Origin of the sequence: Cohnella sp. 56 (genome assembly GCF_037963805.1) — a bacterium.
In the GTDB taxonomy this organism is placed as follows: Bacteria; Bacillota; Bacilli; order Paenibacillales; family Paenibacillaceae; genus Cohnella.
Genome location: NZ_JAZDQE010000005.1, coordinates 115,344 through 230,686, shown reverse-complemented (window position 1 = coordinate 230,686; position 115,343 = coordinate 115,344). Strand labels below are relative to the sequence as shown.

105 protein-coding genes, 1 other RNA gene and 1 other annotated feature (1 of these 107 only partly in view) are annotated in these 115,343 nt (G+C 62.3%); of the genes, 22 read left to right on the top strand and 84 right to left on the bottom strand.

What is annotated here, in order from left to right; translation table 11 throughout:
- From VQ071_RS11715 to VQ071_RS11700, 4 genes are all read right to left on the bottom strand, one after another.
- A protein-coding gene (locus VQ071_RS11715) for an AAA family ATPase (protein WP_340514184.1) crosses the window boundary here: on the bottom strand, positions 1 to 2,184 show its 5' portion. It extends 1,224 nt beyond the left edge of the window; only the first 2,184 of its 3,408 coding nucleotides appear in the window; the start codon lies at positions 2,182 to 2,184; its stop codon lies beyond the left edge, outside the window.
- Between the two features lie 279 nt (positions 2,185 to 2,463).
- On the bottom strand, positions 2,464 to 2,616 hold the full coding sequence (locus VQ071_RS11710) for a hypothetical protein (protein ID WP_340514183.1): 153 nt from the start codon (positions 2,614 to 2,616) through the stop codon (positions 2,464 to 2,466).
- Positions 2,617 to 2,773: 157 nt separating this feature from the next.
- Entirely contained in the window at positions 2,774 to 4,051 is a 1,278-nt protein-coding gene (locus VQ071_RS11705) for a metallophosphoesterase family protein (protein WP_340514182.1), read from the bottom strand.
- 42 nt (positions 4,052 to 4,093) lie between these two features.
- On the bottom strand, positions 4,094 to 5,242 hold the full coding sequence (locus VQ071_RS11700) for a glycosyltransferase family 4 protein (RefSeq protein WP_340514181.1): 1,149 nt from the start codon (positions 5,240 to 5,242) through the stop codon (positions 4,094 to 4,096).
- Between the two features lie 177 nt (positions 5,243 to 5,419).
- On the opposite strand from VQ071_RS11700, the gene VQ071_RS11695 reads away from it, so the two are divergent.
- The 3 genes from VQ071_RS11695 (at position 5,420) to VQ071_RS11685 (ending at position 8,258) form a co-directional block, all read left to right on the top strand.
- The gene (locus VQ071_RS11695) at positions 5,420 to 6,586 is read left to right on the top strand and encodes a GGDEF domain-containing protein (RefSeq protein ID WP_340514180.1); all 1,167 of its coding nucleotides are present in this window, start codon (positions 5,420 to 5,422) and stop codon (positions 6,584 to 6,586) included.
- A gap of 11 nt (positions 6,587 to 6,597) precedes the next feature.
- Positions 6,598 to 7,992, top strand: coding sequence for an RsmB/NOP family class I SAM-dependent RNA methyltransferase (locus VQ071_RS11690; protein WP_340514179.1), 1,395 nt, complete (start codon positions 6,598 to 6,600; stop codon positions 7,990 to 7,992).
- Between the two features lie 173 nt (positions 7,993 to 8,165).
- Positions 8,166 to 8,258 carry a YjcZ family sporulation protein gene (locus VQ071_RS11685; protein ID WP_090115666.1) on the top strand — a complete coding sequence of 31 codons (93 nt, stop codon included), beginning with the start codon at positions 8,166 to 8,168 and terminating at the stop codon, positions 8,256 to 8,258.
- Positions 8,259 to 8,327: 69 nt separating this feature from the next.
- Here the strand turns inward: VQ071_RS11685 and VQ071_RS11680 are convergent, their stop codons facing one another.
- The 5 genes from VQ071_RS11680 to VQ071_RS11660 form a co-directional block, all read right to left on the bottom strand.
- On the bottom strand, positions 8,328 to 9,140 hold the full coding sequence (locus VQ071_RS11680; RefSeq protein WP_340514178.1) for a Cof-type HAD-IIB family hydrolase: 813 nt from the start codon (positions 9,138 to 9,140) through the stop codon (positions 8,328 to 8,330).
- A complete protein-coding gene (locus tag VQ071_RS11675) occupies positions 9,137 to 10,099 on the bottom strand; it encodes a pseudouridine synthase (RefSeq protein ID WP_340514177.1) in 963 nt (320 codons plus the stop codon). The genes VQ071_RS11680 and VQ071_RS11675 overlap by 4 nt, the downstream gene beginning before the upstream one ends.
- A 33-nt stretch (positions 10,100 to 10,132) precedes the next feature.
- Positions 10,133 to 11,827: an RsmB/NOP family class I SAM-dependent RNA methyltransferase gene (locus tag VQ071_RS11670; protein ID WP_340514176.1), complete on the bottom strand. Its 1,695-nt coding sequence runs from the start codon at positions 11,825 to 11,827 to the stop codon at positions 10,133 to 10,135.
- A gap of 257 nt (positions 11,828 to 12,084) precedes the next feature.
- Entirely contained in the window at positions 12,085 to 12,888 is an 804-nt protein-coding gene (locus tag VQ071_RS11665) for a GTP pyrophosphokinase (protein ID WP_340514175.1), read from the bottom strand.
- A gap of 78 nt (positions 12,889 to 12,966) precedes the next feature.
- Positions 12,967 to 14,070: a quinone-dependent dihydroorotate dehydrogenase gene (locus VQ071_RS11660; protein WP_340514174.1), complete on the bottom strand. Its 1,104-nt coding sequence runs from the start codon at positions 14,068 to 14,070 to the stop codon at positions 12,967 to 12,969.
- A gap of 186 nt (positions 14,071 to 14,256) precedes the next feature.
- Here VQ071_RS11660 and VQ071_RS11655 point away from each other — a divergent pair, with 186 nt between their 5' ends.
- The gene (locus VQ071_RS11655) at positions 14,257 to 14,400 is read left to right on the top strand and encodes a hypothetical protein (RefSeq protein ID WP_340514173.1); all 144 of its coding nucleotides are present in this window, start codon (positions 14,257 to 14,259) and stop codon (positions 14,398 to 14,400) included.
- A 27-nt stretch (positions 14,401 to 14,427) separates the two neighbouring features.
- On the opposite strand, the gene VQ071_RS11650 is transcribed toward VQ071_RS11655, so the two are convergent.
- The 5 genes from VQ071_RS11650 to VQ071_RS11630 form a co-directional block, all read right to left on the bottom strand.
- Positions 14,428 to 15,966 carry a L,D-transpeptidase gene (locus VQ071_RS11650; RefSeq protein ID WP_340514172.1) on the bottom strand — a complete coding sequence of 513 codons (1,539 nt, stop codon included), beginning with the start codon at positions 15,964 to 15,966 and terminating at the stop codon, positions 14,428 to 14,430.
- A 99-nt stretch (positions 15,967 to 16,065) separates the two neighbouring features.
- The gene (locus tag VQ071_RS11645) at positions 16,066 to 17,643 is read right to left on the bottom strand and encodes a stalk domain-containing protein (RefSeq protein ID WP_340514171.1); all 1,578 of its coding nucleotides are present in this window, start codon (positions 17,641 to 17,643) and stop codon (positions 16,066 to 16,068) included.
- A gap of 116 nt (positions 17,644 to 17,759) precedes the next feature.
- A complete protein-coding gene (locus VQ071_RS11640) occupies positions 17,760 to 19,643 on the bottom strand; it encodes a CHASE2 domain-containing protein (RefSeq protein WP_340514170.1) in 1,884 nt (627 codons plus the stop codon).
- A gap of 146 nt (positions 19,644 to 19,789) precedes the next feature.
- Positions 19,790 to 20,026: a ferredoxin gene (locus VQ071_RS11635; RefSeq protein WP_340514169.1), complete on the bottom strand. Its 237-nt coding sequence runs from the start codon at positions 20,024 to 20,026 to the stop codon at positions 19,790 to 19,792.
- A gap of 140 nt (positions 20,027 to 20,166) precedes the next feature.
- Positions 20,167 to 21,450: a DNA polymerase IV gene (locus VQ071_RS11630; protein ID WP_340514168.1), complete on the bottom strand. Its 1,284-nt coding sequence runs from the start codon at positions 21,448 to 21,450 to the stop codon at positions 20,167 to 20,169.
- Positions 21,451 to 21,625: 175 nt separating this feature from the next.
- Here VQ071_RS11630 and cimA point away from each other — a divergent pair, with 175 nt between their 5' ends.
- A complete protein-coding gene (cimA, locus tag VQ071_RS11625) occupies positions 21,626 to 23,239 on the top strand; it encodes a citramalate synthase (RefSeq protein ID WP_340514167.1) in 1,614 nt (537 codons plus the stop codon).
- A 204-nt stretch (positions 23,240 to 23,443) separates the two neighbouring features.
- On the opposite strand, the gene VQ071_RS11620 is transcribed toward cimA, so the two are convergent.
- Positions 23,444 to 24,034: a TlpA family protein disulfide reductase gene (locus tag VQ071_RS11620; protein WP_340514166.1), complete on the bottom strand. Its 591-nt coding sequence runs from the start codon at positions 24,032 to 24,034 to the stop codon at positions 23,444 to 23,446.
- Positions 24,035 to 24,177: 143 nt separating this feature from the next.
- On the opposite strand from VQ071_RS11620, the gene VQ071_RS11615 reads away from it, so the two are divergent.
- Positions 24,178 to 24,603, top strand: a complete 426-nt coding sequence (locus VQ071_RS11615; RefSeq protein WP_340514165.1) for a M67 family metallopeptidase — start codon at positions 24,178 to 24,180, stop codon at positions 24,601 to 24,603.
- Between the two features lie 2 nt (positions 24,604 to 24,605).
- Here the strand turns inward: VQ071_RS11615 and VQ071_RS11610 are convergent, their stop codons facing one another.
- Genes VQ071_RS11610 through VQ071_RS11600 form a run of 3 tightly spaced genes read right to left on the bottom strand, consistent with a single transcriptional unit; the run spans position 24,606 to position 27,883 of the window.
- The gene (locus VQ071_RS11610; protein ID WP_340514164.1) at positions 24,606 to 25,343 is read right to left on the bottom strand and encodes an exonuclease domain-containing protein; all 738 of its coding nucleotides are present in this window, start codon (positions 25,341 to 25,343) and stop codon (positions 24,606 to 24,608) included.
- 5 nt (positions 25,344 to 25,348) lie between these two features.
- On the bottom strand, positions 25,349 to 26,431 hold the full coding sequence (locus VQ071_RS11605) for a DUF294 nucleotidyltransferase-like domain-containing protein (protein ID WP_340514163.1): 1,083 nt from the start codon (positions 26,429 to 26,431) through the stop codon (positions 25,349 to 25,351).
- Between the two features lie 60 nt (positions 26,432 to 26,491).
- Positions 26,492 to 27,883, bottom strand: a complete 1,392-nt coding sequence (locus VQ071_RS11600) for an ammonium transporter (RefSeq protein WP_340514162.1) — start codon at positions 27,881 to 27,883, stop codon at positions 26,492 to 26,494.
- A gap of 411 nt (positions 27,884 to 28,294) precedes the next feature.
- Between VQ071_RS11600 and VQ071_RS11595 the strand changes: the two genes are divergently transcribed.
- The 6 genes from VQ071_RS11595 to VQ071_RS11570 all read left to right on the top strand — a co-directional run bounded on the left by VQ071_RS11595 (position 28,295) and on the right by VQ071_RS11570 (position 33,938).
- Entirely contained in the window at positions 28,295 to 28,753 is a 459-nt protein-coding gene (locus VQ071_RS11595) for a MerR family transcriptional regulator (RefSeq protein ID WP_340514161.1), read from the top strand.
- 46 nt (positions 28,754 to 28,799) lie between these two features.
- Complete coding sequence (locus VQ071_RS11590) at positions 28,800 to 29,480, top strand: zinc metallopeptidase (RefSeq protein ID WP_340514160.1); 681 nt, start codon at positions 28,800 to 28,802, stop codon at positions 29,478 to 29,480.
- Between the two features lie 142 nt (positions 29,481 to 29,622).
- On the top strand, positions 29,623 to 30,444 hold the full coding sequence (locus VQ071_RS11585; RefSeq protein WP_340514159.1) for a sugar phosphate isomerase/epimerase family protein: 822 nt from the start codon (positions 29,623 to 29,625) through the stop codon (positions 30,442 to 30,444).
- Entirely contained in the window at positions 30,441 to 31,577 is a 1,137-nt protein-coding gene (locus tag VQ071_RS11580) for a Gfo/Idh/MocA family protein (protein ID WP_340514158.1), read from the top strand. The genes VQ071_RS11585 and VQ071_RS11580 overlap by 4 nt, the downstream gene beginning before the upstream one ends.
- A 17-nt stretch (positions 31,578 to 31,594) precedes the next feature.
- On the top strand, positions 31,595 to 32,833 hold the full coding sequence (locus tag VQ071_RS11575; protein ID WP_340514157.1) for an MFS transporter: 1,239 nt from the start codon (positions 31,595 to 31,597) through the stop codon (positions 32,831 to 32,833).
- Positions 32,817 to 33,938: an ROK family protein gene (locus VQ071_RS11570; protein ID WP_340514156.1), complete on the top strand. Its 1,122-nt coding sequence runs from the start codon at positions 32,817 to 32,819 to the stop codon at positions 33,936 to 33,938. Before VQ071_RS11575 ends, VQ071_RS11570 begins: the two co-directional genes overlap by 17 nt.
- 45 nt (positions 33,939 to 33,983) lie before the next feature.
- On the opposite strand, the gene VQ071_RS11565 is transcribed toward VQ071_RS11570, so the two are convergent.
- Complete coding sequence (locus VQ071_RS11565; RefSeq protein WP_340514155.1) at positions 33,984 to 34,886, bottom strand: LysR family transcriptional regulator; 903 nt, start codon at positions 34,884 to 34,886, stop codon at positions 33,984 to 33,986.
- A gap of 22 nt (positions 34,887 to 34,908) precedes the next feature.
- Positions 34,909 to 35,511, bottom strand: coding sequence for a rhomboid family intramembrane serine protease (locus VQ071_RS11560; protein WP_340514154.1), 603 nt, complete (start codon positions 35,509 to 35,511; stop codon positions 34,909 to 34,911).
- Positions 35,512 to 35,619: 108 nt separating this feature from the next.
- Between VQ071_RS11560 and tpx the strand changes: the two genes are divergently transcribed.
- Positions 35,620 to 36,138, top strand: a complete 519-nt coding sequence (tpx, locus tag VQ071_RS11555) for a thiol peroxidase (protein WP_340514153.1) — start codon at positions 35,620 to 35,622, stop codon at positions 36,136 to 36,138.
- 93 nt (positions 36,139 to 36,231) lie between these two features.
- Here tpx and VQ071_RS11550 read toward each other — a convergent pair whose 3' ends face one another.
- The 4 genes from VQ071_RS11550 to VQ071_RS11535 form a co-directional block, all read right to left on the bottom strand.
- Entirely contained in the window at positions 36,232 to 36,615 is a 384-nt protein-coding gene (locus VQ071_RS11550; protein WP_340514152.1) for a DUF1499 domain-containing protein, read from the bottom strand.
- Between the two features lie 77 nt (positions 36,616 to 36,692).
- Positions 36,693 to 36,875: non-coding RNA, 6S RNA (gene ssrS / locus VQ071_RS11545), on the bottom strand.
- Positions 36,876 to 36,964: 89 nt separating this feature from the next.
- Positions 36,965 to 37,723: a YesL family protein gene (locus VQ071_RS11540; protein WP_340514151.1), complete on the bottom strand. Its 759-nt coding sequence runs from the start codon at positions 37,721 to 37,723 to the stop codon at positions 36,965 to 36,967.
- Positions 37,724 to 37,806: 83 nt separating this feature from the next.
- Positions 37,807 to 39,468 carry a DEAD/DEAH box helicase gene (locus tag VQ071_RS11535; protein WP_340514150.1) on the bottom strand — a complete coding sequence of 554 codons (1,662 nt, stop codon included), beginning with the start codon at positions 39,466 to 39,468 and terminating at the stop codon, positions 37,807 to 37,809.
- Positions 39,469 to 40,002: 534 nt separating this feature from the next.
- On the opposite strand from VQ071_RS11535, the gene VQ071_RS11530 reads away from it, so the two are divergent.
- Positions 40,003 to 41,208, top strand: a complete 1,206-nt coding sequence (locus VQ071_RS11530; protein ID WP_340514149.1) for a putative glycoside hydrolase — start codon at positions 40,003 to 40,005, stop codon at positions 41,206 to 41,208.
- Positions 41,209 to 41,306: 98 nt separating this feature from the next.
- On the opposite strand, the gene pfkA is transcribed toward VQ071_RS11530, so the two are convergent.
- The 3 genes from pfkA to VQ071_RS11515 form a co-directional block, all read right to left on the bottom strand.
- Complete coding sequence (gene pfkA, locus VQ071_RS11525) at positions 41,307 to 42,275, bottom strand: 6-phosphofructokinase (protein WP_340514148.1); 969 nt, start codon at positions 42,273 to 42,275, stop codon at positions 41,307 to 41,309.
- Positions 42,276 to 42,295: 20 nt separating this feature from the next.
- Positions 42,296 to 43,321 carry a tetraprenyl-beta-curcumene synthase family protein gene (locus tag VQ071_RS11520; RefSeq protein WP_340514361.1) on the bottom strand — a complete coding sequence of 342 codons (1,026 nt, stop codon included), beginning with the start codon at positions 43,319 to 43,321 and terminating at the stop codon, positions 42,296 to 42,298.
- Between the two features lie 85 nt (positions 43,322 to 43,406).
- A complete protein-coding gene (locus VQ071_RS11515) occupies positions 43,407 to 43,748 on the bottom strand; it encodes a hypothetical protein (protein ID WP_340514147.1) in 342 nt (113 codons plus the stop codon).
- Between the two features lie 151 nt (positions 43,749 to 43,899).
- Between VQ071_RS11515 and VQ071_RS11510 the strand changes: the two genes are divergently transcribed.
- Positions 43,900 to 45,237 carry a multi antimicrobial extrusion protein MatE gene (locus tag VQ071_RS11510; RefSeq protein WP_340514146.1) on the top strand — a complete coding sequence of 446 codons (1,338 nt, stop codon included), beginning with the start codon at positions 43,900 to 43,902 and terminating at the stop codon, positions 45,235 to 45,237.
- A complete protein-coding gene (locus VQ071_RS11505) occupies positions 45,237 to 46,397 on the top strand; it encodes an MFS transporter (protein ID WP_340514145.1) in 1,161 nt (386 codons plus the stop codon). Before VQ071_RS11510 ends, VQ071_RS11505 begins: the two co-directional genes overlap by 1 nt.
- Positions 46,398 to 46,503: 106 nt before the next feature.
- On the opposite strand, the gene VQ071_RS11500 is transcribed toward VQ071_RS11505, so the two are convergent.
- The 8 genes from VQ071_RS11500 to hisS form a co-directional block, all read right to left on the bottom strand.
- Entirely contained in the window at positions 46,504 to 47,448 is a 945-nt protein-coding gene (locus tag VQ071_RS11500) for an Rpn family recombination-promoting nuclease/putative transposase (protein ID WP_340514144.1), read from the bottom strand.
- A 148-nt stretch (positions 47,449 to 47,596) separates the two neighbouring features.
- Positions 47,597 to 48,940, bottom strand: coding sequence for a hemolysin family protein (locus VQ071_RS11495; RefSeq protein ID WP_340514143.1), 1,344 nt, complete (start codon positions 48,938 to 48,940; stop codon positions 47,597 to 47,599).
- Between the two features lie 288 nt (positions 48,941 to 49,228).
- Positions 49,229 to 50,542, bottom strand: a complete 1,314-nt coding sequence (locus VQ071_RS11490; protein WP_340514142.1) for a replication-associated recombination protein A — start codon at positions 50,540 to 50,542, stop codon at positions 49,229 to 49,231.
- 97 nt (positions 50,543 to 50,639) lie between these two features.
- Positions 50,640 to 51,683 carry a CotH kinase family protein gene (locus VQ071_RS11485; protein WP_340514141.1) on the bottom strand — a complete coding sequence of 348 codons (1,044 nt, stop codon included), beginning with the start codon at positions 51,681 to 51,683 and terminating at the stop codon, positions 50,640 to 50,642.
- Positions 51,684 to 51,853: 170 nt separating this feature from the next.
- Entirely contained in the window at positions 51,854 to 52,303 is a 450-nt protein-coding gene (locus tag VQ071_RS11480) for a hypothetical protein (RefSeq protein WP_340514140.1), read from the bottom strand.
- A 178-nt stretch (positions 52,304 to 52,481) separates the two neighbouring features.
- Positions 52,482 to 53,243 (bottom strand): tRNA threonylcarbamoyladenosine dehydratase, encoded by a 762-nt coding sequence (locus VQ071_RS11475; RefSeq protein ID WP_340514139.1) that lies wholly within the window; start codon positions 53,241 to 53,243, stop codon positions 52,482 to 52,484.
- A 33-nt stretch (positions 53,244 to 53,276) separates the two neighbouring features.
- Positions 53,277 to 55,121, bottom strand: coding sequence for an aspartate--tRNA ligase (aspS, locus tag VQ071_RS11470; protein ID WP_340514360.1), 1,845 nt, complete (start codon positions 55,119 to 55,121; stop codon positions 53,277 to 53,279).
- 2 nt (positions 55,122 to 55,123) lie between these two features.
- Complete coding sequence (gene hisS, locus VQ071_RS11465; protein ID WP_340514138.1) at positions 55,124 to 56,404, bottom strand: histidine--tRNA ligase; 1,281 nt, start codon at positions 56,402 to 56,404, stop codon at positions 55,124 to 55,126.
- A 627-nt stretch (positions 56,405 to 57,031) separates the two neighbouring features.
- Here hisS and VQ071_RS11460 point away from each other — a divergent pair.
- Positions 57,032 to 58,081: an NAD(P)/FAD-dependent oxidoreductase gene (locus VQ071_RS11460; protein ID WP_340514137.1), complete on the top strand. Its 1,050-nt coding sequence runs from the start codon at positions 57,032 to 57,034 to the stop codon at positions 58,079 to 58,081.
- A gap of 195 nt (positions 58,082 to 58,276) precedes the next feature.
- Here the strand turns inward: VQ071_RS11460 and VQ071_RS11455 are convergent, their stop codons facing one another.
- The 8 genes from VQ071_RS11455 to VQ071_RS11420 all read right to left on the bottom strand — a co-directional run bounded on the left by VQ071_RS11455 (position 58,277) and on the right by VQ071_RS11420 (position 66,984).
- The gene (locus tag VQ071_RS11455; RefSeq protein ID WP_340514136.1) at positions 58,277 to 58,447 is read right to left on the bottom strand and encodes a hypothetical protein; all 171 of its coding nucleotides are present in this window, start codon (positions 58,445 to 58,447) and stop codon (positions 58,277 to 58,279) included.
- 101 nt (positions 58,448 to 58,548) lie between these two features.
- Positions 58,549 to 58,992, bottom strand: coding sequence for a D-aminoacyl-tRNA deacylase (dtd, locus tag VQ071_RS11450; protein WP_340514135.1), 444 nt, complete (start codon positions 58,990 to 58,992; stop codon positions 58,549 to 58,551).
- Between the two features lie 105 nt (positions 58,993 to 59,097).
- Positions 59,098 to 61,296, bottom strand: a complete 2,199-nt coding sequence (locus tag VQ071_RS11445) for a RelA/SpoT family protein (protein WP_340514134.1) — start codon at positions 61,294 to 61,296, stop codon at positions 59,098 to 59,100.
- Positions 61,297 to 61,414: 118 nt separating this feature from the next.
- Complete coding sequence (locus VQ071_RS11440; RefSeq protein ID WP_340514133.1) at positions 61,415 to 62,854, bottom strand: sensor histidine kinase; 1,440 nt, start codon at positions 62,852 to 62,854, stop codon at positions 61,415 to 61,417.
- A complete protein-coding gene (locus tag VQ071_RS11435) occupies positions 62,851 to 63,531 on the bottom strand; it encodes a response regulator transcription factor (RefSeq protein WP_340514132.1) in 681 nt (226 codons plus the stop codon). The genes VQ071_RS11440 and VQ071_RS11435 overlap by 4 nt, the downstream gene beginning before the upstream one ends.
- A gap of 27 nt (positions 63,532 to 63,558) precedes the next feature.
- Positions 63,559 to 64,725, bottom strand: a complete 1,167-nt coding sequence (locus VQ071_RS11430; RefSeq protein ID WP_340514131.1) for an ABC transporter permease — start codon at positions 64,723 to 64,725, stop codon at positions 63,559 to 63,561.
- Complete coding sequence (locus VQ071_RS11425; protein ID WP_340514130.1) at positions 64,722 to 65,426, bottom strand: ABC transporter ATP-binding protein; 705 nt, start codon at positions 65,424 to 65,426, stop codon at positions 64,722 to 64,724. The genes VQ071_RS11430 and VQ071_RS11425 overlap by 4 nt, the downstream gene beginning before the upstream one ends.
- Position 65,427: 1 nt before the next feature.
- Complete coding sequence (locus tag VQ071_RS11420; protein ID WP_340514129.1) at positions 65,428 to 66,984, bottom strand: efflux RND transporter periplasmic adaptor subunit; 1,557 nt, start codon at positions 66,982 to 66,984, stop codon at positions 65,428 to 65,430.
- An 85-nt stretch (positions 66,985 to 67,069) separates the two neighbouring features.
- Between VQ071_RS11420 and VQ071_RS11415 the strand changes: the two genes are divergently transcribed.
- The gene (locus tag VQ071_RS11415; protein ID WP_340514128.1) at positions 67,070 to 67,225 is read left to right on the top strand and encodes a hypothetical protein; all 156 of its coding nucleotides are present in this window, start codon (positions 67,070 to 67,072) and stop codon (positions 67,223 to 67,225) included.
- Here the strand turns inward: VQ071_RS11415 and VQ071_RS11410 are convergent.
- From VQ071_RS11410 to VQ071_RS11385, 6 genes are all read right to left on the bottom strand, one after another.
- Positions 67,222 to 67,734 carry an adenine phosphoribosyltransferase gene (locus VQ071_RS11410; protein WP_340514127.1) on the bottom strand — a complete coding sequence of 171 codons (513 nt, stop codon included), beginning with the start codon at positions 67,732 to 67,734 and terminating at the stop codon, positions 67,222 to 67,224. The two genes, VQ071_RS11415 and VQ071_RS11410, sit on opposite strands and share 4 nt — an antisense overlap.
- Before the next feature lie 39 nt (positions 67,735 to 67,773).
- On the bottom strand, positions 67,774 to 70,227 hold the full coding sequence (gene recJ, locus VQ071_RS11405; protein ID WP_340514126.1) for a single-stranded-DNA-specific exonuclease RecJ: 2,454 nt from the start codon (positions 70,225 to 70,227) through the stop codon (positions 67,774 to 67,776).
- 68 nt (positions 70,228 to 70,295) lie between these two features.
- A complete protein-coding gene (locus tag VQ071_RS11400) occupies positions 70,296 to 71,225 on the bottom strand; it encodes a cation diffusion facilitator family transporter (protein WP_340514125.1) in 930 nt (309 codons plus the stop codon).
- Positions 71,226 to 71,258: 33 nt separating this feature from the next.
- The gene (gene secF / locus VQ071_RS11395; RefSeq protein ID WP_340514124.1) at positions 71,259 to 72,167 is read right to left on the bottom strand and encodes a protein translocase subunit SecF; all 909 of its coding nucleotides are present in this window, start codon (positions 72,165 to 72,167) and stop codon (positions 71,259 to 71,261) included.
- Entirely contained in the window at positions 72,157 to 73,407 is a 1,251-nt protein-coding gene (secD, locus tag VQ071_RS11390; RefSeq protein ID WP_340514123.1) for a protein translocase subunit SecD, read from the bottom strand. Before secD ends, secF begins: the two co-directional genes overlap by 11 nt.
- A gap of 160 nt (positions 73,408 to 73,567) precedes the next feature.
- Entirely contained in the window at positions 73,568 to 73,837 is a 270-nt protein-coding gene (locus tag VQ071_RS11385; protein ID WP_340514122.1) for a post-transcriptional regulator, read from the bottom strand.
- A 203-nt stretch (positions 73,838 to 74,040) separates the two neighbouring features.
- Here VQ071_RS11385 and spoVB point away from each other — a divergent pair, with 203 nt between their 5' ends.
- Positions 74,041 to 75,642 carry a stage V sporulation protein B gene (gene spoVB / locus VQ071_RS11380; RefSeq protein ID WP_340514121.1) on the top strand — a complete coding sequence of 534 codons (1,602 nt, stop codon included), beginning with the start codon at positions 74,041 to 74,043 and terminating at the stop codon, positions 75,640 to 75,642.
- On the opposite strand, the gene VQ071_RS11375 is transcribed toward spoVB, so the two are convergent.
- Complete coding sequence (locus VQ071_RS11375) at positions 75,639 to 76,334, bottom strand: DUF421 domain-containing protein (RefSeq protein WP_340514120.1); 696 nt, start codon at positions 76,332 to 76,334, stop codon at positions 75,639 to 75,641. The two genes, spoVB and VQ071_RS11375, sit on opposite strands and share 4 nt — an antisense overlap.
- A 161-nt stretch (positions 76,335 to 76,495) precedes the next feature.
- Between VQ071_RS11375 and VQ071_RS11370 the strand changes: the two genes are divergently transcribed.
- The gene (locus tag VQ071_RS11370; RefSeq protein ID WP_340514119.1) at positions 76,496 to 76,897 is read left to right on the top strand and encodes a TIGR04086 family membrane protein; all 402 of its coding nucleotides are present in this window, start codon (positions 76,496 to 76,498) and stop codon (positions 76,895 to 76,897) included.
- A gap of 95 nt (positions 76,898 to 76,992) precedes the next feature.
- Positions 76,993 to 77,865, top strand: coding sequence for a phosphatase PAP2 family protein (locus VQ071_RS11365; protein WP_340514118.1), 873 nt, complete (start codon positions 76,993 to 76,995; stop codon positions 77,863 to 77,865).
- A gap of 91 nt (positions 77,866 to 77,956) precedes the next feature.
- Here the strand turns inward: VQ071_RS11365 and yajC are convergent, their stop codons facing one another.
- From yajC to VQ071_RS11260, 21 genes are all read right to left on the bottom strand, one after another.
- Positions 77,957 to 78,268 carry a preprotein translocase subunit YajC gene (yajC, locus tag VQ071_RS11360; protein ID WP_340514117.1) on the bottom strand — a complete coding sequence of 104 codons (312 nt, stop codon included), beginning with the start codon at positions 78,266 to 78,268 and terminating at the stop codon, positions 77,957 to 77,959.
- A 31-nt stretch (positions 78,269 to 78,299) separates the two neighbouring features.
- Complete coding sequence (gene tgt / locus VQ071_RS11355) at positions 78,300 to 79,439, bottom strand: tRNA guanosine(34) transglycosylase Tgt (protein ID WP_340514359.1); 1,140 nt, start codon at positions 79,437 to 79,439, stop codon at positions 78,300 to 78,302.
- Between the two features lie 18 nt (positions 79,440 to 79,457).
- The gene (queA, locus tag VQ071_RS11350; protein ID WP_340514116.1) at positions 79,458 to 80,507 is read right to left on the bottom strand and encodes a tRNA preQ1(34) S-adenosylmethionine ribosyltransferase-isomerase QueA; all 1,050 of its coding nucleotides are present in this window, start codon (positions 80,505 to 80,507) and stop codon (positions 79,458 to 79,460) included.
- A complete protein-coding gene (locus VQ071_RS11345; protein ID WP_340514115.1) occupies positions 80,504 to 82,612 on the bottom strand; it encodes a SpoIID/LytB domain-containing protein in 2,109 nt (702 codons plus the stop codon). The genes queA and VQ071_RS11345 overlap by 4 nt, the downstream gene beginning before the upstream one ends.
- A gap of 21 nt (positions 82,613 to 82,633) precedes the next feature.
- Positions 82,634 to 83,074, bottom strand: a complete 441-nt coding sequence (locus VQ071_RS11340) for a thiol-disulfide oxidoreductase DCC family protein (protein ID WP_340514114.1) — start codon at positions 83,072 to 83,074, stop codon at positions 82,634 to 82,636.
- A complete protein-coding gene (gene ruvB, locus VQ071_RS11335) occupies positions 83,071 to 84,075 on the bottom strand; it encodes a Holliday junction branch migration DNA helicase RuvB (protein ID WP_340514113.1) in 1,005 nt (334 codons plus the stop codon). Before ruvB ends, VQ071_RS11340 begins: the two co-directional genes overlap by 4 nt.
- Before the next feature lie 24 nt (positions 84,076 to 84,099).
- Positions 84,100 to 84,717 carry a Holliday junction branch migration protein RuvA gene (ruvA, locus tag VQ071_RS11330; protein WP_340514112.1) on the bottom strand — a complete coding sequence of 206 codons (618 nt, stop codon included), beginning with the start codon at positions 84,715 to 84,717 and terminating at the stop codon, positions 84,100 to 84,102.
- Positions 84,714 to 85,217 carry a crossover junction endodeoxyribonuclease RuvC gene (ruvC, locus tag VQ071_RS11325; RefSeq protein ID WP_340514111.1) on the bottom strand — a complete coding sequence of 168 codons (504 nt, stop codon included), beginning with the start codon at positions 85,215 to 85,217 and terminating at the stop codon, positions 84,714 to 84,716. Before ruvC ends, ruvA begins: the two co-directional genes overlap by 4 nt.
- A gap of 774 nt (positions 85,218 to 85,991) precedes the next feature.
- A complete protein-coding gene (locus tag VQ071_RS11320) occupies positions 85,992 to 86,654 on the bottom strand; it encodes a BofC C-terminal domain-containing protein (RefSeq protein WP_340514110.1) in 663 nt (220 codons plus the stop codon).
- A gap of 95 nt (positions 86,655 to 86,749) precedes the next feature.
- On the bottom strand, positions 86,750 to 88,804 hold the full coding sequence (locus VQ071_RS11315) for a LysM peptidoglycan-binding domain-containing protein (RefSeq protein ID WP_340514109.1): 2,055 nt from the start codon (positions 88,802 to 88,804) through the stop codon (positions 86,750 to 86,752).
- 186 nt (positions 88,805 to 88,990) lie between these two features.
- Positions 88,991 to 89,179, bottom strand: a complete 189-nt coding sequence (locus VQ071_RS11310; RefSeq protein ID WP_340514108.1) for an Arc family DNA-binding protein — start codon at positions 89,177 to 89,179, stop codon at positions 88,991 to 88,993.
- A 12-nt stretch (positions 89,180 to 89,191) separates the two neighbouring features.
- Complete coding sequence (locus VQ071_RS11305; protein WP_340514107.1) at positions 89,192 to 90,064, bottom strand: SPFH domain-containing protein; 873 nt, start codon at positions 90,062 to 90,064, stop codon at positions 89,192 to 89,194.
- A 523-nt stretch (positions 90,065 to 90,587) separates the two neighbouring features.
- On the bottom strand, positions 90,588 to 91,649 hold the full coding sequence (locus VQ071_RS11300) for a Gfo/Idh/MocA family protein (protein ID WP_340514106.1): 1,062 nt from the start codon (positions 91,647 to 91,649) through the stop codon (positions 90,588 to 90,590).
- Positions 91,650 to 91,655: 6 nt separating this feature from the next.
- Positions 91,656 to 92,519: a phosphogluconate dehydrogenase C-terminal domain-containing protein gene (locus VQ071_RS11295; protein ID WP_340514105.1), complete on the bottom strand. Its 864-nt coding sequence runs from the start codon at positions 92,517 to 92,519 to the stop codon at positions 91,656 to 91,658.
- 143 nt (positions 92,520 to 92,662) lie between these two features.
- A complete protein-coding gene (locus tag VQ071_RS11290) occupies positions 92,663 to 94,585 on the bottom strand; it encodes a hypothetical protein (RefSeq protein ID WP_340514104.1) in 1,923 nt (640 codons plus the stop codon).
- Positions 94,586 to 94,762: 177 nt separating this feature from the next.
- On the bottom strand, positions 94,763 to 96,142 hold the full coding sequence (locus VQ071_RS11285) for a four-carbon acid sugar kinase family protein (protein ID WP_340514103.1): 1,380 nt from the start codon (positions 96,140 to 96,142) through the stop codon (positions 94,763 to 94,765).
- 10 nt (positions 96,143 to 96,152) lie between these two features.
- A complete protein-coding gene (locus VQ071_RS11280; protein ID WP_340514102.1) occupies positions 96,153 to 97,424 on the bottom strand; it encodes a ribulose-bisphosphate carboxylase large subunit family protein in 1,272 nt (423 codons plus the stop codon).
- Complete coding sequence (locus VQ071_RS11275; protein WP_340514101.1) at positions 97,421 to 98,698, bottom strand: apiosidase-like domain-containing protein; 1,278 nt, start codon at positions 98,696 to 98,698, stop codon at positions 97,421 to 97,423. The genes VQ071_RS11280 and VQ071_RS11275 overlap by 4 nt, the downstream gene beginning before the upstream one ends.
- Before the next feature lie 88 nt (positions 98,699 to 98,786).
- Positions 98,787 to 99,671 (bottom strand): carbohydrate ABC transporter permease, encoded by an 885-nt coding sequence (locus VQ071_RS11270; protein WP_340514100.1) that lies wholly within the window; start codon positions 99,669 to 99,671, stop codon positions 98,787 to 98,789.
- A 12-nt stretch (positions 99,672 to 99,683) separates the two neighbouring features.
- Positions 99,684 to 100,589, bottom strand: coding sequence for an ABC transporter permease (locus tag VQ071_RS11265; RefSeq protein WP_340514099.1), 906 nt, complete (start codon positions 100,587 to 100,589; stop codon positions 99,684 to 99,686).
- Positions 100,590 to 100,729: 140 nt separating this feature from the next.
- Positions 100,730 to 102,367 carry an extracellular solute-binding protein gene (locus tag VQ071_RS11260; RefSeq protein WP_340514098.1) on the bottom strand — a complete coding sequence of 546 codons (1,638 nt, stop codon included), beginning with the start codon at positions 102,365 to 102,367 and terminating at the stop codon, positions 100,730 to 100,732.
- A gap of 290 nt (positions 102,368 to 102,657) precedes the next feature.
- Between VQ071_RS11260 and VQ071_RS11255 the strand changes: the two genes are divergently transcribed.
- Positions 102,658 to 103,497 (top strand): AraC family transcriptional regulator, encoded by an 840-nt coding sequence (locus tag VQ071_RS11255; protein ID WP_340514097.1) that lies wholly within the window; start codon positions 102,658 to 102,660, stop codon positions 103,495 to 103,497.
- A 193-nt stretch (positions 103,498 to 103,690) separates the two neighbouring features.
- Here VQ071_RS11255 and ilvE read toward each other — a convergent pair whose 3' ends face one another.
- The 13 genes from ilvE to VQ071_RS11190 all read right to left on the bottom strand — a co-directional run bounded on the left by ilvE (position 103,691) and on the right by VQ071_RS11190 (position 115,286).
- A complete protein-coding gene (gene ilvE / locus VQ071_RS11250) occupies positions 103,691 to 104,572 on the bottom strand; it encodes a branched-chain-amino-acid transaminase (RefSeq protein WP_340514096.1) in 882 nt (293 codons plus the stop codon).
- 25 nt (positions 104,573 to 104,597) lie between these two features.
- Complete coding sequence (gene pheA / locus VQ071_RS11245) at positions 104,598 to 105,494, bottom strand: prephenate dehydratase (protein ID WP_340514095.1); 897 nt, start codon at positions 105,492 to 105,494, stop codon at positions 104,598 to 104,600.
- Positions 105,491 to 106,498: a homoserine kinase gene (gene thrB, locus VQ071_RS11240; protein WP_340514094.1), complete on the bottom strand. Its 1,008-nt coding sequence runs from the start codon at positions 106,496 to 106,498 to the stop codon at positions 105,491 to 105,493. Before thrB ends, pheA begins: the two co-directional genes overlap by 4 nt.
- A gap of 45 nt (positions 106,499 to 106,543) precedes the next feature.
- Entirely contained in the window at positions 106,544 to 107,830 is a 1,287-nt protein-coding gene (locus VQ071_RS11235) for a homoserine dehydrogenase (RefSeq protein ID WP_340514093.1), read from the bottom strand.
- A 30-nt stretch (positions 107,831 to 107,860) separates the two neighbouring features.
- Entirely contained in the window at positions 107,861 to 108,298 is a 438-nt protein-coding gene (locus tag VQ071_RS11230; RefSeq protein WP_340514092.1) for an ACT domain-containing protein, read from the bottom strand.
- 157 nt (positions 108,299 to 108,455) lie between these two features.
- The gene (gene obgE, locus VQ071_RS11225; protein WP_340514091.1) at positions 108,456 to 109,799 is read right to left on the bottom strand and encodes a GTPase ObgE; all 1,344 of its coding nucleotides are present in this window, start codon (positions 109,797 to 109,799) and stop codon (positions 108,456 to 108,458) included.
- Positions 109,800 to 109,848: 49 nt separating this feature from the next.
- Positions 109,849 to 110,625 (bottom strand): Spo0B domain-containing protein, encoded by a 777-nt coding sequence (locus VQ071_RS11220; RefSeq protein ID WP_340514090.1) that lies wholly within the window; start codon positions 110,623 to 110,625, stop codon positions 109,849 to 109,851.
- A 123-nt stretch (positions 110,626 to 110,748) separates the two neighbouring features.
- Positions 110,749 to 111,057, bottom strand: coding sequence for a 50S ribosomal protein L27 (gene rpmA, locus VQ071_RS11215; protein ID WP_340514089.1), 309 nt, complete (start codon positions 111,055 to 111,057; stop codon positions 110,749 to 110,751).
- Positions 111,058 to 111,072: 15 nt separating this feature from the next.
- Complete coding sequence (locus VQ071_RS11210) at positions 111,073 to 111,399, bottom strand: ribosomal-processing cysteine protease Prp (RefSeq protein ID WP_340514088.1); 327 nt, start codon at positions 111,397 to 111,399, stop codon at positions 111,073 to 111,075.
- 12 nt (positions 111,400 to 111,411) lie between these two features.
- Positions 111,412 to 111,723, bottom strand: a complete 312-nt coding sequence (rplU, locus tag VQ071_RS11205) for a 50S ribosomal protein L21 (protein WP_340514087.1) — start codon at positions 111,721 to 111,723, stop codon at positions 111,412 to 111,414.
- Positions 111,724 to 111,735: 12 nt separating this feature from the next.
- Positions 111,736 to 111,820, bottom strand: a sequence feature (ribosomal protein L21 leader region).
- Positions 111,821 to 111,925: 105 nt separating this feature from the next.
- The gene (locus tag VQ071_RS11200) at positions 111,926 to 113,161 is read right to left on the bottom strand and encodes an Rne/Rng family ribonuclease (protein WP_340514086.1); all 1,236 of its coding nucleotides are present in this window, start codon (positions 113,159 to 113,161) and stop codon (positions 111,926 to 111,928) included.
- A 78-nt stretch (positions 113,162 to 113,239) separates the two neighbouring features.
- Positions 113,240 to 114,115, bottom strand: coding sequence for a M50 family metallopeptidase (locus tag VQ071_RS11195; protein ID WP_340514085.1), 876 nt, complete (start codon positions 114,113 to 114,115; stop codon positions 113,240 to 113,242).
- Positions 114,108 to 115,286: a M23 family metallopeptidase gene (locus VQ071_RS11190; RefSeq protein WP_340514084.1), complete on the bottom strand. Its 1,179-nt coding sequence runs from the start codon at positions 115,284 to 115,286 to the stop codon at positions 114,108 to 114,110. Before VQ071_RS11190 ends, VQ071_RS11195 begins: the two co-directional genes overlap by 8 nt.
- Between the last annotated feature and the right edge of the window lie 57 nt (positions 115,287 to 115,343).

The window sequence follows — 115,343 nt, the reverse complement described above, 5'->3', positions numbered from 1 at the left end:
ACCCGGCAGCCCGCGGGCGGACAGCCATGCGGACCATTCCTCGCGCGTGCGCCGGACGGCGCTCTCCGCATCCGCCAGCTCGGATTCTGCCGACTGCAGCTCCCGTGCGAGTGCGTCTCTGCGCGCTGCCAGGTCGGCCCGCCTGTCCCGCGCGGCTTCTGCCTCGGTCAGCCTGTCCAGCTGTCCGTATACCTCGTCGCGCAGTGCGATCCGCCACTCGCCGAGCGCATCCCAAGGCACGGCGTCCCCTGCGCCGCCGATCCGGCCTTCATGCGGCCGGTCCGCCGGCGCGACAGCGGCCTTGGCATCGGGCTGGCCGATCAGCTCTCGCAGCGCTGTCTCGGCCAGTCTGCGCGCTGCGGCCTCCGCCTGGAGCGCAGCTTGCCACCGCTGGCGGATCGCAGCCGCGCCGGCCGCCGGCACGGCTGTGGGCGCTCTCGCGGCCTGCCTGCGGGCCAGCAGCCAGAGCGCGGCCGCCGCGGCGGCCAGCACGGCAGCCAGCAGGCCGTAGGCCGCGCGTCCCTCGACCGCTGCGGACGACAGCGCGGCCCATAGGCCGGCGGCCGCGCCCAGGACGGCGGCAGGCAGCGAGTACGCGTACAGCCGCCTGCCGGTTGCGGCGCGGTCTAGCGGCTGCGTCCGGCGCGCGCGGGACCGTCCGCCGGCGGCGGACGTGCGGCCCTCGATAGCGCTCGCGCCGGGCTCGCCGACCGGGACGGCGGGCCCCCGCTCCATGTCCGCGGCGCCGTAGGCACTCTCCGCCGCGGACGCGGCCCATGCCGACTCGGCCGCTTGCAGCGCATCGTCGAGCCGATGCCAAGCCCGCATCAGCGCCTCGCGCGTCCGCGGCGCGAATCGGCGGCTGACCGCTGCCGGCGTCTCGTCGGACTCGCTGCGGCGCTCCGCCTCCAGGTCGAAGGCCGCCAATTGGCGGCGCAGGCGCTGCGCCTCGACTGCCAGCAGCTCGCGCTGCCGCTCCGCCTCCGCCAGCCGCTCGCCGATTCTGCGGGCTTCTTCCCGTTCCGACACGGCTGCGACGGCCGCGGTATCTTCCTCGCGCCAGCCCGGCCCGAGCCGCTGCAGCGCCGAGGAGGCCGCTTCCTCGGCCATCCGCATGTCCGCAGCCAGCCCCTCCGCTTCGCCGCGTCGCGCCTGAATCGCATCGCCGCGCAGGTCCAGCGCCTCCAGCCTGCCAAGCATGGCGACCAGCGGAGCGTCCCAGCGCAGCGCCGCACGCTCCGCTTCGAGTGCCGCGCGCTCGGCGGCGGCGCGGCGGGCGGCTGCCCGCGCTTCGTCTCTGCGCGAGCCGAGATTGCGCCACTCCGCCCCGGCTTCGGGCGGGAGCAGCTCCGCCTGCTGGCCCGCGGCGGACAGCTCCGCCTCGATCGCGGTCTCCTCGGCCGCTAGCGCAGTAGCGCGCAGCCACCATTCTCTGCTGTCCAGCGCCCCCTTGGCTTCCGCCGCTCGCACCCTCAGCGCGGGCAGCGCTTGTTCGAGCGCCTCCGCCCGCGCGGAGAGCGCCTCAAGCTGGCCGAGCGCTTCCATATAGGCGCCGAGCTCCTGTCTGCCTTGCCGCAGCCTGCTTTCCAGCTCTCTGATTCGCGCCAGCAGCATGCCGATCTCCTGCACCGTCCCCTTGGGCTTGTACAGCCGATCCATCTCGGTCCGCAGCTGCTTGCCTGCCGAGGACAGCGCCGCACCTCCCGCCATGCCCGCATGGTACAAAAAGTTGCCGATCTCATCTCCCTGCAGCGCTCTCAGCTCGTGAAGCTCGTCCAGGCCGACCGCGTACAGCTGCCGAAAAAGCTGCTCCGATACGCCGCCCAGCAGCAACCGCTCGATGTCGGCTTGCGCCAGCGCCCGCTCGCTGCCGTCCGCTTCCCGCAGCACTGCGACGGGACCGCCCCTGCGCACCGGAATGTCGCCGTACCGCTCCAGCACACGCATCTGCCCGTCTTCGCGCAGAACGAGTCGGCCTCCGTGCCGTCCGCCGCCAACCGGCTCGCCCCGCTCGGGCAGCTGCGCCCGCGTCGCGAAGCCGTACAGCATACTGCGGATAAAACGGAGCAGCGTGCTCTTGCCGGCCTCGTTGGGCCCCCACACGATAGTCACGGGCGCTTCGAAGCCAAGACGCACGCCGGAGAGCGGACCGAAGCCCTCGATATGCAGCTCTTCTATGTACATTCCGTCTACCTCCCAGGCTTTCGCTGCTGTGACAGTGACTTGTTCGCATTTTTCGAGGCCATTCTAATCGAGTCGGTTCCGTTCACTCCCCGGCTTCTCAGCCCGCGGATTTAACTGCCGTCTACCCAGCTGCCCGCGCCCCGATGGACTGTCGATCAGAAGCACCTGGCTCACAAACATTGCCCGCAGCTGAGAGCGGGCAGGTATGTTGTTACCTCGTCCATTCGCAAACTCCGAGCCATCGCCTCGACTACGAGAGGCGATACGCTCTCCACACACCTATTCCGCACCATCGCCTCCACTACAAGAGGCGATGCGCCCTCCATACACCAATTCCGCACCATCGCCTCTACTACGAGAGGCGATACGCTCTCCACACACCCATTCCGAGCCATCGCCTCCACTACAAGAGGCGATGCGCCCTACGCACACCTATTCCGCACCATCGCCTCCACTACGAGAGGCGATACGCCCTACGCACACCTATTCCGCACCATCGCCTCTGCCACAGGACCCGACCGGCCCGCGGCGGCCCCAACTCCAACTCCAACTCCAGCCTCAACCCCAGCGCCGGCTCCCGTCTCGACCCCTACTCCCCGCCCTCGCTCAGCAGCACGGCCGCCAGCTGCCCGGCCCGCGCGACCAGCTCGGCCCGCTGCGCCGCATCTTGCCCGTCCAGCCATTGCCGCAGCCGCGGGTGGCGGCGTAGCGGCTCGGCCGCTTCGTCCAGCAGCTCGCGCGAGGCGGCCGGAGCGGCCGAAGCGGAGGCGGCGAGCTGCAGCAGCTCCCCGAGAAATCCGTCCTCCACCGCCCCTCCCGCAAGCGCGGCGCGCCTCGTCCCGACCACGATGCGCTCCACCCACACCCAGTCGTCCCGCTCGTCCGGCGCGCCGAGCCAATCGCGCAGCTCCGCCGTCCACGCCTCCGCCTCACGGTCCCGCAGCAGCCGCTCCAGCAGCGCACCGCTCCCCGACAAGCGCAGCCGTACGACCGCGGGCCTCCCGTCAGCCTCGCGGCGTGCGCGCTCCGCGGCGTCCAGCAGCTTGTCTTTGAGACGCTGCTCGCCGTCCGACTCCTCCGCGACGACCTCGCAGGACAGCCAGAGCACGTCCGACAGCCCGAAAAAGTCCAGATCGATGCTGCCGCCTTCCGCCACGGATACCCGGTAGGCTCCCTTGAGGCCTGTCTCGCGGATGCTCCGGCCTTGTGTGTTGCCCGGATATACGACATGCGGGTATTCATGAAGCACGCGGCGGTCGTGGATGTGGCCGAGCGCCCAATAATCGAAGCCGGCCCCGGCCAACTCCGCCAGCCGACAGGGCGCATAATCGTCATACCCCTCCTGGCCGTCCACATTGGCATGCAGCAGGGCGATATGAAACGGCGCCCCCGCGCGAAGCGCATATTGCGACGCCAGGTTGTCCCGCACGGACGGCGTCCCGTAGGAGATGCCGTACACATGCGCCGCCAGCTCGCCGCGACGCGTGTAGGCCGGCATGCAGCCGACCTCCTCCGTGCCGAATACGTGCACCGTATCCGGCCAGCGCAGCCGCGCCGAACGCCCGCCCGCCGGGTCGTGATTGCCGTGCACAGCGAACACCTGCTTGCCGGCCGCAGCGAGCCGCTCCATCGCCTTCTGCATGCGAAGCTGCGCGCGCAGGGAACGGTCGGCCGTGTCGTACAGATCGCCGGCGAGGACGACGAAGTCGATGTCGTCCCGGCAGGCTGCGGCGGCAAGCCGCTCCAGCGCGGTCAGCGTCGAGTCCCGCAGCCGCTCGCGGACCGCAGAGGGAACTTTGGACAGCCCGCGGAACGGACTGTCCAAGTGAAGGTCGGCGGCATGGATGAATCGAAAAGGAACGCGCATGCTTATCAGCTCCGAATACGTATAGGCTGCTCCCGGTCCGCGTTACGCCTCCGGCGAAGGTTCTGCAGCCGGACCGAGATCGGTATATATTTTTTTAAGCTCCTGAATGACTCGCGTGAGCGAATATGTCTTCTTCGCCTTGTTCCAGGCCGCCCGCGCCAGCTCATAGCGGTAATGCGGATCGAGGATCAGCTTGTCGATGGCGTCCGCCAGCGCCTCCGGGTTCTCGCAGGGAACGAGCAGACCGCCCACGCCGTCCTCGATCTGCTCGGCGATGCCGCCGACGTCGGTGCCGATCAGGGCGAGCAGACAGAGCGCCGCCTCCGCGAACACGGAGCCGAACGCTTCCGCGCGCGAGGGGAGCGCGAAGATGTCGAAGAAGGGCAGCATCTCCTCGGGATGCAGCATATAGCCGTAAAAAATCGTCTCGTCGTAAATGCCGAGCCGCTGCGCGAGACTCTCCAGCTCGGGGCGGATCGGGCCGTCGCCGATAATATGCAGCACGAATCGGCGGTCCCGCTTGCGCAGCCGGGCGCATGCCTCGAGCAGCACGTCGATGCCCTTGGCGGGCACGAGCCGGCATACCGTGACGATCTGCGTCACCTCGTTGTCGTGGGCGATCGGCTTGAACCGGCGTTCGTCGTAGCCGTTCGGGATGACGCCGACCAGCTCGGGACGCGACATATACGCACCCATGTAGGCGGCGAACGAATGCGATACGGTCAGCATCTTGTCCGTCCGCGCCTCCAGCTCTCCGTACAGCGAGGTCAGAAACCGATGCTCAGGTCCGTCTGCGGGGATGCGCCCGTTCAGGATCAGCTCCCGCTCGAAGCTCGAGTGGACGGTCATGACGATCGGCGTATCCGGATAAATCTGCCTAAGCGCCAGCGCCGCTACGGGATGATGCGCATGAATCAGATCGTAGCTGCCCTTCAGCCTGAGCTTCACCCACCATACGTAGTCTTTGAGCGTTTGCATATATTTGTCCACGACCGGGTTGCCCGCGTATTCGCGCCAGTCGAACGTCTCGAATTCAAAGGGCTCCTGGCCCTTGTTGCGAATCCGCTTCGGAATCGAGAACAGCTCCATGTCCCATCCGATCCTGCGGAACCGCTCTCCGATATAGGGTACCATGGAAGATACGCCGCCCGGCTGCTCCGGGGGAAAAAACAGCGCCTGTAATATATTCATCGGCGATTCCTCCTTCAGCCCCGCTATCTCGTTCTATCTAAAATATGATATAGTGGAACATATGTTTCTGCAAGTGACCGATCTCGCAGCAGCTCGCAGCCACATTCGCGGGATGTCGGCAGATGCCGGTCCTTCTTTAAGCTGCGCTCAATCGGATACTAACGCCAGGTGATGCTCATGGACGTTCAAGACTTCTGGAACAATCGCACACTGCTGAACGCCTCCTCCTCCGCCGCTTCCGCCGTTATCGTCGGCCTGATGATGTTCATGGCGTACAGGCTGATCGCGGGCAACCGCAGCAGCGCTTTTCGCCTGCTTCTGTTGTCGCTGTCGCTGCTCGAGGTGCACCAGGCGGTCGCGTTGGCCTATGAGCTGGGTCTGCTTCAGACGCGGCTGCTGCCCGAGCTGGGCGACGGTCTGTATGTGGTGGCGTTCATTACGCTTAATTTCTCTTTCTTCGAATTATACTACAGGAAACGCGCTCGTACGCGTACCTGGTTCTACGGCCTGCTCGCGGTCGGCGTCACAATCGCGGCATGCGAGGTGCTGGCCGGTGTCGGGCGGTCCTCGGGTGCGGGAGCAGGAGCGCCCGGCGGCGAACAAGCGGACCTGCTGCAAGCGCTCCAGGACGGGTTCATCCTGCTGCTGCCCGCGCTGTTCGGCCTGATGTTCGCTCCGCATGTGCGCCAGCGCGCCCGGTATGCCATCAGCCTGTTTTTTGCTTTTTTCGGACAGATGGCGTCGATTCTCTCGGAAAACTGGGGCGTCGATTCTCCCTACTGCGATGCGCTGGCGGCGGTATTGCCGGTCTTCTATTACATCGTCCTGTTCATGATTTTGTTCGAGCGGGTCGTCGAGCTGCTTCAATCCGCTTATCGCTCGTCGATTACCGACGGGCTGACCGGCCTGTACAATCGCAGGTTTTTCACCGGCAGGCTGGAGAAGACGCTGGAGAGCGCCGGTCCGGGCGGCGTAGGTGCAATCTTCTGCGATATCGACAACTTCAAAAAGCTAAACGACACGCAGGGCCACCAGGCTGCCGACAGCGTACTGAAGCAAGCCGCCGTCATTCTGATGGAGGAGACGGAAGGCATCGGACTTGCCGGCCGCTACGGAGGCGAGGAGCTGGTGGCCTACGTCCATGCGGTTGAAGGCGAGCCCGCCGCCGTGGCCGAGCGCATCCGCGCCAGAATCGCCAAAGAAACGGTCGTCACGGCCAGCATCGGGTATGCGCTGTCCAGGCCGGGTCTGAATGCGGAGCAGCTCATGAAACACGCGGACCAGGCCATGTATCTCTCCAAGCATGCCGGCAAAAACCGCGTGACGTCTTTCGAACAAAAATAAGGAGCAATCGCATGCAAACGCTGCCTCAAATTTACATCGAGCGAATCGCGGACCAGCTGGGCGAGGAGACCGATGCGTTCCTCCGCAGCATGGCGTCGCCCCGTGCGCACGGGCTTCGCATCCATGCCGGGAAGCTGCGTCCCGCCGACAATCCGGACATGATGTCCCGGCTGATAGGCGCGTTCGACCTCAAGCCGGTGCCCTGGTGCGGCACCGGCTACACGTACGATCCCGCCAAGCGTCCCGGCAAGCACCCGTACCATCATGCCGGACTGTATTATATTCAGGAGCCGAGCGCCATGATCGCTGCCGAGCTGCTCGATCCCCGGCCCGGTGAGATCGTGCTCGATCTCGCCGCGGCGCCGGGCGGCAAGACGACGCAGATCGCGGCCAAGATGCAAGGCGGCGGCCTGCTCGTCGCCAACGAGATTCATCCCGGCAGAGCGCGCATCCTGTCGGAGAACGTGGAGCGGCTGGGCATCGGGCGCGCGGTCGTCGTCTCGGCGACACCCGGCCAGCTTGCCGCCAGGCTGCCGCTCGCCTTCGACCGGATCATGCTCGACGCGCCGTGCTCGGGAGAAGGCATGTTCCGCAAGGAACCCGAGGCGGTCGCCGAGTGGTCGCCGGACGCGGTGGCGATGTGCGCGGCCAGGCAGCGGGACATCCTCCCCGACGCGGCCGCCATGCTGAAGCCGGGCGGACGGCTCGTCTACTCGACCTGCACGTTCAACCGCGAGGAGAACGAAGAGACGATCGCGTGGTTCCTCGCGTCCCATCCCGAGTTCAGCCTGCTCGAGCAGCGCAGGATGTGGCCGCATCGCGGCGAGGGCGAAGGACACTTCGCCGCCGTGCTCGTCAAGCGGCCGGCGTCATCCGACGCGGCGTCGCGTCCGCCTGACGGGCGCGATGCCGCGGGGCGCAGGGCCAAGGGCAAGCCGCCGCGCGCGGAGGAAGCTGCCGTGCAGGCTGCGCTGAAGCAGTACCGCGAATTTGCGGCGCAGGCGCTGCCGGGATTCGAGCTGTCCGGGGACGGCGTGCCGCTCTTGTTCGGCGAGTCACTCTATTGGTATCCGCAGCCCGCGGCTTCGCCACTGCCCGCAGAGGCGCTGGGCGGGCTGCGGACGCTCCGTCCCGGCCTGCATCTGGGCGACAGCCGCAAGGGCAGATTCGAGCCCTCCCACGCGCTGGCGCTGGCCGCATCCGCCGGGCAAGCCGCGATCGCGATCGATTATGACGCACACGACGACGCCATAGCCGCCTTCCTGCGGGGAGAGGCGCTGCCGGACCCGGGCAGCGATGCCAGGGGATGGGGTCTTCTGTGCGCGAACGGCTATCCGCTCGGCTGGTTCAAGGCCAGCGACGGCCAGCTCAAGAACCATTATCCCAAGGGACTGCGAACGAACTAGCGCCGGCCCCAGCCGCAGCGATCCGCGCCCAAATGAAGGCGATCCGGGCAACTGTCCAATCCGACCCGGGACTTTGTCATACTATACATTAGTCCGAGCGGCGACGCGGCTGACGGGGCGAAGTTCCCGCCGCTCCCTCGGAGACCCGATTGAATGACAAAGGAGGAATTCGCATGTCCGGTGTTGCAGGTGCATATGGTTCGTCCGCTGCGTTCGTTCTGGTGCTTTTCATACTGCTCGTCATTATCCTTCGTGCAGGATTCTAATTGCAGAACCTTCGGCAACGCCAAAAAGTAGCCGGCCTCGCGGATGCCCCGCAGGCCGGCTTTTCCAATTTAAAGCGATGACGTCGACTCTTCGTTCGCCAGACAAGCCTCAAGCACGAGCGCGACCCCGTCCTCGTTGTTGGACGCCGTGACCGCGTCCGCCACGGCCTTGACCTCGGGTGGGGAATTGTCCATCGCCACGCCGCATCCGGCGTATTGCAGCATGCCGATGTCGTTGAAGTAGTTGCCGATGGCCAGCACCTGCTCGCGCGGGATTCCCCGCTTCTCCGCCCACTGCCTGAGCGCCGTTCCTTTGGACGCCTCCCGGTGCTGGAGATCGATAAAGTAGTCGCCGCTTCGGATCGTCTGCAGCTCGTGCCGCCAATCCCGCCAATGCGCTTCCAGCTCGTCCAGATCGGCCTTGGGAGCGAAGATCGATATTTTGACGGTCCGTCCGGGGAACCGGTCCTCCCGCGATCGCAGGATCGGCTCCGACAGCATGCTCGCATACATGGAAGCGGTCTGGTCGTTCAGATGCTCTACATAAATGTCGAACGCCGTGTTCAGGTCGAAGTGAATGCCGCGCTCCCTGCACAGCGTCAAGTAGCGTTCCACCTCGTCCGGGCCGATCGGCGATTCGCGCAGTATCTCCCGGGTCTCCCCGTCCACAATCGATGCGCCGTTATGGGTGATGACCGTCCCGGACAATCCGAGCTGCGCCAGCACCGACAGCGCGCTTGCCGACCCTCTGCCTGTGCACAGGACGATCTCCGCGCCGGCGGCCGCCGCTCTCGTGACCGACTGCTTCACCCTTGGCGTCAGCTCGTGGTCGTCGTTCAACAGCGTACCGTCGACGTCCAGGGCGATCAGTTTGTATTTCATGACGATTGATCCTCCGTTTTTTTGTAGCTGCGCAAACGATCGAGCTCCTCCTCGGCCAGCTCCCGCCACTGACCCGGCGCCAGCGATCCGTCCAGCGACAGCGGCCCCATCGTCTGGCGATGCAAATACAGCACCTTTTTGCCGACGGCCTCGAACATCCGCTTGACCTGGTGGTACTTCCCTTCGCTGATCGTCAGCTCGATCCAGCTGAGCGGCGATCCCGCCTCCGCAGCCTCCTGCAGACTCGCCTTGTTGGCACGCAGCGCGGGCTCCCGCTCGAGCCGTTCGAAGGCTGCCGCAGGCCCGATCACGCCATCCGCCGTCGCATCTGTCCCCGGCGGATGTCCCGCCTGATCCCCTGCCTGCTCTCCCGCCTGCTCTCCCGCCTGATCCGTCGCGTCCGCCTCCGCCCGCGACATCGGCTGCCGCACGTCTCCTTCAAGCACACGAAGCTCGGACGGCAGCGTCACATATCCGTCGTCGAGCGTCACACCTGTCGCGAACGTCGCGATATCGTCCGATCCGACCCGGCCGGCGACTAGCGCCAGGTAAGTCTTGGGCACATGCTTGCGCGGGGACAGCAGCTCGTGGGACAGCTTGCCGTCGTTGGTCAGCAGCAGGAGCCCCTCCGTATCCTTGTCCAGCCGACCGACAGGGAACGGGGACAATACGGTCAGGTCGTCCGGCAGCAGCGCCAGCACCGTCACGTCCCGGTTGTCCTCCGTCGCGGACACATAACCCGCGGGCTTGTACAGCATGACATAGACCGTGTCGCGGTATGCAATCCGCTCGCCCTCCAGCACGACTTCGTCCGCATGCGGATCGATCTGCATGCCCGGGTCCTTGACGCGGACGCCGTTCACCGTCACCGCTCCCTGCCGGACGAGCGCCTTCAGGCTGCTGCGCGTGCCGTAGCCCAGATTGCCGAGCATTTTATCGAGCCTCATCGTCTTTTTCATGGCATCCTCTTTTCTTCTGCCGCAACGCTCGATTTAGATTCGGCGCCATCCCGGCAGCAGTTCGTTTTTGAGAAGCGATCCGTCCCAGCGTCCCCAGCCCAGCGGGTACCCGTCCAGACAGACGAGCGTCCAGCCGCGTCCGTCGGCGGGCTTGCCGTCCGGTCCGCTGATGCTGCCCGGCTCCGGCTGCAGCGTCTCGCCCTTCAGATATCGCACGGCATCCTCGTCCCCGCCGACCAGCCGCAGGCTGAGCGCGGCCCGGTCCGGCGACAGGCCCATCGCCAGCGCCTGCGAAGGCTCGAAGCGGTGCTTCGTCGCCTTGCCGAGCAGCCATCCCCCGCGTACGAGCCGAAGCCCCTTCAGCGCCCGCCCCGGCTCCGGCGCCGAATAGACATAATCGCCCTGGACGCCGATCTCGCCCGGCGGGGACCAACCCGGCAGGCTCTCGCGGACGAACGCCTCGAAGCGCGAGAGCGCCAGCGCATCCGCCTCCGCAGTCGCATTCGCGGCCCGATCCTGCTGACCGCCGCGCCTGCCCTCCGCGCCGCGCCGGTCGGCTTCCCTGCCGCCGCGGCGATGCCGATCATGCGGCAGAGCGCCGCTTCGCGCGGGCCCGCCGGCCTCGGACGGACGCGGCGATCTGCCGCTCCGCCCCTTCCCGGCCGCCCCGGCTTCGTCCGGCTCGGCCGGGCGAAGCCCGTCGGCAGGCTCTCCGCCGCCTGAGCCGGCGTCGCTATGCCCTGCTGCGGCCGGCTCGTCCCCAACCGCGCCGCCGGTCCGCCGGAGCAGCGCGGCATAGTGCCCTTCGCCGCGCACGCGGTGCGGCCACAGCCGGATCGTGCCGGCGAGCTGCGCCGCGCGCTCAGGTCCCAGCGCGGCCGCCTCCTGCGGCGTCAGCCAGTCCGGCCGGCCCGGCGCGAAGCCCCACTCCCCTGGGAAGTGCGGCGACACGATCTCGAACTGCTCGTGCTCCGCGAGAAATCGCGCGATCGTCCCCTCGTTTTCCACCGGAGAAAAGGTACAGGTGGAATACACGAGCCGGCCGCCCGGCGCGACCAGCCTGGCCGCTTCCCGCATGATCTCGTCCTGCATCGCCGCGTACCTGGCCGGCGCGCCGCCATCCCATTGGCGGATCATCCCCTCATCCTTGCGGAACATGCCTTCTCCCGAGCACGGCGCATCCACCAGCACGCGATCGAACGTCGCACCGAAAAACGCGGCCAGCCGCGCCGGCGTTTCGTTCGTCACGACGGCGCAGGCGATGCCCGCCCGCTCGATGTTTTTGGCCAGCGCCTTCGTCCGGTCGGTCGCCAGATCGTTCGTCACGAGCAAGCCCGTGCCGTCAAGCTTGGCGGCCAGCTGCGTCGACTTGCCGCCGGGCGCCGCGCACAGATCGAGCACCCGATCGCCCGGCACGGGAGCCAGCAGCTCGGCCGGGAGCATCGCGCTCGGCTCCTGAATGTAGTACAGCCCCGCATCATAATATGGATGCTTGCCCGGGCGTTCGGACTCGTCCGTATAATAAGCGCCCTCCGCCCAAGGCACCGCTTCCCGCCCGCGCACGAACGCCTTTGCGCCTTCCGTTTCCGCGCCGCCGCTTCGCGCCTTCAAGCCGTTCAGCCTGATCGCGGTGCGCTTGGGCTCGCCGTAGCTCGCCATGAAGGCCGCGAACTCCTCCTCGCCGAGCAGCTCGCGCATCTGGTTCACATATTCCGCAGGCAGCGCCATCGCCGCCTCCTTCCTTCCGCTTCGCGGAATCCCATTTCATGCTGCCGGGCACTTCTGCCGGACGTTGCCTGCCTCTCGGCTCCAAAAAAAGAGAGCCTTGCCGCATGCGAAGCCGGCCGGACTCCCTATTTCCCGCTATGCCCGCCTTGCGGCCGTTGCCTATGCCCTCGTGACTGACGTCGCCGGCTGCGCCTCATGCCTTCTCGTCTCAAACGTCTCGCCTGACGGCCGCCGTCGCCGTGCCTCGCGCATTCGCTTCAGTGGCCGCTGCCCTTGCCGGCGCGGACGAGCGCCGCCTGGATCTCCTGCGACAGCTCGGCGAGCGCCCACATGTCCTCCTGCTCCCACAGCTCGTTGAACCGCAGCTGGAACTGAGCCGCCTCCCGCACGCGGCGGAAAAAATACAAGCCCTGAATGTCGTTGAGCACTTTGCGCACGATTCCCGACTTCTCCTCGAAGTCCTGCTGGGCGTCCACGATCTCCTGCCGGATGCTCGACATCTCGCGATCGAGCGCGAACGCGGCCTCCGCCGCCTTGCGCAGCCGCTCCCTCACATGTTCCGGCAGCTGCTCGCGATATTTATAGTTCAGCGAATGCTCGATCGTCGCCCAGAAATTCATGGCCAGCGTCCGGATCTGTATCTCGGCCAGCACCGGCATCGATCCGAGCGACGTCTGAACGGGATATTCCACAATTATATGATAGCTGCGGTACCCGCTGTCCTTGTAATTCGTAATGTAGTCCTTTTCGTAGACGAGCTTCATGTCTTGCCGGATGCGGATCATGTCCGCGACCCGGTGGATGTCCTCCACGAACTGGCACATGATGCGGATGCCCGCGATATCTTCGATGCCCGTCGCGATTTTGTCCATCGGGACGGAGAGTCGCTTCGCTTTTTCCAGGATGCTCGATATGCGCTTGACCCTGCCCGTCACGAACTCGATCGGCGCATATTCGTCGCGGGCCTTCAGCTCGGAGCGCAGCGACTTCAGCTTGATCTTCAGCTCTTCGACAGCCTGTTGATAGGGCAAGAGAAACTTGCTCCAGTCTCTTCCGTCCATACGTCTACGCATCCTTTCCTGCCGTGCGTTGCCGCGATACGGCTTGCAGCCGCCCTTAATCTGTGAGCCCGGTTCCCGTCAGCGATGATCGGCCCCGACCGCCTGGGTAATCCGGGTATAGCCGTCTCGTCTGAGACGCTGCTTCAAGCCTTCGGCAATCTCCTTGACGACGCCGGGGCCTTTGTAAATAAGCGCGGTGTATACCTCGACCAGGGACGCCCCGGCCTTGATCTTGTCGTAGGCATCGTCCGCGGTGAAAATGCCGCCGGAGCCGACGATCGGCAGCCGCCCGTCCGTCATCCGGTAGAGCGAGCGGATGACCTCGGTCGAGCGCTGCGTCAGCGGACGGCCGCTAAGCCCGCCCGTCTCCGTCTGATTCGGATGCGTCAGGCCCGGCCTCGCGATCGTCGTATTGGTCGCGATGACGCCGGATATGCCGCTCGCGACGATCGCCTGCGCCATGTAAGAGAGCTGCTCCTCGTCGTTGTCCGGCGCGATCTTGACGAGGATCGGCTTGGGCAGATCGCCGTGCGCTGCGGCCTGCAGCTCCATCTCGGCCTTCACCTCGGCGAGCAGGTCCCTCAGTTCGTCGCCGTGCTGCAGCGCACGCAGGTCAGGCGTATTGGGCGAGCTGATATTGACGACGAACAGATCGCCGTACTTGTACAGCTTGGCCAGGCACGCCCGGTAATCCGCCGCGGCCTGTTCGTTGGGCGTCGTCTTGTTTTTGCCGATGTTGACGGCGAGCGGCACCTTGTGGCTGCCGAGCTTCGCCAGCCGGGCCGCCATCGCGTCGGCGCCTTCGTTGTTGAAGCCCATCCGGTTGATGAGCGCCTCGTCCGGCGGCAGCCGGAACAGCCGGGGCTTGTCGTTGCCCGGCTGGCCCTTCGGAGTCACGGTCCCGACCTCGAGGAACGAGAGGCCGGCGCTGCCGAACCCTCTGACCGCCTTGGCGTTCTTGTCGAGCCCCGCAGCCAGCCCTACCGGATGGCGGAACCGGCAGCCGAACAGATCGACTGCAAGCTCCGGCGACTCGCCGACGCCCCATATCCCGGAGAGCAGCGCGGGCACGCCCGGAACGCGGGAGGCCGCTCCCATGCCGTCCACAACCAGATGGTGGGCGGCTTCCGGATCCATTTTAAAAAACAGCGGTTTAAACCACTTGTACAAACGACTCAGCATCCTTTCGTTTTCGCGCTGCCGCATGGCCTGCCGCGAAAAACCCTCGCGTATCAGTTTAGCCTTTTCCGCGCCAAAAGAAAAGGGAGCATCGCCCGTTCGCGGAGTCCGTTTCATCTGGCGTTTTGACGATCAAGCGTTTACAATAATAGCATATGCCGATTATGCAAAAGTGAAAGGTTGGTTCCTATGAGCGCGCCCAAAAAGAAAGCCCCGATCAGCCGCAAGCCCGAAGCCAAGGAACAAATCAACAAGCGCGGTCTGATCATCGCCGGCACCGTATTCGGCGTCATCGTCATCGCGATGGCCGTGCTGCTGATTACCAATCCTTAAGCGATTATTTTAAGTGGCTTTTGTTCGTCAATTCAGCCACGCGTACTTTTTGCCGGGGTTTGTCTCGTTCTGCGCAGGCGTCAGCCTGAAGCGCTTGTCCGGCGCCCGCAGCTCCAGAGGCAAGCCCCCTTTGCCGATCGTGACCTTCGTCCCGATCGCGACGAGATCGAACAGCTCCTCCACATCCGTCTTGTTCATGCGCACGCAGCCGTGAGACTCGTCCTTGCCGACGCTCGTCGGCTCGTCCGTGCCGTGGATTGCATACAGCGTGTCCGACAGCGCCATGCCCCTGCTGCCGAATGCGCCCTTGCCTCCGTTCGGATCGCGCACCTTCTCCGAGATAACGAAGCTGCCAGGCGGCGTCGGCGTGTTGCTCGCGCCCAGGCCGACCTCATAATTGCGGAGCAGGACATCGCCGCTGACGACGGCGAGCCGGTTCCTCGTCGTATCGATGACGATCTCGATCGGCTGCGTCGTCATCGGCGCCAGCAGCCCCGCCGGCTGCCCGCTCCCTGCCGCCGGCCCTGCCTTATCCGGCCATCCGGGCCAGTCTCCCGCCCGCGCAGGCTTCGTCTTCGCCCCCGCCGCTGCCGTCAATTCGTCGAACCATGCCGTCGATTGCGCGTTCCAGCCCGACATCACATTATGCGGATAAGCCGCCGCCAGCGCCTTGGGCGATGACGGCCATTTGCCGTTGATTCGCCTGTAGGCGGCCAGCGCGGAGCTGACGACGAGCTTGCCCTCCTGCAGCGGCTTCCAGGCGGCGATGCGCGAGGCGGCTTGCTTCGCGTCCTTGGCGGCGCCGCACGGGCACCAGCCGGCATCGTACCAATCGACGCTCGCGGCCGGCTGGCCGCCGGCCGCCGACAGCTGCGCGATCGGCTTGCCCGCCTTCGTCCAGTCGGTCCACTTGCCCAGCCTGGGCGCCGCGAGCAGCATCGACGGCGCCGTCTGTCCCGGAGCCGTGAGCAGCCGGCCCAGCGTCGCCTGTCCGGCAGCATCGTTCGCGGCGACCGCCGCCATCAGTCCCATCGACTTCACGTCGCCGCCGCCCGCCTTTTGCTCCCCGCCGCCGGGCGCCGCGCCTTGACCTTCTTTTTTGCCGTCGTCGGGATCAGGCCGAGATGCCGGCTCTCCCGTCCGGGCCGCAGCGGCGTCTGTGGCATCGGCTGCGGCGGCTGCCTGCTCGTGCGGCGCTGCCGCCCGCTCGCCGTAGGCGAACAAACCAAGCACCAGCACTACGGCCGCGGCGGCGACCGCCGCCAGCCCCATCCGGCGCCCGCGTCTGCCCGCCCTCCCTGCGCTCGCTCCCGGCGCAGCAGCTTCGCTCAGCTGTGGGCTTTTTTTGGATTCGAACGCCTCGTACACCGGTCCCGCCTGCGCGAAGCAATAATTCGCCTTCGCCTCCTGCCCGCGGGCCAGATATTGCTTGCCGAGCAAGTACCAGGCCATCTGGTTGTTCTCGTGCTTCAGCAGGTAATCCTTCATGGGCAGGGCATCCTGCACATCCGGCCCGTTCTCGTAAAACTGGTTGATCTGTTCCTCCAGCCGGTCGTCTGTCGGCATGTCCGTCCCCTCCGTTGTCTCCTGCGTCGTTCGGCGCGAGTGTCAAAAGGGACCGCCGCCAGCGGTCGAGCGCTGGCGGCGGCCCCGGAGGCCGGTCGATCAGAACGTTTTGCTGCGGATGATGACGGTCTGGACCGCGCCATCCCACTGAATGTCGAGATCGCCTTCCGTCGCGAAGAAGCGGACGGGGACGTAGAAGCTGCCGTCCTTGAGTACGGGAGCCGCGTTCAGCAGCAGGTCCGACGTCTGGCCGGCGGCGCGCTTGGCGACGTTTTTCTGTCCGGACTTGACCGTGTATACGGCATCGCCCCTGACCAGCTGGCCCGACTTCGTCTTGGCATCGTAGGTCACCGTGAAGCCGGTCGCCTGCCCGACGGCGCGCAGCGGCAGATAGGTCGCGCCCCCGGAGACGAATGCCGGCTTGTCTGTCTTGAGCAGCGCGCCGTTCAGCAGCGTCTTGATCATGCCGTCCTTGCGGAGTCCGGCAGCGCCGGCATACTTCGCGAGCAGCCGGATCTTGTTGCCCGATTCGTCGGCGATCGCGAGACTGCCGTCAGGCAGGATCGCGACATCGGTCGGGCGGTCGAACTGCGCGGCGTAGGTCACGCCGTCCGCAGCGCCGGGCTCGTCGGCCTCGCCCGCGAGCGTCGTCACCTGTCCGTCCCGCAGGAGCCGGACGACATGGTTGAGGCTGTCCGCGATGACGAGCGTGCCGTCGGCCGCGAGCGCGAGGCCTTCCGGCGCGTTGAAGCGCGCCTGGGCGGCCGCGCCGTCCAGATAGTCGCCCTCGGCATACGGGCTGTCGCCCGGGACGGCTGGCGCCGTGCCTGCAGCCGTGCTCACCGTACCCGCCGCGAAGTCGATATAGCGGATCCGCTGGTTGCCCCGGTCGCTCACGTACAGATTGCCCTTGGCGTCCAGGACGAGCCCGCTCGGCTCGTTGAACTTCGCCGCGGCCAGCGGGCCGTCCGCATAGTCGCCGAAGCTGTCGGCAGCGCCTGGCAGGTACTGGCCGACGCGCGTCGACGGAGCCGTGAGCGTCGAGACCGTGCCGTCGGCGGCGATCTTGCGGATCGTGTGGTTCAGCGTATCGGCTACATAGACGTTGCCCGCCGCGTCGACGGCGACGTCGGACGGCGCGTAGAACGAAGCCGCCGCCCCCTTGCCGTCGGCGCTGCCCGCGAGGCCGCTGCCGGCCAGCGTCGTCACCTTGCCGTCCGCGCCGATCTTGCGGATCGCATTGTTGCCGGCATCGGCGACATAGGCGTTGCCTGCGGCATCATAGGCGATGCCGAGCGGACGGTCGAACAAGGCGCGATCGGCCTGATCGTCATGGTAGGAGCCGGTCGGCAGCCCGCTCTCGTCCGCGCCTGCAAAGTGGCCTGCGGACGTCGTCAGCGTGCCGGCGGACAGCGTGCGGATCAGATGGTTGCCGCTGTCGGAGACGGAGAGGCCGCCGTCCGGACGCACGGCGATCGCATGCGGCTGGAACATCGTCGCGTTTGCCGCCGGACCGTCCTTGCTGCCCCATTCGGCCTGTCCCGCCCATGTCCTTACCTCGTACAGATCGCCCGACCTGAGCCACCCGGCGTCCGCCGCGAACGCGGCGCCCGGCAGACTGACGCCCAGCGTCATCGCCAGTGCCGCGACCGCTTTTTTGCCTGTCCATGCTCTCATATTCATTCTCCTCGGATGCATGATAATAGTTAAAATTATGTATTTGAAACGTTGTGCGCCGATCTGTTAGTTCTATTGTATAGGAGCATGCGAACCAGAAAATCCGACAAAAGTCTCTAAATCGCATTTTGGCCGTCTGGCGCCGCGGGCGTCCGGCCGGAGCCAGCCTCCTCCGCCAAGCCAAGCAGCTCGTACACGCGAATCGGCAGCGATTTGCCCTTGAACATGCGGTCTTCCCCTTCGTCGTACCGGAAAAAAGGCGCCGTCTTCTCGTACACGGCGTCGGATACCATAATCTGCCCCGGCTTCGTCTGGGATTCGATCCGGGCCGCGATGTTCACGTTGTCCCCGATCGCCGTGTAGTCGACGCGCAGGTAGGAGCCGATATTGCCGACGACGACGGTGCCCGTATGGATGCCGATGCCGACGTTGACCTCGCAGCCGTACTTCTCCTTGATCGTGCGCCGGATCGCGGCCATGCCCTGCTGAATCTCGTAGGCGGTCTTCACGGCGAGCCGCTCATGCTCCTCGACGTCGAGCGGGGCGTTGAACAGGATCATCGCCGCGTCGCCGATGAACTTGTCGATCGTGCCGCGATTGGCCAGCGTCGTCTCCGTAATCATATTGAACATCGTGTTGAGCGTGTCGACCAGCTCGGGCGGGGACAGCTTCTCCGACAGCGGCGTGAAGCCCCGGATGTCCAGGAACAGGACGGTGATCGTCTTGGAATCGCCGCCGAGCTTGATGTCGATATCCTGGGAGACGATCTGCTTGACGAGGTCCGGCGATATGTAGCGTCCGAATTGTCTGGTGACGAAGTGCTTCTGCGCGTTCTCGAGGTAGGATTTGAGCGATACATTGGTCAGATAGGCGAGCGTGACCGCCAGCATCGCGTCCGCTACGCCGATCTGGATCTTGTAGGCGCCGTAGACGAGCATCTGACCGTATACGAGGCCTGCGCCTGCAGCCAGGAACAACAGAATCGTATAAATGTTCTTGAGACGCCACGGCAGCACGATGAACAGCAAAAACAGCAGCAGTCCGCCTATCCATATCGTCCAGGCGGGCGCATAGCCGACCGAGGTGCCGCCGAGCAGCTGATTGACGATGTTCGCATGGACGTACACGAGCTGGGTTTTCTTTTCGATCGGCGTCGTGCCGCTGTCCTGCGCGGAGTCGTCGGACAATCCGACCGCCGTGAAGCCGATCAGGACGACCGCGTCCTTGAACACGGTAGGATCGATCTCCCCGTTCAGCACCCGGCTGAACGACACGGTCGTCACATCCTCCGTCCGCAGCTGGTAATCGATCGTGATCGTATTTTTGGCGACAGCGTTGTTGTTCTCGAAAATCTTGCCCGGATCCGTCATCCGGTCGTACCCGGACAGGTCGGCGCCCGCCATCGCCGCAGCCTGGTAAGCCAGCGAGGGATAGACCGTCCCTTGGTCGTCCCGGATCTTCAGCCAGGTCTGGCGGATGACGCCGTCCGGACTCGCCACCCGGTTGATGTTGGCCAGCTTGGCGTGCTCGGCGAACATGGGCAGCGGGCCGTCGATGCGGTAGGCCGTGAGCAGCTCGTCGGGCTTCGCGACCGTATCGCCGAACACATCCCCCTCCGTCACGCCGATGACCGGCAAAATGACATTATCGTACGAGGCCAGCGCGTCCGCGAACGCCTGGTCGCTGTCAGAGTCGGTCTCCTCGTTGAACGTGACGTCGAAGCCGATCGCCTTCGGCTCGTTGCCCGGCTGGTTGAGCATATCGAGAAACGGCACGTAGACGGCGCGGTCCCATGGGAATCTCCCCAGCTCCGCAAGCGAGTCGTTGTCGATCGCGACGACGACGATATCCTTGGGCGGAGACCCCGCCGCCTGCTTCATGTTGTAATCGTACAGCATGTTGTCCAGTCTGCTGAGCCATCGCTCGTTGTGCGCAAAGTACAATGCGACAAGCAGCAAAGCGTTCATGACGATCGCCAGTCTCTTGATTTTCTCTCTCACCGGATGAGCCCCTACCTTTTCTCTGCATGGCAACTATAGCTAGTATACTTGAATCCGGCGCCCGAATGTTCAAAATTTGTCAAAAAAACGCGCAAAAAAACCTTCCTGGGCGGTTGTCCCGGGAAGGCTGCAAACACGAGCATGGCTTACATATTGAAAGGTTCGTCTGCGATCTGAATCGAATCGGTCGGGCAGCCGTCCGAGGCGTCCTGGAGGTCGTCGTACAGAGACTCGGGAATCTCGGTATTGCCATGGTTGCCGTCGCCCTTGTAGATGACCTCGGCCAGACCTTCGTCGTCGTAATCGTAAATATCGGGAGCCGTCGCGCCGCAAGCGCCGCAGGCGATGCAAGTGTCTTTATCTACATAGGTGTATTTAGCCATCGAATGAAAACCCTCCTAAAAGTCAATCCCGTCCGCTCTGGGCGGAAATCCAGCATGGTTACAACCAAATATAATACAAAAGTACGCGGTTTTCAAATAAAATAAGGCGCGCCGGCTTATAACTTCCTCTTATAAGCGGGTTATCGGCCGGTATCTTCTTCCCGCAAAAAATCAGTCTGGAGCGACGTTCCGCGAATTTTTTTGTTGCGGATCAGGGACGAAGGATCGTCCGTCAGCATCCCGGCCGTGAGCACCGCGCTCTCTCCGAATTTGTCCCGGAGCTTGTCGAGAACGGTCGTGAGCTGCTCCTTGCGCGGCGCCTCCTCATAGGCGAACAGATCGAGCTGGACGGGTGTCTCCGTCTTGGGAGACAGGCTCTGGAGCGTCACGCCGAGCAGGCGGACGGGCTGCCCTTCGCGCCAATGCGCGTCCATCAGCTTGCAGGCGGTCTTATACACTTCGTCCGCGTTGTCCGTCGGCACCTCGAGCGTATGCGAGCGGGTGATGGTCTTCATATCCGGATCGCGGATTGTGATCTGCACCGCGCGGCACAGCATGCCCTCGCGCCTCAGCCTTCGCGCCGTCTGATCGGCCAGATTGAGCAGCACCCGCCGGTACTCCTCGCGCTTCGTCAGATCGGCTGGCAGCGTCGTCGTATGGCCGACCGACTTGGCCGCTTCGCGCACGGGCTCGACGGGAGCGTCATCGAGCCCGTGCGCGGCCCGCTTCATCCACGCGCCGTACACGCCGAACTTATCCGTCAGCAGCTTCTCGTCCGCAGCCGCCAGCTCGCCGATCGTCCGGATGTTCATCCTTAATAGCTTATCCGCCGTTTTCCCGCCGATTCCATACAACGTTTGGCAGGGCTTATCCCACAGCAGCTTCGGCACGTCCCGGCGGCGGACGACGGTGACCGCATCCGGCTTGCGCATGTCGGAGCCCATCTTGGCGAGCAGCTTGTTCGGACCGATGCCGATCGAACAGGGCAAGCCCAGCTCCGCCTTGACGCGGCGGCGGATGCTCTCCGCGATCTCGATCGCCGTGCCGAACTGGGAGCTGCCCGTAATATCCAGGTAGCACTCGTCGATCGATACGGACTCGATCATCGGGGTATAGGAGCTGGCGATGCGCCTGAAGCCGCGCGAGTAATGCCGGTACAGGTCGAAGTCCGGCGAGATCAGGATCAGCTCGGGGCATACCCGCTCGGCCTGACGGACGGTCATGCCCGTCTTCACGCCGCGCGCCCTTGCCTCGTAGGAGCTGGTGACGACGATGCCTTTGCGCAGCTCCACGCTGCCGGCCACGGCCGTCGGCTTGCCCTTGTACAGGTCCGGCCGTTCTGCCGCATGCACGGAGCAGTAGAAGGCGTTCATATCCATATGCAGGATGATTCTGCCGCGCTTGCCCGCACGTTCGCCTTCCATTACGCTCTCACCTCGCACCGTTCGTCTGCTTCTTCCATTATAGTCATGTTTGCCGAATCGGTCATCCGCGGCGCGCCGCAGGTATTCCTCCCTCTACAAATTACGTCGCCGCATGCTATAATGGTTAGAAAATTCGGCGTTCGTCTTTACGTCTTTTGGGAGGTACCCGTCATCCATGACCCAGACCATCAGCATCTTCGACACTACGCTACGCGACGGCACGCAGGGCGAAGGCATCAGCCTGACGGCCGAGGACAAGCTCAAGATCGCGCTCAAGCTGGACGCGCTGGGCGTTCATTATATTGAAGGCGGCAATCCGGGCAGCAACAGCAAGGATATCGAGTTTTTCAAACGCGCGCGCGATCTCAAGCTTCAATCCAAGCTGACGGCGTTCGGCAGCACGCGGCGCAAGAACAGCAGCTGCGAGCAGGACGTCAACCTGCGCAACCTGATCGAGTCCGGCGCGAAGGCCGCCACGCTCGTCGGCAAGACTTGGGACTTTCATGTGCATACGGCGCTGCAGACGACGCTCGACGAGAACCTCGCGATGATCGGCGAGTCGATCGCCTTTCTGAAGCGCCACGGGCTGGAGGCGATCTTCGACTCCGAGCACTTCTTCGACGGCTACAAGGCCAATCCGGACTATGCGCTCGCAGCGCTCGCCCGCGCGCGCGAAGCCGGCGCGGACTGGATCGTGCTGTGCGACACGAATGGCGGCACGCTGCCCAATGAGGTTGCGGATATCGTGAAGCGCGTCACGGCGGAGATTCAGGCGCCGATCGGCATCCATACGCACAACGACTGCGAGCTCGCCGTCGCCAATACGCTGGCCGCCGTCTCCGCCGGAGCCCGCCAGATTCAGGGCACGATCAACGGCTACGGCGAGCGGTGCGGCAATGCCAACCTGTGCTCGATCCTGCCGACGCTTCAGCTCAAGCTCGGCTATCAAGCCGTATCCGACGAGCAGCTTCGCTCGCTGACGAGCGTCGCCCGCTATGTGAGCGAGATCGCCAACGTCGTGCTGCCGTTCGGCCAGCCGTATGTCGGCACGGCCGCCTTCGCCCACAAGGGCGGCATTCACGTCTCCGCCATCATGAAGGACTCCAAGACGTACGAGCATATCTCTCCCGAGCTCGTCGGCAACAAGCAGCGCGTGCTCGTCTCCGAGCTGGCGGGCCAGAGCAACATCCTGTCCAAGGCCCAGGAGATGGGACTCGACGTCACCGCGGACAGCGCGAAGGCAAGAGGCGTGATCGACCGCATCAAGCAGCTTGAGCACGAGGGCTATCAGTTCGAAGGCGCGGACGCCTCGCTGGAGCTGCTGCTGCGCGAAGCGTACAGCGATATCGTCGAGGTATTCTCGGTAGAGTCGTTCAAGATTCTCGTCGAGAAGTCCAGGAACGGCACGCAAACCGAGGCCATCGTCAAGCTGAACGTAAACGGCCAGCAGGTGTTTACGGCAGCCGAGGGCAACGGTCCGGTCAATGCCTTGGACAACGCGCTGCGCAAGGCGCTGGCGCAATATTATCCGGGCATCGAGGATATCCATCTGTCGGATTATAAGGTACGGGTGCTAGACGAAAAGGAGACGACGGCGGCCAAGGTGCGGGTGCTCATCGAGTCGACGAACTTCAAGGACAGCTGGAGCACGGTCGGCGTCTCCTCCAATGTCATCGAGGCGAGCTGGGAAGCGCTCATCGACAGCATCCGCTACGCGCTGCTCGGCATGTCGCAGAGCGACTTCGCGCCGTCTGCGCCGCGCGAGGCACTCGGGCTCATTAATCACTGATTGGGCGATGCTATAATTAACGCCCTGCACGGCCAGCGGCCGTCAGGGCGTTTTTGCGCGCCATCGTATCGATAAACAAATGAACTGTTATAATTGCAGCTATTTCCGCGCGGATTGTGCGCGCGGTTTGTCGGCAATCAGCCAGACAGCGAGCGCTTGACCAACGGAAGTCGATCCGAAGCAGGCGGAGCGGCCGAAGTGGGATTAGGCTCCGCCCGATTCGTCCTGGAGCGCCCGATCGAGCATGCGCCTCCACTCCTTGAGGCTTTTGCCGCCTTCGATTCGTTCGCGGACGATGCCTTGGCGGTCGACGATGAAGCTGATCGGGTAGGAAAATACTTTGTAATCGTCGCCGGTCTTGCCGTCCTTGTCCATCAGGATCGGGAACGGAAGCCCCTTCTCCTTCACAAAGTCCTTGGCGCCCCTCACCGTGTCGTACTTGGTGACGTTGACCCCGTAAAGCTCGACCTTGCCTTTATATTCCTCATACAAGCGGACGAGATCCGGCGCCTCGATATCGCAGGGTCCGCACCACGACGCCCAGAAATTAACGATCAGCACCTGGCCTTTGGGCGTCTTCGGGTCCAGCGAATACGATGTCGCTCCGTCCAGCGAAGCGAGCTCGAAGCCCGGCGCGTACGATCCTACGACAGGCGCGACTGCGGCCGCCACGGCCCCCGAGCTGGGCAGCGCCTCGTTTTTCCCGGCTCCCTTGTCTCCGCCGGACAAATTCCGGACGAGTACGACGGCAAGCACGGCTGCGAACAGGATGACAATAATGACGTTTCGTTTCATGCTTTCTCCTCGCTTTGGCTTGATCGCTCCCTCCATCTTACCGGATTCGCTGGCATCTTGCCATCCCGCCCGGGATCGGACATACTGATCCATAACCGATCCGTATCGCCACGATACTCATCTCTATAGAAAGGCTGATTCCCATGCTCGTCCCCCGCGAAGCCCGCATCTCCGCCGCGCTGCTGCGACAGCTGATCGACAGCTGCCAATCCGCGCTTCCCGAGGAAGCCTGCGGCGTGTTGATCGGCGAGCGCCATACGGATTATATCGAGGTCCGCGAGCTGGCAATCGTCCCTAACGCAGCGGCGGAGCCCGACCGCACATTCGCATTCGAGCCCGGCGCATGGATCGCCGCCGCTTATGCAGCGCGAACAAGCCGACGCTGCATCGTCGGCTTGTTCCACTCGCATCCCGCGCATCCGCCCATCCCCAGCCGGTCGGACCTGCAGGGCTGGGACGGCTGCGGCTCGTATTGGATCGTCGGTCTTGCAGCTTCGCCCGCGGACATTCGCGCCTATCGGCTGGATGCGGACGGCGAACTGATGGACATGCGCATAGCCGTACGCTAGCATCAATGTCTGCTGAGATAGGCGTACAGATCGCCGAGCGTATTCACCTGCCGGGCCTGGATCTGCTCCAGAAAAGCGAACCACAGCTTGGCTGTCATGACTGAATCGTGCAGCGCGTGATGGCGGTACGTCACCTCGATGCCGTACGATTCCAGCAGCTCGTCGAGGCCGTAGCCTTTGCGCTTCGGCTCCAGCCACTTGGCGACCATCATCGTATCCAGCACGCGATGGGACAGGTTGACCTTGGACGTCTTCCAGAGCGCGGCGTTCAGGAATTGCTTGTCATGACCGCTCCCATGCGCGATCAGTACCCGCTTGCCGATAAAATCCAAAAAGTCGTGAAGCCCTTGTATAATATCGGGAGCGTTCTGCACCATGACATCGGTAATGCCTGTCAGCTCCGCGATATGCGGCGGGATTTTCCTGCGCGGGTTGATCAGGCGATAGAAGGGCTCGGCCGATTCCAGCTCTCCCCCCTTGATCAATACGCCTCCGATCGAGACGATCTCATCGCCGCCGTAGGGATTGAAGCCCGTCGTCTCGAGGTCGAATACGACGGCTTCCATCTCCGCCAGCGGCGTATCGAGCGGCGACTCCTTCCGCTGATCGCGCGACACTTGGCGGATGAACGCCATCTGCTGCGCATTGGTCGAGCCGAGCATCGATGCGATCGCCGGCGTGATGCCTCCTGTCTTGTACAAATGCCACATCCGCCCCATCGGACTCTTGGGCTCCTTCATGCCGTTCACCTCCCGCCGAAGCGCCGCTGCATCTCTTTCTCCAGTTGACGCTGAAGCCGTCTGCCGATCCGCAGCGCCTTCTTGAGCGGAGCCTTGTCTTCCTTGGCCAATACCGATGCTTCAAGCTTGCCGGACTCGGACCATCGCCCGCTGTCGTCGCGGTCGGAAGCCAGCAATCGGAGCCGCAAAAAAAGCTCGAACGCCCACACCGCCTCCGCGGCGATCTCCTCGCTGACGGCGCCGATCTCGCGCAGTGCGCGAATGCGGTCCAGCGTGCTCGTCTCCGACCGGTCGGCGCGTACGGCGAGCAGGCGGAAAATGTTGACCATCGGAATGTACGCGCCGTACTTGATGTCCAAGCTGCCCGCGTTCTCTCCGTATGATTCGACGAACAGCTGGCCGAATACGCCGATCAGCACCTTGTGCCGAAGCGTATTTTCGAGCATGCGCTTTGCTATATCGGTGTGCGACAGCATGTCGCCGATATATCGGCCCTTCCATCTGCGCGCCAAGCCGGGGTCGCCTGCGAGCAATCTGGCATCCGCCAGAATGAGCAGATACCGGACATGCTCCCAGCTCGGATCGGCGAACCAGCGGTCGACCTTGTCCTCCCAGGCGGAGATCGGCATGCGCCATTCCGGGTTGGATACGATAACGTCGCCTTCGCAGGGCGGATAGCCGATCTCGGAGAGAGCGGCGACGATCCGTTTGCCGAATGCCTCGAAATACTGGGCGGCGCGGTCCGCATCCGCCGGGTCCGCGCAATCGCCGTATACGAGCCCGCTGTCCTGGTCGCTCGCCAGCGTCTGCTCGCCGCGCCCGCCGCTGCCGAACACAAAATAGGCATACGGCACGGGCGGGGCTCCAAGCCCCGTCCGTGCCGTATCCTGCTCCGCAAGCGCCACTGTCCGCCGGATCAATGCATCGTGCATCTCGTTCAGCGCATCGGCAACCTGTACCGTCCAGGATCCGTCCTGCAGGAACGCGCGGAGGCGCTCCTGCTCGTGCTCCCGGATGCTGCGCAGCTGTTCCAGACTGCCGGCGCCACCAATCTCAAGCAACCGCCGTGCCATATCGATCTGCGACAATGCGGTTCTACCTCCTGTCGGGACGCCGTTATTTCACCATTTCCGAATGCTTCCTGCGCGTTATACCGAAGTCGAAGACGACGTCGTCGTTGCACCGGCGCGCTTGAGCGCTTCGGGATAACCGTACGAGCCGTGTTCGCTCAGATCGAGACCGATAATCTCTTGCTCCTCGGTGACGCGCAGGCCGCTTACTTGCTTGATGATCCACAGTACGACGAACGATGCCGCGAATGCGAAGGCGCCGCATACGACGACGGACAGGAATTGCACCCACAGCTGCTCTCCCCCGCCGCCGTAGAACAGACCGGCCTTGCCGACGCCTACTTGGTCGACGAGCTTTTGCGTTGCGAACAGGCCGTTGGCCAGCGTGCCCCAGACGCCGGCGGCGCCGTGTACGGACATCGCGGAGATCGGATCGTCTACGCGGATTTTCTCGAAAAATTGTGCGCTCAGGAACACGAGTACGCCTGCGACCAAACCGATGACGACAGCCGCCCAAGGATCGACGAATGCGCAGGATGCGGTGATGGCGACCAGACCTGCAAGCGCACCGTTCAGCATCGTCGGAATGTCGGCTTTGCCTTTGACCAGCCAGGAGATGAGCAGTGCCGATACTGCGCCGCCTGCCGCGCCAAGCTGCGTCGTGAAGGCGACATAACCGAAGAATCCCTCGCCGACAGATACCGCGCTGCCCGCGTTAAAGCCGAACCAGCCTACCCACAGCAGCAATACGGACAACGAAGTGAACACTTGGTTGTGGCCGAGAATCTCGTTGGCCGTGCCGTCCTTGTTGAACTTGCCGATCCGCGGCTTGAGCAGGATCGTCGCCGCCAGCGCAGCCATCGCGCCGGTCAGATGCACGACCGTGGAGCCGGCATAGTCCTGGGCGCCGTCCGCCGCCAGCCAGCCGCCGCCCCAGATCCAGTGGGCGATGATCGGGTAGATGACTGCGGTGAATACAACCGTGAAGACCAGATAGACGGACAGCTTGGCGCGCTCCGCGAAGCCGCCCCATGCGATCGACAGCGATACAGCGGCGAACGCCAGCTGGAATACGAAGAAGATCGTGGAAGGATAAGAGTCGCCTTCACCCGCAAGAATCGACGGATCGAAGAAAAAGTTGCCGATGCCCATAAATTTGTTCAGGCTCTCTCCCGCGTCGGCGCCGAATGCGATGCCGTAACCTATCGCCCAGTATATCAGAGACGCAAGTCCTACGGTGAAGATCGTTTTGCCAGCGACATGTCCGGCATTTTTCATGCGGGTCGAGCCCGTCTCGAGGAGAATGAATCCGCCTTGCATGAGCAACACCAGAATAGCCGCCACCATAATCCAGAGTGCGTTGAGGCCCATATCCAGCGTCGAAGCCGACGGCCCCTCCTCAGCTGCGAATGCCATCGTTGGGAACAAGAGCAGAAGTGCGCCAAGCCCGATCAAACTTTTCTTTACCACAAAGACCACTCCCGACATGTAATATTTCATAACATTTTAAGAAAGACTTAATGTCATTATAGTGAGCATTTTCCGATTTGACAATCATATTTTTAAATAAAAGTTCGGAATTTCATCAAAATACCTTACATATAAATCTATTTTACCGTTCAATATTCAGAAATAGGTCTGTATTCGCACAAAAAACTCGCAGCCACACCTTTGTAAGCTTACACAACTTCATTTGTCAGGCCTTCATAAAAAATGGATCAGTCCGTTCGATGTCAGCATTTCTACTTAACAATTCAGTCGGGAAGTTGCTCTCCACAAAATCGTCACAGGCTCGCCAATCTGACACAAGCATAACGTTTGACTGTACGGTTTGAGATTGGTTATGATAAGGACATCATATATAAGAAGGGGGATACGCCCATGAGACACGGGGCCGCTGAACCGCCTCGCAATCTGTACCGGATCGGTGAACTGTCCCGCCTGTCCGGCGTCAGCCCGCGCACGATCGACTATTATACAGGTCTTGGCCTGCTCTCGGCTGCCAAGCGTTCCGACGGCAATTATCGTCTATATAATGATGAAACGCTTGAGCGAATAAAACGTATTGAACAATTGAAGGCTCAGAAGTATTCCCTCGAAGAGATCAAGGAAACGTTCGCGGCGCTGAGCCGCGTATCGCCCAGCGAGCAGGTCAACCGCAAAATCGCCGACCTGTCCACCCACCTCTCTCAGCTGGAGCGGGAGGTCAAGGAGCTCGAGCCGGTGCTCGAACAGCTCAAGCCGGGCCAAGCCAAACGTCTCTTCAAGACGATCACGCCGCAGACCGCCGCTGTCATCGAGGCGCTGCTGCTGCTGCTGAACAAGGGGAACTTTATGTAGCCTGCATGATTATTCATGACGAATAACTTATGGAGGTAGAACGCATATGAATGCCAACTGGATGTACGTCTTGATCATTCCTGCCTTCATCTTATCTCTGTGGGCGCAATTCAGAGTCAAAGGAACGTTCAATAAATGGTCGCAGGTTCGCGCATCGACAGGGCTGACGGGTTACGACGCGGCACGGGCTATGCTTGACCGCAACGGCTTGCACGATGTGCCGATCGAGCCGATCAAGGGCGCGCTTACCGACCACTACGATCCCGTTCAGCGAGTCGTACGTCTTTCAGAGCCCGTATATTACGAGAGCTCCATCGCCGCCATTTCTGTTGCCTGCCACGAGGTCGGCCATGCAATCCAGCATCAACAGCACTACCCGGCACTCGTCCTTCGCCACCGGATGCTCCCGGTCGTGCGTTTTGCTTCGGGCCTTGCGCCTTTTCTGTTCATCGCGGGCATCATCTTCGCCGCCACGAACCTGATCGGGCTCGGCGTCATCTTTTTCTCCGCGGCCGTCGCCTTCCAATTGGTGACGCTGCCGGTCGAGTTCAACGCCAGCAACAGAGCGCGCGAGGTTATGGTCGCCGAAGGGTTCATCGGACGCGACGAAGAACGCGGGGTCGCCAAGGTGCTGAACGCAGCCGCACTCACCTATGTCGCTGCCGCGCTCATGTCGCTCCTCGAGCTGATTCGTTTCGTGCTCATCTTTACGAACAGCCGCGATTGATTTTCATGCGCATAACTTGAGCCGCCTCCAAGGACCGGAATTTTCCGGTCCTTTTTGTTTGCGCATTGACGGTTTCTGCCATTTCTTTTATAGTCGAATTGCAATTATTTTTTTCATCGAAATAATTAATGCGAGGTGCGTCATGAGCATATCGATCGGCGGGTACTCGTTCAACAATTTGTTCCTGGAAGGCAAAATGGATGTGTTCGGTTATTTGGAGACGGTCCGGTACAGATACCATCTGAATGCGGTCGATCTGTGGAATGCGCAAATCGCGGAGCGCACGCTGCCCTTCCTCCAGCTGTACGGCGAATCTGCGCTGCGCAAGGTCAAGGAGGCGCTCGACGAGCGCGAGCTGCACCTGGTCAACATCGCGGTCGATACGGCGCATGTGTGGGATCCCGATCCGGAGGTCCGGGGACGGCTGCATGAAAATGCGCTGGCGCATCTGAAGGCTGCCGTTCTGCTTGGCGCCTCTACCGTGCGGATCGACACGGGCTGCCAAGGCGAGTCCGCCTTTTCCGACGAGGCGTTCGACTTCATCGTCGGCACATACCGCGAATACTGCCGCTTCGCGGAAGCGCACGGTATGCGCGTCGGGCCCGAGAATCATATGGGACCTTCGCTGGTGCCTGCCGAGATGGTCCGACTCGCGCAGGCGGTGGACGATCCGGCCTTCGGCGTGCTGCTTCACCTCGGTCGATGGAACGAGCAGGCCGAGCAGGGCGACGCCCTGGTGGCGCCCTGGGCATTCCACACACACTTCGACCGCAAGACGGTCGGAACGAGCGATGCGCCTGCGCGCATCCGCATGCTGCGCGAGGCGGGCTATGAAGGCTATTGGGCCATCGAGCACAATGCACCGGCCGAGAGCGCCTATACGGAGATCGAGCTGCTGTTGGCCGGCGTCAAGCAGCATTTGCACGAAGCGCAGCCGACGGACGAGGAGCGTGCAGACGCATGAGCGATCAACGCGAGATCAAGATCGGACTGATCGGCGCCGGGCAGATCGGCATGCAGCATCTCGAGCGCTATGCGACGATAGCCGGCGTACGGATCGAGGCAGTGTGCGACATTAGCCCGGAAGCCGCCGACAGCGCTGCGAAGCAATATGCCATCCCTCGGGTGTGCACGGATTACCGCGACCTGCTCGCCGATTCGGACATCGAAGCGGTAGACGTATGTCTGCACAACAATTACCATGAGCCGGTTACCGTGGCGGCGCTCCAGGCGGGCAAGCATGTATACTGCGAAAAGCCGATCGCGGGGAGCTACACCGACGGTGCCAAGATGACGCATGCGGCCGAGGCCAGCGGGCGCATGCTGCATATTCAGCTTGCGCAGCTGTACAGCAAGGAGACCAAGGCCGCCAAGCAGCTCATCGAAGGCGGCAAGCTCGGCAAGCTGTACCATGCGCGCTCCACCGGGTTCCGCAGGCGCAACCGTCCGTTCGTCGACGGATACGGCACACCGGCATTCACCCGCAAAGAGATCGCCGGGGGCGGCGCGCTGCTCGACATGGGCGTCTATCATATCTCGCGCATGCTATATTTGATGGGCAATCCGCAGCCGCTGCGAATCTCGGGACAGCTCTACCAGGAGATGGCGATGGACGAAGCCAGACGCGCGGCCAGCGGATTCGACGTGGAGGAATTCGCCGCCGGCTTCGTCAAGTTCGAGGGCGGCATGACACTCGATATCGCCGAATCGTGGTCGATTCATCTCGGCGGCTTCGAAGGCAGCTCGATCGTCGGCAACGAAGGCGGCATCCGTTTTCCGGGCTCTACAGGTGCGGGAGAAGCCAGCCCTTTCACTTATCATTCGACGATCGCCGATCTCGACTTCGACGGACGCGTAGACCTGGACCTGGCAGAGCTGCGGCGCAAGCGGCTCAGCCCCTGCCCGGACGCGTACGACTCGTCTCAGCACCATTGGATCGCCGCGCTGCGGGGCGAGGTCCCGCTCCTCCCGACCGCAGCGCTCGCATTGAATACGATGCTGATCAGCGAAGGCCTGTATCTGTCACACGCATTGGGCCGGGAAGTAACGGCGGACGAGGTACGGGCGTTGTCCCCTTCCCGTTCTCTGCCGATCTAAGAGGAGCGGGCAACGATATGAACGCTGGCGTATTAACATCATCCTGGATCAGACTGATCAAAGCTTTTAACTTTACGCTGTACGGATCGATCGCAGTGTACAGCACCTACTTCGCTCTCTATCTGAAGGATCTCGGCTGGTCGACGGCCTCGATCGGCACGCTGCTTGCAGGCGGGCCGGTCGTCGCCATATTCGCCAATCCATTCTGGGGCTATTGGGCGGATCGCAAATACGGCAACCGGCGCATTTTGATTTTGGCGCTCACAAGCGCGTTTCTGATCATGCAGGCGGTATTCCTGTCGCGGCAAGAGACTGTTATTTATGCGGCCATGCTGCTGTTTTTTCTGTTCCAGAGCCCATTGTTCACGCAGAGCAACAGCCTTGTGCTGAGCTTCATCGAAGGAACCGGCCGCAAGTTCGGCGCCTTTCGCTTGTGGGGGTCGCTAGGCTGGGCGATCATCGCCGCCGCCTCCGGCCCCGTCATCGGCCGCATCGGCATCGCAAACTTATGGATCGTATTCGATGTGATGATGGCCGTCGCCCTTGCGTTCGCCTTTTTGCTCCCGAGAGAGGAAGCGCGCATCGAGCGGCCGGAAGGTCCGGATGCGACACGCCGTGGATCATTGCCCGCCGGAGCAAACGCGGTGCCGGGAAGCAGCGCGTGGCTCGGCCGCCACTTCATCTGCCTGCTCGCGCTCGGCGTGCTGGTCTCGGTACCGAATTCCTTCAATACCACCTTCAGCGGATTGTATATTCAGGCGCTCGGAGGATCGCCCCAGATCGTCGGCTGGTCGATCTTCGCTACAGCGATCCTCGAAGCGCCGGTCTATATGCTGCTTGACCGATATTTAAGCGGCAGCACGCGCACGATGACTGGGTTGCTCGCGGGCATCTGCCTGCTGTACGCCGCCCGCTGGCTGCTCATGGGATCGGTCGATGACGCGATGGCCATCGTATGGATACAGCTGATGCACTGCATCACATTCGGAGCGTATTACTATATCGGCACGCAGCTGACGAACCGGCTGACGCCTCCCGAACGGCGCTCTACCGGCCAAGCCTTGTACGGCCTAAGCTGGGGCGGCATATCCGGCTTTATCGCCGGCATAGCGGGCGGCTGGCTGTTCGGCCAGTACGGCGCGCCAATGGTGTATCGGGCCGGCGCCCTGCTGACACTGGCCGGAGCGGCTGGCTTCCTGCTGCTGCTGCGCGTCACACCCGAAGTTAAGGAGAGTCGGCATGGCCTCGACAGGTAATCAACAAACGATCAAAAAGGTAAACAAATCGTTGCTCCTCAGCTTGATCGCTAGCCGCGGCCCGCTCTCGCGCGTCGAGCTATCCCGGTTGACCCGACTCAGTCCGTCCACGGTCTCGATCCTGGTCGACGAGCTCCGCGCGGAACGATTCGTATACGAGACGGGCACGGTCTCCGGTTCGGGAGCGGGTCGGCGCATGACGATGCTGAACGTCAAGCCTGACGGCGGCTACGTGCTCGGCCTCGATCTGGCCAAGTCGTACGCCGTATTGCTCGATCAGAGCGGCGAGACTGCGCACGCGCGCGACATCCCGCCGCTGCTCGGCAAGCAGGCCATTGCGGATCGGCTGCCCCCTATCATCAACAGCATCCTGTCGGACACGGCGATTACGGCGGACCGCGTCCGCCGGATCGGCATATCCGTGCCGGGGAGAATCGACGAGAACGGCACACATATCGTGAGCGCAATGCCGCTTCAGATAGACAATTGGGCGCTGGCCGAATGGCTGGAGCCGATGGTCGGAGCCCCCGTCCGTCTCATCAACGATCTCGACGCCGCCGGCTTCGCCGAGCGGAGCAGCGGCGCCGCACAAGGCTGCCGAACGATCGTCTACCTGCTCATCGGCAGTACCGTCGGCGCCGGACTTGTGATCGACGGCCGTATTTATCGCGGCAGTACGGGAAGGGCGGGCAGAGTCGGCGATTTTGCGCGCTTCAGCACGCTGCAGCTGTCCGCGCGTCTGCAGCGCGAGTACCCGCATTATTTCCCCGGCAATCTGACGCCTCGGGACACGCTGCGCCGCTTCGCGGCGATCGCGCCGGACGCCGACGTGCGCCTCCGCGACGAGATGGAGGATATAATCGGGAGCATCTCAGCCTACTGTGGCAGCCTGCTGCAGCTGCTCGACCCGGAAAGACTCATTATCGGCGGCTGGCTCACGGAGGATAAAGCTTTGTTCGACAGGCTCATCGCACGCATCGGCCAAGCCGAAAAAGCCCTTGCGAAGCCTTGCCCGGTGTCGGCCGCCTCCTGGGGAGACCGCGGCTCGGCATTCGGGGCGGCGACGATGGGCTTGCACGATGTATTTAAACCGGTCGAGCTATGAGCATGAAGCATCGCGCCACGCCCTGTTCAAGCGAACCGCTCGCATTTAGATCGGCTTGTAGCGATCCTGGAAATAGTCGACGAGAAACGTATGGAACAGCTTCACGACCGCCTGCGGCTTCTCGCCGGCCCGTCTGATCAGACCGATCGTTCGCGTCACATGGGGCTCTCTGATCTTCACGACGGCGGGCATCATCGTGCCTGTCTGGTACAGCGCCATCTCGGGCAGCAGGCTGACGCCCATCCCCGCCGCTACGAGGCCGCGGATGGTGTCGGTCTCCTCGCCTTCGAATCCGATCGCCGGCACGAAGCCGGCAAGCCGGCAGGCGTCCCAGACGAGCGGCCGAAGCGAATAGCCGTTGCTGAACAGAACAAACGTATCGTCCCGCAGCTCGGCCAGGTGAATCGACTCCGCCGAAGCGAGCGGATGGCTCGGCGGCAGTATCGCATACAGCTCCTCCGTCAGCACGACCTCACCCGTTACCTGCTCGTGCCGCTCAGGGAACGGCGATATAAATGCGAGATCGATCTCGCCTTCCACAATATCGCGTATAAGAGACGGGTACATCCCCTGCTTGAACCGGAATTTGACACCGGGGTGCAGCTTGCGGAAGCAGGCAATCACTTGCGGAATCAGCTGCGTGCCCAGACTGTGCGGGAAGCCCAACCGAATCTCTCCAAGCTCCGGGTCCATAAACTCGTGGACTTCGTTCACCGCACGGTCCAGGTCCTTCAGGATCGACTCCGCGCGCTTCAAGAACAGCTGTCCGACCGGCGTCAGCTGCACGTTGCGCCCCCGCTGCATGAACAGGCGGACGCCCAGCTCTTCCTCCAGCCTGTGAATCTGCCGGCTCACAGCCGACTGCGCGACATGCAGCTCCTCGGAAGCCTTCGTCACATGCTGCAGGCGAGCCACCTGAATAAAGTATTGCAATTGCCTAAGCTCCACGACAAGAGCCCCTTCCTCTGCCTTAGGTGCGCAAAAAGCGGCTGCCCATCAATCCGTACAGCACAAAACCCGCCAGCAGCCCGCCGACATGCGCCCAATATCCTATGCCCGGGACAATAAACGACATGACCAGACCGATCGCGAGTATGCTCAGTATGGTTGTCCTGGAGCCCTGATCGAGCGCATGTCGCCGAAAGATCGCGATAAACAAGTAAGCGCCGTATATGGCGTATATGGATGTGGAAGCGCCCACCGCATACCACAGTCCCTGGGCGAACGCTACGGCGAACGCATTGCCGAGCATGCCCGCAATCAAATAAAAAAACGCATAGCGAACATGCCCGAACAACCGCTCCAACGGCGCCGCGAACACGAATATGGCGAACATGTTCATCGCCAGATGCGCAAGCCCCGCATGCAAAAACAGCGCAGCCGCAAAGCGCCACAGCTCGTCATGCGCGGGATCGTTCGTCACCATCCCGTACTTGAGCAGCGCGTCGGTGTTCGACGGGCCGCCGGCGATTGCCACCAGCACGAACATGACCAAATTCGCCGCGATAATCGCCGAATTGACGGGATATAGCCGCAAATACTGCTTCAGACTCTCGTAACGTACAAAGATCATCGGCCTTATCTCCTCTCCACACGGCATGACTCGTCATTGGACAATGGCAAATCCGACCTTTATAATGGGTTACGTCATCACCAATCGTTGAAGGAGGCCTTCCATTCCATGAGCCAAGAACGGAATCAAGCGGCAACATTCAAAGGCAATCCCATTACGCTGATCGGGCCGGAGCTTCAAGTCGGCGACCAGGCGCCGGATTTTCAATTGAGCAAAAGTCTCGTCGAGACGGTATCGCTTAAAGATTATGCCGGCAAGATCAAGCTGATCAGCGTCGTGCCTTCGATCGATACCGGCGTGTGCGACGCCCAGACGAGAAGGTTCAACGAGGAAGCGGCCAAGCTCGGCGAGCAAGTACAGGTGCTGACGGTCAGCGCAGACCTGCCCTTCGCCCAAGCCCGCTGGTGCGGTGCGGCCGGCATCGACAACGTCGTGCTGCTGTCCGACTACAAGGACAACGGCTTCGGCAAAGCCTATGGCGTGCTCATCAAGGAATTCGCGCTCGATATGCGCTCCATCTTCGTGCTGGACGCCAGCGACAAGATCGTTTATATCGAAGTGCTCAAGGAAATGACCGAACACCCGGACTACGATGCGGCCGTCGCCGCGGTTCGCGCGCTGCTCTAACCCGCAGACCGCGCCCTGTACGGGACACAGCAGAAGCGAGGCAAGGCTAGCGCCTGTACCTCGCTTCTGTCATGTCAAGCGATCTATAGTCAATCAACTTTTATAGTTGGACAGCTTCTTGTCGAGTACGCCGTAGATCTCTTGGATGACGCGGTAGTTGGCGCCGAGATCGCCGAGCGAGCCTCTGGAGGCTGAATAAATATCGACTGCGGAATTGCCTGGGCCCGTCCCTACGATCTGGATGGTGATATCCATCGTACGGCCGGCCATCGTTTTTTTCTCGAGCACAAGCTCCCCGATATTCGGAACCTCATGCAGCACTTTATAGCCCTGCATTTTTTTTAGGACCGAGGCGACTTCTTCGAACGCCCTGTCCTTCGACAATCGGTAGTAATGGGATTTCAGCTTCGGATCCTTCGCCCTGTCGCCAGTGTGTTCCTGGCTGCGTATTAATCCGACGAGAACTCTCTTCAGCAAATTCCACTCTCTCCCTCCGGGTGACCTGCGCTACGCTAATCATACCATGCCCGTCCCGGGGATTAAAGCCAAATAACGGAAAACCCGCCTTTGCCGTCCGACGCGCTTGTTTCTGAACCCGCTCTCGCAGGTGGGTGCCCGCAGCGCTGCGTTCAGACTACCCTTTTCGGGGGCATGTCATCCGCAGGGCGATATAGAGCTCCCTAGGAAACAGCATTGGTTCAAAACATGTGTCGCCGTAACGTGCAAGGCAGGATTGATACCCATTATAAACAGCCGGAAGCCAAAAGTAAACGCCAAGGAACCTGTTGGGGCCATTATCCAGAAGCGGACCTTGCGGCGTCTTGCGTTATACCTTGGGCTTGTCCTCGTCCCGGGTAGGCGATTCCTCGATCGGCAGCGGATCTTCTTCCTTGTTCGCGGCCGCCTGCATCTTCTGAATGGTCAGGTAAAAGTTGTAGAAGGCGAACACGGCGATCAGGGCCCCCATGAAGAAGGGAATCAGAAATGTCCAGCGGAAGCTGATAAACACGATTACGCCGCTGCCGATAGCTGTGGACAGCGAGCGCAGCGGCTTGCCGATCGTCAGGACAACCGCGTTTTTGAGCAGTTGAAACGTCTTCATGTGAAAATGGGACAGCAGCGAGAAAAACTGGAACAGCGAAATAAACAAAAGTACCATCAGCGCGAGAAACAAAATGGAAAGCACGCCGAGGTTTTCGAACTTTTTCAAATACACCTGGTAATCGACGATCAGAATGGCGAACAGCGCAGAGTACAGCAAGCCCCCGAGCATCGCCTGCACGTAGTTCTGCTTGTAGCTGCGGAAAAACGTCTTCAGCAGCGGCACATCCGTATCTCCCATCACCCATTTGCGGGCGACGGAAAACATCGCCGACGTCGAAGGGAACCAGGTGAAGGGCATCAAAACGGCCATCGGAATCAGCATGGCGACCAGCTCGTCCGTTGTAGACGCTCTCAAAACGCCGAAAACGAGGAAAAACCAAACGGGCAGCGATGTGAGCACCCACAGCACATTCGTTACGGACAGACGCATGATCCATTCGGAAATTTTATAAAATCCGCCCATCATGCCGCGCATTTCCATGTGGTACGCCTCCTGAATATGCGGCAAAGTGCGCGTCAGCGGCTCTCACCGCCCGCGCACTTGCCGTCAAATAAATCTGGCCGTTAGATGTTGACGAAGTCCTCGCTGCGGCTGCCGCGCGAATCTTCGCGGCGTCCGCCGCCCTGGCGCCCGCCGTCGCGGTAGCTGTCGTCGCGCCGCGAGTCGCCGCTGTAAGGCTTGCGGCTGCCATAGCCGCTGCGGGAACCGCCGCTGCTGCTGCTGCTGCCGCCGCCTTGATAGCCGCTGCGGTTGCCTTGATAGCCGCCGCTACCGCCGCTGTATCCGCCCGTACGGCCGCCTTGACCGCCGCCTTGATAGCCGCCGCTGCGGCGCTGGCCTTGATAGCCGCCGCTGCCGCTACTGCCGCCGCGGTTGCCGAAGCTGCGCTTCTTGGAGCGGATCGGATCTTCCGGCGTCAGTTCGACGGCTACGTCGTTCTTGTCGCCGGCGAGCAGCTTGATCGCCGCGGACAGCAGCTCGACGGAGTCGTGACGCTCGAGCAGCTCGGTCGCGATGCCCTTGAAGCCGGCAAAGTCCGCGTCCTCTGCGCTTACGGCTTCAAGCAGCCTGTCGGCGATGACGCGCTGCTTGCCTTCGATCGCCTCGGCGACGGTCGGCAGCGCCTTCTTCGCGATGCGGAAGCGCGTCACGCGCTCGATGAAGTGCAGGTGATCCATCTCGCGGTACGTGACGAACGACCAGGACGTGCCTTCCTTGCCGGCGCGGCCGGTACGGCCGATACGGTGCGTGTAGCTCTCCGGATCCTGCGGCAGGTCGAAGTTGATAACATGCGTCACACCGGATACGTCGAGGCCGCGGGCGGCGACGTCTGTCGCGACGAGGACGGCGATGCTGCCGTCGCGGAACTTGCGCATGACGGCGTCGCGCTGGTTCTGCGACAGATCGCCGTGCAGGCCGTCAGCGGCGTAACCGCGCTTCATCAGCGCTTCGGACAGCTCTGCTACGCGGCGCTTGGTGCGGCCGAATACGATCGCGAGCTCCGGCGGCTCCATGTCGAGCAGACGGCACAGCGCGTCGAACTTCATGCGCTCCTGCACTTCAACGTAAAACTGCTGGATCGTGCTCGCTGTCGTAGAGGTCTTCGGAATGACCGAGATATGCTCGGGCGTGCGAAGAAACTGCTGAGCCAGCCTCTGAATGTTGGCAGGCATCGTAGCGGAGAAGAGCAGCGTCTGGCGTTCGGCAGGTACCAGGCTCAAAATCGACTGGATGTCTTCCATGAAGCCCATGTCGAGCATCTCGTCGGCTTCGTCAAGAACGACTGTCTGAACGTCCTCAAGCTTGATCGTCTTGCGGTTGATATGGTCAAGCAAACGGCCCGGCGTGCCGATAATAATCTGTGGTTTGCGTCGCAGTCCGCGAATCTGGCGTCCGATATCCTGGCCGCCGTAGATCGCGAGCGAACGAAGGCCCTTGAATCGGCCCAGCTTCTCGATCTCTTCGGCCACTTGAATGGCGAGCTCGCGGGTAGGCGTCATGACCAGTGTCACGATGCGGTCTTCGGAAGCTTGAATCTTGCTGACCAGCGGAATGCCGAAGGCGGCCGTCTTGCCCGTGCCCGTCTGCGCCTGGCCGATCATGTCGCGGCCGCTGAGCGCCACGGGGATCGCTTGGCTTTGAATAGGCGTCGCGTCTTCGTATCCGAGCTGGGAAATGGCTTGCAGAACATCACTTTCTAAACCGAAATCTGTAAATTTACTCAAATTATTTTCATACTCCTTCTGTTATGGGGCCATCAACTAACGGTGCCGGTCCATCAACTAACGGCTCTGCCAAAAAAATATACAGATCATTATAACACAAAACGACCGTTAAACTCCAGCTATCGACCATACAGCCAAGCAATCCGGCAGGCCGTTCATTTTCGGGCTCAGCGGCTGACCCATCTCAAGCGGGCGGTTTGCGCGCCACGACGCGCAATTGTCGGGACGCCCGATGTTTATTGTGTCGCTCGCATCCGCGAATCAAGCGGGCGAAGTGGCTGCCAATAATAGCCGCGCGTTATCTGTACTACATCTCGTTGCCGCGAGGCATACCATTAGATCATAACACTATATGCAACTGAGTGCGAACGGTTGACAGCACGATCCGGACCGTCCCGGCAGCAGCCGAGCGCCTGCATCGCGCCAATAAACTTCGGTCATTTCCGAAAATTCTACATAATACCTCTGTATCCACTGTTTGAACTCGTTTATAATCGGGTTACAGTTTGGAAGAGTAAGCGGGGAGAGGGAAAAATGAACGTATTGTTGACGCTTCTGCTGCTCCTTCAATCGGCATGGGGGCAGCCGCAGGAAAAACCGGCTAACGGCAACGCGTTGGCCAAAGTAATGAACCTGAGTTGGCACAATCTGGTGTCGGCCAGGGCCGGAGAGACGGGCGGCGGCTCTAAAGCGCCGAACGGGAACGGCGCCAGCGAAGGCGGCGGACCGGGAGGCGCGGATCCGCAGCCAAAGGCGCCGAAAGTAAAGGGAATCTACGTCACCGCCTATAGCGCGGGCGGAGAGCGGCTCAGCACGCTGCTCGATCTGGTCGACAAAACCGCGCTGAATGCGATGGTCATCGACATCAAGGACGATGTCGGCTACATCACGTACAAGACCGACAATCCGGAGCTTCAGAAGCTGGGTTCTCCGATGCGCTTCATCAAGGATATCGGCGGATTGATGGAGACGCTCAAAAAGCACGACGTCTACCCGATCGCCCGGATCGTCGTGTTCAAAGATTCGATCCTGGCGAAGAAGCACCCCGAGCTCTCCTTCGTCACTGCGAACGGCACCGTCTGGCAAAACGGCAAGAAGGACAGCTTCGTCAATCCGTATCGCAAAGAAGTATGGGACTACAACATTGCGGTTGCGAAGGAAGCCGCCAAGCTGGGCTTCAAGGAAATTCAGTTCGACTACGTCCGGTTCCCGGAAGGCTTCGAGAAAAAGGCCGACGGACTCAAGTTCACGAAGTCGGACGAGTCCCGCACCGATGTCGTGTCGGGCTTCGTCAAATATGCCAAGGAACAGCTCGAGCCGCTGGGCGTCAGGGTGTCCGTCGATATTTTCGGATACGCGGCATCCGTACCTGCAGCCGAAGGCATCGGACAGGACTTCGCCAAGATCTCCGCGAACGTCGACGTCATCAGCCCGATGATCTATCCGAGCCATTACAGTACGGGCTGGTTCAAGCAAAAGGACCCGGACAAGGCGCCGTACGCCACTATCAAGGGCGCGATGGTTGATACGCACAAAAAGCTGGAGCCGCTGGCGGATGCCACCCCGATCATTCGACCCTGGATCCAGGACTTCACCGCCAGCTGGCTGGGCAGCGGCCACTATATCAAGTATGGCGCGGGCGAAGTGCAGGCGCAGATCAAGGCGCTCCATGAGAGCGGCGTCGACGAATACCTGCTCTGGAACGCGACCAATCGCTATACGTCAGGCGTCGACTATTAATATCGGCGGGCTATCGGTTCACCGCTTAATGCCATCTTCCATCTACGAGCAGACCCTCCGGCCGATACGGCCGGAGGGTCTTTTTGTTCGCTTGCGGGTTATTGCGCGAGACGAATCGCGAGGTTGTACAGATCCATATTAAACGTCTTCTTGGTCGAGACGACGGTATCGATGTCGGTCGTGACGAGCTCGCCCTTGACGATGCCGCAGCCCTTGGCAGAATCTCCCGCTTCGAGGCGCTCGACGGCGAAGTCTCCCAGCCGGCTCGCCAGAATCCGGTCGTTGTGCGTCGGAGATCCGCCGCGCTGGATGTGACCAAGCACCGTCACGCGAGGCTCGATGCCGCTATGCTCGGTAATCTGACGCGCGATCTCGTCGCCGCCGCATACGCCTTCGGCAACGATGACAATACTGTGACGCTTGCCGTTCTGGAAGTTCTCCCGCATACGCTGCGAGATCTCGCGGATGTCGAACGGAACCTCCGGCACGAGAATCGACTCCGCTCCGCTGGCAAGGCCCGCATAGAGGGCGATATCGCCGCAGTGGCGCCCCATGACCTCCACGACGGAGGAGCGCTCGTGCGACGTCATCGTGTCGCGCAGCTTGTTGATCGCGTCCACGACGATGCTCGTCGCCGTATCGAAGCCGATCGTGAAGTCGGTGAACGGAATATCGTTGTCGATCGTGCCGGGCAGGCCCATCGTCTTGATCCCGAGCTTGCTCAGCTTGTTGGCGCCCTGGTAGGAGCCGTCTCCGCCGATGACAACCAGACCGTCGATGCCGTGCTTGCGGAGCACCTCTGCGCCGCGCTGCTGGCCTTCCGGCGTCACGAATTCCTTGCATCTGGCCGTCTGCAGTATCGTGCCGCCGCGCTGGATGATGTCGCCTACGCTGCGCAGGTCCATCGGCCTCAGATCTTCGTTCAGGAGCCCCTGGTAACCGCGCTGCACGCCGTATACTTCAAGTCCCCGGAACAGCCCGCTGCGGACGACGGCCCGCACGGCCGCATTCATCCCTTGTGAATCTCCACCGCTCGTTAGTACTGCGATCTTTTGAACTGCTCCCATCGTTTTCTACCCCTTTGCTGTTACATCGCTTTGCGTATGAGATGGCTGTTGAGCCAGAAAAACAAACGCGCCCACGGACTTCCCTTCATGAGCTGCTTGGCCGTCTGCCGCACCCGCCGCTGTCCCTTGACCTTCGGATCGGACAAGTACAGCGCGACGAGCCCTTCGACGATCATCCTGTGAAACCCGGAGGCGGGCAGCCGGTCCGCGGACGCCCGCGCACTGCGGACCATGCGCAGCAGCCGTTCGTTCATCTGTGCCTGGTCGGCGTAGTAGCTGCAAAAATTAAGATCGCCGCCCTGCTCGTCCTCGGCCTGGTCGATCAAATAATCGAGCAGAATGTGAAGGCCGTTGATGGACGGAAAATAGCATTCGGCCACCTGGCGGCCGAACCCCGGCTCGAGCTCCGGCTCGCTGGCGGCAAGGAACAGCATGAACATCCCCAGCGTAGAGCCGGTCGCAGCTGCGAACTCGTTCCAGAGAAGGCCCGGGTAGCGCGGCGCGTGCGACGCCCACCACGACAGCAGCGCCTCCTCTCTCTGGTCATGCGCGATATGCTTGTACACCTGCAAATCGCCGTACAGGGATACAAGCTCTCTGACATGCGCTTGCACGGCGCCGTATGCAGGCAATGCCGCCGCGCACCGCTGGCATTGCTCGACGAGCGCCGCCAGATACCCTCCGTCGTCCTGCTCCTGCCGCAGCGCATAGTAGTTGCGGACCGGCGCGCCCGGCGTTACGGCATCCAGCATGCTCTCGTGCAGGAGCCTGAAGTCCGCCGGATCGAGCGAGGTGCTCCTGTCGCACAGATTGTCCAAATAATCGCTGATGGTCTGCAGCGCCACGATGAGCGGGATGAGCACGTCCCGCTTGCCCAGATTGGCCGCCGCGTAGACGGCGCCGCCCTGACAGTGAAACTTCTTGGACGCAATACTGGCCAAAGCTTGCCTGCGCAGCTCGGGGTCGGGAATACCGCTCGCCCGCTCCCTCCATCCGTCCAGCGCCGTCTTGACCTCGGGCAAGATATACTTATATACGCGGACCATCAGCGAGATCGGACCGCGAGGCGACGTTCTGGCCAGCCATCGTTCGTCACTCACATGGTACCTCCATGCACCCTTGCGGTCTCCATTAACCGTGCCGCTTGATGTCTTCTTCTTCAAGATCCTGCTGCGTTCGATACCAGATCTGCAGGTCGTGGATGACGCTCGCGGCTTCGGCGATCTCTCGATTCAACGAACAGCATCGGCCGAAGTCCTCTTCCTCGAACAACTCGTCCAGCATCCTGCGGATCTGCGCCTCGCGAGCGAGAATCGCATCCGGTATGCGTCCCCGGACGAACTCCCACCGGGCCACGACGGAAGCCCGCTCCTCCGCGGTCATCCCGTACCATGGCTTGTCGAAGCTCGGCACTTCAATGCCGAGGCGTTCGTTCCACACGAACTGACAATCCAGCCACACTGCCTCCGTCATCGCTCGAATCACCACATCCAGCCTGCTTTGCGTCTTATATAATTTATCATTTCACAAAGCCTAAATCCAGTGAAAAAGTATTGAAAACGCCCCCGCTTCGGCTGCAACACTGCTATAATAACCGAGTACCTTAAACGGGAGATGAATGTCGTTGTCAGAACATCAAGAGCGCGTATCGCTTCGGACACTTTTTTTATTTTTCATACCTCTGGGCATCTCCGCCGTGTTGATCAATCTCTCGCATGTCATCATCAACGGCACGCTCGCCCGCGCGGACGAGCCCGAGCTTGTCATCGCCGGTTACGCGACGGCCATGAGTCTGCTTACGGTCAGCGAGCGTCCCGCCGTTTTGTTCAGAGAGACCTGCTCCGCGCTTGTGCGCGACCGCATCTCGTACCGGGCCATCCTCCGTGTCGCATTTATCGTATTCGGCGCCTCCCTCGTCTTCGGCGCGATGATCGGCTACACGCCGGTCGGCACGCTCGTGTTCGCGGGCGCGTACGGCGCGGAGCCAGAGGTCGCCGAGGCCGCCGTGAACGTCTACCACGTACTGATGTTCCTCAGCATCTTCTCCGGCATCCGCTGTCTGTATCAGGGCATCATCATCTATAAAATGAAAACGCGCTGGCTGACGATCGGCATGGTATTTCGTCTCGGCGGCATGTTTCTGCTGGCGCAATATATTCAGCATATCGGCGTCACGAGTTCCGCGCAGGGCGCCGTTATTTTCGTATTCGGCATGATGATCGAGGCTTTTGTCAGCTGGCTGGAGGGCCGCCGGCTCGCCCGCAAGCTGCCGGTCGAGTCGCCCGAATGCGAGGTGAAGCAGCCCAGGCAGATTTTGCAGTTTTACAATCCGCTCCTGTTTTCTTCGTTTATTGTCGTATGGGTCCCGCCAATTCTCAATGCGCTCCTTGGACATACGGACCGGGGCACCTTATCCATCTCCTCGTTCGCCGTAGCGGGCAGCTTGATGAATTTATGCCTCGGCTTCTTCACCTACTTTCACCAGATCGCGCTTCAGTTCTACAAGACCGACCCCGGACAAGTCAGACGGTTCGTGCTGCTCATGGGTTTTACGCCCGCAGCTCTGCTGTCTTTGTTCGCATTTACGCCGGCGGGCGACTGGATGCTCGCACACCTGCTCGGAGTCGAGGGAAGACTGCTCGCCGAGAGTCTGACAGCGCTGCGTGGCTTTATTCCTTTCGTGCTGATCTTCCCCTGGCTCGATACGCTCAACGGCGTTATTTTGTCCAAGGGTCAGACGAAGCTGATGTTCGGCTCCCAGACGGCCAATGCGATCGTCACAACCGTACTCATCGTATTGTTGACGCTGTCTTTGCCCGGTTGGACGGGCATTCTCGGTGCCCTGGCGCAGTCGGGCGGCTTGCTGGCCGAGCTTGGGCTGCTCTACTGGCTGTTCAGACGCATCGTCAAGACTGAAGCTTTAACGAATATCGCAACATTGTCCGGAAAGGAAGCGCCCTGATGAATAGACCGAACTTTTTCAAGTCTCAGCTTACCGTTCTGCGCAGCCTTCACTTCTTCAACTATGCCACGCAGACGTTGATCGCTACGTTTTTCCCGCTTTATTTTTACGATCTGGGCTTCACCAAGCTGCAGATCGGCGCCGTCTATTCGGTCGGTCCGATGATGTCGATCTTCGCCAACCTGCTGGCCGGCATCGTGAGCGACAAAACCCAAGGCCTGCGTCGCGTGCTCAATCTGATCTTCCTCGGACAGATCGTCGCGCTCGCCCTGCTGCTGCCGCAGAAGGAATTCGTACATATCTCGCTCGTGATGGCGCTCCTGTACTTGTTCCAGACGCCGGTCAACGCAATGATGGACAGCATGACCCTGCTCGCCGCGAGCACGATGCGCCGCAGCTTCGCCTCGATCCGCATGTTCGGCTCGCTCGGCTTCGCGTTATGCTCGCTCGTCTTCGGCTACGTGCTGAAGCTGACCAGCTCCGACTGGACCCTCTGGCTCGCGCTCGCCACGGTATGCGGGTCTCTGCTGATCTCACTTGGACTGGCAGACTTCCAGTCCAAGGTAGGCAAGTTCCGCTTCGGCGGCCTGCTCGATATTTTGAAGCGCGGGGACACGCTCGTCTTCTTCCTGCTCGTCGCCTTCGTATCGATCGCACACCGGATGAACGAAGGCTTCCTCGGCGTGGCCATGCGCGAGCTGGGCGCAAGCGACGACCTGATCGGGTATGCCTGGCTCGCCTCCGCGGCCAGCGAGATTCCCGTGTTTTTCCTGCTGGCGCGCTACGGCAACCGCTTCAAGGAGATCCCGCTGCTGGCGATCGCAAGCCTCCTGTACGCGGTCCGGCTCAGCCTCATCAGCGTCATCCACGAGCCCGCCGGCTTCATCGCCGTCCAGGCGATGCACAGCGTGACGTTCGGCATCTATTACATTACCGCACTCCGCTACCTCCAATCGATCGTGAGCGACGAATACCGCTCCTCCGGACAGGCGGTATTCAGCGTCGTCTGGACCGGGATCGCCGGCCTCATCGCCGGTACGGTCGGCGGCGCCCTGTTCGACGCCTACGGCTTGTCCACCGTCTTCCGTACGGGCGCCGTCTCGGCTCTGATCGCAGCCGCAGGGTTTATGCTCGTCCATCTGCGCAGGCCCGGGAGCTGAACGACAACAAGCCGTTTCCTGCGCGTAGGAAACGGCTTTTCATTTTAATGCTGGCTGCCGGCCCATCTATTAGCCGCGGCCGCATTCGATTACCGTCTTGCAGCGCTCAATCCGCCGTCCCGAGACGTGCGACCTCCTCCGGCGTCAGCTCGAGCATATCCGCGACTTTGTCCGGCGTCATTCCTTTACCGAGCAGCTTGCGCACGACATCCTTGCGTTCCTCCAGCATCCCCCGGTCTTTTCCTTGTTCAATTCCTTGTTCAATTCCTTGTTCGACACCCTCTTCGAATCCCCATCGCTTCCACGCCGGCATCAAATCCATAATAAAAGCCTCCTCTTCGGGGACCATCTCCCGCAGCTCATTTAAAATCTGTTCGTCCTCTTCCGGCTTCGGTTCGTAGTATAAATCCGCTACCGACATGACGAGCGCCATTCGGGCGGGATCCAATCGGTCTTTGAGCCGAAGCAGCATCCGCAAATATGCAAACCGAAGCTCCCGCCTTTCCCTTCGATTATATCCCATTTTGCCGAGCAGCGCAGCGGCGACAGGGTTGTCCGAATCCGCAAAATCTCTCCAGTTCTGCTTTTTCAATTCGACCTTTAAAAAATTGAACCGAACGATCTCTTCAGATGAACCTGGCAATGTCATCACAAGCGAATTCGGCTCTTCGCCGGCGGAATCCGAAGTAAAAACGGCGACCGGGACGATCAGCTTGTGCGTGTGACGATATTTCTCGAACAGTCTGCCAAAGTAAATAAACATGCGCTCCACGAACCGTACGTCCCGATACGACTGAGGCTCAAAATGCAGCAGCACGAAAATCTCGGCCGCCGCCAGCTGCACTTCGAGGAGCAGATCAAGCGTACGGGCATCCTGGCCCACAATATCCACGAGCTGCTCCTGCATGAGCAGCTTCGCCTTCGAATAATCGAGCGTCTGATGAACTTCAGGAAAAAATAGTGCCATAAATTCTTCGAAAAACGTTTGCAGCAGCTTCTTGAAAGCTTCATCATGCGGTGTCGTTGGTGCCGTGCGCCGATCGTTCGCCATCCTGTTCCCCCTAAGTCCCACCGAACGCAAAAAGCCGCCCGCTCCCGCTAAGGAAGCGAACGGCGCATGCTTTGCGTCCGATATCGTTCTAATATCGATACCTTATCAACAATCGCGGCGATATGCAAGCCTGAAAATGAGCCGGTGACTAACCCGATGCCGCCTGAAGCGGCGCATTGCCTTCATAGGCTTCGGGCCGAATGATCGAGATGCGGGATACGCGCAGATTGTCGATCTCCGTCACGACGAAGCGGTGGCCCGATTCAAGCTCGATCGTCTGGTATTTGCGAGGCGGAATCTCGATCTGCGAATACATCCAGCCGCCGATCGTGTCGTAGTCGTCCGACGGAATGTCCAGTCCGAACTCCGAATTGATCTCTTCGATCAGCACCAGGCCGGATACGGATAACGTATATTCGTCGACGCGTTCCATATCCGGACGCTCCTCGTCGAATTCGTCCTGGATCTCCCCGACCAGCTCCTCCATGATATCCTCCAGCGTGACGAGGCCGGATGTGCCGCCGTATTCGTCGATGAGGATGGCGATCTGGGTCTTGCGCTTCTGCATCAGCTTGAGCAGCGTGCTGATCGGCATGCTCTCCGGCACCGTCGTCATCGGACGCGCCAGCTCGCGGATGTCGTGCACCGCATCGTCGGGCAGCTTCAGCAGGTCTTTGATATGGATAAAGCCGATAATATCGTCCTTGTCGTCGTCGCACAGCGGGTAACGCGTATGCATCTCCTTGAGCGCGACGGACTTGTTGGCCTCGAACGAATGTGCCGCGTACAGACAGACCATCTCGGTACGGGGAATCATAATCTCGCGGGCGGTCGTATCGGCAAAATCGAAAATGTTGTCCATGAGCGCAAGCTCGGTGTTGTCGATCAATCCGCTCTCATGGCTCTCCTTCATGAGGATGCGGATCTCTTCTTCGGTATGGGCGGACGACGACTCGGACGCCGGGGCGATGCCGAACAGGCGCAGCAGCCCGTTGGCCATGCCGTTAAGCAGCCAAATGAACGGATTCATGATGCGGGCGAACAGAATGAGCGGACCCGCGGCCCAGAGCGTGATCTTCTCCGCCTGGCGAATCGCCAGCGTCTTGGGCGCAAGCTCGCCGAGCACGATATGCAGCACGGTAATCAGCGTGAACGCAATCACGAAGGATAGAGGATGAACCCAGGACTCAGGCAGTCCCAGCACTCCGAAGAGCGGCTCGATCGCATCCGCAATCGCCGGTTCGCCGATCCAACCGAGGCCCAGGGAGGCCAAGGTGATGCCGAGCTGACAAGCGGACAGATAAGCGTCCAGATGTGAGGTTAAATGCAAAGCGAAGCGTGCGCGTGCATTGCCCTCCTGCACCAGCGTATCGATGCGGGAGCCGCGCACCTTGACCATCGCGAACTCGGCCGCGACGAAAAAGCCGTTCAAAAAAACCAAAATAAAAATAAAAATCAGGTTAACCGCGACCGGAAAGGGGTCATCGCCCAAATCGTCCCTGCTCCCCGTGACGGAGAACAGGTGCACCTCCTTTGAATTCAAGAAACAAATGATAAGATGGAACCGATACTTTATATCCTAAGCTTAGTCGATCTCCCGTCGCCCCGTCAAACGCAGCATCGGGCCGAAAACGGGAGAAGAAGCGATCCTGCCGGGCATGAATCCGCCGCTGAGCGGCGGAAATGCCCTTCAAACGCCTCATATCCCGAATCTCGCCCGGATCGGAGCGATCGGAGCCTGTCAGCTTGTCCGAATGGGTCCGCGCAGCCGTCGGATTCGCTAGCCGTCGGTCTTCCGTCTGCGACGTTGGTTCGTACGGATTCTCTCTTCCATTCCCTGTTCCGTCGCCTCGTAGAACACGCGGCTTTTCAGCTTTTCGGGCAAATACTGCTGCTCCACGTAGTGACCGGGAAAATCGTGCGGGTACTTGTAGCCGACATGCCCGAGCTTCTTGGCCCCGCCGTAATGACCGTCGCGCAAATGCATCGGCACCTCGGCCGATTTGGTCTGCTCGAACGACGATTCGATCTTGCCGATCGTCACCGCGATTGCGTTGGACTTCGGGCTCTCGACCGCGAACAGGATCGCCTGGGCGACGATGTACTTGGCCTCCGGCCAGCCGATCCTGTGATATGCCTCCATCGCGCTCACCGCCTGCACCATCGCCTGCGGATTGGCGAGTCCGATGTCCTCGCTGCAGGCGACCGTCAGCCGGCGCAGGAATGTCATCGGGTCCATGCCGAGCCGCTCGACCGCGTACAGGAACCAGTACAGCGCCGCGTCGCTCGAGCCGCGTATGCTCTTGTGGAACGCCGACAGCACGTCGTACTGCGTCGACTCGTCCGCCTGAATCGTCGGCTGGCGGATCGATTCCTCCGCGACCTCGAGCGTCAGGCGCACGGAGCCGTCCGGCTCGGAGGGCGTCGTGACGGCGGCCAGCTCCAGCGCCGTCAGCGCACGGCGGATATCGCCGTTCGCCATCGACGCGATATGGTCGAGCGCCTCCTCCTCGACCTGAAGCTTCATGAATCCGAGTCCCTTGGCCGGATCCGCGATCGCCCGCCGCATCGCCTCGAGCGAATGCGCCTTCGTCAGCGCCTCCAGACGGAACAGCGTCGAGCGGGAGAGCAAGGCGCCGTTGACCGAATGATAAGGATTCTCCGTCGTCGCCCCGATGAAGACGATAATTCCCTTCTCGACGGCAGGCAGCAGCGCGTCCTGACGGGCGCTGTTGAAGCGGTGCACCTCGTCGAGGAACAGAATCGTCTTGCGTCCGTACATGCTCTTGTTGCGCTCCGCCTGCTCGATGACCTCGCGCACGTCCTTGACGGACGCGTCCACCGCATTGAGGCGGACGAAGTCGCCTTCGGTCCGCTTGGATATAATGTGGGCGAGCGTCGTCTTGCCCGAGCCCGGAGGCCCGAACAGAAGGATCGAGGTGACGGCATCCCCTTCGATCGCCCGCCGCAGCAGCTTGCCCGGTCCAACGATATGTTCCTGTCCAATATATTCGTCCAGCGACTCGGGGCGCATCCGGTCGGCCAGCAGCCTTGCGGTCGGTCGCTTCTCCTCGCCGTAGCTGAATAAATCCATCCCTGTTCCCCGCCTTTCTCCATCCCTCTATTTTACCAGATGAGATGTGCCTCCGAAAGGCTCAAGGGAACTTACGTTCGCTAAAATAACGCCATGTTTACATCCGCTTCATATCTCGGAGCAAAATCACGCGGCGATCCCTGATATATTGGCGAATGGTGTTCAGCTCGCCGGAAAAATCGGCATAGCCGCCGCGCTTGAGGCGTTCCTCCCGCATATACGGTGCGATTCGGCGAAACAGCTTTTCGGCATGCGGCATAATCGCGCGCTCCGTAAAAACGGTTCGCAGCAGTCTCGACAACAGACGCTTATACCGCTTTTTGTACGCAGGGACGGACAGCAGCTTGCGCGTCAGCGCGTTGTAGCCGCCGATCTCCACCAGATCGGCGCGTACGGACTTTCCGAAGCAATTGCGTCCCCAGGTACCCTCGTAATCCCAGGGAATCATGCGCCATCGGCCTCCGTCCCGCTCCCGGTACATCGCGTAGTTCTGGTCGAAGCCATCGTAGTTGCCGGTCAAGACCGCTCCGGCCAGCCATTTCAAATAATTGTCGATATCCAGGTGCTGCGCCAGAAATGCGGCGAACTGCGACGTCGTGCGCCGGCGGTGCAGGCCCGCGATAAAACCGCTCAGCCGCTCCCGCTCCCGCTGTCCCCCGTAACGGTACTCATAGCCGGCCAGCAGCGACACGCGCGGAGCGTTCCGGAAGTCCGCGCGGTCGTTGACCGCGTAGAACAAGCTGGACGCCCGCAAGCCCCTTTTCTGAAAAAAATCGGCGTCAACCGCCTCGATCTCCAAATAAACGCCTAACGGAATGCCGTTGCAGACGAGCAGGACGTGGCGTGTGGAGGGGCTCGGCAGACCGATCCGGTCCAGAAGCCAGAACGACAGAGCGTTGCGAATCAGCGAAGGATCGTCGAATTCGGCGTTGTAATGGCGCGTTCCCTCAGCCGATGCGAACTCGAACGAGCGCTTCGGATAGGCTCGCGTATGCCCGCCGCGGTATCGCACTCCGATGCGCGTCGTACGCTTCCCCCACTCCCGCGTCTGTGCGGGGACGAAGCGTCCGTTCCACAGATTGTTCTCCAGCTCCGCTGCATGGCGCTCCGTAATGTGCAATTGGACGACGGGTAACGGCAAATGCTTCGCCTCCGTCCGGGCCGCTCGCCCCGAATTATTCATGAAATAGCCTATTCCGGGAAGCGGCGGACGTGACGGCTGTCTCTCGCCATTCCTCGGCGCTAGGAAAAACCGCCATCGGACGATGGCGGTTTCGGCGGAACGCCGCAGGGCGCTTTATTCACAGCATGCTAACGCTTCTTGCGGCTGTAGGTCGTAGCCGTACCGCCCGACGTTCTCCGGGAACGATGCGGTTCGTGCGAATGATGCCCGCCGCCCGGACCCGGGTCGATGCCGCCGGGTCCGCCCAGAACGCCGAGGCCGTCCAGCCCGGGACCGGGTCCCCAGCCCAGGCCGCCCTCCAGGCCGCCGAGCGTGCCGATGCCGCCCAAGCCCCCCAGCCCGCCCAGTTCTTCCGCTCCCGGAACGATCTGTTCGGGGACGGCAGGCGCGATGCCGCCGGAATAATGATGACTCCGGTGATGGCTGAGATGATGGCTCCGGTGGCCGCCGTCCGGCTTTTTATGCTTGCGGTGCGGCTTGCAGCGGCATGGCTTCGGATGATGCTTTTTGCGCCGCGGCGTGCGGCAGCTTGAAGTCAGAAGAACGCCGCTCTCGTTCGCGGATGCCCGCTTGCTCATGACTCTACACCTCCATACGAACAAGGATGCTCCAGTGTATGTAGGACATCAGCGGAGCGACAGGGACATTCGCACAAATTGGGCGCCTTGGCGCATAATTATCTATCCATACCCAAGCCTAAAAGAAAAGCCTCTTCCCGCGCGCATACCATTCGCTCGGGAAAAGGCCTCTATAACGTCAGCTCTGCTTCTTTTTGCCCGCTTCCACCAGCTCGCGGAACACGACGCTCACCATGATGAGCCCCGCGACCGGCGGCACGAAGGCATTGCTCGAAGGCGGCTGCTGCGCCTTGCGGATGTCCTTGGGCGCCGTATCCGGCACGATGCGCTGGGTGACGTCCTCAAGCGGCTTGATCGGCTCCTCCGTGGAGAAGACGACCTTGACGCCCTTTTTGATGCCCTCCTTGCGCAGCTTCGTGCGGATGACGCGCGCGATCGGGTCGACCGTCGTCTTGGAGATGTCGGCCACCTGGAACCGGCTCGGGTCCATCTTGTTCGCGGCGCCCATGCTCGAGATGATCGGGATGCGGCGCTCGAGGCACTGCTTGATCAGATGAATCTTGTAGGAGATCGTGTCGGACGCGTCGACGACGTAGTCGAGCGGGTACTTGAACAGCTCCTCGTACGTCTCCTCCGTGTAAAACATCTTCAGCGCGATCGCGTCGCAATCCGGGTTGATCAGCTTGATGCGGTCGCGCATCAGCTCGGCCTTCGGCTGGCCGACGGTCGTCGTCAGCGCGTGGATCTGCCGGTTGACGTTCGTGATGTCGACGACATCCTTGTCGATCAGGATGATCCGTCCGACGCCCGAACGGGCGAGCGCCTCGGCGGCGATGCCGCCGACGCCCCCGATACCGAGCACGGCGACCGTGCTACCCTTCAGCGTCTCGAGCCCTTCGGGACCGATGGCAAGCTCCGTACGCGAGAACTGATGCAGCATCGAATCGCTCCTCTCTTGGCTATAATCCCGTTTTTATTCCTCGACAGCCGCAGGCTCGGCACCGGCTTCGCCCTCGGGCTGTTCGGCCGGCGCGGCGGCTTTGGCCTGCGCCGCGAGCGCCTTGGCCGACAAGCGGATGTGCAGGTCTTCGAGCTGCTTGAACTCGACGCCGGACGGCGCATGCGACATCAGGTCGGTCGCGCTCGCCGTCTTCGGGAAGGCGATCGTCTCGCGCAGGTTCGTGCGGCCCGTCAGCAGCATGATGAGACGGTCGAGCCCGAAGGCGATGCCGCCGTGCGGCGGCGTGCCGTAGTCGAACGCGTCGAGGAAGAAGCCGAAGCGCTCCTTCGCCTCTTCAAGCGTGAAGCCGAGCGCGGAGAACATCTTCTCCTGCACCTCGCGGCGGTAGATCCGCATCGAGCCGCCGCCGACTTCGTAGCCGTTCAGGACGATATCGTACGCCTGCGCGCGGATCGCGCCGGGGTCGGTGTCGAACAGCGGCAGGTCCTCGTCGCGCGGACGGGTGAACGGGTGATGCTCGGCGACCCAGCGCTTGCCTTCTTCGTCCCAGCCGAGCAGCGGGAAGTCGACGACCCACAGGAACTTGAACTTCGTGTTGTCGATGAGGCCGAGGTCGCGGCCGACCTTCAGGCGCAGGTTGCCCATGACGTCGGCGGCGGTCTTCAGCTTGTCCGCGGAGAAGCAGAGCAGGTCGCCGTCTTCGACGCCGAGGCGCTCGGTCAGCGCGGCGATCTCCTCGGGCTTGAAGAACTTGACGATCGGCCCCTTCCACTCTCCGTCCTTGACGGTGATCCAGGCGATGCCCTTGCCGCCGTAGCGCGCGGCGAACGGCTGCAGGTCGTCGAGCTCCTTGCGGCTCCAGCTCGCGCAGCCCTTGGCGTTGAGCGCCTTGACGACGCCGCCGCCCGCTGCGACTGAAGCGAACACCTTGACATCGCTCGTCTTGACGATGTCGGTGACGTCTTCGATCTCAAGGCCGAAGCGCAGGTCCGGCTTGTCCGAGCCGTACTTGTGGATCGCGTCCGAATACGTCAGACGCTGGAACGGCGTCTCGATCTCGGCGCCGATCGTCTCGCGGAACAAGCGCGCCATCAGCTCCTCCATCATGCCGAGCAGTTGGTCCTGCGACAGGAACGACGTCTCGATGTCGACCTGGGTGAACTCGGGCTGCCGGTCGGCGCGCAGGTCCTCGTCGCGGAAGCAGCGGGCGACCTGGTAGTAGCGCTCGATGCCGCCGATCATGAGCAGCTGCTTGAACAGCTGCGGCGACTGCGGCAGGGCGAAGAACTCGCCCGGGTGAACGCGGCTCGGCACGAGATAGTCGCGCGCGCCTTCGGGCGTGCTCAGCGTCAGAATCGGCGTCTCGACGTCGAGGAAGCCGTTGTCGTCGAGGAAGTCGCGGAACACCTTGGTCGCCTTGGAGCGCAGGTACAGCGTGCGCTGCATCTCCGGACGGCGCAGGTCGAGATAGCGGTACTTCAGGCGCAGCGATTCGTCCACCTCGACGCCGTCCTCGATCGGGAACGGCGGGGTCTTGGCGCTGTTCATAATCTCGACCTCGGTCACCTGCACTTCGATCTCGCCGGTCGCCAGGTTCGCGTTGACCGTCTCCGGATCGCGCTCGACGACTGTGCCCTTCACGGCCAGCACGTATTCGTTGCGGGCGCGTCCGCCGAGCTCCAGCGCATCGCCGGAGAACTCGGGGTTGAATACGATCTGCACGATCCCGCTGCGGTCGCGGAGGTCGATGAACAGAATGCCGCCGAAGTCGCGCCATCCTTGCACCCAGCCGTTCAGGACGACCGATTGTCCTACATGTTCCTTCGTCAGCTTGCCTGCGTCAAATGTCTTCAGCATCGTCATTGCGCTAACCCCTCTTCGTCTTGTTGGTTCCATTCGCGTACGGCCTGTGCCAATCCGTTAATCGGCACCTGCCGCTGCTCCTGCGTCTTCAGGTTCTTGAGTCCGACCTCGCCGCGCTCCAGCTCGTCGTCGCCGATGACGGCCGCGAAGCGGGCGCCGATCCGGTCGGCCGCCTTGAACAGCGTCTTCGTCTTGCGGCCCTGGTAGTCCTTGTCGGCCGACAGTCCCGCCTCGCGCAGCCGGTAGAGCAGGCCGGGCGTCTCGCGCTCCGCCCGCTCGCCGAGCGCGATCACGAACACGTCGACGGCCGGACCGAAGTCCGGCTTCGCCTGCTGGCTCTCCAGCAGCATGACCGTGCGCTCCAGTCCGAGGCCGAGGCCGACGCCGGGCCGGTCCTCGCCGCCGATCTCGGAGACGAGGCCGTTGTAGCGCCCGCCGCCGCCGATCGTGTCGATCGCGCCGATGCCCTGCGCCTTGTACTCGAACGCCGTGTGCGTGTAGTAGTCCAATCCCCGCACGAGCCGCGGATTGACGCGGTACGGCACGCCCATGTCGTCCAGGTACCGGCGCACGAGCGCGAAGTGCGTGCTGCAAGCCTCGTCCAGGCTGTCGAGAATCGAGGGCGCGCCCTCGAACTTGTCCTGGTCGACCTTGCAGTCGAGCACGCGCAGCGGATTGCGCTCCATGCGCGCCTGGCAGTCCTTGCACAGCGTGTCCTTGATCGGACGCAGGAAGCCGAGCAGCGCATCCCGATAGGCTGCGCGCACCTCGGGCGTGCCGACCGAGTTGATGTCGACGGTCACGCCGGTCAATCCCACTTCCTTGTAAAAGGCATAGCCCAGCGCGACGACCTCGGCATCCAGCGCGGGGTCCTCCGAGCCGATCGCCTCCACCCCGAATTGGTGGAACTGCCGGTAGCGTCCGGCCTGCGCGCGCTCATAGCGGAACATCGGCCCGATATAATACAGCTTGGACAGCTCGGGCTCTCCGTACAGCTTGTTCTCGACGTAGGCGCGCACGACGCCCGCCGTGCCCTCCGGCCGCAGCGTCATGCTCCGCTCGCCCTTGTCGACGAACGTATACATTTCCTTTTCGACGATGTCCGTCGTCTCGCCTACGCCGCGCCGGAACAGCTCGGTCGACTCGAACACCGGCGTGCGGATCTCTCTGAACCGGTAGCGTCTGCCGACTTCGCGCGCGGTCTGCTCGACGTATTGCCACAGCTCGGACGTACCCGGCAGGAAATCCTGCGTGCCCGGCGGCTTCTGGAATGCCATCATCATCATCCTCCCGAATTCATCAAAAAAAGCCCTCGCCCGGATGCGCATGCGTCGCGTATCCGGGACGAGAGCCTGATCTATGCCCCCGCGGTGCCACCCGTCGTTCGAACGCCTCGTCCCGCGGAAGCCGCAGAAAGCGAAAGCGATCGCTCTTAAGCCGGTTAACGCCCGGCGGACGCCTGCAAGCTACTGGAAGGGGCCTTCGTCATCGGCTCCGGAGAGCGCGGCGCTGAAGCATTTCCATTCGTTCGCGAGCGGTTCTCGGGGAGGTCGTTCGTCCGGTCATCGGCGGATCGCTCGCAGCCTGAAGGCGATCCTCTCTGAAGACGTGGGTCCGGAGTACTTTTTCCCGTCATGGAATCCATGGCTTGTTACAATTGAATTATATTCTACCCTTGCGGGAGGCTGTGTGTCAAGAATATGCGGCAGGCAGACAGCGGGCAGAGCAGCAGGCAGAGCAGCGGGCAGCAACGGGCCGACTTCGCCTCTATCGCACCCCGTTCAATCAATAACGATTCTCATTCTCATGAAATTGTGATACGATAGCTGGAAAGAGCCTGCAGCCGATGGAAAGTCGTCCGCCCGGCTCCACCAAGAGAATGTTAAAGGAGCGATACAACGCTTATGTTACCGAACGTATTCGACGTCACGATCATCGGCGGAGGTCCGGCCGGACTGTATTCCGCATTTTATAGCGGCTTGAGGGAAATGAAAACGAAGCTGATCGAATATCAGCCCGTGCTCGGCGGCAAGGTCAATGTATACCCCGAGAAAATGATCTGGGACGTCGGCGGACTCACGCCGGTAACGGGAGAGCAGTTGATCCAGCAGCTGATCCAGCAAGGACTCACCTTCAATCCCGAGGTGGTGCTGGGCGAGAAGATCACCTCCATCACCAGACAAGGGGACGATATCTTCGTGCTCCAAGCCGCAAGCGGCAGCCTCCATTATTCGAAAACGGTCATTCTGGCCGTCGGCGGCGGCATTCTCAAGCCGACCAAGCTGGATATCGAAGGCGCGGACCGCTTCGAGGTGTCCAACCTTCACTACACGGTCAAGTCGCTCTCCCGCTTCAAGGGCAAGACCGTCCTCATCTCGGGCGGCGGCAACACGGCCATCGATTGGGCCAACGAGCTCGAACCGATCGCCGAAAAGGTGTATCTGACCTACCGCAAGGAGACGCTGAAAGGCCACGAGGCCGAGGTGACGAAGCTGAACAGCGGGTCGGTCGTCTGTCTGCTTAACACCGCCATCGACAAGCTCGTCGCCGCGCCGGATCATGAATCGATCCGCAGCGTCATGCTGCGCAGCATAGAGGACGGCTCGACGGTCGAGCTGCCGGTAGATGAAGTGATTATCAATCACGGCTACGAGCGGGACAGCGATCTGCTCGACAAGAGCGACATCGCCGTCCGCATGAGACCGGACTGGGGCATCGACGGCACGCCGATGAGCGAGACGTCCGTGCCGGGCCTCTATGCAGCCGGAGACATATTGGCGCACGACGGCAAGCTGCATCTGATCGCCGGCGCCTTCCAGGATGCCGCGAATGCCGTCAACAAAGCCAAGCAATTCATCGCTCCGGAAGCAAACGCCTATGGCATGGTGTCGTCGCACAACGACGTGTTCGCGCAGCGCAATGCGGAGCTCAAAAAGCAAATGTTCGCGAAGTAGCGCAAAAAAAAGAGCTCGCACGGTATCCGGCGGGCCCAAGGTTGGTGCTTTATAGAAAAAGGGGGTCACCAACTATATTAGTCGGAATTCATTAAGGACGGATGAAAGCTTTATTACGTGTTTGTTACAAATGGTGGAAAGGGCTGTCACAAGCGGATTCGTTCAGAATCTGCCGTGACAGCCCTTTTTGGCAAGTCAGCCGCGTTTCGATCGATTCGGACGTCTGCCGCCTGCCGTCAGCCGGGAATCCGGCGCGAGCTCGGAGGCGAATTCCTCGCGGATCAGCGCCTGCGCTTCGCGCCGTTCCGCACCCGGAAGCATGCGGCCCGCCTGCTCCACGGCGGCTTGCTTTGGTGATCGGCGCATGCGATCGGCTCCTTTTCGCAAACGATATGAACACACATCGCTTCGTAGTGTTGCCGCGCCTGTCCGTTTTCATTCCGCAAATGCCGCTTCTTGAACGGCAATTATTCCTTGGTGTCCAAAATCAGTGTCACCGGACCGTCGTTCGTGAGCGACACATCCATCATCGCGCCGAACACCCCGGTCTCGACGGCAAGGCCCGCTTCGCGAAGCAGGCCGTTGAAGCGGTCGTAGAGCGCCGCAGCCGCCTCCGGCCTGGCCGCGCCCATGAAGTTCGGGCGCCTGCCCTTGCGGCAGTCTCCAAACAGCGTAAACTGCGAGACCGACAGAATCGCGCCGCCGATCTCCTTGATCGACAGGTTCATCTTGCCGTTCTCGTCTTCGAAGATGCGCAGCCCGGCGATCTTGTCCGCCATCCATACGGCGTCGCGCTCGTCGTCCTCATGGCCGACGCCGACGAGCAGCAGCAGCCCTTGCCCGATCTTACCGACCGTGTTGCCCTCGACAGCGACGCGCGCGTCCGATACCCGTTGCAATACGACTTTCACTTCAGCAGCACTCCTCACACACGAACGGCGACCGGGTCGGCCGCCGTCGCTCTTCATATTCATCCGCATGATTCAGCCGGCAGCCGCCGGCTGCGCGCTCTCCCGTTATTGCATTAATCGCTGGACCGAGAAAATGTCCTTGATCCGCTTGATCTTGTCGACGACGTTCTGCAGATGCTCCTTGTTGCGGATCAATATCGTCAGATGCATGATCGCAACCTTGTTGCGGTCCGAGCGGCCCGACACGGCCGCAATATTCGTCTTGCTCTCGGACACCGTCTGGAGCACCTCGTTGAGCAGCCCGCGGCGGTCGTGGCCGAGAATCTCGATCTCGACGCTGTAGCTCGCCTCGACCTCGTCCGCCCATTCGACCTCGATGACGCGCTCCGCCTCTTCACCGTCGGTGGCCGTCGGCAGGTTCTGGCAGTCCGACCGGTGCACGGACACGCCGCGGCCGCGCGTAATATAGCCGATGATCGGGTCCCCCGGCACCGGGTTGCAGCAGCGCGCGAAGCGGACGAGCAGATTGTCGACGCCCTTGACCCGCACTCCGCTCGTCGACCGCGAGCGGTTCGACGCAGCGCTATGCGAAGGCGCGCGCATCTCCTTGACTTCGCTCGTCAGCTGAATCTGCTGGGCTTCCTCGGCCTCCCTGCGCAGCTTCTCCGTCAGCCGGGTGATGACCTGCGCCGCCGTAATGCCGCTGAAGCCGATCGCGGACATCATATCTTCGATATCGTTAAACGTGAACTTGCGCGCGACCTCCAGCAGTTTGTCATCGGTCATCCACTCGGACGGCTCGAGTCCCAGCCGCTTCAGCTCGCGCTCGATCGCATCCCGGCCCTTCGCGACGTTTTCCTCGCGCTTTTCCTTCTTGAACCAGGCGCGGATCTTGGCGCGCGCGTGGGACGATTGGGCGATCTTGAGCCAGTCCTGGCTCGGCCCGTACGAATGCTTGGAGGTGAGAATCTCGACGATATCTCCGGTCTTGAGCTTGTGATCGAGCGGCACGATCCGGCCGTTGACCTTGGCTCCGATCGTCCGATTGCCGACCTCGGTGTGAATGCGGTAAGCGAAGTCGAGCGGCACGGCGCCCGCGGGCAGCTCGAACACCTCGCCCTTCGGCGTGAATACGAACACGAGGTCGGTGAAGAAGTCCATCTTGAGCGATTCCATGAACTCGGCCGCATCGCGCGTCTCCTGCTGGAGCTCGATGATCTCGCGGAACCAGTTCATCTTGTCGCCGAAGCTGCCTGCGACGTTGCCCGATTCCTTGCCTTCCTTGTATGCCCAATGGGCCGCGATCCCGTACTCGCTCGTCCGGTGCATGTCCCATGTGCGGATCTGCACCTCGGTCGGCTCGCCCGTCGGGCCGACGACAGTCGTGTGCAGCGACTGGTACATGTTCGCCTTGGGCATCGCAATATAGTCCTTGAAGCGGCCCGGCATCGGCTTCCACAGCGTGTGGATGATGCCGAGCGTCGCATAGCAGTCCTTGACGTTGTCCACAAGGATGCGGATTGCCAGCAGGTCGTAAATCTCGTTGAACTGCTTGCCGCGCTCGGTCATTTTTTTGTAGATGCTGTAAATATGCTTCGGACGGCCGGAGATATCGCCCTGGATGCCCATCTCCTCAAGCTTTTCCCGAATCCGGTCGACGAGCTCGGAGATGTACTGCTCCCGCTCCGTGCGCTTCTTCTTCATCAGATTGGCAATCCGGTAGTATTGCTGGGGATTCAGATAGCGCAGCGCGATATCCTCCATCTCCCACTTGATGGCGCTCATGCCGAGCCTGTGCGCGATCGGACAATAGATCTCCATCGTCTCGTGGGCGATGCGCCGCTGGCTCTCCTCGGACTGGAACTTGAGCGTGCGCATATTGTGCAGACGGTCCGCCAGCTTGATCAGGATGACGCGGATATCGTTGGCCATCGCGACGAACATCTTGCGATAATTCTCGTTCTGCTGCTCTTCCTTGGACCGGAACTGAATCTTCTCCAGCTTCGTGAGGCCGTCCACGAGACCTGCGATCGTCTCCCCGAACCGGTCGCGCACGTCTTCGACCGTAACCGTCGTGTCCTCGACCACGTCGTGCAGCAGCGCCGCTTCGACGGTGACGACGTCCATCTGCATCTGAACCATAATCTCCGCTACCGCTACAGGGTGGAGAATATAAGGCTCGCCAGATTTGCGCAGCTGCCCCCGGTGCGCCTCATCGGCGTACGCGTAGGCCTCCCGGATGCGCTCTAGGTCCTGTTCCTTCATGTATGTCGACGCTTTTTCAAGCAGCTGCTCCATGCCCATGCCATGTTCCTTTCCGCTCCCGACCGTCGAAAAATCCCGCAGGCCGCCGCGAATCGCGAAGTATTCCTTCCATTATGCCTCTTGGCGGAGGGAACCGTCAACAGCCGACAATGCCGCTTCAGCGGCGTTCGCGGTTGTCATGGGCGGGATGGGACGGCTCGGACGAGGGCAAAGCAAACGTAAAAACCGTGCCTTTTCCTTCAATACTGCGCACGGATGCCGCTGTGCCGTGCTTCTCAAGCACGAACTGCACGATGGCCAGACCCAGGCCGCTGCCCGTACGCGCCGAGCGCGCCTTGTCGGATTTGTAAAATCGCTGCCAAATCTTGTCGAGTTCGCTCTCGGGAATGCCGACGCCGTAATCCCTGACGCTGACATGCGCCCGGTCTCCGTCGCGCGTGACCTCGATCTCGACGCTGCGGTCGTTCGGAGAGAACTGGATTGCATTGAGCACGAGATTCGCCAGCACCTGGTCGATGCGGTCGGGGTCCGCGTACGCCCATACGTCCTCGCTGTCTCCGACAAGCGCCAGGCGGATGTCCCTGCGTCCCGCATCGGGCGTCATGCGGGCGAGCAAGCCCCGGATCCAGCTGCTGAGATTGTAGGAGACCGGTGATATCTCAAGCTGTCCCCCTTCCATGCGCGCGACGTCCAGCAGGTCGTTCACGAGCCGGTTCATGCGCTGCGTCTGCTCGCGCACGAGACCGAGATAATGCCGTTCCCGGTCCGGCGGCACGGCGCCGTCCAGCATCGCCTCGACGAAGCCGCCGATCGAGGTGAGCGGGGAACGCAGGTCGTGCGATACGTTCGCCAGAAACTCCCGGCGCATCCGGTCCAGACTGCCCAGCTCCTCGGACATATGGTTGAGCGAGGTCGCGAGTTCTCCGATCTCGTCGCGGTGCCGGTCCTGCAGCCTCACGTCGAAGCGCCCCTTGGCCAGATCTCTGGCCGCCTGCGTCATCCGCCGCAGCCTGGCCGTCATGCTGCGCGATACGAGCAGCACGATGACGGTCGATACGCAGAGCATCGTGATCATGATGTTGCGGAACAAGCCGCTGAATAAGCCCAGATCCTGCTGGAAAGCCTGCGATACGACAAGAATCGTCTGCGCGCTCCAGGACCGGTCGCCGCCGACCGGCCCGGCGGCGATCCGGATGCTGCCTTTGCCCTCGCGATCGGCAGGCCGCCAGACTTGGTCCCGCGCGGCGAGCGTCTCTCTGAGCGCCTCCGGATCGATCTCCGGTCTCGCGCCTTCGCCCGGGCCTCCCGTCTGCAGCACGACCTCCCCTGCTGCGTTCAGGAGGACGATCTGGCGGTTAGGCCCGCCGCTCATCTGCAGCGCCGACAGCAGCTGCCCCCTGCTCCAATGCTCGCGATAGGCGCTGCGCACGAGCGCCGCCGTCACGTCGAGCTGACGCATCTCCATCCGGTCGCTGCGGCTGCGCAGTTCCGAGCGGACGAAGCGGTCGGAGATGAACATCGTGATCGCAAAGGAAATGAGCAGGACGGCAAAAAAGGCGAGCAGCAGCTTGACGGTAATGCCGCTGTACCGCCTCATGTCCCGCTCGCCTCGAACTTGTAGCCGACGCCGCGGATCGTCTCGATCCGGTACGTCTCCGTCGTGCCGATTTTTTCCCGGATGCGCTTGATGTGCACGTCCACGGTGCGGGGATCTCCGTCGAACTCGTAGCCCCATATCCGGTCGATCAGCTGGTCCCGCGTGAATACTCGGCCCGGGATCGACGCGAGCAGATGCAGCAGCTCCATCTCCTTCGGCGGCAGCGTGAGCTCGCAGCCGCAGCACTCGACGATGTACCGGTCCAGATCGATGACCAGTCCCGGCACCCGGATCGGCTCTCTTGCGAAGCCGGGTAGCGTCCGTCTGAGCACGGCGCGGATACGCGCCATCAGCTCCTTGGGATCGAACGGCTTCACCAGATAATCGTCCGCGCCCAGCTCGAAGCCCTTGAGCTTGTCGTAGCTCTCTCCTTTGCCCGTGAGGATGATGATCGGCACCTGCCGCTCTGCGCGGATGCGCCTGCAGACGGCCCATCCGTCCAGGCCGGGCAGCATCAGGTCCAGCACGACGAGATCGGGCGGGCTGGACGTGAACAGGTCGAGCCCGTCCTCGCCGTCCCCCGCGATCTCGAAGGCGAATCCTTCGCGCTTCAGATACAGGCCGATCAGCTCGCTGATATATGGGTCGTCTTCGATGACAAGTATGTGCGCGGACAATCTGCCGCCTCCTTGCTGCCTATTGCGTTATTGACGAAGCGCCTCGACGGGATTAAGACGCGAAGCTCTCCTGGCCGGCAGATAGCCGAAAAGCACGCCGACGCCGATCGAAAAGACGACTGCGATCACCATAATGTCGACGGAGGGCGAAGCGGGCGAATCCATCATTTTGCCGACGAACTTGGACCCGCTCGCCCCGACCGCCACGCCCGCGATGCCGCCGAGCAGGCCGATCACCGAGGCCTCCACGAGAAATTGGAACAGAATGTCGCGCTGCTTGGCCCCGAGCGACTTGCGGATGCCGATCTCGCGCGTCCGCTCCGTCACGGACACGAGCATCATGTTCATGACGCCGATGCCGCCGACGAGCAGCGAGATGGCCGCCACGTACGTGAGCAGCGTGGACACCGACGTCGACACGGATGTAATCGTCTCGAGCAAATCCTGCTGATTGAATACATTATAGCTGTCTTCGTCGTTGCGGAAAAAGGACCTCAGATTGCTCTCCAGCTTGGCCTGCACCTTGTCTACGTTTTTCTCGCTGTCCACCTGGGCGTAAATCGTGCGGATCGCATCGGTCTTCAGGACGACGCGCGCCGTCGACAGCGGCACGATGATGACGTTGTCGCTCGACCCGTTTGTCGTGCTGCCCTTCGAAGCGAGGACGCCGACGATTTTGTACGGCGTTCCGTTCAACGAGATTTTGCTGCCGACCGGATTGCTCATCTTCAGCTCGGTCACGACCTCCGAGCCGATGACTGCGACCTTCTGCTTGAACGAGTCGTCGATGTCCATGATGAAGCGGCCCTGCGCCACCTCATAGTCGCGGATGTCCGCGAACGCCGGCGTCGTAGCGTTCACCTGCGCCGAATAGGTCAGCGTGCCCGACTTGGCCGTCACGTTGCCGCTGATGTTCGGGGCATAGCTCTCCACGTTGTCCACGTCCACCAGGTCCTTGACGTCGGTCTGCTTGATGCTCGTGACCGCGCCGCGGCCTACGACGTTAACCGTCAGCATATTCGTGCCCAGCCCCTGCAGCTGGCTTTTCACCTGCTCGGACGTGCCGTTGCCGATCGCGACCATGATCGTCACGGATGCGACCCCGATCAGAATGCCCAGCACGGTGAGCAACGTACGAAGGGGCTGGGCCCGCACGCTCCCCCATGCCATGCGGATGCCTTGGCTCAGCTTCATGAGGCCGCGCTCCTCTCCTCGGTCAGCTGTCCGTCCTGAATACGCACGACGCGACGCGCCTGCTCGGCAACTTTCGGATCGTGGGTGATGAGCACGATCGTGTTGCCTTCGGCGTTCAGCTCCTGGAGCAGCCCGATGACGTCGCGGCTCGTCTTGCTGTCGAGCGCGCCTGTCGGTTCGTCCGCGAGCAATAGCGGCGGCCGGCCCGCCAGCGCCCTGGCGATGGCGACGCGCTGCTGCTGGCCGCCGGAGAGCTGGTTCGGCATATGATACATCCGATCCCCGAGGCCGACCTTCTCCAGCGCTTCCTTCGCGAGCGCCCTGCGCTCGCGGCCGGACAGGCCGCGATAGACGAGCGGCAGCTCGACGTTGTCGATCGCCCTAAGGCGCGGGAGCAGGTGGAAGCTCTGGAATATGAAGCCGATCTTGTTGTTGCGGATATTCGCCAGCTTGTTGTCGCTGAGCTTGCCGACTTCGGCGCCGTCCAGCAGGTACTGGCCGCTGGTCGGCGTATCGAGGCAGCCGAGCACGTTCATGAGCGTCGACTTCCCGGAGCCGGACGGACCGATGATCGCCATGAAATCGCCTTTGTCGACCGTCAGCGAGATGCCGTCGAGCGCGTTCAGCGTCTCTCCCGCCAGCGTATACTTCTTGTAGACATCCTCCATCGTGATGAGCGGAGCTGGCGCTGACTTGCTCATGTCATCGACCTCCCGCCGCGCCCGTGCGGGCGCTCGTACCGCCGTTGCCGCCGGTGCGGGTGCCGCCGCCAAAGCTGCCGCCTCCCATGCCGCCTGCCGGGAACGAGCCGCCTCCCATCTGGAAGCCGCCTCCCATGCCGCCGATGCCGAAGCCCATCTGCTGCTGGTTGCCGGAGCCGCTCGACACGGTCACGGGAATCAGGACGGTCTGGCCCTCGGTCAGGCCAGTCAGCACCTCGACCTGGGAATCGGTCGTAATGCCGACGGTAATCTCCTTGAGCGTAAATTCGGTGCTCGCAGCTGCCGCGGCGGCTTGACCTTGACCCTGACCGCCCCTCGTGAAGCCGCCCTGTCTCGCCTGGCCGCCGGTGCCCGTGCCCTGGCGATAGCCGCCAAAGCCGCCCTGCCCCGCTCCTGCCTGGCCGCCTTCGGGCACGCTTCCCGACCGCACGCCCTCAGGCATCTCCCCCGGCTGGGCGCCTTCAGGCACGCTCCCCCGCGCTGCTCCGTCGCCCGATGGAGCGCTGTTGCCGGCCGCCGAACCGGCGCCGGCCGTTGCCCCGCTGCCGCTCTGAGCTCCCGCCGCCGGCTGCCGGCTGCCGGATTGGTCGCCCGACGTGCCGGTCGCCGGCACGCGCACGAAATACTTCGTCCCCATCTGCGTGACCGCCTCGACCGGCACGAGGAGCGCATCCTGCTTCGACTCGATGACGACGTCTACGCTGCCGTTCATGCCAGGCAGCACGCCGTCCGTCTTGTCGAGCCGCACCGTGACCGGGAACGTCGCGACGCCGTTCGAAGAACTGCCTTCCTTGGCAATCTTCGTGACCTTGCCCGTGAACGCCTGGCCGCTCAGCGCGTCCATCGTAATATTCGCCGTCTGCCCGACCTTCAGCTGCGAGATGTCGAGCTCGTCGGCCGAGATTTGAATATCGAGCTTGTCGTAGTTGACGATCGTGAACGCCTCGATCTGCCCCGTCACCGAATCGCCGTCCTTGACGTTAACCGCCGTCACCGTGCCGTCGATCGAGGCGACGAGCGGATCCGGCGCCTTCGCCTTGTCCCGCGTATCCTGCATATCGAGCTGGGTCTGCTTGACGTTAAGCTGGATCGACTTGATGCTCATCGCCGCCGAATCGATATCGGACTGATCCGCACCCGACACCTGCAGCGATTTCCACTTGTCCTGCGCCTGCTCCAGCTGCATCTGCAACTGCTCCAGGCTCAGCTCGGATTTGCTCAGCGCCAGGCTCACATCCTCGCCTTCGAAGGTCGCGAGCACGGTCCCTTTTTTCACTTCGTCGCCTTCGGCCACCTTGACCTTGTCCACCGTCGCGTTGCCTGACGGCTTGATCGTCTCCGATTCGCTTACTTCGACGGCGCCGCTGCCTGCGACGCTCTTGGTGATCGTGCCCTTGGTCACGCGGGACTGCGAGAACGACGGCCCGCTCGTCGCCGCCTTCGTATCCTTGGACGTGTACCACCAATAGCCCCCGCCGCCGGCCGCAATCAGGCAGACGATCACGATCCAGGCGATCCACCTTGTACGCTTCCTCATTCAATACGACCTCCTATGTACGATAAGAGGAGACTAGCAGACTTGCGTGAATAAAAGATGAACAGCGGATTAACGCAACCTGAAAATGCTTAACTATGCCGTCGCGAACGGACTTGGACGGACGCTGGCGGGCCTCTGCCGGATCGGGGCGACCGGGCAAATAAAAAAGCCGGACGCTCCTGCAATCGGAACGCCCGGCCTCGCCGGCCGCAGCCGCGAATCGTCGCTGCTGCTCGATTAATACTGTACGAGCGACTCGATGCGCGAGCCGCCCAGCTTTTCCCTGCCGTCGAGATAACTCAGCTCGATCAGGAAGGCCGCGCCCGCGATCTCGCCGCCGAGCTGCTCGATCAGCCTGACCGTCGTTGCAATCGTGCCGCCCGTCGCGAGCAGATCGTCCGCGATCAGCACCTTTTGACCCGGCTTGATCGCATCCTTGTGCACGGCCAGGGTGTCCTTGCCGTACTCGAGATCATAGCCGGCCTCCACCGTCTCGCCGGGCAGCTTGCCCGACTTGCGGATCGGCACGAAGCCTACGCCGAGCGCCAGCGCCAGCGGCGCACCGATGACGAAGCCGCGCGCTTCGGGACCGGCTACGACGTCGATCTCCCAATCCTGCACGCGCGCCTTGAGCTCATCGATCGCCGCGCGGTACACTTCGCCGTTGTTCAACAGTGTCGTAATATCCTTGAAACGGATCCCGGGCATCGGAAAATCGGGGATCACGCGGATATATGGTTTAAAGTCCATCTTATATTCGCTCCTTTAAAACGAGTTCGCCAGCTTGCATTATACACTTGATCGGAGCAGCTTGCCATCGGTACCTTGAACGAGGCCGCGCAGCCAGTCGCGCAGCTCGGAAGGGGACATCGCGGCCAGCGCCTCGGCTTCGGCGCGCAGCAGCGCCTTGCGGTAACGGGGCGACTCCTCGAGCTGGCGCTTGGGCGGCTTGGATACGATCTCGACCGCCGCGCGGCTTCGCCGGACGAAGCCAAGCTCCTCGAACACGTCCAGCATCATGACGACGTCCGCAAGCGTCCGACCCGCCCGCTCCGCCACTTGGCGGAGGAAGCCGTCCGGCGCCTCGATCCAGCTTCCCTGGCGGCGCAGCAGGCCGTACACCTCGGCGAACTGCTCCCTCGTCGGCATGCGCGCGGCAGCGCCGCGGCTCCCGGCTTGCGGCGCGCGGCCGCCGGGACCGGCGGTTCTGGGCTGGGCGGCCGACAGGAGGTGGATCTCCTCGACGGCATATCCCGCCGACAGCAGCCCGCGCAAGCCTGCCAGCGCATCTCCCGCCTCCGGCAGATCGATCAGGGCGATGCGGAGCGCAGCCGCGCCGGCTGCGGCAGCGATGCCTGCGGCATCCGCGTACGATGCCGTGCGCAGCCGCACATCGTCGCCGCAGGCATCCCGCAACGCGGCCAGCGCCGACTCGCCGGCGGCGATCGCCAGCAGCGGCGCGTCCTGCTCGTCCGCGGCCAGCGTGCGCAGCGCGCGCTGCCAGTCGCGCTCATGGCGCAGATCGTGTACGGGCAGGGCAGCCGCCTGCCAGTCCTGCATCATGAGCTGCACGCGCTTGCTGCCGTTCCATTCGTTCACGGACAGCTCGCCGAGCGCGTGGACGGTACCGCAGCCCTGGATGGCCGCGCAGTCCCCGCCTTTGCCGAAGCATACCGCCTCGAGCTTGCGGCCGCCCTGGCCCAGCACCGTGCGCAGATGGCGGCTCTCCTTGCCCATTGCCTTCGCGTCCAGCACCTCCGCATCCCGCAGGACGAAGCGCGGCGCCGGATTGCCGCTGCCGCACGGCTCGAGCGCCCTCAGCTGCTCGGCCGCCTCGAGCGTCAGCTCGGACACCCGGCAGACGAGATCCGCCTTCTTGCGCGGGACCCAGTCGTCCGGCGACAGCCACGCCTCGGCGAGCGCGGACAGCCTTGTGCGAAGCGAGGCGACCCGCTCCGTGCGCATCGTCATGCCGGCCGCCGCCTTGTGGCCGCCGTAGTGCTCCAGCTCGTCCGCGCATTCCGTCAGCGCGGCGTGCAGGTCGAAGCCGTCGATCGAGCGCGCCGACCCTTTGCACAAGCCGGTCGCGGCATCCGCCGCCAACACGACGGTCGGCTTGTAGTAGCGCTCGACCAGCTTCGAGGCGACGAGCCCCGCGATGCCGGCGTTCCAGCCTTCGCCCGCAATGACGATGACGGCCGGCCCACGGCCCCCGTGCTCGGCCACGACGGCCTGCCACGCTGCTTCGGCCTCCACAAGCGTGTCCTCCACCAGCTGCTGCCGCTCCTGGTTCAGCATATCGAGCTCGGCGGCGAGCATCTCCGCCTCGTCCGAGCTGTCCGCGATCAGCAGGCGAAGCGCGATGTCCGCCTCGGCGAGCCGGCCTCCCGCGTTGAGCCGCGGCGCGAGCCCGAAGGCGATCCGTCCGCTCGTGAGGCGCCCGGGCTCCGCGCCGCTGACGGCGGCGAGCGCCTTGACGCCATGACACGGACGGGCGTTCATCTCCGCGAGCCCGAGCTTCACGATCGCGCGGTTCTCGCCGGTCAGCGGCATCAGATCCGCGACGACGCCGATCGCGGCTACGTCCGCCAGCGACAGGTCGGGCTCGCCGAGCAGCGCGTGCGCGAGCTTGAACGCGACAGCGGAGCCGGTCAGCTCCTTGAAGGGATAAGGACAGCCCGGCTGCTTCGGATTGACGATGGCGACCGCCTGGTCCGGCAGGACCGCGGGCGGCTCGTGGTGATCCGTCACGACGACGTCGATGCCGAGCGTCGACGCATATGCGATCTGCTCGACGGCGCTGATGCCGTTGTCCACCGTGACGATCAGCCTGATGCCTGCGGCGGCCGCGGCGTCGATGGCAGGCAGATTGAGCCCGTATCCTTCCCGGCTCCGGTGCGGGATGTATGTATCGAAGCTCGCGCCGAGCCGCGTGAACAGCCGATGGAGCAGCGCCGTCGATGTGACGCCGTCCGCATCGTAATCCCCGTATACGCGGATGCGCTCGCCCGCCCCGATCGCCTGCCGGATGCGGGCGACCGCCGCCTCCATGCCGAGCAGCAGATACGGATCGTGCAGCGCCTGAACACCGGGCTCGAGGAAGCCCTTCGCCTCCTCGGCGGTCCGATATCCGCGCGACACAAGCAGCCTGCTTACGAGCGGCGTCAGGCCGAGCTCCCCGGCCAGGGACGCGGCCGCCGTCTCGTCGGCTTCCGCCATGATCCAGCGATACTTAGATTTCAATTGCGAACGGCTCCTTTCTGCCTTACAGCACTGTGGACCCCGCCTTGGGCGGCGGAGTCCACAGCGTCTTATTGGATTAAAGTAGGCATTTCCTCTTCTTGATGATTCGATTTGTAAGGATAGCCCGGATCGTAGGGTTCAACCTGTACGCTCGCATCCGACACATGCAAAAAACGCTTGGTCAACTGTCTGCGGACACGCTGCGCGATGTCGTGGCCCTCGAGCACCGAGATGCGCGGATTGACACGAATAAGGACGTTGACGATCACATAGTGGCCGTGCTCCTTGGCTCTCAGCTCGTCGACGGCGACGACGCCGTCGACCCGTTGCACGACCTCGAGCAGCGTCTGGGCGTCCACCTCGTCCATCGGACGGCGCTCGACAGCGCCGATAGCGGAAGCCGCCTGCCGGTAGCCCATACGGAGCACGAATACCCCAATGACAAGACCCGCTGCCGGGTCGAGCACGTACAGGACGGGCAGATCGAGCAGCTGTCCGGCCATCGCGCCGGTTGTGCCGACCAATGCCGTCAGCGAAGCGAAGACGTCTGAGCGATCGCTTCTGGCCGCATCCGGCCGCAGCCCCATACGCACCTCGTAGCTGCGGCGGTACAGGATCAGCGCTTCGCGCGCGACCATGCCGGCCGCAATGACGATCACGGCGCTCCAGCCCGGCGCACGGTCCGCGCCCCAGGCGATCGCGCGGAGCGAGGAGATCGCCATCTCGAGCCCGGCCAGCAGCAGCAATGCCGCGAAGACGACGGCGGCGATCGCCTCCCGCTGCCGCTCGGCCGCTCCCAGGGGCTTGATCGCCCTGCGATGCCGCTGATAGGCGCCTACGGCGGCGGCGAAGTCGGCGGCCGAATGGCAAGCGTCCGCCATCAGCGCCTTGCTGCCTGTGAACCAACCCGCGAGACCCTTGCAGACCGACAGTACGAGCAACCCGAGCAGGGAGACCTTGATGCCATGCAGCGTTTTGCCGGTCCTTTTATGAGTCATCTTATCGTTACACCTCTAATCCCTTGACTGTCGTCAAGGCGCCGGCTGCGCCTTGACGGGCTTGGCTGGCTTGGCCCTGCGCTTCATCCAGAACCACAGCGGGCTGGCGATGAAGATGGAAGAATAGGCGCCGCTGATCAGACCGAAGATCATGGCCAGCGAGAACATCCGGATCGATTCGCTGCCGAAGATGAACAGGCAGACGGCTGCGAAAGCGACGGTGAGTACTGTGTTGATCGACCTTGTCAGCGTCTGCGAAATGCTGTCATTGACGACCTTGGCGAGGTCCTCTTCGGTCTTCACCTTGGCGAAGCGCATGTTCTCCCGGATCCGGTCGAAGATGACGACGGTGTCGTTGATCGAATAGCCGATGATGGTGAGCACGGCCACGATAAACGGCAGGTTGACCTCCAGATGGAAAATCGAGAACAGCGTGATGACGATGAAGGCATCGTACAGCAGCGCGATGACCGACGAGATCGCATACCGCCATTCGAAGCGGATGGCGATATAGATGATGATGCCGAGCGAGGCGATCAGAATGCCGCGCAGCGCGTTCGTCTCCTGCTCCTTGGCGATCTCTACGTCGACGATGTTTTTCTCGAAGGAAGCCTTGTCGTCGAACTGCGCTTTAAATTCGGACTCGAGTTTGTTTTGCTGCGTCTCGTCCAGCGCGGCCTTGAAGCGGATCGAGAGCCGCTCCGCCGCCGTTGTCAGATGGTACTCGCCCATCTCTTCCTTTTCGAGAAACGCCTTGACTTCGTCGCCGTTAACCGGCTTGGTGATGGCAATATCCACCGATGTCCCGGACTGGAAATCGATGCCGTAGTTAAGCCCCCGAATGGAGAGCGACAGGATGCCGATCAGCACGATCACGAGCGAAGCGATAAAGAAAGGCTTGCTCCATTTGATCCAATCGATGTCGTGGAACTTATAGCGCACGGATTTCACTCTCCTTTACGCCATAGTAGCCGACCTTGTTGAATTTGCCGCTCTTCACGAGCAGATGCATGAGATAGCGCGGCAGGAAGATGTTGGTTGCGATGTTGCAGATGATCGACGCGAGCAGCACGACCGCGAAGCCCTTGACGGAGCCCTGGCCGATGAAGTACAGCACGGCGCCGGCGATGATGTTGGTGATGTGCGCGTCGATGATCGTGCGGAAGCTGTTCTTGTTGCCGGAGCGCAGCGAAGACGCGATGCTCTTGCCTGTGCGGATCTCGTCCTTGATCCGCTCGGCGGTGATAATATTCGAGTCGACCGCGATGCCGATCCCGAGCACGAACGCCGCGATGCCTGGCAGGGTCAGCGTCGCGCCCATCAGCCAGAAGACGGCGAGGAGCAGCCAGATGAATACGAGCAGGCAGAAGCCTGCGATAACGCCGGGCAGGCGGTAGAATACGACCATGAAAATAAAGATGACGACCGATGCGATGATGCCGGCCAGCAGCGTCTCGTCCAGCGACTTCTGGCCGAGCGTCGCGCCCACGCTCTGGGTGTACTTCTCCGTCAGCTTCAGCGGCAGCGCGCCGAGGTTGATCGTGTCGGCCAGCGCCTTGGCGTCTGCAGGCGTAGGCTGGCCCGATATCGTGGCCGAGCCGTCCGTGAATACGCCTTGGACTTCGGGATCCGACAGCAGATCGTCGTCAAGGTAGATTGCCAGGTTTTTGTGCAGCAAGCGTGTCGAGATGTCCTCGAACTTCTTTTTGTCCTTGACCTCGATCGCGACCAGCGGCCGTCTCAGCTGGTCGTATACGACCTTGGCCGCGCCTTCCTTGAACTCGTTGCCTTGCAGCTCGACCTTGCAATAGTCGGTCGTCGAAGCGCAGCCTTCCGAGCTGCGGAACGTCAGCACAGCCGGCTTTTGCAGCATTTTGCGGACCTCGGTCTCGTCGGCGACGCCGGCGATTTTGACGCGAATGCGGTTTTTGCCTTCCGGCGTAACCTCGGATTCGCCGACGCCGCGCGAGTCGATACGCTTCTTAATGCTCTCTGCTGTCTTGTTCAGCGAGTCCTTCGTTACCGTGCCGACCCCGTCCAGCGGTGATGCTTCGTACAAAATCTCAAAGCCGCCTTGCAAATCGAGCCCAAGCTTCGTCTTGTCCAGCAAATACGGGCTGGTAGCCCCGATCACGCCGAACGAGACGAGAACCACGAGCACGAAAGCGAGCATCCGGTTCATATGGTGTTGCCGACCCCTTTCAATTCTCAATGTTCCTATTATACCTACGCGCTCAAAGTGAAGTCAATTTGTCGAAACGCCCAACGGCATGCAAAAAAAGGCTCCTCGACAGGAGCCGAACGCGTGCGGATGCCCGGCGGAAACGTCCGCCCTTCCAAAACTAGCGGCGCTTCTCGCCGCGATAGATGCTAAGCGTTATATAATTCATAAAATTCGTCACCTTCAGCGACAGAATATCATTGACGATCGCATGCAGCGCAGGCGTTCCCGACTTGTGATACTTGTCGCTGACGCACTCCCAGATCTCGGGTCCCGTCGCCTGATCGTACCCGATCATCCGGAATTCCGCGGCCTTGCTCTCGCATAGCTCCCTGATCGTACGGTTCAGCTCTTCGTCGTCGCCTGCAGGCATCGTTTCAGAATCGGCCAACTGCAGTCCCCCTCTCGTCATTTGCCCAAGCTGTGCTTCCGGCGCCATTCGTCAGCCTTTCCGTCATGCATACCATAACACAATTCGTCGCCGCGCCGCGAATTCCTGCCTCGCTCCCCGCGCCGCGCGCTTGCCTGGCATGTTTGCGGACAGCCCCCGCATATGCTGGATAGATAGGACGAACCGATATAGCAAAGGACGGGATGAGCTTGTCGCCGCGCAAACAAACCTTTATTCAAGGAGCTATGATCCTGCTAGCAGCAGGGCTCGTCAATCGTCTGCTCGGCTTCGTGCCCCGCATCGCGCTGCCGCGGCTGATCGGCGCCGAGGGCGTAGGGCTCGTACAGCTCGTATTCCCGTTCTTTATCGTCGTCTTGACGATTATTACCGGCGGGCTGCCGCTGGCCGTCGCCAAGCTGGTCGCCGCCGCCGATTCGCGCGGCGCGGCCGACGAGGCGGTGCGAATCCGGCGGACCGCGATGGCGATCGCGCTGACGGCCAGCCTGACGGTCGGCGGGCTGTGCCTCGTTTTGTCCGATTGGATCTCCTCGACGCTGATGACCGATCCCCGCGTTCACACCGCATTCCTTGCCATCATTCCCGTCATCCCGCTCGTGGCCGTCTCCGCCGTATGGCGCGGCTACTTCCAGGGCAAGCAGGACATGCTGCCGACCGCCGTGTCCCAGACGGTCGAGACGGTCGTCCGCATCGCGCTGTCCCTGACGCTTGCTTACCTGCTGCTGCCCTGGGGGCTCGAGGCGGCCGCAGCCGGCGCCATGATCGGCACGGGCGCAGGCGAACTGGCGGGCCTCGTCGCCCTCTGGCTGCATCTGCGGGGCGAGGGCAAGCCGGACGGGCATACGAATCCGGCGGAACGAACGACCAACAGAACGAATGCGGAGCGCTCACCCTCGTTCGTTCAGCGGCAGCCGGGACACGGCAGAGCGCTGCTCAAGATCGCGCTTCCCGTCACGGGCAGCCGCATGATCGGCTCGCTGTCGTATCTGTTCGAGTCGATACTGACGACGCGCGCGCTGATCGCCGCAGGCCTCGCCGCTGCGGCGGCTACCGCCCAGTACGGCATCCTGCAAGGCATGGTCATCCCTTTATTGCTGCTGCCGGGGACGCTGACCTTCTCGCTCGCCACATCGCTCGTGCCGTCGCTCTCCGAAGCGGCGGCCAGAGGCGACCGGGCCGCCATCCAGAAGCGGCTGCATCAATCGATGCGGCTCGCGCTCGTTACCGGCGCGCCGTTTATTATACTGATGGCACTGTTCGCACAGCCGATCTGCGAGCTCATCTATGACGATCCCGATGCGGGCGCCATGCTCGGCCTGCTGGCGCCGGCCGCCGTGTTCCTGTATATGCAAGCGCCGCTTCAGGCCGCCCTTCAGGCGCTGGACCGGCCGGGCACGGCGCTGTTCAATACGTTCGTGGGGGCGCTCGTCAAGCTGATCCTCATCCTGCAGCTCGCTTCGAAGCCGGAGCTCGGCATTCGCGGCGCAGTGATCGCGATCGGCGCCAACATGGCGCTCGTCACGCTGCTTCACTGGATCAGCGTCGTCCGCTTGACCGGGTTCCGCGTGCTGCCGTCCGACTTTATCAAGATCGGCGCCGCGATGACCGTCATGGGCGCCGTCGCGCTGTGGATCTGGAATGCCGGCCGCCTGCCGGGAGCGGCGCTCGATCTGATTGCCGCGGGAACCGCATCCATCGTCGTTTATTTGCTGCTGCTCGTCGCCATGCGGCTCGTCGATCGCGACGATGCGGCCAGAATTCCGATAATCGGCCGGTTGTTCCGCTAAGTCTGGGGATGTCTTCGGTTGATATAGAGCCGGCCCTTGTGATCCAGGCTGCAGAACGCGACATGCTTGAAGTCCTTGACGCCCTCACGCCGCAGCTCCTGGCGCAGCCAGAATCGGTTCTTCCCGAGCTTGTCCAGGTTGTCGTCCTGGACGTGTCCGTCCATGATGAGCGGCAGGGGAAGCAGGCCGTAGCGGATGCGCGGCGGCGGCGGCGGGGACGGCTGTTCAGGTTCAGTTGTTTTTTTGTTGGCGAGGATGACCGATAACTTGCCGGACGATTCGAGCACCGCGAGCTCGACGTCGCCGACATGGTCGATTCTGTTCTCGCGCAGCTGCATCATCAGATCGTCCAGGCTGTAGCGCTGCTTTTTCATTTCCTTCCAATTCAAGTTGCCCTGGCTGATGATGACGCTGGGCTTCCCTTCGAACCACAGCCGCAGCTTGCGGTTTTTAAGCGTAATATTGGACACGGCGAGCTGCATCGCGACCAGCACGGCCATCGGCGCCACCGCATGCAGGATCGGGCGGTTCGGCGCTTCAATTGCGATGACGGCGATCTCCGCGATCATAATGGAGATGACAAGGTCGAAGACAGACAGCTTGCCGATCTCGCGCTTGCCCATCATCCGCAGGATGAGGAATACGAATAAATACATGAGCAGCGTTCTCAGCGTGACCGCCGTCAGTTCCATGCGCTCGTCCTCCCTTGCCTTTACCCGGCGTCCTGTAGTGTCACCGCGGGCCGGGCGGGGGATACGGATTCGGCGTTCGGAAATTAACGGTATTCGGTACTAGCGGGATGTACGAGCCCATAGAATAAACTAAATAGGATGAATAGAAGGAGTGCATCGATATGAATCCCGTTCGCGTATCCGGCATCCGCATCGCATCCCCGCTCGTCGCGGGCCTGGTATGGTCGTTTATCTGGCTGGGAATCGGCACGCTCGTACTGTCGGTCTTGCTCTACAGCTCCTCCATGCCCGAGTCGAAGCTGCTCTCCTGGGTGTTCGGCGTCCATGGCGCCGCCAGTCTGGCCGGCGGATTCACGTCCGCCAAGCGCTCCGGCAAGCGCGGCTGGTACATCGGCGCATTTACCGGTCTGCTCTATGCCGCTGCCGTCGCGTTGATCGGCTTCCTGTCGCAAGATATCGGCTTCGATGCCCGGCTTGGCCTGCTCGGACTGGTTGCGGCGCTGGCCGGCGCGTTCGGCGGCATGTTCGGCGTGAACGCCGGCGGCGGGTCTGTGCGCCGATGATTCTAAAATAAAACCGCCGCGCTCCGTTGAAAAGCGGCCGATCGTGATATACTGATATTCTGTTACAATGATTCTCGATTGGGAGCGGAGCGTCAGTGATTGTATTCAACAGTATGAAAACGATATCCGTGCTTACGGCCGTGACGGTCGCGCTGCTCATATGGTACGGGACGGGACGCCAGCCCTTTTCCGCTGCCGCCGCCTTCGTGCGCAAGCTCGCGGTGTCGCCGTTGCACCTGGTTACTTTAGCCGCTCTGCTGCTCATATTGGCGTTCAACAAGCTCGAGCTGAGTCTCGAAGCCGCGCTGCCGGTCACACACGACCTGACCCATGCGCTGACCGGGTGGGAGGGCAGCTGGCAGAGCCAGCTTCAGCACCTTCTCGAATCCCCTTGGCTCACGCTGGTATGCGCGTTTTTCTATCTTGTCGTTTTTCAAGCTTTCGTAGTCGCGTCTTTGTTCGTGTACGTCTCCTCGGGCAACTACAGACTTTATTTTGCGCTGTGCGTCGCCATGCTGCTGAATTACCTGGTCGCTTTGCCGTTTTATGTTTTCGTACCCGTGCATGAAGCATGGTCGGTCTCCTCACAGATCCGCTTCCTCATGCTCGACGTTTATCCGAACTTCGAGACGCAGTACCGGCAGCTGTCAGGCCTCGACAATTGCTTTCCGAGCTTGCACACGTCCATCTCTGCGACGATGGCGCTGCTCGCGATCCACTCGGGCAATCGGCGCTGGGCCATATTCGGGACAGCTAACGCTGTGATTATTTTTTTCTCGATCTTCTATCTCGGCATTCACTGGGCCACAGATATGTTCGCGGGACTGGCGCTGGCATGCTTCGCGGTTGCCGTCGGCCTGGGCTTCGGAACCTGGGCTTCGGAACGCTCCGACAAGCGGCTCGACAGGCAGCGCAGTCTGTCAGCCAAGATCAAGAAGCTGGGGCCGTCGAGTACGACGGAGTCGTGATTCAGGCTTTTCTATCCGCAGCGTACAAAAAAGACAAGCCCCCTCAGCCGTTCGGCTTTGGCGGGCTTGTCTTTATTAATAAACGGAAATGCTATTCGCTCTTCGCCTCGCTGGTGCGGGCAGTGACGTTGTTGACCGCAGAACGGTCGAACGTGAGCTTCGTCACGTCGTTGACACGGAGCACGATCGTATCGTCCGTGATCTCGGCGACCGTACCGTGCAGTCCGCCGATCGTCGTGACCTTGTCGCCCTTGGAGAGCGCGCGCAGCATCGCGTTGCGGTTCTTCGATTTTTTCTGCTGCGGACGGATCAGCAGGAAGTAAAAGACGACGAACATAAGCAGAAACGGTACAAGCGTCATGAACAGATTGCCTCCGCCGGTGCTATTGCCAGCTAACCACATGGAATATACCTCCCTTCGTTGCGTTTATCGTCTAGAAACCGCTCTCGTTGGTCGCCATGCCGTACGATTCGAAAAATGCGTCGCGGAAGTCCCCGAGACGGTCGTCGCGAATCGCTTGTCTGACTTGGCTCATGAGATTAACCAGGAAATGCAGATTGTGGATCGTCGTCAGCCGCAGTCCGAACATCTCGTCCGCGCGGATCAGGTGCCTGACGTACGCCCGGGAATAATTCTTGCAGGCATAGCAATCGCATGCCGGATCGAGCGGACCGAAGTCCTCCGCGTACTTGGCGTTCTTGACGACGACGCGGCCTTCGCTCGTCATCAGTGTGCCGTTGCGGGCGATCCGGGTCGGCAGCACGCAGTCGAACATGTCCACGCCGCGGATGCTGCCCTCGACGAGCGCGTCGGGCGAGCCGACGCCCATCAGATAGCGGGGCTTGCCCGCAGGCAGCAGCGGTACGGTGTGATCCAGCACCTCGTACATAATCTCCTTGGATTCGCCTACGCTGAGACCTCCAATAGCATAGCCCGGAAAATCCAGGGAAGTCAAATCCGCCGCGCTCTGGGCCCGCAGATCCTTGTGCATGCCGCCCTGCACGATGGCGAACAGCCCCTGGTCATGCGGCCTTGCATGCGCCTTGAGGCAGCGCTCGGCCCACCGGCTCGTACGCTCCGTCGATTGCTTGACGTATGCGTACTCGGCGGGATACGGCGGACACTCGTCGAACGCCATCATAATATCCGGCCCGAGCGCGTTCTGGACGGCCGTCGCGACCTCGGGAGAGAGGAACAGCTTGTCCCCGTTCAGATGCGAGCGGAAGGTGACGCCCTCCTCGGTGATCTTGCGCATCTGCGCGAGCGAGAACACCTGGAAGCCGCCGCTGTCCGTCAAGATCGGGCGGTCCCAGTTCATCATCTTGTGCAGACCGCCCGCAGCGCGGACCAGCTCGTGGCCCGGCCTGACGAACAGGTGATACGTATTGCTCAGGATGATCTGGGCGCCCAGCGACTTGAGCTCCTCGGGGCTGATGCCCTTGACGGTCGCCTGCGTCCCGACCGGCATGAAGGTCGGCGTATCGATGACGCCGTGCGGCGTGTGGACGCGTCCGAGCCTGGCGCCCGTCTGGGCGCAGGTCTTGATCAGTTCATAGGTAATGGCGGGCATAATATCTCGATCGGTCCCTTCTTAGGTGATGAACATGGCGTCTCCGAAGCTGAAAAAACGGTATTCGGCCGAGACGGCTTCGCGGTAGGCGGACAGTACGGCCTCCCGGCCGGCCAACGCGCTGACGAGCATGACGAGCGTCGACTTCGGCAGATGGAAGTTCGTCAGCAGCGCCGATACGAGCCTGAATGCATAGCCGGGGTAGATGAAGATGCCCGTCCATCCGCTGCACGGTTCGATCGAAGCGTCGCCGAAGCGTTGGCCAAGCGTCTCAAGCGTCCGCGCGGACGTCGTGCCGACCGCAACAATCCGCGTCCCTTCCCGTCTGGCTCTGTTGAGCAGCTCTGCATTTTCCGCATCGACGGCGTACCATTCCTCATGCATCTTGTGCTCAAGCACATCGTCGACGGCTACCGGCCGGAACGTGCCGAGACCGACATGCAGCGTCACACGGCATATGCGGATGCCGCGCGCCTCAAGCTTTTCGAGAAAATCGCCGGTAAAATGAAGACCCGCCGTCGGAGCCGCCGCAGAACCCTCGTTGCGTGCGTACACCGTCTGATAGCGATCCCGGTCTTCCAATCTCTCCTTGATGTACGGGGGCAGGGGCATCTCCCCGAGCCGATCGAGAATTTCGTTAAATATGCCGTCATACCGAAAACGAATCGTACGCGCACCCATTTCGCCTTCTTCTTCTACGACGGCGGCGAGCAACGGTTTCAAACCTTCTCCGGATTCGCCAAAGTGGATCTCCGCGCCTTTGTGCAGTTTTTTGCCGGGACGCACCAGCGCCTCCCACCGGTCATCGCCAAGCGGCTTGAGCAGCAGTACCTCCGCCTTGGCGCCCGTGTCCGCCTTGCGCCCGAACAATCTGGCCGGGATCACCTTTGTATCGTTGAGGACAAGCGTATCCCCCGGCACCAGATATTCCGCCAGATCCTTGAAGGAACGATGCTCGACGCGGCCGTCGTCCCTGTGCAGCACGAGCAGCCGCGAAGCCGTCCTGTCGGTCAGCGGCGTCTGCGCGATCAGCGCCTCGGGCAGTTCAAAATCGTAATCGCCGACATTCATGAAGCGCCATCCTTCTCGAACTTAATATCCTTGTAATAGTATTGCAGGATGCTCTTGTAGTCATACCCTTGCTCGGCCAGGCCTCTGGCTCCCCACTGGGACATGCCGAGGCCGTGACCGAATCCGGTTCCTTGAATGATGAACTGCGGGGATGCAGTCATCGCGCGGACCTGGCCCGCGCCGTTCATGACGATCATCGCGCCCCCGGCCGAGTCGGCCGAACGCACCGCGCCGTCACCCCCGAGCACCTGGAGCGCACCCGTGCCGTCCGGCACTTCGCGGCTCGCTCCGTCCGCCCCGACAATCGTCGCGCGCGCCGTCTCTTCGATCGTGAACAGGGTGCTCTTGACGCCGCCGAGCGCGCTGCGCCAGCTGTCGCCGTAGAGCTGGACGGTCGTGCCGTTCGCCTTGAGCCGGATCACTCTCCCCGATGCTCCCGTCTCCGACACCTCCAGCGTGCGGAGCGGGCCCTGGATCTTGTTCTTGTCGGACAGCTTCGCATTGATCGTCGCGAGCAGCTTGTCCGGAGCGAACGGTCCCTCGACCCAGCTGTTGTTCGTATACTCCGGCGTCTTGCCGAGCGACAGCACGAGCGTGCCGGAGTTGACGGACGCGACCGGCTGGACGTCGGTCTGCACCCGCGGGCTCGGACGAACCTGGACATTGTCCCCGGTCACCGTCAGCATGGCGAGCCCGGCTTCGTTTTTCTGCCCGCGGTCAGCCAGCAGATCGCTGCGGATATAGCCGACCGTTCCGGAGTCCAGCGCGACCCTGTACCAATCGAGCTTGCCCGCCTGAATGCCGTCGTCCGGGCTTTTCACTGCCGATGCATAGTAGGGAATGATATTCCCCGCATATTCGAGCGGATCGGCCGTGACGCCTCCGGCGCTCGCGCCGAACATGGCGGTGATGATCTTGCCGCCGTAGGTCATGACTTCGCCTGCGGTCGCCTGCACGCCGGCCGTGGAATTCGCATTCTCCGAGGAGAGCCCGTTGTAGGCCTGGCTGTATGTATTGTCGACGACGTCGGCGATCTGATAGGCCACCCCGCCCGCCAGCGCATAGGAACGGGCCGCTACGGCCTGCGCCTTCTGCGCTTCGAGCGGCCAGCTCGCGCCGACTTCCGCGCCGACGACGGAGTAGAGATACGGCTCGAGCCCGACCACGTTTACGAGCGCCAGATTGTTGTTCAGCACGCTGATCTGCATGCTGCCGCGATATTTGTTTTTGCTGCGCTCGACGACCTGAATGCCGCTCTCGCCCTGCAAATCCGCCTGCAGGGTAACGTTGCCCGAGGCGGACAGCGCATAGAGCGGCGCGGAGGATGCGGCGGACAACGTATAGGTCACATCGTCCCGGACGACGACGTACGGCGTATCTGCTGCCGGTACTTGTACGCTGAAGCCTGCAGCGGCGGCGGCCGCCTGGAGCTTGGCCTGCTCCGCCGCGCTGGCGGCCTGACCGACGCGCACCGCGTACGCGGTGCCGCCCGGCGAAGGCTTCGCGGCGACGAAGGCGTCGAAGCCCGCGTTGCCGAACTGGACCGCCGCGGCAGCAGCCTCGGCGAGGCTGGCATAGGGTCCCGCCTCGACAGCGAGCGGACCGGCGACGAAGGGCTGGGTCAGGGTAATCTGACCTCCCGCCGCGCCAGCAAATTTGGACAAGGCCGCCTGCGCCGCAGCCGCCGTGTTGTATACGCCCTCGGACACTTGATACACGATTTTTCCCTTTTTGCTCAGCTTGGTGACGAAGCCGGCCTTGGAGGAGGCCTGGACCTTCTTGAGCGTCGTCAGCGCCGCCTGATAATCCTCCGTCTCAAACAGCATGGCTCTGTAGCTGTCTACCGCAAAGCGGACCACGCCTCCCGGCGCCGGATAGTCGATGCCGCCCTGGCCGCCGGTCCACGCCACGCCGAGCCTGCCGGCGGCTACGAGCGTCACGACAGGTGTCGTGGATTGATACTTGGACCCGAGATCCAGAAACAAGGCGACGCGTATCGTATCGGGCACCTGAGCGGCATTCGTCGTCGATCCGCCCGCCCCCGCCCATCCGAGCAGGACGACGGCGGCCGCAGCAAGCGCGGTCCGTCGATTCATAAAAGTCATGGAGTTCCTCCGTATGTGAGATTAGGAATGCGGTCCGATCCTGCACGTTCCGTCCTTGCATCCGTCGGTTTTTCCGAACAGCCGATAGCGGTACTTGGCGATCAGCCTGTATCCGGTCCGGCTGACTCCCCGCAAGCCCGGCAGGCTGCCGAGCCGTCCGAGCCAAGCGAGACGCGGCATATCCATGAGCAGCAGCAGCACCGCCTCTGAGCCGCCCGCTACCGTGCCCGAGGATTCGTCCTTCACCAGCATCTGCGACAGGTGATCGTCGGCGCCCGCTTGCGGCGAACGTGAGCCCACGCTTCCGACGCTGCCCGGTGGCACGGATTGAAGCGTCACGAACCGCAGCTCCGAGCGCGTATGCAGCCGCTTCAAACGATCCACGGCCGCCAGGCACAGGTTGCACTCGCCGTCGTAGTAGACCGTCAGGACGCGCCTGCCGCCGGCAGATCCGGCGCTCACGGCTGCTCCGGCATGGGCAGCCCCAGATGACTGTACGCGGCCGACGTCGCGACGCGGCCGCGCGGCGTGCGCTGCAGGAAGCCGATCTGCAGCAGGTACGGCTCGTACACGTCCTCGATCGTCTGGCTCTCCTCGCCGATCGACGCCGCGATCGTGTCCACGCCGACGGGACCGCCGCGATAGCGGGAGATCATCGCCTGAAGCAGCTTGTGGTCGATGGCGTCCAGGCCCATCGGATCGACCTGCAGGCGCTCGAGCGACTCGTGCGCCAGCTGCTCGGTGATGATGCCGTCGCCGCGCACCTGCGCGTAGTCGCGCACCCGCTTGAGCAGCCGGTTCGCGATACGCGGCGTTCCCCGCGCCCTGCGCGCGATCTCCCGGGACGCCTCGCCGATAATATCGACGCCGAGCAGATCGCTCGTGCGCGATACGATGAAGGCGAGTTCGTCCTCGGTGTAGAACTCAAGGCGGCTGACGACCCCGAAGCGGTCGCGCAGCGGCGCCGACAGGAGGCCCGCGCGCGTCGTCGCCCCGATCAGCGTGAACTTCGGCAGGTCCAGCCGCACCGACCTGGCGCTCGGCCCCTTGCCGATGACGAAGTCCAGCGCGAAGTCCTCCATCGCCGGGTACAGCACCTCTTCGACGGTCCGGTGCAGCCGGTGGATCTCATCGATGAACAGCACGTCGTTTTCCTGAAGATTCGTCAAAATGGCGGCCAGGTCGCCCGGGCGCTCGATCGCGGGCCCGCTGGTCGTACGGATGCTGACGCCGAGCTCGTTGGCGATAATGTTCGAGAGCGTCGTCTTGCCCAGACCCGGCGGGCCGTACAGCAGCACGTGGTCCAGCGCCTCCTGCCTGAGCTTGGCGGCCTCGATGTAGATCTTCAAGTTGTCCTTCACTTGCGACTGACCGATATATTCGTTCAAATAACGCGGACGCAGGCTCAGCTCCGCCTGCCGGTCCTCCATCATCAAATGAGCGGTCACGATGCGGTCCTCCACCTGTGCGTCCCCCTCTCCCGCTCTTTATCCCGCGAACAGCTGCTGCAGCGCCAGCTTCATCAGCACATCCGGCGAATCGTCCGGCTTGATCTTGTCCCGCAGCGCCGTCCAGGCCTTGTCCAGCTCGGCGTCCCGATAGCCGAGTCCGGCCAGCGCTTCGCGCGCGGCCGCCCACGAGGCATGGCCGTCGTCGGGCAGCGAGAGCCGCTCGGCAACCGTCAGGCCGAGTCCCCCCGCCTCGAAAGTCGCTCCCAGCTTGTCCTTCAAGTCGAGCACCATGCGCTGGGCTGTCTTCTTCCCGATGCCGGGCAGCTTGGTGAGGAACGTCAGATTTTCCTGCTGGATGGCCGCGACGACCGACTCTGGCCGTCCCCCTGCCAGCACACCCAGCGCTACGCGCGGACCGATGCCGGACACCTCCAGCAGCTTGCGGAAAAGACTCTGCTCCTCGCGCGTCGTGAAGCCGAACAGCTGGATCGCGTCCTCGCGGACATGGTGATGGATGAACAGCTGCACCTGTTCTTCGCTCCTCGCCAGGCCGTACGGATTCGGCGTAAACACCCGATAGCCAACGTCGCGCACGTCGAGCACGACATATTCCAATTCGATATGGGCTACATAGCCCTTCAGATAATCGATCACCTGCGCGTCGCTCCGTTCATCAGTTGACTCATGCCGCTCGCATGCGCGTGACAGATCGCCACCGCCAGCGCATCCGCCACGTCGTCCGGCTTGGGGACGCTGGCAAGCCCGAGCAGACGCTTCACCATCTCCTGCACCTGCTTCTTCTCCGCGCCGCCGTAGCCGACGACCGCCTGCTTGACCTGCATCGGCGTGTATTCGCCGATCGGGATGCCGCGCTGCGCCGCAGCGAGCATGAGGACGCCGCGAGCCTGCCCGACGCTGAAGGCGTTCGTTACGTTTTTGTTGAAAAAAAGCTTCTCCACGGCGACCGTCTCCGGTCGATACTCGTCCAGCAGCTTGCACGACGATTCGTAAATCTGTTGGAGTCGGACCTCCTGGGCCGTCTCCGGCGTCGTCTGGATGCTCCCGTACTGCACCGGCACAAGCCGGTGGCCGATCTTGTCTATAAATCCGAATCCCATGATGGCGATGCCGGGGTCGATTCCCAGAACCCGCATGTGGGCTCCCCCGCTTCCTGTGTCCTTCTGACAGATGACTTGATTATACCAAATGAAGAAGGAGATGAGAACAGAAAGCCGAACAGGAAACAGCGCATTTGCCGAAACGTCGGCGGGGCGGCGCAGACCCGGGCGTCGAAGCGCGATCCGCGCCGAGTGAGAGGGAAAGATTGTGAGAGTGAAGTTGAGGGACGCGCGGGGTGTACCGATGGCGTGCTTGCCGGTTGAAAATCGGAGTGTGAGGAGGGGTGAACGCAATGTTGTCAGGTTAGCTGCAAATATACAGTTAATCTCCGTGGTGGCGGCATTTATCGGAGCGATAGCTGCGAATATACAGTTAATCTCGCGAAAATCGACCGTCATCCGGCTCAGACTCGAAAATAACTGTATAAATGCAGTTATCGCCGCCAGATGTCCTGGCGCAGGAGAAAATAACTGCGGTTTGGCAGTTATCTCCCCTTTTAAGGATGTGTTGCATGAATGGTTTGGGGAAGAACTTCAACGTAGCCGCATCCCTGTCGTCCAGGATCGCTCGTTCATACTCAACAAACAGACCAAGCACAATACATTCATGAAGACCACGCGCCGGGGAGCGACAGGATCCTTAACCTGACAGCATTGGGGGTGAACGGGCTGAAGCCCGATGTGCACAACGGTGCTCGTATCGGGGAGGTCTGGCAGGCCGGGACGATGGTGCACCGCTTTGGTGCACCATTGCGGCAGCGGGCGGGGCTGGTGCGCGCACGGCGGCGATGGCGCATCGTTTTGGTGCAATCAGGGTTGTTGGATGTCTCCGTCCAACTTGCTCGCATATGCGCTGAGTCGACTGACGACCTGGTGATAGTCGTTATCGTCGCCGAGCGGCAGACCCTCGTACAGCTGTTGGAGTTCTTGAGGAGACACACCGCTCTCCAACGCCTTGATGTCCATATGGAAAAAGGTCCGAATGACCTTGTCCTTGCGGACCGGTCCGTCGAACAAGGACAGATAGCCGAGCTTGTCCACTCCGATTCGGGCGGATGCTCTGCAGGCGGCGGACAGCTCGTCCACAGACTCGAACATGACGAGCCTGCCCGCATCTTTGAGCGTCGCACTCCAGTCCCGGTGCGCCTTCAGCAGCGCCATCGCTTCTTCCGAAGACAAGGTGCCGAGCTTGCGCGTCTCTTCGCCGCATACGTATGTTCGCTGCAGCACGACCTCGATCTCGCCGTCATAGGCCGCGAGCGCCGCAATCGCTCTCCCCCGCTGCGAATGCGGGTCTTCGAACGAGACGAGCGTAGTCCGCTCGTCCGCCCAAGCCGCCGCCGCATCAGCCGGGACGTCCGCTTGCTCGAGGTACGGCTTCGACACGGCCAGCGCGACTGCCGCCGTGAGCACGGCGGCAGTCCATACCCCCAAGGACAATACATGGCGCTTCTGGCGCTTTAATCGCTTCATCCATTGACGCATTCGATTCCCGAGCACCGAGATCCCTTCTTTTCGGCTTTTTAAGCCTAGTGTGATCCGGCACTCTCGGGCTTATGCATCAGCTTCTACCATTTCATCCAGGGCAGGCTTTTCCTGTGCTTGGGAGCCGAGATCGAGGCTACGCGTACCTGGCGTCCCGTTCCCGATGAAGCGCGCTTGGCAGCAGATGCACCGCCTTTGGAGCCGCTGTGGGACTTGGATGCTTGAGCGACACCGACGCGAGGCTTGGAACGACCGACGACCGCATTCTCGGACTCGGACTCTGCTTCAGCCTCATCGTCCGCGAACTGCGCTTCATCTGCGGCGCCCGCTCCCGCATAGATCAGATCGCGGTTGTAGATGTCCGGGCCTGCGCCGTTCGACAGCGGATACTGGACGTAGCCGAAGCCGTCGCGGTAAGGCTGCGAATAGGCGCCCTCATAGGGCTGCGCGCTGGTGCCCATCACAACCGGCGCGGCATATCCGTAATTGTAGCCGCCGGCAGTCGCAGGCGCGACGGACGCAGGGGAAACGGGTCCCGCCGCATAGGAGGATGCCGGCGATTCGGCCGCTGCTTGAACCGGCATGACCATGTTCGGATAACCGTATGCGGCCGCCTGCGCGGGCGATACAGGGGTACCTGCGCACGGGTGACAGTTCGAGGGCGCCCAACCGAGCGGCGCTGCGGGCAGGCCGCCGATCCCGCCGAGATTGCCGGGGATGCCGCCTTCGAGTCCTCCGAGATTACCCGGAATACCGCCTTGCAAGCCGCCAAGCTGACCTGCGTAGCCCGGAATGCCTCCCTGCAAACCGCCGAGGTTGCCGGGAATGCCGCCCTCAAGCCCTCCAAGGTTGCCCGGAATACCGCCTTGAAGACCGCCTAGCTGCCCCGTATAGCCCGGAATGCCTCCCTGCAAACCGCCGAGGTTGCCGGGAATGCCGCCTTGCAGGCCGCCCAGGTTGCCGGGAAGTCCGCCCTCGAGTCCTCCGAGGTGACCCGGAATACCGCCCTCAAGTCCGCCGAGCTGACCGGGGTAGGCAGGTATTCCGCCTACGAGCGGGCCGATGCCGTCAACGCACGGACCGCCTGCATAGGGCTGGATGTTCGCAGGCGACACCGCCGGATGATAGCCGTAACCGGTGCTTGCGGCATTGACCATACCGTAGCCTTGGGGACCGACTGCGGCCGGGCCAAGCGCTGGTGCAGAGTATCCGCTGCCTTGCGGGTTCAAGGATGCCGGGCTGAGCGCTGCTCCGGCATACCCGCTGCCTTGCGGACTCATGGACGCCGGACTGACAGACGAGCCCGCGTATCCATAGCCGTGAGAGACAGGTCCTGCGCTTGCACCCTGTACTTCACCATATCCGTATCCGTGACCGCCATCGTGAGCCGAGGCAGGCGATACCGCTTGTTGCCCATAGCCGTATGCCGGCTGCGCCGTCGCCTCTATGGCTGGCTGAGGAATTTGCAGGAACAGATCCGAGGTTTTCTCGTAGGTCGTCATGTACATCGGATACGCTTGGGACTCTTGTACCGGCTGTACGGACGGCGCATAGGATACGGGTGCCGGTGCCGGTGCCGGTGCAGGTGCAGGCGCTTCGATCAGCACGATCTCTGGCGGCGCTTCGACGACCGGAGCGACCGGCGCCGTGTTCGGCTTGGCCTCGGCAGCCGGCAGGACAGCCGTACTCGGCTTCTCTTCCGCGGCCGGCATGACGGCCGTGTTCGGCTTCCCGCCAGCTGCCGGCATCGCGGCAGTATCCGGCTTGCCTCCGTGATGATGGTGCATGCCGGACCCGGCCTCTGCGCCTTCGGCCGGCAGCTTCGGAATGTGAATGACTTGGCCCGTCAGCAGCGCGCTCGGATTGACGATCTGCGGATTGGCCGCGATCAAGTCGGCGAGTGGCACTTGATAGGCTTTGGACAGCTTCCACATCGTATCGCCCTGCTGCACCGTGTGCTCCTGGGCGATCTCGTACGTCTTCTGACCCGGCTTCGGAATGCGGATCTTGGCGCCCACCGCGATCTCGTCCGGGTTCGCAATGTCGGTGTTGGCGGCGATCAACTCATCAAGCGACACGCCGTATTTCTTGGCCAAGTTGTACAGCGTATCTCCACTCTTGGCAATATGGATCTTCACTCGGTTCCCTCCCGATGGCTGGACTCTCGCGTGCAGGCTGCCGCCCCGCGCAATCCTTACATCCTATGCAGGAGCTGGGCGTTTGACATCCCTTCGGCAAAAAAACATAGGCGAACCGGAATCGCCCTTCTCCGGTTCGCCTATGTCTCTATGTGCCTTGCGGACGCTCCGTGCGGCGCGCCCGCTTTATCCGTCCTCGGACTCGGGCGCCGCCGGTCCCTTCTTGAGTCTGCCCGCCTTGCGCAGCGCTTCCCGCAGCAAATATTCCATATGCGCATTGACGCTGCGGAACTCGTCCGCCGCCCACTTCTCGATCGCCTCGTACAGCTCTGAATCGAGGCGCAGCGGATACGCCTTCTTCGGTTTGGATGACATCCCGGGCCATCCTCAGCCGTACAGCGTGCCCGTGTTGATGACGGGCGTCGCCGCCCGGTCGGACACGACCGCTACCATCAGATTGTTGATCATCGCCGCGCGCCGCTCGGCATCGAGCTCTATGCCGTTCTCCACGAGCTGCCGCAGCGCGGCGTCCACCATGAAGACGGCGCCTTCGACGATCTTGGCTCTGGCTGCGATGATCGCGATCGCCTGCTGCCGCTGCAGCATGGCGCTGGCGATCTCCGGCGCATAAGCCAGATGGGTCAGCCGCGTCTCGAGCACCTCGATGCCGGCGACATGCAGCCTGTTCTGCAGCTCTGCCGACAGTTCCGAGGCGACCTCGTCCGAGTTGCCCCGCAGCGATTGGCTGGGCTCGTCGGTAAACGTGTCATAAGCGTACTTGGCCGCCGTATGCCGAATCGACGTCTCGCTCGTCAGCTCCACGAACCGCTCGTAATCGTCCACGTCGAACACCGCCTTCGCCGTATCCGACACGCGGAATACGACGACAGCCCCGATCTCGATCGGATTGCCCTCCGCGTCGTTTACTTTCAGCGTGTTGCTCGTGAAGTTGCGGACTTTGAGCGATACCCGTCTCTTGACGGTAAAAGGCAGCACCATCCACAGACCGCTGCGCGAAACCGTGCCGATGTAGCTTCCGAAAAAGGTGATTACCTTCGCCTGGTTCGGTTGAACAATCGTCAGAGAGCTCAAGATCACCATCGCCAGCAGCAGCAGCGCCACGCCGAGTCCGATCATGCCGCCGTCCGGGTCCGGACGGTCGCCTCCGTTAATCATGAGGGCGATTCCCCCGGCCGCCGAGGCCAGGCAGATCAAGAGCGCCAAAAATCCGTTCATATGCCAGGCTCTTTTTTCAGTCACAGGGAATACCCCTCTCGCAATATTATTTATATATTATTATGATATCACATTTGTAATCATCTGTAAATCCAGGCACATGCAGTCCTATCCCGTGTATGCCGGCCGTCCCTTTCCACTTGTCGACATGCTCCCATCGTCCAGCCGCCCCCATCGCACTCCCACCCATGTCATTAGACGAAACCATGGCGCGAAGAGCAACGGGTCTTCCCGCTTCTCCGCCGACTTCGCTGCTGCGTACGCCTGTCCGTCTCCCTCTTCACGGCATGCCAAGCGGCCGGCCGCGTTCGCCCGCGGCCGGCCGGTCATGCGCAGGCGGTTCGAACGCTCAGCGCTTGTTATTTGTGTCGGCGTTGTTGTGGTCGGCTACGCGTACGGATGATTCGCCAGGTGTTGATGCCTGCCACCGTATTCGACCGTATTCGACGTATCGTTATCGTGCTCCTTCCTGCGCCATCCCGGATCCCTGTCAAGGTCGAACAAACTCGCAGGGGCTGGCCGGTGCAGGAAGAACAAATGATACCGTTTATTTCCTATGAAAAGTTTTAATGGCGACCGGCATCCGGCTTGCCGCGCTCTCATAGACGCCGAAAGCCATCCGCAGCGTGATCAGATTGTCCGCCCCGCTCGTCTGGAACTGTTCACCGGTGTTCAGACAATCAATGAAATGCGATTGCAGGCGGAAATGGCTCTCCTCGTGATCGAGCTCCGACGTCTCCAAAATCGTTTCCTCCCCGGATCCGTCGGCGGAGACGACCGCGATACGGCCGGATGTGTCGTACTTCAGCGTGCCACGTTCGCCGTCGATCACAAGCTGCTCGAGGTGAACGGGACCTACCGCTTCGCCGAGCGGCCGATCGAGCTTCTGCCGGGTTGCCCAGCTGGCGTCGAGCAAGCCGAAGAAGCCTTTCGCCCCCAGCACGACGATCCCGCTGTCCTCGCCTTCAATGAACGGACTGATGCGCTGCACTTCCGCGTACAGCCGGTCGGGCGTACCGAACAGAAACCGCCATGTATCAAACCAATGTACGCCCATCTCATAAAAGAGCAGCTTTGGCATCTCCCGGAAAAAAGGCTGCGGAATCGCAACCCCCGGCGCCATGCGCGGCGTGTAATAGTCGGTGTGCACGTAGCGCGCCATGCGGACCGTCCCGATCCGCCCCTCGTCCAGCACGCGCTTGATCGTCCGGAACGGCTGCAGCCACCGCCAGTTCTCCGTCACCATCAGCCGAACGCCCGCTTCCTCCGCAGCGACCACGATCGCTTCCGCCTCCTCAAGCGACGGCGCGAACGGCTTCTGGCACATGATATGCTTGCCCGCGGCGGCGGCTTTGGACGCGTACGCCAGATGGGTTTCCGGCCCGGTCACGATGTCGACGATATCAATGTCGGCCGACGCCAGCATCTCGTCGAACGACGTGTACAACGCATCCGCCGGCACACCGAATTCGGCGGCGCGCCGTTCCATTTTCTCCCGGCTCCGGTTGCACAACGCGGTCACTTCGACGCCGGGAATCCGGCTCCACGCTCTCAGATGCTTCTCCGACCAGTAGCCGGTGCCGACCAGTCCGACCTTCCAAGCTTTCATCCGTCCTTATCCCTCCGTCTTCAACGCTTGCAGCTTTTCGGGATGCAGCATGATATCGATCTGCTCGCGAATGCTCTCCGGCTGGAACAACTCCCGCCAGCCTTCCTTGATCATCGCCTTGCGTCCGTATTCGATCGCCACGAGGCAGGCGTCCGAGAACGGGTTGACCTTCTCGAACACGATGGCGAGCTCGATGTTGATGTGCCCCAGCATAAAATCCTTCGCCGCCTCGTACGGCACGCCGCGCCGGACAGCCTCCTCCATCGCTTCGCCGAGCACGGTCGCCATCATCGCGCCGACCGTCTCCGCCATAGCAGGTTCCAGCACCGCCATCTGCTCCACCGTAATCCGGTGGGTACGCATGACCGGCGCGTACATCTCCCTCGCAATTCGCTCGCCTGCTTCATAATCCGCTTCCGGCCCCTGTATCAGCGCGCAGACGATCGCCTGCTTGGCCGCTACGCCGCCGAACAGATCGCGCTTGGCCTCGCTCGTCGTCTCGTTGTTGAAGACAGGCGGGTGGCAGGGGTGTGTCACGAAATAGGTGACGTCGTTCCGCATGGGCAGCTGGTCCAGATAGGCGGCTGCCGGATCGAGTACGATCAGCATTGCGCCGCTTCGCATCTGCGGCACGACGCCCGCGGATATCCGTCCGATCGCCACGTCCGGCACGGCGAGAATGACGATATCGGCGCTCGCCACCGCTTCATTCTGCGCCGTCGTGGCGAGTCCGCGCTCCGCGAGACGCGCGACGCCCCGCTCGCCGATCTCCACATAACGAGTCCGATGGCTTCCTTTATTTAAGTTGTCCGCGATGCGGCAGCCCATCTTGCCCCCCGCGCCGATCAGCGCTATCGTCCGACTTTCCATCTCGCATCCCCCTCGTATAGTATCGTTTGAAGTCATACAATAGCTTACTTCCCTGGCCCCGAGCGCGTCGCACGCTGCATCCAGGATACCGCTGTCGGTGCCCGGCATCGGCAAGGACTGCAAGGCCGCTGTACCGCAATCATTCACACGCGGCCGGTCCGGGTCCCGCCGTCAACGCTGTCCAGACAGGCGAAGCCGTACGGCGCCAATGTCAGCTTCCGGATCGGCGCATCTGCTTCCCCGCCCGCTACATGGACCCTCAGCTCCGCGTCGGTATAATTGGCCGCGATCAACCTGCGGCGGCCGTTCAGCCGCAACGCCAGCGCGCCGGCGGCGAGCGGACGGTTGACGCGCACGTCGAGCAGCTCGGCCCCCGCCCACTCGCCCACGAGTTTCAGCAGCTCGTAGACGGGATACACCGACGCGCCCCCTTCCGGCATGAGGCCGAGGGTGCCGCCATCCTCGTGGAGCGTGATCCGGTCCGCGCCTGCCTGACCGAGCTGCGCGATGCAGCCGAGCGTCCAGACCGCGCCGAACGGCGTCCGCAGCCGGGCGTCCTCCATGCTCTCGCGCCGCTCCGTTTTGGCCGCTTCGACTTCATTCGCCGCGTACGGATTCACCCGCGGCTTGAACGTGACCGGCCCGACATGCAGCGAATGCGAACCCGCCCTCGCCTTGGCTGTCCGCACGGTCGCCGACTGCGCCTCCAGCGTCTCGATGATCGACGCATCGTCGAACGCGTGAATCTGCGGATTGATCGGGTAGACGGCGTAATCCATGTCTTCGAGCGGCAGCTCCGCCCGGTTGAATTCGGCGAAGTTGCCGCGCGTACCACCGCCGATCGGCAGCCGCACGCCTGCCGCTGCCAGAGCGGACGCCAGCTGCCGGTTCAGCGCGAGGGTCGTGTCGAATCCGCCCTCGGGATATACGGTGACACCGCACACAGTGTCGGCGTATGGCTGCAGCGCTTCGGCAAGCGCCTCCAGCTGCCCGGTCCGATCGCTGCCCTCGCGGGCAGCCGCGATCGCCTCGATGAGCAGCTCGGCGCCACAGAAGTTCGCACTCTCCGCGGCGCCGGTCAGCAGCTCCAGCCAGCCGGGCTCCCCGAGCCTTAACGGAACATGAAGATGCGCCGGACGAAGCGCCGCCAGCAGGTCCAGCTCCCGGTCCGTCCGGTCTTGCCGTACCGGCGCATAGCCTACGCCCGACTTCGGCAGTCTGCCGACTCCATCGGGGCCGACGGTGACGACCGTCGCCTGCGCACTGCCGTTCGTCGCGTCGGAGCCGGCAGCCGCGGCAACCCCGGCCTGCGCACTGCCGCTTTTCCTTGACTGCGCGGCCGTATCTGCCAACCGCAGCGTTACCCGCTGCCGCACGATCTCGCCATTCTCCACCAGAACGGGATACGGGATGGCGAGCGGGGTGGAGAATGTTTTGAACGACGCGTCCGTCCAATTGCGCTGATCCTCGGTCTCGAACCGGTCTCCTTCGAACCGCAGCTCCAGCTCGCCGCCGGCCGTTCCGTGCCGCATGCCCGTGAAGCCGATGAACGGACTGTCCGGTGAGATCAGCTCCGGGAATCGGCTTGTCCAAATGCCCTCCGGCGATTCGAGCGTAACGGGCTCGCCCGCCAGCGTCACCGGATGCAGTACGCAAAAGCCGATCCGGTTGCGCAGGAAAGCGCGACGCGCGCGTCCGTCCATGGCAAACGTCACCGTTCCGCCCGGCGTGCCTTCAATCCGGCCGTCCCAGACAAAATCGATTTCGTCGTTGACATGTTCCGCCGTAAAGCGGACGCAAAACGAGGCGCCGTAGCGCTCCACCTGCAGGTCAGTAAACGCGGGCGGCACCGTGCCCCAGTTTTTGTCCCGGACGGCCGCGTAAACGCCTCTTACAATCTCGTTCCCGTCCAGCTTGATATACCGCAGGCCTCCGTCGGCGAACAAAGCCTCAACCGGCCCCGCCTGCAGCAAGGTTGCGGCCAGTTGCTGCGGCCTCAGCGTTCCAACGCATTGTTGCGCGTCCTCCCGTCCCATCGTATCGCTTCGTGTATCCGGCTCCTTCATTCCGGCCACCTGCCTCCCGTCGTCATTCGCCCGCCGTTTTGACTGTCCATATCAACAAAGGCTTTTGCGCCTTTCACGACTAGTTGTCGCTGTTGCACCTGCACTGCAGCTATTCGCACGCCATGCCCACGATTCGCCGCTCACCATTCACCGTGCGCCTTCCAGCGGCACCCGCTTTTACCTTCCGTCCCGCACGCGCACGAAATAATCTTCTGTGCCCACCTGGCCGCCCTTCAGTGCCAGCTCCTTGCCGTCGAACGCCGGGTTCTCCGCGTGGCTCAGACAGAGCGGTCCGCCCGGGGCGACCGGCATCAGGCATTCCAGCCCGTAGATACCGAGCTCCCGTGTCACATAGCCCGACGTGTCCCCGCCCGCGATCAGAAATCGCTGCAGACCAGCCGTGCCGACGACTTCCCGGGTCAGCTTGCCGAGTTGCTCGCCGAGCAGGCGGCCGGTGTCGAGCGACGCGTGGCCTGCGTTCGCCATGCGGCTTCTCAGCCGCTCCGTCTGAAGGTTCTCGGGCCCCAGCGCGGTGTAAAGCAGCGGACTGCTGCCGTCTCCGAGCACAGCCAGCGCCTCCTCCCGCAGCTTGCTGCGGTACGCCTCCGCCTCGTCCGGCACAACCAGCCGCTCCACGTCGACCGGGATGCCCCGGAACCCGTTCGCGAGCGCATAACCGATCTGTGCCTCCGTCACGGGCGAGCAGCTGCCCGACACGGCAAACAGCTGCTTCACGGGTCCCCGTGCCTCGAACAGAGTGACGTCCGGCTCCGTTAGACCCGTCCGCCTCCAATGGGCGCAGAGCGCGTATTCGACGCCGGACGAACCGATGACAAACCGACTGTCCCGCTCCACCGCCTCCTGCCAGAGCAGCGCTCCTGCGCGCTCCAGCCGCTCATCGTCCAGCACGTCGAACAGCACCAGCTCCGGTCCCTCCGCCAGCAGCCGCTTCAGCCGCTCCGCCGCCGACGCTTCGTCGCCTTCCATGGCCAGAATATCCATCAACCCGACGGACAGCTTCGTCTGCTTCGCCAGATGCATCCGCAGGTCCGCTTCGTCCATCGGCGTCACCGGGTGGCGAGACATCGTCGGATGCCGGTCGAGCCGGTGCACCGTCTCTCCTCCCTTGGCAAAATGATTGCCGAACACCGTGTAACGGCCAAGCGCGGGCGCGCCCACGAGCAGCGGAATCGGATGCGCGCCGCCGAACGCGGCGCGTCCCAGCTCGGCCGCCTTGCCGATGCTGCCGATATCGGGCGACGAATCGAACGTGGAGCACATTTTGTAATGAACGACAGGCGTGCCGGAGGCATGCAAACAGGCAAACACCGGCCCCAGCTCTGCCTCCATCTCCGCCGGGCTCAGCGAGCGGCTGACACCCGCGATGCCGAACGCGCGAATGCCGCGGAACCGGGCTTCAAGCAGCTCGGCGGACGGCGGAGCGAGGAACAGCACAGTTCGCACGCCCCCCAGCGCCAGCGCCTCCATCACATCCGTCGAGCCGGTGAAATCGTCCGCATAATAGCTGAGCAGCAGTTCACTTGTCATCTTCGCCATCGTTCCTTCCTTACCCTCTGCGGGTAAAAGTCTCCAGCGCCCGCCTCAGCTCGGCATGGCGTTCCGCATACGTCTCGCGCGGAATGCCGGCGATCGCCGCTTTCCATGCCTGCTGCATGCTGCGCACGCCGCCGGCCGGGCCGTCCGGATGTGCCATGATGCCGCCGCCCGCGATATTCATGAGGTCGTACGTGCCGAGCTGCCGGTACGTATCTTCCGCCGTCGCCGCCGACTGGCCGGACGACAGGACGGGCATGCAGGCATGCGCGCCGCCCGCAAAAGGTTCTCGGAGCGCGCGGACCGAGCGGATTACGGATTCGTTGCTTTCGTAGAACTTGCTGTCCAGCGCGTTCACATGCAGATGATCCGCGCCCGCCAGCCGGCACAGCTTCTGATAAGCCGCGAATTCCATGCCGAGCATCGGGCTGCGCGTCATCATGCCCCACTGGTTGCGATGGCCGTGGATCGGCAGCTCGCTGTAGCCATTCAGATGCGCAAGCCCGGCCAGACCGATGCTCTGGATGCTGACCATAATGCACGTGCCGCCGTGCGCGTGCACCAGGTCATGACGGCGTTTCAGCTCGTCGATGTCGCCCGTGATGTTGAAGGCATACATGACCTTCTTGCCCTTCCGGTCCGCCGCCCGTTCGATCTCCTCCATGACGGCCTCTACCTTGTCCTCGATCGGAGCGAACGTCGGGCTCGCATTGAGCTCGTCGTCCTTGATGAAGTCGAGGCCGGCGTCCGCCAGCTCCCGAACCAGCAGCCGCAGCTCGTCGACCGTAAGGCCGATGCTGGGCTTCACGATCGTGCCGATGATGGGACGGCCATGTACGCCGGCCAGCCGGCGCGTGCCTTCGACGCCGAACTTCGGGCCGCGATACCGGCTGCAGAACGCTTCAGGCAGCTCCAGATCGAGCAGCCGCAAGCCCGAGAATTCCTGCAGCTCGTACAGATTCCCGGCCACCGTCGCCATCAGGTTCGGAATGGACGGACCGAAGTTGTGCAACGGGAATTCAAGCGTCACCCTGCCGCGCCGGTACAAGCCGTCCCACGCCGTGGGCAGCTTCGCCCCCGGCAGCGACGGCTCGCGGACCGGCTCCAGTTCCTCGATGCCGACAATACGGGCCGCGCTTCGCGTCTTCACCTCGTCGGTCTCGCCGGGCACGGCCACGAACGTACCGGTCGATTGCTCGCCTGCCATCACCTCCACCGCACGCCCCAGCGCATGCGGCGTCTCGATGAGATACGTCGACCGGACGACGTCACGTCCGCCGCTCACCGGTTCCGCCTCCTCGCAAGCAGCAGCGCATCGGCGTTGCGTCCGTGCATGGCGATCTCGGTGACGCCTCCTTCAATGTGCAAGCACGGCTTCAGCACGCTTCGCGTCCCCAGCTCCAGAAGGTCGACGTCATAGCCGCCCAGGTCCGCCTCAATCCTTGTCCCCATATCGTAAGGCATGTACACCGCGATCACGCCGTCGTCCGGCGAAGCCGCCATCGTGACATGCTCCGCGTATTTCAGCACCCGATGCTGCGCCGGCTCCAGCTCGAACAGGCCGAACGATTCGAGCAGCCATTTGCCGTAGGCGACGTCTCCCGCTCCCGGCAGCAGCAGCGCTGTCCGCCAGTCCGCCGACATTCCCCAGGCTTTCTCGCTGGTGAACGTCTGACCCGCCTTATGCCACGACCAGACGCCATGCGCGCCGTATGTGAAGCCCGCCTTGGCGCCCGACAGCACGCTCTCCCAGAACGAGCGGCGAATGTCCGGCGCGTTAAACCGCCCATAGCGGTTGAAATATCCGATCGCCTCGTAATACGGCTCCCCGTTCACGATCGGTCGCTTCACCGGCAGTCCGTAATGATACGAGGCGCCCGTCACGGCCCGCGCCTCCGGCGAATGGCCTTGCTGGTACATATAGAAGTCGTAGTCCGGATGCCCGATCAACCGACTGTCCAGCTCCAGGCCCGGCTTCGGATGGTACGAGATCAGCGCTTCCGGCTGCCGCTTCTTCAACAGCTCCATCGCCGTCCGGTACATGCCGAACGCCGCTTCGGTCGGCAGGTCCGTGTCGCCGCTGATCAGATAAACCGGCTCGCTCGGTCCGAGTGTCCGCACCACCGTGTCGATATAGCCGGGAAGCGCCTCATCCGGCATGACGAACTCCGGATGAATGCCGGCAGCCCATGTATCCCGCACATAATTGACCCACAGCACGATGAGCGCCGGCACGAAGCCGTGCGCCCGAGCCATCTCCAGCATCCGGCCGGCCTTCTTGAAGTAAGCGGGATCGGGGCTGTGGAAGTCCCAGCCGGCGCCTTCTGCCTTTGCCTCGAACGGCGGCAGCTCGTCCGTGCCGCCCGACATGTCGTGAATGATCGGCAGGATGCTGATCTGTACGGCATTGAACCCCTGCGCCGCACGGAAGCGGAGATAGTCCTCCCACTCCTCCAGCGTCGCGTTCGTGAATGCGTTCCACACGGTATCGGCCAGATAGAAGAAGGGCCTGCCCTCTGCCAGGAAGTGATCTTTCGTTTCGGCTATGCTTAGTTTCATGTCTACACCTCGCGTTTAAGTTCGTCATCTGCCATCCTACAACATGGAAAGCCTCTCGTATTTAGCGAAAATCACAGAATCCGCCGACTTATCCTTTCACACTGCCGAGCCTGATGCCGCTGACGAAATATCGCTGCAGGAACGGATACACCAGCAGGATGGGGATGGCGGCCACCAGCATCTGAGCGCTTTTGACCGACCGATCGTTCAGCTTGGCCAGCCGTTCCGCTTCTGTCGCCGACATCGTCTGGAAGTTGAACTCCACCACAATGGTCTGCAGGTAGCTCTGCAGCGGGTACTTGTCGGCGTTGCGCATGAAAATCAAGCCGTCGAACCACGAGTTCCAGTGCCCGACCAGACAGAACAGCGTAATTGTGGCGATGGCCGGCATGGACACCGGAACATAGATTTGCCACAGCGTGCGCCAGTGGCTCGCGCCGTCGATGTTCGCGGCGTCCTCCATCTCCTCCGGCACCTGACGGAAGAAATTCAGCATCAGGATTACGTTGAACACGGTCACCGCTCCCGGCAGCACGAGCGCCCACAGCGTATTCATGATGCCGAGCTCCTTGATGAGGATATAGGACGGAATCAGGCCGCCGTTGAACAGCATCGTGAAAAAGAACACCCATACGTACAGCGACCGCGTCCGCAGCTTCTCCTTCGTCTTCGAGAGCGGGTAGGCCAGCAGAATGACGAGCATCACGTTGATGGCCGTGCCAAGCAGCGCCCGCTGCAATGTAATGCCGAATGCCCGCCAGAAAGCGTCGCGATCCAGCACGTACCGGTACGGCTCCAGCGTAAAGCGGACCGGCCACAGCTTCACGAGCCCGCCCGAGACGGCTGCGTTGTCGCTGAGCGACAGGGCCAGAATGTGAATGAACGGAACGAGACACAGCAGGCAGACGACGATAAGGAAAGTATAATTGAACGCGTTAAATACCTTCTGCGCCCGGGTTTGTTTTGTCAGCATGTCGCTTCCTCCCTAGAAGAGCCGGTATTTGAACAGCCGGTACGCGATCCAATACGAGACCGTAATCAGAATGAACGAAACGAGGGACTTCAGCAGGCCGACCGCCGTCGACGGTCCGTACTGCGCCTGCAGCAGGCCCATCCGGTACACCATCGTGTCGATAATGTCTCCCGACTGGAGCACCTGCGGGCTGTACATGTTGAAGATCTGGTCGAAGCCGGCGTCGAGTACGGTGCCCAGGCTGAGCACCATCAGCAGCACGATGATCATGTGCATGCCCGGCAGCGTGACGTGCCAGGTCTGCCGGATCCGGCCCGCTCCGTCCGACGCGGCGGATTCATAGAGCGATGGATCGATGCTCGTGATGGCCGCCAGATAGACGATCGTGTTGAAGCCGAACGTTTTCCACACGTCCGACGCCACCATCACATAGGGGAACCAACTGTTCTCCCCGAGGAAATAGATCGGCTTGATGCCGAACACGCCGAGGAATTGGTTGGCGATCCCGGACGACGGAGACAGAATATCGATCAGAATGCCGCTCAGAATGACCCACGACAAAAAATAGGGAAAATAGATGATCGTCTGCGTCATCCGTTTGAAAAGCAGCAGGCGAATCTCGTTCAAGAGCAGCGCAAAGGTTATGGGAACAATAATGCCCATGACGATCTTCAGGACGGCAATCCGCAGCGTATTCCATACGACCTGCCAGATGTTCGGAATGGAGAATACATAATCGAAATTGTCGAAGCCCACCCATTCCTGATTTCCGAGCAGCCCCCTTAGCGGGAGAAAATGCTGGAAGGCAATCGTGACGCCGACCATCGGCACATATGCGAAAATCAGAATCAGGATCAGTCCCGGAAGCAGCATGAAATGAAGCGGAAGCTCCCGTTTCGTCTTGTAGCCTACTCTCATGGCACCGATTCCCTCCTTTGTCACGGATGTCGTTTCCGCTTTCATGAATCCGCCTCCCTTCGGTTGCGAACGGCTTGATGGCGTGCAAAGCGCCGCCAGAGCTGGCGGCGCTTGCGAGCGTCATATGCGGCCTGGTTGCCTTATTTGCCCAGCGCCGCGTTGACTTCCTCGGTTACCTTCGTGCCGCCGAGCTTATTCCACTCGTCGACCATCTTATCAAAGCCCGCACCGACCTCCGTCTTGCCTTGGATGATGCCGGTGAGCGTAGTGACGATCAGCTCATCCATCGAGCTGCCGCGCGTCACTTCCGTGGACGTCGGCGCGCCCATATAGGCGTTCCACATAATTTGATCCGGGTAAGACGCGGCGACAAATTCGAACGGCGTATTCGTCGGCCCGAACATCATATCCATCGTCCACATGCCGTCCTGAATGTTTTTGTAGATGCTCTTCGCCGTACCCGTCAGTTGGTCCGTCGTGCCGTCGGCAATCGCTTTTTTCATCTGCTTATGCACCTCGAGATCCATCATCGGATCAAGCGTGTAGACCGGCGCCATCTGCCAGATGTTGTCCACGCCTTCGCCGAAGCCGTATTTCTCGAACTCGGCATTCTCGCCGTACAGAGCATCCACGTAGACGTTAAACATCTTCACCAGGTTCTCCGGATGCTTCGTCCCTTTCTTCACGACCATGTAGCCGTCCGTGCTGATCGTCAGCGGAATCTTCGCCGGTCCGCCGTCCTTCGTCGGCAGCGGAACGACGATCCACTTCGCGTTCGGATCGTTCTGCCGCAGCTTGTCGAGCGTAAACGCCATCCAGTGGGGACCGTAGAACATCCCCGTCTTGCCCGCGACGACCGATTCCATCGCCTTGTTGTTGTTCTTGGTGCCGAACTCCTTATCGAGCAGCCCTTCTTTGAACATCGTCTGCAGCAGCTGCAACGGTTCTTTCATTTCCGGCTGCACTGCGCCGCGGACGACCTTGCCGTCCTTCTCGATCCAGTTGCTCGGGTTTGGATAAGCGCCGTAGCCCCAGAACAGCCCCTGCAGGTTATACCGGAAGTCGCTGTCTATTTCGAGGCCCAGCGTATCCGCTTTGCCGTTTCCGTCCGGGTCCTGCGCCGCAAATGCTTTGGCAATCGCATGCACATCGTCCATCGTCTTCGGTCGCTCCAGCCCTAGCTTCGTCAGCCAATCCTCGCGGATCCACAAGTGGTTGTATCCGTTGGTCGAAGGCATTTTCATCGGAATGGCGTAGATCTTGCCGTCCTGTGTCGCCGGCTCGAAGACGCGCTTCGTCTCCTTCTCAATAATGCTCTTCAGCAGGTCGGAGCCGTACTGATCGTACAGCGGACCCATTTCCTCCAGCGCGCCCGCTTCCATCAACTGCTTGAGGTCGGATGTCGAGGCCACCTGGAGCATGTCGGGCAGGTCGTCGGACGCCATGGCCAGCTTCAGCTTCTGGTCATACGAGGTGCTGTCGGACAGCATCTTGTACTTCACGTCGATGTTAAGCTTTTCCTTAAACAGCTGAATCCAGCGGTTGTTCGCCAGCGTCTCGCCGGTAATCTTCTCCAGCTTCGCGACGTTGTCGTTATTCGGGTCCATATTACGGCCGAAGTTGTACGTGACCGCCTCGTTCGCAGTCGTCCCCGCATCGCCCGAGCCTGCGTTTTGGCTCCCGGTATTCGCTGCCGGCTTTTCTTTTGATCCATTGTTGGAGCAAGCTGTAACCACCAGCATCGCGGCAAACAGCAGACCCATCGTTTTTCTTCCCATTCTTCATGCCTCCCTTTGTCTGATCCGCACCTTTTGAGCATTTATACGATGCCATGTTGAGCAAGCCCTTCTGCAGAGACCGGCGAAACCGCTTCCGGATAGCGTTTTCATATCGTTCTGTCGTCTGCCACTGGCTTACTCACATCCTAAGGGATTAAAAGCGGAACGTATTTAGGGGAAAGTGACGACTATTCGTTCTTGTCCGTTCGGGAAGACCTTGCTAGAATGGGGGGGAAGATTCCGCAGGGTTGCACAAAATTGTATTCGGCTTCGGCCAGGGAGGTCATCGCATGCGGATCCGGGAATTCGGCACGCTTAAGCTGCAGCCTTCCGGTGCGGGAGGCATTCACCCTTTTCACGAGATCCTGTATCTGCACACGGGGCCCTCCGAGCTGCAATGGATGGGCCGGACGTATCCGATGACGTCGCCCGTGCTGATCCTGATTCCGGCGAATACGCCGCATTGGCTCGTGCCCGGCCCGCAAGGCGTACAGGGCTGGTATATGGAGGCCGACATGCAGCAAGAAACGTTCCTCGACTTCGAAACGGTGGGCCATTGGAACGTGAATCAATCGCGCCGTGCGGACGCGGATTGGCCGGTTCCCCTCGGTCCCGAGCTTGTCGTCATCGGCTCGACGATCGCCGCTTATGAAGCAGCGGCACTGGATCATACGACCACGCACCGGCTTCTGCAGCTCGATATCCGGAAGCTGCTCTTGCTGGTCGGCCATGCCGTCGCCAGCGATTCTCTCCCCGCGACATTCACGCAGGTCGACAGCTTTCAGACGGTCGACCGCCATATTTATACGATCATGCGGCATATGGAGCGCTCTTATGTGGAACCGATCACACTGGAAGAGCTCTCTCGAATCTGCAACTTCACGCCGTCCTACATTATCCGGCTCTTCAAGGAAGCATTCGGCTCGACGCCGATCCATTACCTGCAGGAGCTCCGGCTTAACGCTGCAATCTGCTATCTCGAGACGACCAATCTGCCAATTCAGGAAATCGCGGAGATGACCGGCTTCTCGAACTTGCATTATTTCAGCCGCGTCTTTAAAGCCAAGTTAGGCGACAACCCGTCCGCATGGCGGAAGAAGCGGCTTGTGCGCATGCCTGGCTCCGGCTAGCTTAAATAGCTTGAATATTTAAGAAGGACCGTCAGGAGAAATCACCTGACGGTCCTTTTAGGTTTGGAGAATATCCGATGCTTACATGCTGTTTGATTCAACGAAAAACACTTTGATTTGCCGGCGAGCTTTAAAAACGAGGGATTTGCTCCGCGGTAACGCTCAACTCCCGGGTGTACCGTCCATGTTGACGTTATTCAAACACCTTGACGCCTTCGGCCGTGACGATCTTGCGGAATTCGGCCAGCAGCTCGGTCGTCACCGGTCCTGCACGGCCTTCGCCGATGACGCGGCCGTCCACCTCGCGCACCGCGATGACTTCGGCAGCCGTCCCGGTGAAGAACACTTCGTCCGCCGTATACACATCATGCAGCGTGAACGGCTCCTCGCGCAGCGGCAGCCCCAGCTTGCCGCACAGCTCGATGATCGCGCCCCGCGTGATGCCTTCCAGCGCGCCGATATAACACGGCGGCGTGAAGACGACGCCTTTTTTGACGATAAAGATATTGTCGCTCGATCCCTCTGCCACATAGCCCTGCGAATTGAGCATGATCGCCTCGCCGACGCCGGCCAGATTGGCCTGGATCTTCACCAGGATGTTGTTCAGGTAGTTCAGCGACTTGATCTTCGGATTGAGCGCATCCGGCAGGTTGCGGCGCTGGCTGACCGACACGGAGCGCAGGCCGTCGCGGTACGCTTCCTCCGGGTAGATGGCGAGCTGCTCGACGATGATGACGACATACGCCTCCGGACAACGCAGCGGATCGAGACCCAGATTGCCGGGTCCGCGCGATACGACGAGCCGGATGTAACCGTCGCGCAGCCCGTTGCGGCGGATCGTCTCGCAGAGCGCGTCCTCCATCTGCGTAGGGCTCAGCGGGATGTTCAGCATGATCGACTTGGCCGAATCGTAGAGGCGGTCGAGATGCTCCTTGCACCGGAACACATTGCCGTCGTAGATGCGGATCCCCTCGAATATGCCGTCGCCGTACAAAAATCCGTGATCGTAGACCGAAATTTTCGCATCTTCTTTTTTAACATATTGCCCGTTCAAGTAAATCCATTGCTCAGACATGCCTGCGGACACCTCCGAAAATGATTTAGCCTTCGAATGGGAAGCTGGGATAAGAGCCGAGAATGCGCACCTGACAGCCGATCGCTTCGATCTCCGCGATCGCGGCAGGCAGCAGCACCGTATCGAGCGACATCTCGATATCGATCCAGAAGTAGTAGCTGCCGAGCTTCTTCTTCGTTGGGCGCGACTCGATGCGCGACAGGTTGATCCGGCGCCAGGAGAAGGCCGCGAGCACTTGATGCAGCGCGCCGGGATAATCCTCGGGCAGCGTGATCAGGATGCTCGTCTTGTGCTTGGGAGCCGTCTCGCATTCGTAGACGCGGTGTCCGACAAGCAGAAAACGGGTGTAGTTGTTGTCGTGATCGGTCACGCCCTCCTGCAGCAGGTCGAGGCCATAGTCCGCCGCCGCCGTGCGCGTGCCGATCGCGGCCCAGCCGCGGCCCGGATTGTCGTGCACGGTGCGGATCGCCTCCGCCGTGCTGGACAGCGTCTCCAGCTCCGCATGCGGGATATGCGCGCGGATGAACTCGTAGCATTGGGCCATCGCTACGGGATGGCTGAATATCTTGACGATCTTGGCGGGATCCCACGCGCGGCCTTCGTCCGCCGCTCCTCCCGCCTCGGCTCCCAGCTCCGCGCCGCGTCCGACCAGGTTCTGCACGGCGGGGAATACCCACTCCGCGCGGATCGGCAGCTCCACCTCGTGTACGAGCCAATCCGAGTGGAGGCTGACGGAGCCGTCGATCGTATTCTCGATCGGGATGACGCTCCAGTCGGTCAAGCCTTCGGCGGTCGACTTGAATACGTCCGCGATCATCCTGCGATAGTGCAGATCGACTTCGCGACCGCGGAAAAAGTAGCGCGCAGCCTCGTCCGAGAACGTCCCCTTGGAGAGCACTGCGACGCTCGGAAGCTGCCTCATACGCGTACCTCCGCGCCTGGTGCGCCGAGAATGAGATGCGGCGCAGCGCCGAAGTCGCTGTCGCCCGCCCGGAGCAGCCTGACGGCAGGTCCCGCCAAATCCGGCTCCAGCCAGCGCAGCTCGGCCTGGACGCCCGCCTCCTCCAGCGTCGCTCGCGCGAACGCCTCGATTGCTCGCGCGTCGCTCCCCTCCTCCGAGAGCAGGAGCAGCGTCGGCCCTGCACCGGACAGCACGGCGCCGAGCGCGCCATGCTCCGGCGCCTCGCGCAGCAGGCGCTCCATGCCGGGGATGAGCGGCGCCCGATAAGGCTGGTGCAGCTTGTCCCTGAGCGCGAAGCGCAGCGCGTCGAGCCGGCCCGTCGCGAGCGCGGCCGTCAGCAGCGAGCTGTGCGCCACGTTGAAGACGGCGTCGGCCCGCTCCACCTGCTGCGGGAGCACGGCGCGCGCGGACTTGGTCGCCAGCTCGAACGCCGGGATCGCCGCCAGTACGCGCAGCGCCTGCGGCGGCTCGAAGCGGACGAGCTCCGCCCGCTCGCCGTCCCACGCCGCGGCGACGATGCCGCCGTACAGCGATGCGCCGACGTTGTCGGGATGCCGCTCCAGCGCGGTCGCCATCTGCAGCAGCGCGTGCCTGTCGAGCGGACTGCCGATCAGCGCGTTGGCTGCGACGAGCGCGCCGACGATGGCGGAGGCGCTGCTCCCGAGTCCCCGCGCCAGCGGATTGTCGCTGCGAATGCCGATCGCAAGCTCGGGCAAGTCCACGCCGAACCTCGCGAACACCGACTGCGCGACCTCGTAGATCAGATTGCTCTTGTCCCGCGCGACGCCCTCGAGATGATCGCCGTACAGCGTCACGGTCGTCCGCTCGGCAGGCGCCAGATCGACCCAGGCATAGAGCGACAGCGCCATGCCGAGGCTGTCGAAGCCAGGCCCTAAGTTGGCCGTACTCGCCGGCACCCGGACGACGACGCGATCCGCCGTGGGACGTATTGCTTTATCTGTCATTTTACTTTCTACCCCTCTCGCGAATGCGCTGCATCTGCAGGCCGGTCAGCCCTCGACGCGGTAGACGCTCTTGATGGTCCGAACTGTCGGCAGCGCCTCGAACGCCTGCTGCACGGCCTTCATCGAAGCCTTGTCGGCCGCATGCGTGGAGATGATCAGCTGCGCACCCTCCGAGTCCGGAGCGGCAGGCTGCATCACCGACTCGATGCTGACGTCGTACTGCGAGAACACCTGGGCGATCTGCATCAGCACACCCGCCCGGTCTTCGACATGCAGCAGCATGAAGTACTTCGAAGCGATCTGCTCGTCGGTTTTGAGCTTCTTTTCCTTGTAAGACAGCGAGGCCTGACGGCCGTTGACGCCGAGCTTCATGTTCTTGACGACGGACACGAGATCGGCCACGATCGACGTCGCCGTCGGCATCTCGCCGGCTCCGGGGCCGTAGAACATCGTCTCGCCCACCGCTTCGCCGTGGACGTAGACGGCGTTGAATACGCCGTTCACCGAGGCGATCGGATGACTGCGGCGCACGAGCGTCGGCTGTACGCTGACGCTGATGAAGTCGTCCTGGCGCTCCGCGATGCCGAGCAGCTTGATCTCGCAGCCGAGCTGATGCGCATACCGGATGTCCTCCTGCGTGACGGCGCTGATGCCCCGCACGTCCACATCCTCGAGCGCGACGTTCGCGCGGAAGCCGAGCGTGGACAGAATCGTCATCTTGCGCGCGGCATCCAGGCCTTCGACGTCGGATGTGGGGTCGGCCTCGGCGTAGCCGAGCGCCTGCGCTTCCTTGAGCACGTCCTGATAGTCCGCGCCCTCCTGGCTCATCTTGGTCAGAATGTAGTTCGTCGTGCCGTTGACGATGCCCATGATCTTCGTGATCCGGTCGGAGGAGAAGCCCTCGATCAGCGTACGGATGATCGGGATGCCGCCGGCCACGCTCGCTTCATAGAAGACGTCGCAGCCCTTCTCCTTGGCTTTGGCCAGAATCTCCTGTCCGTGCAGCGCCATCAGGTCCTTGTTCGCGGTGACGATATGCTTGCCCCGCTCGAGCGCCTCGAGCAGCAGCTCCTTGGTCGTCCCGACGCCGCCCATCACCTCGACGATGATGTCGATCTCCTCGTCGCGCACGAGCTCCCACGGGTCCTCCGTCAGCTTCGCGGCATCGATGGCCACGCTTCTGGACTTCGAGGCGTCCTTGACCAGTATCTTCGCGATCTCGATCGGGGAGGCGACCTGGCTCTGCAGATCCTCCTGATGCCCCTCCACGATCCGGACGACCCCCGTGCCGACCGTGCCCAATCCCATTAATCCTACCTTAACCGGCTTCATATCAATTTCCTCCGCTTCATAGCTTCATATCTAGCTGCGGCCTACGACGGCCGCGCGACGCACGCCCGCCAGTCCCCTGAGACGATCGGTCAGCTCCCCGATCCCGCCGGTCATCTGCGCCGCGTCGAGCGTGACGACGACGTTGGCCAGTCCCTGCAGCGGGATCGACTGCGTAATCGTGAGCACGTTGCCCCCATCCTCGGCGAGCAGCCCGAGCATCTTCGAGAGTATGCCCGAACGGTGCTCGAGATCGATGGACAGCGTCGCGATCGATGCGCGTGCCGCCTGATCGAGCGGGTACACGCCGTCCTTGTACTTGTAAAAAGCGCTTCGGCTCAGACCCACGCGCTCCGCCGCCTCGCCGATCGTGGCTGCCTCGCCCCGGCGCAGCAGCGCCTTCGCCTGCTCGGCCTTGCGCATGCCCTCGGGCAGCAGATCCTCGCGGACCGCGTAAAATTGCTCCGCCATCCCCCGTCCTCCTAGGAAAGACGCATGTTTGTGTATAGTGGACATTATAGCCGATCCCTTCCCGCACAGCAATAGACGAATGAAAGATAAAAAGCCTTATCCTGCCGCCGGCTGGACGCCGACAGGCGATAAGGCTGTTGAATGCGCCGCAAAGCGCTTATTCGTCTTCGTACAAGTATTCCTGCTCGCCGCCCTCGAAAAACTCGAACTCGAAGTCGCCGATGCGAATGATGCTGCCGTTCTTCGCGCCGCGCTTGCGCAGGTCCGCATCGAGCCCGATCTTGCGCAGGATGCGGGCGAAGCGCATGACCGCCTCGTAGGAGCCGAACTGCGTCCGTCTGAGCAGGCGCTCGATCGACTCGCCCTCGACGACAAACGTCTCGTTGTCCCGCGAGATCGTATAATCATGCACTTCCTCGCGATGGTCGAGCTTGTAGACGACGCCTTCGGCCGCTTCGGCTTCGCGCGCTTCCTGCGCGGCCAGTTCGGCCGGATCCGGCGCCGCTTCGAGCACCTCGGCCGTCTTGTACAGCAGCTCGGGCACGCCCGCGCGTGTCAGCGACGAGATCGGATAGACGTCGATATCGGGCCGAACCTCGGCGAGCTTGGTCTTGAACGCCGCCAGATTGTCTTCGGACTCCGGCATGTCCATCTTGTTCGCCGCGACGATCTGCGGACGCTCGGTCAGTTTCAGGTTGTACAGCTTGAGCTCGTCGTTGATCTTGACCCAGTCCTCGTACGGATCGCGTCCCTCCATGCCGGACATGTCCACGACGTGCAAGATGACGCGCGTCCGCTCCACGTGGCGGAGGAACTCGTGGCCGAGGCCGACGCCGGCGTGCGCGCCTTCGATCAGGCCGGGCAGATCCGCCATGACGAAGCTGCGGTCGTCCCCGAGCTCGACGACGCCGAGGTTCGGCGTCAACGTCGTGAAGTGGTACGCGCCGATCTTCGGCCGCGCGCCCGATACGACCGACAGCAGCGTCGACTTGCCGACGCTCGGGAAGCCGACGAGGCCGACGTCGGCCATCACCTTCAGCTCCAGCGTCACCCAGCGCTCCTGGCCTTCCTCGCCGTTCTCGGCGATCGCCGGCGCGGTATTGACGGAGCTCTTGAAGCGCATATTGCCGCGCCCGCCGCGTCCGCCCTTCGCGATGACGACGGCCTGGCCGTGCTGCGTCAGGTCGGCGACCATCTCGCCGGTATCGTCATCAAAGACGACCGTGCCGGGCGGCACACGCACGATCATATCGTCCGCATTGGCGCCGTGCTGGGACTTGTTGCGCCCCTTTTCACCCCGCGTCGCCTTGAAGTGCTTCTGGTACCGGAAGTCCATCAGCGTCCGGAGTCCTTCGTCGACCTGGAAGATGACGTCGCCGCCGTCGCCGCCGTCGCCGCCGGCCGGTCCGCCCTCGGGCACATACAGCTCCCGCCGGAACGCGACGAGACCGTCGCCGCCGTCGCCGCCTTTGACATATATTTTGGCCTTGTCTACGAACATTGTTGTGATCACTCTCGTTTCCGCTTCGTTAAGCAGGCAATCTGTCAGTTCATGATTGGGAAGCAATGATGACCGTCAGCCGGCGTGCGCCGGCTTCGGGATCATCGGCTGCCGGCGCCTCTAGCTGCGCAGCTTCGTCCAGCGTACGGGACACATCCTCGCGCAGGCTGCTCCAGGCCGACCAGTCGCCGACGAACGCCGCGTCGATGCGGAGCCCATCCTCCGCATCTCCGAAGGTCACGCTCAGCTTGTTCTCCTCCGCCGTCGCGGCCGCAGCGCGCAGCCGGTAGGCGTTGACGATCCCGATGGCGATCCGCGCCACGCGCTCCGCTCCGACATCCGCGACGCAGGCGCCATGCAGGCCTTCGCTCACGCGCGCGTCAAGCCTCATCGTATCGCAGAACGTTCTGAACGACAGCAGATACGCCGACAGCTCAGGGCTGCCGAGACGGGATATTCGGCTGTCCCGTTCCATCTCTTCCTTTATTCTGTCCACGACGGCGATCGCTTTATCGATTTTTTGCATGCGCAGATAGCCATACAAAATCTGCAGCTCGTTCATCCAATCGTGACGGTGATGGCTCAGCGTGTCAACGAGATCCTGCCGGGACTTGACGGCATCCCGCCATGCCCGCTCTCTTGCCCGGTCCGTATCGCGCTTGCAGGCGCGGCGCTCCAGCATGCCGGCAATCAGCGCAGCGGCGACCGCCCATATGAGAAACAGGACGAGCGGCCACAGCGCATGCCGCCATACGAACACCGCGGCTCCGGGCACGAGCAGAGAGGCCGCCGCAGCTACATAGCCGTAGGTCTTTTGATTGAGCATGATTACTTTTCCCCGCTTTGAATACAGCCGACGCAGGCTGTCTTGTGGGTGAAGGAAACCATATACGGGTCCGCCTACACAAAAACCCCGGCCACTACGCGCGGCCGGGGTTCTGGATGTCGATTATTCAAGAGCAGCGGCGACGGGCGCCACCGGAACCGGATAGACGCTTACTTTCTTGCGATCGCGTCCCCAGCGCTCGAACTTCACGACGCCTTCGACAAGAGCGAACAGCGTGTCGTCCTTGCCGATGCCGACGTTGTTGCCCGGGTGAATCTTCGTGCCGCGTTGGCGAACGAGAATCGTGCCGCCCGTAACGGCTTGGCCGTCAGCGCGCTTCGCGCCCAGACGCTTCGATTGGCTGTCGCGTCCGTTCTTCGTGGAGCCTACGCCCTTCTTGGATGCGAAGAGCTGAAGATTGAGCTTCAACATGGTGTCAACCTCCTTTTATACCGATTTGTCCTTGATCTTGACATGCTTGGGGTATTCCTGCACGATCGTATCCAGCGCCACGATCATGCCCTCCAAAAGAAGCTGGGCCCGGTCGGACTCGACACCCTCCTGCGGCAGCGCCGCAGAGAGGAAGCCGGACTTCATGTCGGACACAGGCTCGATGCCGGTCATATGCTCGACCGCATTCACCGCGCCGACCGTGACGGCGGACACGCCGGCGCATATGATATCCTTACCCGGATCGTCATAGCGCGCATGCCCAGTCACCCGGAACGATACAATCCGCTGCCGCTCGTCGCGGCGGATGCTGATCGTAATCATCTGGCCGCCCTCTTAAGCCTGGATGCTCTCGATCGTCACCTTGGTGTAAGGTTGGCGATGGCCTTGCTTCTTGCGCTCGTTCTTCTTCGGTTTATAGTGGAAGACGATGATCTTCTCGCCCTTGACGTGCTTCTCTACCTTGCCCGTCACGGTAGCGCCGGACAGAAGCGGAGCTCCGGTAACGAAGCCCTTGTCGCTGGATACGGCCAGAACCTTGTCAAACGTCACGCTGTCGCCTTCGCCTGCGGAGAGCTTCTCCACGAAGATGACGTCGCCAGCTTGAACCTTGTATTGCTTGCCGCCAGTCTCGATAATCGCGTACATGTTGTGCACCTCCCTCAGTCTAAGACTCGCCTCATGGGGTGCCGGCCGCTCGCGCGTCCGGTCTTCGCAACCCTGTGGAGTGCGGTTGTAGCTTGCAATTGACAGGAGCCCATTGCACGCACTTGAACATTCTAACACAATGGCACGCCCGTGACAACCGCGGATTACAAGCTTGTCCGCCGCCCACCGGGACCGGAGAGCTTCAGCGAACGAAAATTTTGCCGGTCCCCTTGCAGGACGCGCAAGTCTCGTAAAAATAGCCCATCAAGTCCGCACGCGTTTTTTTCCGCGTTATCTCCAGCAGGCCGAGCCTTGTCCAGCCTACGACCTGGATCTTGGTGCGATCGTGCCGGATCGTCTCTTCGAGCCGCTCGACCACCCGCCTGCGATGGTCCTCGTCGGCCATATCGATAAAGTCGACGATGACGATGCCGCCGATATCCCGCAGACGCAGCAGCCTCGCGATCTCAGAGGCGGCCTCGAGGTTGGTCTGGAACACCGTCTCTTCGAGGTCGACCGCGCCGGTGTACTTGCCGGTATTGACGTCGATGACGGTCAGCGCCTCGGTCTGGTCGATGACGAGATAGCCGCCGCTCCTGAGCGTATAGCGAGGCTGGAACGCCCGGTCGATCTGGGCCGCGATGCCATAATGCTCGTACAAGGGCGCGGCATGCTCGTGCAGCCTGACGCGCTGCTCGAGCGCGGGCGCCGCCTGACGCAAATAGGCGCGCGCCTCGCGGCAGGCGCGCTCGTCATCCACCACCAGCGCCTCCAAATCGGGCCGGAATACGTCGCGCACCGTGCGCTGCACCAGCCCGAAGTCGCGGTGCAGCTCCGAAGGCGCCTCCGCAGTCGTACCGCGCTCCGATATATGGCGCCAGACGTTGCGCAGACCCTCGAGGTCGCGCGCGAGCGATTCGACCGACTCGCCCTCGGCGTTGGTCCGCAGGATCAGCCCTTCTCCCGGCTCCCGCAGCGACTCGGCCAGCCCTCTCAGCCTCGACCGCTCGCCTTCCTGCTCGATCTTCTTGGAGATGCCGACATAGTCCGCATGCGGCATGTAGACGAGACAGCGGCCGGGCAGCGAATAATGCGTCGTGATGCGCGCGCCCTTGCCGCCGAGCGGCTCCTTCATGACTTGTACGATACGTCTGTCTCCGGGCTTCAGCAGATCGGATATGGAAGGCTTGATCTTCGGCTGCCGGTCGAGATGAGGATGGAGCACGTCGTCCACATAAAGGAAGGCGTTTTTGGCGAGGCCGACGTCGACGAAGGCGGCTTGCATGCCGGGCAGCACATTGACGACTCGGCCCAGGTAGATGTTCCCGACCAGGGAGGTTCCTTCCGAGCGCTCGACGCTGAATTCGGTCAGCACGCCGTCTTCGAGGAGAGCGGACTGAGTCACGTTGCGCGTACAGTGGACGAAGAGCTGCTTCATTCCAACCTCCTGGGCGAACAGCAAGATCGTCGCTTGGCGCATTTCCGCAGGTTCGGACGATAGCCGTTTTCACCCATTCTACATGAAAAACCGAAAATCCGCATGTCCTTCCGTCAGGCTCCCCAAAAAGCCGTCGATAATCTGCCCCTCCGGTACGACGCGGGAGATCTTGCCTTGATCCATCATATAGATCAGATGATAGCGTTCCTTCATCAGCAGCCGCACGACATGGGACAGCTGGCGCTGTCTGGCGACGACGATCGGCTGGGCGAGCGCGCCCTCGTCGATCCGGATGCCGGAGCGTTCGGAACGGCGCACGAGAAAGCGGAGGAAGACGAACGGAAGGTTGCGCATATAGGTCCAGTTGGAGGCGACGAGAAAAAGGCCGATCGCCAGCAAATTCAGATGGATGAGCCCGCCGAAGAACAGCGGGCCGATCGCGCCAAGCGAGACGAGCACGCTGAAAACGAGGCTGATGCGCACGCTCCACAGCAAGGCTCTGTGGTAGGGGACTCGCATGCTGAGCCAGCATTGCAGCAGGCGCCCGCCGTCGAGCGGCAGCACCGGCAGCATGTTGAACAGGGCGATGAGGGCGCTCGCCCGAGCGAAGTCGTCGGCCCACAGCCGGTCGATCAGGGCGGTCTGACCGAGTCCCCAGGCGGCCAGCGACAGCAGCAGATTGTATGCGGGGCCGGCCAGCGCGACGAGCGCCTCTTCGCGGACCGGGACGGAGCCCGCTTCCTCCGTCTCGACGACGCCGCCGAACGGCAGCAGCTTCACCTCGCGAATCTTCCAGCCGAAGCGCAGCGCCGTCCGCAGATGCGCAAGCTCATGGAGCAGGACGATAAAAAACAGGGCGGTCATCTCCGCGAGACGGCCCGTCATGACGGAGAGCAGCATCAGCAGGACGAAAAGCGGATGGAACCGGAAGCCGATCCCCCCGATTTTAATCAAATGGAATCACTTCCTGCGGGTCCAGCGTCTGGCCTCCCAGACGAACCGCAAAGTAAAGCGTGCGGTCGCCCTCGCCGGGATCGGTCGCCTTGCCCAGCACACCCAGCCTGTCTCCCGCCTCTACCCAATCGTCCACCCGCACGGCTGCGGCGCTCACGCCGCCGTATACGGTCACGATACGCCCGGCATGCTGAACCAGAATCGTCGCGTCCCCGCGCGACGAGCTTGTGACCTGCATGATTTTGCCGCTGTGGACGGCGGTTACGGGGCTGCCGGCGGCGGCCCGGATCTTCACGCCGCTGCCGTTCTGCTTGAACGTCTCGACAACTTCGCCCTGGATGGGCGCGATCGTCTCCTGCCCGTCCCACTCCGCGGTAACCTCCTCCGCTGCGGTCTCCCCATGGCGGAACACGGGCAAAAACGAGGGCGAATCGTCAAAAATGCGCCCGTACCAAGCTTCAGCGGCCGAAAAGTCCATATCCTGCGTCACGGCCAGCGTCATCCAGCCCCGCGCCTCGTCGCTGCCGGGCAGATCGGCCCTCAGCCAGCCCCAGGCGAGCCCGTACAGCAGCAGCGCGACGGCCGCGCGCGCCAGCAGCCCGGCGCGCAGCCGCGCGAACATCCCGCGCTCACCGTACTCGGGCGGACGGCGCCCGGCACCCGGACCTGGACCCGGACCTACCGGGTCGCTGTACCAGGGCGCTGTCGGCGCGCTCCCGCCTCCCGCTGCGAAGCCGCCTCCGGCATCGGCCCCCCGCCGCGAGACGGAGAAGGCATCCTCGCCGGGCGCGTAGGCTGTGCCGAACTGTCGGGCCGGCTCCGCTCCGGGCGCGCCTGGACGATTCGGTCGGCCGGCTCCGCCGTGCGCAGGCAGCTCTGCCAGCGTGATCCCGCCGGCTCCCGGCATGCCGGACATGCCCTGCGAACCTTTGACGTACGGAGATGAGCTGTCTTCGGCCCGCTTCTTCGTCTTGACGATCGGGCTCCAGCTCGCGCTCGCGCGCAGCTGGCGCTGCCGCTCCTTCCACCACAGCTCGGGGTCGGCCGCCAGCTCCTCCGGCGAATACGGCCTGTACGCATACGGCGCGGCCGGCGCAGGACCGCCTTCGAAGCCTGCGCCCCTCGTCCCGCCGGCCCCCTCCGCCTTCGTCTTCACCGGTCTGTTCGCCATGCCGAGCCCTCCTTGTCCTCTTCTTCTATCACCATATGGCGGGCGGACAAGGAATAG

Coding starts and splice junctions, on each gene's coding strand:
- VQ071_RS11705 (WP_340514182.1), bottom strand. CDS start 4,051: ATGCGCGTTCCTTTTCGATTCATCCATGCCGCCGACCTTCACTTGGAC.
- VQ071_RS11700 (WP_340514181.1), bottom strand. CDS start 5,242: ATGAATATATTACAGGCGCTGTTTTTTCCCCCGGAGCAGCCGGGCGGC.
- VQ071_RS11695 (WP_340514180.1), top strand. CDS start 5,420: ATGGACGTTCAAGACTTCTGGAACAATCGCACACTGCTGAACGCCTCC.
- VQ071_RS11690 (WP_340514179.1), top strand. CDS start 6,598: ATGCAAACGCTGCCTCAAATTTACATCGAGCGAATCGCGGACCAGCTG.
- VQ071_RS11685 (WP_090115666.1), top strand. CDS start 8,166: ATGTCCGGTGTTGCAGGTGCATATGGTTCGTCCGCTGCGTTCGTTCTG.
- VQ071_RS11680 (WP_340514178.1), bottom strand. CDS start 9,140: ATGAAATACAAACTGATCGCCCTGGACGTCGACGGTACGCTGTTGAAC.
- VQ071_RS11675 (WP_340514177.1), bottom strand. CDS start 10,099: ATGAAAAAGACGATGAGGCTCGATAAAATGCTCGGCAATCTGGGCTAC.
- VQ071_RS11670 (WP_340514176.1), bottom strand. CDS start 11,827: ATGGCGCTGCCTGCGGAATATGTGAACCAGATGCGCGAGCTGCTCGGC.
- VQ071_RS11665 (WP_340514175.1), bottom strand. CDS start 12,888: ATGGACGGAAGAGACTGGAGCAAGTTTCTCTTGCCCTATCAACAGGCT.
- VQ071_RS11660 (WP_340514174.1), bottom strand. CDS start 14,070: ATGCTGAGTCGTTTGTACAAGTGGTTTAAACCGCTGTTTTTTAAAATG.
- VQ071_RS11655 (WP_340514173.1), top strand. CDS start 14,257: ATGAGCGCGCCCAAAAAGAAAGCCCCGATCAGCCGCAAGCCCGAAGCC.
- VQ071_RS11650 (WP_340514172.1), bottom strand. CDS start 15,966: ATGCCGACAGACGACCGGCTGGAGGAACAGATCAACCAGTTTTACGAG.
- VQ071_RS11645 (WP_340514171.1), bottom strand. CDS start 17,643: ATGAGAGCATGGACAGGCAAAAAAGCGGTCGCGGCACTGGCGATGACG.
- VQ071_RS11635 (WP_340514169.1), bottom strand. CDS start 20,026: ATGGCTAAATACACCTATGTAGATAAAGACACTTGCATCGCCTGCGGC.
- VQ071_RS11630 (WP_340514168.1), bottom strand. CDS start 21,450: ATGGAAGGCGAACGTGCGGGCAAGCGCGGCAGAATCATCCTGCATATG.
- cimA (WP_340514167.1), top strand. CDS start 21,626: ATGACCCAGACCATCAGCATCTTCGACACTACGCTACGCGACGGCACG.
- VQ071_RS11620 (WP_340514166.1), bottom strand. CDS start 24,034: ATGAAACGAAACGTCATTATTGTCATCCTGTTCGCAGCCGTGCTTGCC.
- VQ071_RS11615 (WP_340514165.1), top strand. CDS start 24,178: ATGCTCGTCCCCCGCGAAGCCCGCATCTCCGCCGCGCTGCTGCGACAG.
- VQ071_RS11610 (WP_340514164.1), bottom strand. CDS start 25,343: ATGAAGGAGCCCAAGAGTCCGATGGGGCGGATGTGGCATTTGTACAAG.
- VQ071_RS11595 (WP_340514161.1), top strand. CDS start 28,295: ATGAGACACGGGGCCGCTGAACCGCCTCGCAATCTGTACCGGATCGGT.
- VQ071_RS11590 (WP_340514160.1), top strand. CDS start 28,800: ATGAATGCCAACTGGATGTACGTCTTGATCATTCCTGCCTTCATCTTA.
- VQ071_RS11585 (WP_340514159.1), top strand. CDS start 29,623: ATGAGCATATCGATCGGCGGGTACTCGTTCAACAATTTGTTCCTGGAA.
- VQ071_RS11580 (WP_340514158.1), top strand. CDS start 30,441: ATGAGCGATCAACGCGAGATCAAGATCGGACTGATCGGCGCCGGGCAG.
- VQ071_RS11575 (WP_340514157.1), top strand. CDS start 31,595: ATGAACGCTGGCGTATTAACATCATCCTGGATCAGACTGATCAAAGCT.
- VQ071_RS11570 (WP_340514156.1), top strand. CDS start 32,817: ATGGCCTCGACAGGTAATCAACAAACGATCAAAAAGGTAAACAAATCG.
- VQ071_RS11560 (WP_340514154.1), bottom strand. CDS start 35,511: ATGATCTTTGTACGTTACGAGAGTCTGAAGCAGTATTTGCGGCTATAT.
- tpx (WP_340514153.1), top strand. CDS start 35,620: ATGAGCCAAGAACGGAATCAAGCGGCAACATTCAAAGGCAATCCCATT.
- VQ071_RS11540 (WP_340514151.1), bottom strand. CDS start 37,723: ATGGAAATGCGCGGCATGATGGGCGGATTTTATAAAATTTCCGAATGG.
- VQ071_RS11530 (WP_340514149.1), top strand. CDS start 40,003: ATGAACGTATTGTTGACGCTTCTGCTGCTCCTTCAATCGGCATGGGGG.
- pfkA (WP_340514148.1), bottom strand. CDS start 42,275: ATGGGAGCAGTTCAAAAGATCGCAGTACTAACGAGCGGTGGAGATTCA.
- VQ071_RS11520 (WP_340514361.1), bottom strand. CDS start 43,321: ATGGTCCGCGTATATAAGTATATCTTGCCCGAGGTCAAGACGGCGCTG.
- VQ071_RS11515 (WP_340514147.1), bottom strand. CDS start 43,748: ATGACGGAGGCAGTGTGGCTGGATTGTCAGTTCGTGTGGAACGAACGC.
- VQ071_RS11505 (WP_340514145.1), top strand. CDS start 45,237: ATGAATAGACCGAACTTTTTCAAGTCTCAGCTTACCGTTCTGCGCAGC.
- VQ071_RS11500 (WP_340514144.1), bottom strand. CDS start 47,448: ATGGCGAACGATCGGCGCACGGCACCAACGACACCGCATGATGAAGCT.
- VQ071_RS11490 (WP_340514142.1), bottom strand. CDS start 50,542: ATGGATTTATTCAGCTACGGCGAGGAGAAGCGACCGACCGCAAGGCTG.
- VQ071_RS11480 (WP_340514140.1), bottom strand. CDS start 52,303: ATGAGCAAGCGGGCATCCGCGAACGAGAGCGGCGTTCTTCTGACTTCA.
- VQ071_RS11475 (WP_340514139.1), bottom strand. CDS start 53,243: ATGCTGCATCAGTTCTCGCGTACGGAGCTTGCCATCGGTCCCGAAGGG.
- aspS (WP_340514360.1), bottom strand. CDS start 55,121: ATGCTGAAGACATTTGACGCAGGCAAGCTGACGAAGGAACATGTAGGA.
- hisS (WP_340514138.1), bottom strand. CDS start 56,404: ATGGCATTCCAGAAGCCGCCGGGCACGCAGGATTTCCTGCCGGGTACG.
- VQ071_RS11460 (WP_340514137.1), top strand. CDS start 57,032: ATGTTACCGAACGTATTCGACGTCACGATCATCGGCGGAGGTCCGGCC.
- VQ071_RS11455 (WP_340514136.1), bottom strand. CDS start 58,447: ATGCGCCGATCACCAAAGCAAGCCGCCGTGGAGCAGGCGGGCCGCATG.
- VQ071_RS11445 (WP_340514134.1), bottom strand. CDS start 61,296: ATGGGCATGGAGCAGCTGCTTGAAAAAGCGTCGACATACATGAAGGAA.
- VQ071_RS11440 (WP_340514133.1), bottom strand. CDS start 62,854: ATGAGGCGGTACAGCGGCATTACCGTCAAGCTGCTGCTCGCCTTTTTT.
- VQ071_RS11430 (WP_340514131.1), bottom strand. CDS start 64,725: ATGAAGCTGAGCCAAGGCATCCGCATGGCATGGGGGAGCGTGCGGGCC.
- VQ071_RS11425 (WP_340514130.1), bottom strand. CDS start 65,426: ATGAGCAAGTCAGCGCCAGCTCCGCTCATCACGATGGAGGATGTCTAC.
- VQ071_RS11420 (WP_340514129.1), bottom strand. CDS start 66,984: ATGAGGAAGCGTACAAGGTGGATCGCCTGGATCGTGATCGTCTGCCTG.
- VQ071_RS11415 (WP_340514128.1), top strand. CDS start 67,070: ATGCTTAACTATGCCGTCGCGAACGGACTTGGACGGACGCTGGCGGGC.
- VQ071_RS11410 (WP_340514127.1), bottom strand. CDS start 67,734: ATGGACTTTAAACCATATATCCGCGTGATCCCCGATTTTCCGATGCCC.
- VQ071_RS11400 (WP_340514125.1), bottom strand. CDS start 71,225: ATGACTCATAAAAGGACCGGCAAAACGCTGCATGGCATCAAGGTCTCC.
- secD (WP_340514123.1), bottom strand. CDS start 73,407: ATGAACCGGATGCTCGCTTTCGTGCTCGTGGTTCTCGTCTCGTTCGGC.
- spoVB (WP_340514121.1), top strand. CDS start 74,041: ATGAGCTTGTCGCCGCGCAAACAAACCTTTATTCAAGGAGCTATGATC.
- VQ071_RS11375 (WP_340514120.1), bottom strand. CDS start 76,334: ATGGAACTGACGGCGGTCACGCTGAGAACGCTGCTCATGTATTTATTC.
- VQ071_RS11370 (WP_340514119.1), top strand. CDS start 76,496: ATGAATCCCGTTCGCGTATCCGGCATCCGCATCGCATCCCCGCTCGTC.
- yajC (WP_340514117.1), bottom strand. CDS start 78,268: ATGTGGTTAGCTGGCAATAGCACCGGCGGAGGCAATCTGTTCATGACG.
- queA (WP_340514116.1), bottom strand. CDS start 80,507: ATGAATGTCGGCGATTACGATTTTGAACTGCCCGAGGCGCTGATCGCG.
- VQ071_RS11345 (WP_340514115.1), bottom strand. CDS start 82,612: ATGACTTTTATGAATCGACGGACCGCGCTTGCTGCGGCCGCCGTCGTC.
- ruvC (WP_340514111.1), bottom strand. CDS start 85,217: ATGCGGGTTCTGGGAATCGACCCCGGCATCGCCATCATGGGATTCGGA.
- VQ071_RS11320 (WP_340514110.1), bottom strand. CDS start 86,654: ATGAAGCGATTAAAGCGCCAGAAGCGCCATGTATTGTCCTTGGGGGTA.
- VQ071_RS11310 (WP_340514108.1), bottom strand. CDS start 89,179: ATGTCATCCAAACCGAAGAAGGCGTATCCGCTGCGCCTCGATTCAGAG.
- VQ071_RS11300 (WP_340514106.1), bottom strand. CDS start 91,649: ATGAAAGCTTGGAAGGTCGGACTGGTCGGCACCGGCTACTGGTCGGAG.
- VQ071_RS11295 (WP_340514105.1), bottom strand. CDS start 92,519: ATGGAAAGTCGGACGATAGCGCTGATCGGCGCGGGGGGCAAGATGGGC.
- VQ071_RS11290 (WP_340514104.1), bottom strand. CDS start 94,585: ATGAAGGAGCCGGATACACGAAGCGATACGATGGGACGGGAGGACGCG.
- VQ071_RS11285 (WP_340514103.1), bottom strand. CDS start 96,142: ATGGCGAAGATGACAAGTGAACTGCTGCTCAGCTATTATGCGGACGAT.
- VQ071_RS11275 (WP_340514101.1), bottom strand. CDS start 98,698: ATGAAACTAAGCATAGCCGAAACGAAAGATCACTTCCTGGCAGAGGGC.
- VQ071_RS11270 (WP_340514100.1), bottom strand. CDS start 99,671: ATGCTGACAAAACAAACCCGGGCGCAGAAGGTATTTAACGCGTTCAAT.
- VQ071_RS11265 (WP_340514099.1), bottom strand. CDS start 100,589: ATGAGAGTAGGCTACAAGACGAAACGGGAGCTTCCGCTTCATTTCATG.
- VQ071_RS11260 (WP_340514098.1), bottom strand. CDS start 102,367: ATGGGAAGAAAAACGATGGGTCTGCTGTTTGCCGCGATGCTGGTGGTT.
- VQ071_RS11255 (WP_340514097.1), top strand. CDS start 102,658: ATGCGGATCCGGGAATTCGGCACGCTTAAGCTGCAGCCTTCCGGTGCG.
- ilvE (WP_340514096.1), bottom strand. CDS start 104,572: ATGTCTGAGCAATGGATTTACTTGAACGGGCAATATGTTAAAAAAGAA.
- pheA (WP_340514095.1), bottom strand. CDS start 105,494: ATGAGGCAGCTTCCGAGCGTCGCAGTGCTCTCCAAGGGGACGTTCTCG.
- thrB (WP_340514094.1), bottom strand. CDS start 106,498: ATGACAGATAAAGCAATACGTCCCACGGCGGATCGCGTCGTCGTCCGG.
- VQ071_RS11235 (WP_340514093.1), bottom strand. CDS start 107,830: ATGAAGCCGGTTAAGGTAGGATTAATGGGATTGGGCACGGTCGGCACG.
- VQ071_RS11230 (WP_340514092.1), bottom strand. CDS start 108,298: ATGGCGGAGCAATTTTACGCGGTCCGCGAGGATCTGCTGCCCGAGGGC.
- obgE (WP_340514091.1), bottom strand. CDS start 109,799: ATGTTCGTAGACAAGGCCAAAATATATGTCAAAGGCGGCGACGGCGGC.
- VQ071_RS11220 (WP_340514090.1), bottom strand. CDS start 110,625: ATGCTCAATCAAAAGACCTACGGCTATGTAGCTGCGGCGGCCTCTCTG.
- rpmA (WP_340514089.1), bottom strand. CDS start 111,057: ATGTTGAAGCTCAATCTTCAGCTCTTCGCATCCAAGAAGGGCGTAGGC.
- VQ071_RS11210 (WP_340514088.1), bottom strand. CDS start 111,399: ATGATTACGATCAGCATCCGCCGCGACGAGCGGCAGCGGATTGTATCG.
- rplU (WP_340514087.1), bottom strand. CDS start 111,723: ATGTACGCGATTATCGAGACTGGCGGCAAGCAATACAAGGTTCAAGCT.
- VQ071_RS11200 (WP_340514086.1), bottom strand. CDS start 113,161: ATGAAGCAGCTCTTCGTCCACTGTACGCGCAACGTGACTCAGTCCGCT.
- VQ071_RS11190 (WP_340514084.1), bottom strand. CDS start 115,286: ATGGCGAACAGACCGGTGAAGACGAAGGCGGAGGGGGCCGGCGGGACG.